We start from the raw sequence: 114557 nt of genomic DNA, 5'->3' as shown, positions 1-114557 counted from the left end.
GCCAAAAATCCGCTTCCCAGCCACTGTGTCACTGCGCAACATGCACCCTGGGTCCGGTGAAATTCCGACACCATCCCCCGTACCAATAGTCAGTTTATGAATACCGGTTCACTTTCGACCTTTGACATAAGCGTTTCTTGTCTATATTTTTTCGAATCTGAATATAGCCATGCCCCGATTAGGTGCATTTCCTGCAGCCAGCCCGACCGAAATGGGGATTTCTGTCGGGTTTTTGTCGAGCGCCCACTGCGCCTCACAACAACAAGAACCGAGGGAACGAATGACGACTGCTCAACGACAACCCACGCTGTCCAGCCAATGCATGGCCGAGTTCCTGGGCACCGCCCTGCTGATTTTCTTCGGTACCGGGTGCGTGGCCGCGCTCAAGGTGGCCGGCGCCAGCTTTGGCCTGTGGGAAATCAGCATCATCTGGGGCGTCGGCGTGAGCATGGCGATCTACTTCACCGCCGGGGTATCCGGCGCCCACCTGAACCCGGCGGTAAGCATTGCGCTGTGCCTTTTTGCCGGTTTCGAGAAGCACAAGTTGCCGTTCTACATCGTTGCCCAGATCGCCGGGGCCTTCTGTGCCGCCGCGCTGGTGTATACGCTCTACAGCAACCTGTTCTTCGATTACGAACAAGCCCATGCAATGATTCGCGGCAGCCAGGCCAGCCTGGAACTTGCCTCCGTGTTCTCGACCTACCCGCACCCGTCGCTGTCCACCGGCCAGGCCTTCCTGGTCGAAGTGATCATCACCGCGGTGCTGATGGCGGTGATCATGGCCCTGACCGACGACAACAACGGCCTGCCTCGCGGCGCCATGGCGCCCCTGCTGATCGGCCTGCTGATCGCGGTGATCGGTAGCGCCATGGGCCCGCTGACCGGCTTTGCCATGAACCCGGCCCGTGACTTCGGTCCCAAGTTGATGACGTTCCTCGCCGGATGGGGCGAAGTCGCCTTTACTGGCGGTCGCGACATTCCCTATTTCCTGATTCCGATTTTTGCGCCGATCATAGGAGCGAGCCTTGGTGCCGCCCTGTATCGCGGCGTGATCGCTCGCAACCTGCCGGTTGCCCCGAGCGAGCCCGCCCAGACCGACGCCAACCCTCAGGGCAAGACCCAGGCATCCTGATGCCGCCCCGGCGAGCCAGGCTCGCCCTGCCCTGATATCTACCCCATTTGAGTGCAAGGCCAACGTTATGACAGACAGCCAGAACAAGAACTACATCATTGCCCTGGACCAGGGCACGACCAGTTCGCGGGCCATTATTTTCGATCGCGATGCCAACGTGGTAGGCACCTCGCAACGTGAATTCGCCCAGCACTACCCGCAGGCTGGCTGGGTCGAGCACGACCCGATGGAAATTTTCGCCACCCAGAGCGCGACCATGGTCGAGGCCCTGGCCCAGGCTGGCCTGAGCCATGACCAGGTTGCCGCCATCGGTATCACCAACCAACGTGAAACCACCGTGGTATGGGACAAGGAAACCGGTCGCCCGGTGTACAACGCCATCGTCTGGCAGTGCCGGCGCAGCACCGAGATCTGCGAGCAGCTCAAGCGCGACGGCCTGCAGGACTACATCCGCGAAACCACCGGCCTGGTCACCGACCCCTACTTCTCCGGCACCAAGCTCAAGTGGGTGCTGGACAACGTCGAGGGCGCCCGTGAGCGTGCCGAGCGCGGTGAACTGCTGTTCGGCACCGTCGACAGCTGGCTGATCTGGAAGTTTTCCGGTGGCAAGGTTCACGTCACCGACTACACCAACGCCTCGCGCACCATGCTCTTCAACATCCACACCCTTGAGTGGGATGAGAAGATGCTCCAGGTGCTGGATATCCCTCGGCAGATGCTGCCCGAGGTGCGCAGCTCTTCCGAAGTCTACGGCCATACCAAGAGCGGCATCGCCATCGCAGGTATTGCCGGCGACCAGCAAGCCGCGCTGTTCGGCCAGATGTGCGTAGAGCCGGGCCAGGCCAAGAACACCTATGGCACCGGTTGTTTCCTGCTGATGAACACCGGCGACAAGGCGGTGAATTCGTCCCACGGCCTGTTGACCACCATTGCCTGCGGCCCACGCGGCGAAGTGGCCTACGCCCTGGAAGGTGCAGTGTTCAACGGCGGTTCCACCGTGCAGTGGCTGCGTGACGAGCTGAAGATCGTCAACGACGCCCACGACACCGAATACTTCGCCAGCAAGGTCAAGGACAGCAACGGTGTCTATCTGGTACCCGCCTTCACCGGCCTGGGCGCGCCCTATTGGGACCCCTACGCCCGTGGCGCACTGTTCGGCCTGACCCGTGGTGTGAAAGTCGATCACATCATCCGCGCCGCCCTGGAGTCGATCGCCTTCCAGACCCGCGATGTCCTCGATGCCATGCAACAGGACTGCGGCCAGCGCCTTAGCGAACTGCGCGTGGATGGTGGCGCGGTCGCCAACAACTTCCTCATGCAGTTCCAGGCCGACATCCTGGGCACCTGTGTCGAGCGCCCGCAAATGCGTGAGACCACCGCGCTTGGCGCCGCCTACCTGGCTGGCCTTGCCTGCGGTTTCTGGAGTGGCCTGGACGAACTGCGCGGCAAGGCGATCATCGAGCGCGAGTTCACCCCGCAGCTTGAAGAAGCCCAGAAAGAGAAGCTGTACGCCGGCTGGCTGAAGGCAGTGGATCGCACCCGCGACTGGGAACCGCACGAGGAATAACAATGCCTTATCGCGGGGCAAGCCCTCTCCTACCGTAGGGGCGGGCTTGCCCCGCGATACTGTCGGCGACTGGTCGTAAGTGAAATCCTACGGCATCATGGCGCAATTTGCCCCGGCAGCCCCAAAGGACCGCCCATGAACCTGCCCCCTCGCCAACAACAAATCCTCGAACTGGTGCGCGAACGCGGCTACGTCAGTATCGAAGAAATGGCGCAGCTATTTGTCGTTACCCCGCAAACCATCCGCCGTGACATCAACCAGCTGGCCGAGGTCAACCTGCTACGCCGTTACCACGGTGGCGCCGCGTACGACTCCAGTATCGAAAACACCGCCTACGCCATGCGTGCCGATCAGATGCGCGATGAAAAGCAGCGTATCGCCGAAGCCATCGCCGCACAGATCCCGGACCACGCCTCGCTGTTCATCAACATCGGCACCACCACCGAATCCATCGCCCGCGCCCTGCTCAACCACAATCACCTGAAGATCATCACCAACAACCTGCACGTGGCCTCTATCCTCAGCGCCAAGGACGACTTCGAGGTGCTGCTGGCGGGCGGCAACGTGCGCCGCGACGGTGGCGTGGTGGGCCAGGCCAGTGTCGACTTCATCAATCAATTCAAAGTCGACTTTGCGCTGGTCGGCATCAGCGGTATCGACGAAGACGGCAGCCTGCTCGACTTCGACTATCAGGAAGTACGGGTTTCCCAGGCGATCATAGCCAATGCCCGCCAGGTCATCCTCGCTGCCGACTCCAGCAAGTTCGGTCGCAATGCCATGGTGCGACTGGGCTCGATCAGCCTGATCGATTGCCTGGTGACCGACCAGGCCCCCGTGCCTGCCCTCACCCAGTTGCTCAACCAGAACAAGATCCGCCTCGACGTGGTTTGAGCCGTTCAACGCTGCCGCCGCAATGGCGGCAGGGTAAATGTTCGTTATTTTTCATTTAATCGTCATCCGATCAGTATTTTCTATGGGAAGCGACTGGCAGCCGGCATTCTGTTGCGCTAATATTTTCGAAAATGAACATCAATGTTCAAATTCGATGTAAGAAAGTTTTGAGGAAGCCGCCCGTGCCCCATCCGAGCCAGTCATCACCTGCCCTTGCCGACCTCTATGACCTCGCCGTAATTGGTGGTGGCATCAATGGCGTGGGCATCGCCGCCGATGCAGCCGGACGAGGGCTGTCGGTGTTCCTTTGCGAAAAAGACGACCTTGCCAGCCACACATCTTCCGCCAGCAGCAAGCTGATCCATGGCGGCCTGCGCTACCTGGAACACTACGAGTTCCGCCTGGTGCGCGAAGCCCTGGCCGAGCGTGAAGTACTGCTGGCCAAGGCCCCCCATATCGTCAAGCCGATGCGCTTCGTGCTGCCCCATCGCCCGCACCTGCGTCCGGCCTGGATGATCCGTGCCGGCCTGTTTCTGTACGACAACCTGGGCAAGCGCAAGCAACTGGGCGCTTCGCGCAGCCTGCGATTCGGCCCGGGCAACCCGCTCAAGCCGAGCATCACCCGTGGCTTCGAATACGCTGACTGCGCTGTCGATGACGCCCGCCTCGTGGTTCTCAATGCCATGGCAGCCCGTGAGAAAGGCGCACACATCCGCACCCGTACTCGTTGCGTCAGCGCTCGTCGGGTCGATGGCGTGTGGCATGTGCAACTGGAAAATGCCGACGGCAGCCAGCAGTCGATCAAGGCCCGGGCGCTGGTCAACGCAGCCGGTCCGTGGGTGGCCAAGTTCATCCAGGACGATCTCAAGCTCGATGCTCCCTACGGTATTCGTCTGATTCAGGGCAGCCACCTGATCGTGCCCAAGCTGTACGAAGGCGAGCATGCCTACATCCTGCAGAACGAAGACCAGCGGATCGTGTTCGCCATCCCCTACCTGGATCGCTTCACCCTGATCGGCACCACCGACCGCGAGTACACCGGCGATCCGGCCAAGGTGGCGATTACCGAAACCGAGACCGACTACCTGCTCAACGTGGTCAACGCGCACTTCAACCACACCCTCAGCCGCGCCGATATCCTGCATACCTTTGCCGGTGTGCGTCCGCTGTGCAACGACGAGTCCGACAACCCGTCGGCGGTCACCCGCGACTACACCCTGGCGCTGTCTGCCAGCACTGGCGAGGCACCGCTGCTGTCGGTATTCGGCGGCAAGCTGACCACCTACCGCAAGCTGGCCGAATCGGCCATGAGTGAACTGGCGCCATTCTTCACCCAGATGCGTGGCAGCTGGACGGCCTGCGCCCCGCTGCCTGGCGGCGAAAACATGACGACGGCGCAAGCACTGGCCGATGCGATCCTGGCCCGCTGTGGCTGGTTGCCTGCCGAAATTGCCCGACGCTGGGCGCTGACCTACGGTAGCCGCGTATGGCGCCTGCTCGAAGGCGTACAAGGCCCTGAAGACCTTGGCGATGCCATCGGCGGCGGCCTGTTCACCCGTGAGGTGGATTACCTGCGCAGCGAAGAGTGGGCCCTGGGTGCTGACGACATCCTCTGGCGCCGTACCAAGCTTGGCTTGTTCACTACCGCCGCTGAACAACAGGCCCTGCGCGACTACCTCCAGCGCCTGGAGCTGCATCGCGCCGCCTGACCCCTTCGCAGGAACGGGCATTCGGATTCCCGAACGCCCCTTTCCGCCAGTATTCGGCCACCCGGACGACTACTCCTGCCGTCAAATCTTCAGAAAAGATTAATGCCTTTATTTTTCAGGGCTTTATGATCAAAGTCAGGGCTTGGCACGAGTCATGCTCTACACTCAGTACCCGAATGCGCAAAACGCTTCATTGCAGTGTTCGCTGAACGAAGAGCCCGCCAACGGCTTCATAAAAAAAACAACGTCGAGGAAATTTTGATGCGTATCGTTCCCCACCTGTTGGGCGCAGCCGTCACGGCTGCTTTGATCAGCATGCCAGTCACCGCCGCCGAGCTGACAGGCACCCTGAAAAAGATCAACGACTCCGGCACCATTACCCTGGGGCATCGCGACGCCTCCATTCCGTTCTCCTACATCGCTGACGCTTCGGGCAAACCGGTCGGTTACTCCCACGACATCCAACTGGCAATCGTCGAGGCCCTGAAAAAGGACCTGAACAAGCCAGACTTGAAAGTCCGCTACAACCTCGTCACCTCCCAAACCCGCATTCCACTGGTCCAGAACGGCACCGTTGACGTCGAGTGCGGCTCGACCACCAACAACGTCGAGCGCCAGCAGCAGGTCGACTTCTCGGTCGGTATCTTCGAAATCGGTACCCGCCTGCTGTCCAAGAAAGACTCCACCTACAAGGACTTCCCGGACCTGGCCGGCAAGAACGTAGTCACCACCGCTGGCACCACGTCCGAGCGTATCCTCAAGTCGATGAACGCCGACAAGCAGATGAAGATGAACGTTATCTCTGCCAAGGACCATGGCGAGTCGTTCCAGATGCTCGAATCCGGTCGCGCGGTTGCCTTCATGATGGATGACGCCCTCCTGGCTGGCGAAATGGCCAAGGCCAAGAAGCCGACCGACTGGGCAGTGACCGGTACCCCGCAATCCTATGAAATCTACGGCTGCATGGTCCGCAAGGGCGACGCGCCGTTCAAGAAGGCCGTCGACGACGCCATCATCGCGCTGTACAAGTCGGGCGAAATCAACAAGATCTACAACAAATGGTTCCAGTCGCCAATCCCGCCAAAGGGCTTGAACCTGATGTTCCCAATGAGCGAAGAGCTCAAGGCGTTGATCGCCAATCCTACCGACAAAGCTGCAGACGAAAAGAAGTCCTGATCCCCAGCTAGTTAGTGTCTAACCTTTCATCCGAGGGCGTCATGCGCCCTCGGATGCTCGAAGGTGCCCGTGAAACAACTGATCTGAGGGGAGATCCCGATGAATTACAACTGGGACTGGGGCGTATTCTTCAAGTCCACCGGCGTCGGCAGCGAAACCTACCTGGACTGGTACATCACCGGCCTGGGCTGGACCATCGGCATTGCCGTTGCCGCCTGGATCATCGCATTGCTGCTGGGGTCGATACTCGGCGTCATGCGTACTGTCCCGAACCGTCTGGTATCGGGCATTGCCACGGCCTACGTGGAACTCTTTCGTAACGTACCGCTGCTGGTACAGCTGTTCATCTGGTACTTCCTGGTGCCCGATCTGCTGCCAGAAGGCCTGCAGGAGTGGTTCAAGCAAGACCTCAACCCGACCACCTCGGCCTTCATCAGCGTGGTGATCTGCCTGGGGCTGTTCACCGCTGCCCGGGTGTGCGAACAAGTGCGCACCGGTATCCAGGCACTGCCCCGCGGCCAGGAAGCCGCAGCCCGCGCAATGGGTTTCAGCCTGCCCCAGATCTATTGGAACGTGCTGCTGCCACAAGCCTACCGGATCATCATTCCGCCGCTCACCTCCGAATTCCTGAACGTGTTCAAGAACTCCTCGGTGGCCTCGCTGATCGGCCTGATGGAATTGCTGGCGCAGACCAAGCAGACCGCCGAATTCTCGGCCAACCTGTTTGAAGCCTTCACCCTGGCGACCCTGATCTACTTCACCCTGAACATGGGCCTGATGCTGCTGATGCGCATGGTCGAGAAGAAAGTCGCCGTACCCGGCCTGATCTCCGTGGGGGGTAAATAATGGACTTCAGTGGAATCATTCCCGCCCTTCCAGGCCTCTGGAACGGCATGCTGATGACCCTGCAACTGATGGTCATGGGTGTGGTCGGCGGTATCGCGCTGGGCACCATCCTGGCACTGATGCGCCTGTCGTCGAGCAAGCTGCTGGCAAACATTGCCGGTGCCTACGTCAACTACTTCCGCTCCATCCCGCTGCTGCTGGTCATCACCTGGTTCTACCTGGCGGTACCTTTCGTGCTGCGCTGGATCACCGGCGAAGACACCCCGGTCGGTGCGTTCACCTCCTGCGTCGTGGCCTTCATGATGTTCGAAGCGGCGTACTTCTGTGAAATCGTCCGTGCCGGCGTGCAGTCGATCTCCAAGGGCCAGATGGGCGCGGCCCAGGCGCTCGGCATGAACTACAGCCAGACCATGCGCCTGATCATCCTGCCCCAGGCGTTTCGCAAGATGACCCCGCTGCTGCTGCAGCAGAGCATCATCCTGTTCCAGGACACCTCGCTGGTCTACACCGTCGGCCTGGTGGACTTCCTCAACTCCGCACGTGCCAACGGCGACATCATCGGACGCTCGAACGAGTTCCTGGTCTTCGCCGGCATCGTGTACTTCGTCATCAGCTTCTCCGCTTCCTTCCTGGTCAAGCGTCTGCAGAAAAGGATAACCGTATGATTTCCATCAAGAACGTCAACAAGTGGTACGGCGACTTCCAGGTTCTGACCGACTGCAACACCGAGGTCAAAAAAGGTGAAGTGGTGGTGGTCTGCGGTCCGTCCGGTTCCGGCAAGTCGACCCTGATCAAGTGCGTCAACGCTCTGGAGCCCTTCCAGAAAGGTGACATTGTCGTCGACGGCACCTCGATCGCCGATCCCAAGACCAACCTGCCCAAGCTGCGCTCGCGGGTCGGCATGGTGTTCCAGCACTTCGAGCTGTTCCCGCACCTGACCATCACTGAAAACCTGACCATTGCCCAGCGCAAGGTCCTGGGCCGCAGCGAGGCCGAAGCAACCAAGAAGGGCCTGGCCCTGCTTGAGCGCGTAGGCCTGAGCAACCAGGCGAAGAAACACCCGGGCCAACTCTCCGGAGGCCAGCAGCAGCGCGTCGCGATTGCCCGTGCACTGGCCATGGACCCGATCGTCATGCTGTTCGACGAACCGACCTCGGCCCTTGACCCGGAAATGGTCAGCGAAGTACTGGACGTGATGGTCCAACTGGCCAACGAAGGCATGACCATGATGTGCGTGACGCACGAAATGGGCTTTGCCCGCAAGGTCGCCAACCGCGTCATCTTCATGGACAAGGGCAACATCATCGAGGACTGCACCAAAGAAGAATTCTTCGGTGATCCACATGCTCGCGATGAGCGTACCCAGCACTTCCTCAGCAAAATCCTGCAGCACTGAGGTGTCGACGCTGCCTGTCCGGCGAACGCCGGACAGGCAGCGCTGTTAGTTACAGGGCCACTGTGATGAAATGCGATCCCACGCTCTTTCGCCCAGCCAAGCCTGCCCTTGCCGTGAAACCCCGTTTGATCCGCCAACTGCTGATTCCGCCCTTGATCATTCTGTTGATGATCGGTCTGGGCGTGGCTGGCTTCATGATCAGCGAACACAACGGCATCCGCACCTTGAGCGAAACCGGCGAGCGCCAGCTCGAGCTGCACGCGCGCGGGGTCGAGAGCGAAATCAGCAAGTACACCTACCTGCCCAGCCTGCTGGAACTGGAAGACAGCGTCTCCAGCCTGCTGACCGAAACCGATGGCGAGAGTCGCCAGACGGTCAACGAATACCTCGAAGGCCTGAACCGGCGCAGCCGCAGTCGGGCGATCTTCGTGCTCGACACCACCGGCCGGGTCCAGGCCACAAGCAACTGGCGCGATGTCGACAGTTTCCTGGGCGAAGACCTGTCGTTCCGCGCCTATTTCCAGGATGCCGTGCGCGGCCAGCCCGGGCGCTTCTATGGGATTGGCAGCACCAACGGCGAGCCAGGCTACTACCTGGCCCACGGCCTGGAAGAACACGGCAAGATCATTGGCGTGGCGGTGATCAAGGTGCGCCTGGAAGCGATGGAAGAACGCTGGCAGCGCGCCCGCCTGGAAGCCTTCGTCAGTGACGAGAACGGCATCATCATCCTTTCCAGCGACCCGGCGCGGCGCCTCAAGTCGGTACGCCCGCTGAGCCCGGAAACCAAGGAGCGCCTGGCCCGCAGCCTGCAGTACTACTGGTGGCCGCTCAACGAGCTGCAACCCTTGTCGCGGGAAAAATACGCCGACGGCATCGAGAAGCTGAGCTTCCCGGCCAATGCCGAACTCGGGAATGGCAGTCACGAAGTGGCCTACCTGGCCCAGACACGGCGACTGAGCGACACCCCCTGGCACTTCACCCTGCTCACGCCGCTGCAAGACCTGCGCCGCGAGTCGATCATCCAGGGCATGCTGGTGGCCGTGGCATTCGCCTTGCTGACCATCCTGCTGATCGCCTGGAACGAGCGTCGCAAGGTGATCGCCACACGCCTGGCCGCCCGTGAAGCCCTGGAAGAAGCCAACAGCCAGCTGGAGCGCAAGATCACCGAGCGCACCGCCGACCTGCGTGCCAGCAACGAACGCCTCATCGGCCAGATACGTGAACGCCGGCACGCCGAGCAGACCCTGCGCTACGCCCAGGACGAACTGGTCCAGGCCGGCAAGCTGGCGGCCATCGGCCAGATGTCCACCAGCATCGCCCATGAGCTGAACCAACCCTTGGCCGCCCTGCGCACCCTCTCGGGCAATACCGTGCGCTTCCTCGAGCGCGGCGCCCTGGAAACCGCCAGCACCAACCTGCGTACCATGAACGACCTGATCGACCGCATGGGCCGCATCACTGCCAGCCTGCGTTCCTTCGCCCGGCGCGGCGACGACAGCGGCCAGGCGTCGCTGTCCAAGGCCGTGGACGCCTGCTTGCAGGTGCTGGGTAACCGCATTGCCGGGTGCCACCTGAAACTGCACAGCCACTTCGAAGACCAGCAACTGGCCATCGACCAGACCCGCCTCGAGCAGATCCTGGTCAACCTGATCGGCAACGCCCTCGACGCCATGGCTGCCCAGCCGCTGCCGCAACTCTGGCTGGAAGGCGAACTGCAGGGCGACAAATACCGCCTGCGGGTGCGCGACAACGGTCACGGCATCGATGACGAAGCGCGCAAGCACCTGTTCGAACCCTTTTTCACCACCAAACCGGGAGAGCACGGCCTGGGCCTGGGCCTGACCCTGTCCGCCAGCCTCGCGGCCGCGGCCAAGGGCAACCTGAGTGTCGAACACCCCGCCGGCGGCGGTACCGCGTTCGTCCTCACCCTGCCATTGGTCAATGCCCCCACAGAATCTGCCGAGTCCCTATGAACCAAGCGCCCCTTACCGTCCTGATCGTCGAAGACGACCCGCATGTGCTGCTCGGCTGCCAGCAAGCCCTGGCGCTGGAAGATATCGCTTGCGAAGGCGTCGGCAGTGCCGAAGAGGCCCTGCAACGCATCGGTGATGACTTCGCCGGGATCGTGGTCAGCGACATCCGCCTGCCCGGCATCGATGGCCTGGAACTGCTCGGCCGCCTCAAGGCGCGAGACAGCAGCCTGCCCGTGGTGCTGATCACCGGCCACGGCGATATCGACATGGCCGTCGGCGCCATGCGCAACGGTGCCTACGACTTCATGGAAAAGCCCTTCGCCCCCGAGCGCCTGGTCGAAGTGGTACGCCGCGCCCTGGAGCAGCGCGGGCTGTCGCGGGAGGTTTTCGCGCTGCGCAGGCAACTGGCCGAGCAAAGCACGCTGGAAGGCCGGATCATCGGCCGTTCGCCGGTCATGCAGAACCTGCGCGAGTTGATTGCCAATGTGGCCGACACCTCAGCCAACGTGCTGATCGAAGGTGAAACCGGGACCGGCAAAGAGCTGGTTGCCCGTTGCCTGCACGAATTCAGCCGCCGCCATGCGCAGCCGTTCGTAGCCCTCAACTGCGGCGGCCTGCCAGAGAACCTGTTCGAAAGCGAGATCTTCGGCCACGAGGCCAACGCGTTCACCGGTGCCGGCAAACGGCGCATCGGCAAGATCGAACATGCCAACGGCGGCACGCTGTTCCTCGATGAAGTGGAAAGCATGCCGATCAACCTGCAGATCAAACTGCTGCGGGTGCTGCAGGAACGCACCCTTGAACGCCTGGGCTCGAACCAGAGCATTCCGGTCGACTGCCGGGTGATCGCCGCGACCAAGTCCGATCTCGACGCCCTGGGCCAGAGCGGACAGTTTCGCAGCGACCTGTACTACCGCCTGAACGTGGTCACCCTGGAACTGCCGCCGCTGCGCGAGCGCCGCGAAGACATCCTGCAACTGTTCGAACACTTCCTGCAGCTGGCGTCCCTGCGCTTCGACCGTGAGGCGCCGCAATTGGACAGTCAGACCCTGTCGCGGCTGATGGCCCACGACTGGCCGGGCAACGTGCGCGAACTGCGCAACGTTGCCGAACGCTATGCCCTGGGCCTGCCGGCCTTCAAGAAAGCCGGTGCCACCGCCAATCAGGGCCTGGGCTTTGCCGAGGCGGTTGAAGCGTTCGAACGCAACCTGCTCAGCGACGCCTTGCAACGTACCGGAGGCAACCTCAGCCAGGCCAGCCAGGAGTTGGGCATGGCCAAGACCACCCTGTTCGACAAAGTCAAAAAATATGGCCTGGGATAACCTGCCACACCAACGGGAAAGCACGTGGACCTGATACTCAAAGCCTGCCTGGGCGCCGCCGTGGTGGTGATCCTTGCCGCGCTGGCAAAGACCCGCAACTACTACATCGCAGGGCTGGTCCCGCTGTTCCCGACCTTCGCCCTGATCGCCCACTACATCGTCGGCAAAGGCCGCTCGCTCGACGACCTGAAGACCACCATCCTGTTCGGCATGTGGTCGATCATTCCGTATTTCGTCTACCTGGCGGCCCTGTACCTGCTGGTCGACCGCATGCGCCTGGAGGCCTCACTGGCCCTGGCCGCGGTGGCCTGGCTGGTGGCGGCGACCGTATTGGTCAGCCTCTGGGTGCGCCTGCACTAAAGCTGGGCCCAATGGCTCATGTCTTCGCGATGGGCCTTCAGGTACGGCAGCACCGCGGCCAGCAAGGGCGCCTTGAACTGTTCCTGAAAACGATGCGCCAACCCCGGAATCAGGCGTAGCTGGCTGCCCTGGATATGGGCGGCCAGGTGCACCCCATGCATGACGGGTAGCAACGGGTCGGCAGTGCCATGCACCACCAGGGTCGGCAGACGCAGGTTGTTGAGCAGATCGACCCGGCTCGGCTCCGCCAGTATCGCCATGATCTGGCGCTTGACCCCCTCGGGGTTGAACGCCCGGTCGTAGGCCTGCGCCGCCTGCTCCAGCAATGCCTGGCGATCGTCCTTGACCTGGGGGCTGCCCAACGCGGCCAGCAGGTCGGCCTGTTGCTCCAGGGCCACTTCGCGATTTGGCGCACCGCGCCTGGCCAGCAACTGCACCAGCGCAGGACTCGGTGCCGGCAAGCCCACGGCGCCAGAACTGGACATGATCAACGTCAGGCTCTCTACCCGCTGCGGGGCCATCGCCGCCAGGTGCTGGGCGATCATCCCGCCCATACTCACGCCCAGCACATGAAAGCGCTGGATGCGCAGGGCGTCCATCAGGCCCAGGCCATCGTCGGCCATGTCGGTCAGGGTATAGGGCGCCGTCACCGACAGGCCGAGCTTGTAGCGCAGCAGTTCATAGGTGAGGTTGGCGCCGGAAGGCGCCTGGCGCCACGCCGTGAGGCCAACGTCGCGGTTGTCGTAGCGAATCACCCGAAAGCCCTGCTGGCACAAGGCAACCACTACTTCATCGGGCCAGTGGATCAGTTGGCCACCCAGGCCCATGACCAGCAGCAGCGCCGGGTCGGAGTCGCGCCCGATGCTCTGGTAGGCCAGGTTCAGGGTTGCCAGCTCAACGTGTTCGGTAGGCACATTGACGTCGCATCGCGACGCTGCAAAGGAAGGCAAGGCGCTGATCAGCGCAAGAAAAAATAAAAAAGCCCGCATGAAAGAAACACCAGAATGCAAATCCCCAGTAGAACCGGAGTCTGATGACTTTCATGCGGGCGCGCTGCCACAAAACCGTGACCGTTTGATGACACTCGCCGAGCGGTAGGCGCCCTGACCAACCAGGACGCCTGCGTGCCCTACGCCAGCTCGCTACGCAGCTGCCGTGCCGCGGCCACCATGTTCACCAATGCCGCTTCGGTCTCGGGCCAGGCACGGGTCTTGAGGCCGCAGTCGGGGTTGACCCACAGGCGCTCGGCCGGGATGCGCTTGACCGCCTTGCTCATCAACTTGACCATTTCGACAGTGTCCGGCACACGTGGCGAGTGGATGTCGTAGACGCCAGGACCAATGTCATTGGGGTAGTCGAAGGCTTCGAACGCTTCCAGCAGTTCCATGTCCGATCGCGACGTCTCGATGGTGATGACGTCGGCATCCATCGCCGCGATCGCTTCGATCACATCGTTGAATTCGCTGTAGCACATGTGGGTATGGATCTGGGTTTCGTCACGCACGCCGCTCGAGCACAGGCGGAAGGCTTGCACGGCCCAGTCCAGGTACTGCTGCCATTGCGCCCGGCGCAGCGGCAAGCCTTCGCGGAACGCCGCTTCGTCGATCTGCACGATCTTGATCCCGGCCGCTTCCAGGTCCTGCACTTCGTCGCGAATGGCCAGGGCCAGTTGTTCGGCCTGGACCTTGCGAGACACATCCTCGCGTGGGAAGGACCACATCAGCATGGTCACCGGCCCCGTCAGCATGCCCTTCATGACTTTGCTGGTCAGGCGCTGGGCGTATTCGATCCAGGCGACGGTCATGGCCTGCGGGCGGCTCAGGTCACCGTAGATGATCGCAGGCTTCACGCAGCGCGAGCCGTAGCTCTGTACCCAGCCGAAGCGGGTAAAGATGTAGCCGTCGAGCTGCTCGGCAAAGTACTCGACCATGTCGTTGCGCTCGGCCTCGCCATGCACCAGTACGTCCAGCCCCAGGCGCTCCTGCACCTGTACGGCATGGCGGATCTCGCTGTGCATGGCATCGGTGTAGTCGTTGGCCGACAGCTTGCCTTGCTTGAACGCCTGGCGCGCCAGGCGAATGGCCGAGGTTTGCGGGAACGAACCGATGGTGGTGGTCGGGAACGCCGGCAGTTGCAAGCGCTGGCGCTGGGCATCGATGCGCTGGGCAAAGGCTGACTGGCGCTGGCTGTCGGCGGTAGTGACCGCCGCCAGGCGAGCCTGCACCTGGGGCTTGTGGATGCGTGGCGACTCGGCGCGGTTTTGCTGCACGGCACGACTGCTGGCCAGGGCGTTTTGCACCAGTGGCAGGTGCGGTGCGTCCAGGGCCTTGGCCAGCACGGCGATCTCTTCGCACTTCTGCACGGCGAAGGCCAGCCAGCTTTTCAGCTCGGCATCCAGCTTGTCTTCGCGCCCCAGGTCAACCGGACTGTGCAACAGTGAGCAGGAACCGGCAACCCACAGGTTGGCACCGAAACGCTGGCGGGCCTGCTGCAGTTGCTCGAGGGCCGTGTCCAGGTCGCAGCGCCAGACGTTGCGCCCGTTGACCACGCCCAGCGACAGCACTTTGTAGGTCGGCAGGCGATCAAGCACCGCCGGCAATTGATCCGGGGCACGGACCAGGTCGACATGCAAGCCATCCACGGGCAGGCCGACGGCCAGGCCAAGGTTGTCCTCCAGGCCGCTGAAGTAGGTGGCGACCAATTTTTTCAGGGGCGAGTACTGGAGAATGTGATAGGCCCGCTCGAAGGCGTTCTTCCATTCCTGGGGCAGGTCCAGGCCGAGGATCGGCTCATCGATCTGCACCCATTCCACGCCCTGGCGGGACAGGCGGCTGAGGATTTCACCGTAGACCGGCAGCAGGCGCTCCAGCAGATCGAGCTTGTCGAATTCACCGCCCTTGGCCTTGCCCAGCCACAGGTAGGTCAGCGGGCCGATCAGCACCGGTTTGACGGCATGGCCCAGGGCCTGGGCTTCGGCGACTTCCTCGAACAGTTGCTCCCAGCTGAGCAAGAAACGCTGGTCGGCACTGAATTCCGGGACCAAGTAGTGGTAGTTGGTGTCGAACCACTTGGTCAGCTCCTGGGCATACTGCGCCTGGCCATGCTCGCCGCCACAACACTGGGTGGTGGCGCCACGGGCCATGGCGAACAGTGTGTCGAGGGTCGGCAGGCCATCGCTGCCCAGGGTCTTGGCGAAGCGCTCGGGGATCGCGCCAAAGGCCAGCGAATGCGTGAGCACCTGGTCGTACCAGGCAAAGTCGCCCACTGGCAGCAGCTCGATACCGGCATCCTTCTGCACCTGCCAGTGACGGGCACGCAGCTCACGGCCTACCGCGTGCAGACCGGCCAGGTCGAGGTCGCCTTTCCAGTAGGCCTCCTGGGCTTTTTTCAGTTCGCGGTCAGCGCCGATGCGGGGGAATCCAAGGTTGTGGGCCAGTGCCATGACTGTCGTGCTCCATGTAAAAGATGGCGCTATTGTCGACAGCCAGGCCATCATGAGACAAACTCAATAAATTCGTGTTCATCTCAAAATTTACTCATGGAGCCCCCGGTGCTGGAAATTCGTCACCTGAAAACCCTGCATGCCCTGCGTGAAGCCGACAGCCTGGTCGAAGCCGCCGAACGCTTGCACCTGACGCAATCGGCACTGTCCCACCAGTTCAAGGAACTGGAAGAGCGGCTGGGCATGCAGTTGTTCATGCGCAAGACCAAGCCGATCCGTTTCACCAGTGCCGGCCTGCGCCTGCTGCAACTGGCCGACGCCACGCTGCCCCTGCTGCGCGGCGCCGAGCGTGATATTGCCCGCCTGGCCGGCGGCACCGCCGGGCGCCTGCACATGGCCATCGAATGCCACAGTTGCTTCCAGTGGCTGATGCCGACTATCGACCAGTTCCGCGACGCCTGGCCTGAAGTCGAGCTGGACCTGGCATCGGGATTTGCCTTCGCCCCGCTCCCTGCCCTGGCCCGAGGCGACCTCGACCTGGTAGTGACGTCCGACCCGCTGGAGCTGGCCGGCCTGACCTATGTGCCGTTGTTCACCTATGAGGCCATGCTCGCGGTGGCCAACCAGCATCCTCTGGCGAGCAAGCCCTACATCGTGCCGGAAGACCTGGCGAGCGAGACGCTGATCACCTACCCGGTGGAGCGTGACCGCCTGGATATCTTCACCCGCTTCCTGGAGCCGGCCGACGTCGAACCTGCCCAGGTACGCACTGCCGAGCTGACGGTGATGATGATGCAATTGGTGGCGAGCGGACGGGGAGTGTGCGGCATGCCGCACTGGGCGTTGCACGAGTACAGCTCGCGCGGATACGTCAAGGGCAAGCGCTTGGGCGACAAGGGCCTGTTCGCCACCCTCTATGCCGCAGTACGCACCGATATGCTCGATGCGCCCTACATGCGCGACTTTCTGCTGACCGCCAAGGACACCTCGTTCTCCACTCTCGACGGTGTCAGCGCGGTGCGCTGAGGCTCAGGCCAGCTTGCGCTGCTCCTGCACCAGGCGCAGCGCCAGGCCCGCCAGCACAAAGCCCATCACGTAGCGCTGCACCATCAGCCACAACGGATACCGCACGAACCAGGCCGACAGGCCGGCGGCGAACACGGCGATCAACAGGTTTACCGAGAAGCTCACGGTAATCTGGGTCAGCCCCAGGGTCAGGCTCTGGGCCAGCAGCGAGCCATGCTCGGGGGAGATGAACTGCGGCAGGATCGACAGGTAGAACATCGCCACCTTGGGGTTCAGCACACTGGTCAGAAAGCCCATCATCACCAGCTTGGCGGGTGAGTCCGGCGTCAGCTCACGCGCCTCGAACGGCGAGCGCGCCCCGGGCCTTACCGCTTGCCAGGCCATCCACAGCAGGTACGCGGCGCCCGCCCACTTGAGCAGGTCGTAGCCCAGGGGTACCGCCATGAACAGGGCGGTCAGCCCCACCGCCGCTGCCGTCATGTGCACCAGAAACCCGGCGACCACCCCCACCAGCGACGTGATCCCGGCCATGCGGCCCTGGCAGATCGAGCGCGAAATCAGGTAGATCATGTTAGGGCCGGGGGTCAGTACCATCAACAGGGCCGCGCCGGTAAACAGCAGCCATTCTTGAGCGGGGATCATGGGGCATTCCTTTGCGATTTTGGGGTCAGGCGGGTTGGCCAGTTAAGCGCCGATACAGGGGCAGAATCAAGTCCCGGGTAAGTGGCGCCAGCGCCAGGGTCAAGGGCTTACGGGCCGATACCCAGACCACTTCTGCGATCTCGGCGCCAGGCTCGACCGGCATCGCGGTGCGCACCAGGAACAGCTCGGCCTGAACTTCAAAACCCGGCTCGTTGGCGGCCGGCGCGCTGAACTGGCCAAGGTACTCGGCGTCTTGCTGGTCGATCTGCAAACCCAGCTCTTCGAACAGTTCGCGAGCCAGGGCATTGACCGGCTGCTCGCTGGCTTCGATCTTGCCACCAGGCTGCATGAAGGCCTGGGTGCCGCGCTTGCGTACCAGCAGGGTGCGACCCTGGGGGTCGAGTAACAGGGCGGCGGCGATGCGGATAGTTTTGCTCATGGGGGTCTCGTGACTGAAAAAAGCGCGCAAGGATCACATGTTGTCGGGGGGGCGCACAATCTCACCCAGCCGCCCCATCGCCTCGCGGGGCAAGCCCGCCCCTGCACAGCGCCTGACGAACGCCCCTTGCAACCCCGCCCGCTTGGCCGCATAAACAGGCCATGAACCTACCTGCCTTGAACCACCCGGAACTGGACGCCTTCCACCCCGCGGTCCGCACCTGGTTCCAGCGTCGTTTCCCGACCGTGACCGCCGCCCAGGCCAGGGCCTGGCCACTGATTCGTCGCGGCCAGTCATTGCTGGTAGCCGCCCCCACCGGCTCGGGCAAGACCCTCACTGCCTTCCTGGCAATCCTCGATGAATTGTTCAAGCAGGGCCTGGCCACTGGCGAGCTGCCAGACCAGACCCAGGTGGTCTATGTCTCGCCACTCAAGGCGCTCTCCAACGATATCCAGATCAACCTGCAAGCTCCCCTGGCCGGAATCAACGAGGCCCTGGTCGAACACGGCCATGAGCCGCTGCAGATCCGCACGGCCGTGCGCAGCGGCGATACCCCGCAAAAAGAACGCACAGCCATGCGCCGCAAAGCGCCGCATATTCTGGTCACCACGCCCGAGTCGCTGTATGTACTGCTCGGCTCCGAATCCGGACGCCAGGGCCTTACCAGTGTGCATACGGTGATCGTCGACGAAATCCATGCACTGGCCGGCAACAAGCGCGGCAGTCACCTGGGCCTGAGCCTGGAGCGCCTGCAAGCCCTGTGTGATCGCCCCTTGCGGCGTATCGGCCTGTCGGCAACCCAGCGTCCGGTAGAGCGTGTCGCCGCTTTTTTGGTCGGCAAGGATCGCGACTGCGCCGTTGTCGACATCGGCCACGCCCGCACTCGCGACCTGGGCCTGGAAGTGCCGCCGGTGCCCTTGGGGGCGGTGATGGCCACCGATGTCTGGTCACTGGTCTATGAGCGCCTCGCGCAACTGGCCCGGGAACACCGCACCACACTGGTATTCGTAAACACCCGGCGCCTGGCCGAACGCCTGACCCGCCACCTGAGCGAGCGCCTGGGGCAGCACGCGGTGGCCGCCCACCATGGCAGCCTGGCCAAGGAACACCGCCTGGACGCCGAGCAGCGTCTCAAGCGTGGCGAACTGCAGGTGCTGGTCGCCACCGCATCGCTTGAGCTCGGGATCGATATTGGCGAAGTCGAACTGGTATGCCAGATGGGCTCGCCCGGCTCCATTGCGGCCTTCCTGCAGCGCGTCGGTCGCGCGGGGCATCAGGTCGAGGGCACGCCCAAGGGGCGGCTGTTTCCCCTGTCCAGGGACGACTTGATCGAGTGCGCGGCCCTGCTCGATTGCGTGCGACGGGGCGAGCTGGACCTGCTGCACATTCCCCGGGCACCGCTGGATGTACTGGCCCAGCAGATCGTCGCCGAAGTCAGTTGCCAGCCCTGGGATGAGCAAGCGCTGTACCACTGCCTGTGCCGGGCGATGCCCTATGCCGACCTGGACCAGGCCCATTACCAGGCGCTGCTGCGCATGCTCGCCGAAGGTTTCAATGGTCGCCTGGGCGTGCGCAGCGCCTACCTGCATCGCGATGCGGTCAGCGCCAGCCTGCGCGGGCGGCGCGGCAGCCAACTGACCGCGCTGACCAGCGGCGGCACCATTCCCGACAATGCCGACTATGCAGTGCTGCTCGAACCCCAGGGGCTGAACATCGGCAGCGTGAACGAAGACTTTGCCGTGGAAAGCATCGCCGGCGATATCTTCCAGTTGGGCAACGCGTCATACCGAATCCTGCGGGTAGAAACCGGCAAGGTGCGGGTCGAGGACGCCAAGGGGTTGCCACCGAGCATCCCCTTCTGGCTTGGCGAAGCTCCTGGGCGCAGCGATGAACTGTCGTTCGGCGTGGCGCGCCTGCAAGCAGAAATCGACCGGCGCCTGGGTGAGTCCGGCGACCAACTGCAGCCCCTGCTCGACTGGCTGCAGAACGATACGGGCCTGGCCCCGGACAGCGCCGAGCAACTACTCGACTACCTGGCCCGCACCCGCGAGGTACTCGGCGCCCTGCCCTCGCAGCAGACCCTGATCATGGAGCGATTCTTCGACGAGTCCGGCGGCACCCAACTGATCATTCACAGCCCCTTTGGCAGCCGGATCAACCGCGCCTGGGGGTTGGCCTTGCGCAAGCGTTTCTGCCGCACCTTCAATTTCGAGCTGCAGGCCGCGGCCAGCGAAGACGCTATCGTGCTGTCGCTGTCGGCCAGCCACAGCTTCGCCCTCGACGAGGTGTGGCGCTACCTGTCGAGCAACACGGCGCAAGCGGTGCTGATCCAGGCTCTGCTCGATGCGCCGTTGTTCGGCGTCCGCTGGCGCTGGAACGCCGGCACCGCCCTGGCCTTGCCGCGTTTTGTCGGCGGGCGCAAGGTGGCGCCACAGATCCAGCGGATGAAAAGCGAAGACCTGATCGCCGCCGTCTTTCCCGATCAAATCGCCTGCCTGGAGAACCTCGCCGGCGAGCGGCAGATTCCCGATCACCCCCTGGTCGAGCAAACCCTCGACGACTGCCTGCACGAGGCCATGGACAGCGAAGGCTGGCTGGCCCTGCTGCGGCGTATCGAACACGGCGAGGTCCGGCTGATCAGCCGCGACCTGCCGGCGCCCTCGCCGCTGGCATCGGCCATTCTCAATGCCCGCCCCTACACCTTTCTCGATGACGCGCCGCTGGAAGAACGGCGCACCCAGGCGGTGCTCAACCGGCGCTGGAACGAGGTGCAAAGCAGCGACGACCTGGGCGCGCTGGACCCCGATGCCATCGCCGCGGTTGAAACCGAAGCCTGGCCCTCGCCCACCGGCAGCGATGAAATGCATGAGGCACTGATGAGTCTGGCCTGCATCAGCCAGCACGAAGTCGAGGCTAATCCCGGCTGGCAAGCCTGGCTCGACGAGCTGGCGGCAGCAGGCAGGGCCTGTTGCCTGCAACCGGACAGCGGCCCGGGGCTGTGGCTGGCCCGCGAGCGCCTGACCTTGCTACGCGCGCTGTACCCACGAGCCGCGATGACGCCGGATGTTCCGACACTGTCCGGCTTCGACCAGCCCTTCGATGCCGACACGGCGCTGGTCGAACTGGTGCGCGCACGCCTGAGCGGCTTCGGGCCGTTGACCCTGGCGCACATCGCCGCCCCGCTGCAACTGCCGCCCGCGGACCTCGAGCTGGCCCTGGCGCGCCTGGAGGCCGAAGGCTATGTGATGCGCGGTTACTTCAGCCCCGGCCAGCAGGAACTGCAATGGTGCGAACGGCACCTGCTGGCTCGTATCCACCGCTACACGGTCAGGCGCCTGCGCCGGGAGATAGAACCGGTCAGCCTGCAGGACTTCATGCGTTTTCTGTTCGACTGGCAGCACCTGGGCGCGACCACGCGCTTGCAAGGCCCTGCTGCGCTCAGTGAAGTGCTGGAACAGTTCGAGGGCTATCCCGCGGCGGCAAGTGCCTGGGAGAGCGACTTGCTGCCCAGCCGCATCAAGGACTACAGCCCGTTGTGGCTGGATGAAGCCTGCCGCGCCGGCAAGTTTGTGTGGGCGCGCCTGGCGCCCGGTGCGGCGGCCAGCACCCTGCGCAGCACACCCCTGGTGCTCTTGCCACGTACTCGCCTGGGGCTGTGGCGAGCCCTGAGCCCTGCCCTGGACAGCAGCAATCTGAGCCTGAAGGCGCAACGGGTGCATACGCTGTTGAGCGAGCACGGCGCCTTGTTCTTCGATGAGCTGGTGCATGACGCCCACCTGCTGGCCAGCGAGCTGGAAAACGCCCTGCAGGAATTGGTCGCAGCCGGGTTGATCAGTGCCGACAGCTTTGCCGGACTGCGGGCACTGATCACCCCGGCCAGCAAGCGCCAGGGGCGCAGTCACCGTCGCGGGCGCGGCCCGTCGTTCGGCGGCATGCAAGACGCCGGGCGCTGGGCCCTGCTGCGCAAGGCCACGGCGCCCGACAATCGTGATCAATCACTGGAACACATCGCCCGTACCTTGCTGCGCCGCTACGGCGTGGTCTGCTGGCGGTTGCTGGAGCGCGAGGCCGACTGGCTGCCGAGCTGGCGCGAACTGCTGCGTTGCTATCACCGCCTGGAAGCCCGGGGCGAGATCCGTGGCGGGCGTTTCATCAGCGGTCTGGCCGGTGAGCAATTCGCCCTGCCCGAAGCCGTGGCGCTGCTGCGCGAAGTACGCAGGCGCCCAGTGGATGCCAGCCTGGTGGCGATCAGTGCCAGCGATCCGTTGAACCTGGTCGGCACCTTGCTGCCCGGAGCCAAGGTGCCGGCACTCAGCGCCAACCGCCTGCTCTACCGCGACGGTATACCTGTCGCCAGCCTGATTGCCGGCACGGTTCACTTCGATGCTGCAGTCGCAGCCGACCAGCAGGGCGAGTTGCGGGATCGGTTGATCCGCGAGCCCGGCCTGCAAGGCCGGGAATGATGTTCACTGCGTTTGATCGACGGCAAGGCTTCATGTTCGTGGGCTGGCGCTGGCGCGTGCAACCGGGATAAGGTCGGAAGTTGTTCCAGGCCCTGAGCCTGACCGTGCCACCGAAAGGAACCCGCATGAGCCTGTCACTTTTGAGCCGCTACGCCTTTTTCGCCGCCTGTGTCCTGTTCACCCTGGCCAGCCTGCCCTTCCTGCACCATGAGTGGCTTTGGCCATTCACCCTGGCCACCGCGATTCTCAGCTTGATCGGCCTGTTCGACCTGCTGCAGAGTCGCCACGCGGTGCGGCGCAACTACCCGATCCTGGGCAACATCCGCTACCTGGTCGAAGGCATTCGCCCAGAGATCCGCCAGTACTTGCTCGAGTCCGACAGCGACGCCCTGCCGTTCTCCCGGGCACAGCGCTCGCTGGTGTACGCCCGGGCCAAGAACGAAGCTTCGGACAAACCGTTCGGTACCCTGATCGACGTCTACCAGTCGGGTTTCGAATTCATCGGTCACTCCATGCGCCCCGCGCCCCTGAGCGACCCGGCGGCGTTCCGGGTGATCGTCGGCGGCCCGCAATGCACCCAGCCCTACTCGGCTTCGGTGTTCAACATCTCGGCCATGAGCTTCGGCTCGCTCAGCGCCAATGCCATTCGCGCCCTCAACCAGGGTGCCAAGCTGGGCAACTTCGCCCATGACACCGGCGAAGGCAGCATCAGCCCCTATCACCGCGAGCATGGCGGCGACCTGACCTGGGAGCTGGGCAGTGGCTACTTCGGTTGCCGCACTTCCGATGGTCGCTTCGACCCCGAGCGCTTTGCCGAGCAAGCCCGCAGCCCGCAAGTGCGGATGATCGAAATCAAGATGAGCCAGGGGGCCAAACCCGGCCATGGCGGCATCCTGCCCAAGCACAAGGTCACCCGCGAGATCGCCGAGACCCGCGGCGTGATGATGGGTGAGGACTGCATCTCACCGTCGCGCCACAGTGCCTTTTCCACCCCTGTCGAGATGATGCAGTTCATTGCCCAGCTGCGTGAGCTGTCGGGCGGCAAGCCAGTGGGCTTCAAGTTCTGCCTGGGCCACCCGTGGGAATTCATGGGCATCGCCAAGGCCATGCTGGAAACCGGCATCCTGCCGGACTTCATCGTCGTCGACGGCAAGGAAGGCGGCACCGGCGCGGCGCCTGTGGAATTCACCGACCATATTGGCGTGCCCTTGCGCGAAGGCTTGCTGTTCGTCCACAACACCCTGGTCGGCCTCAATCTGCGTGACAAGATCAAGCTGGGCGCCAGCGGCAAGATCGTCAGCGCCTTCGACATCGCCAGCGTGCTGGCCATCGGTGCCGACTGGGCCAACTCGGCGCGCGGCTTCATGTTTGCCATTGGCTGCATCCAGTCACAAAGCTGCCACACCAACAAATGCCCGACCGGCGTCGCCACCCAGGATGCCCTGCGCCAGCGTGCCCTGGTGGTGCCGGACAAAGCCCAGCGGGTGTTCAACTTCCACCACAGCACCCTCAAGGCCCTGGCCGAAATGCTCGCCGCCGCGGGCCTCGACCACCCCTCGCAGCTAGAGGCCAAGCACCTGGTACGACGTGTCTCGGCGACCGAGATCAAGTTGTTCTCGCAGATGCACGTATTCCTCCAGCCCGGCGAGTTGCTCAGCGGGCAGATCAGTGGCGAGTTCTATTCGCGGATGTGGGCGATGGCACGAGCCGACAGTTTCGAGCCGCAAGCGGCCTGATCCGCTACTCAACGAGGAACCGTCCGGCTACCTGCAAGCGGCGTGACGTCGAACAGCATCGCCCGGGTAGCCCCCTCGGTTACCTCGGCGATCTTGCGCCAATGGCCAGGCAATGTGCGCTCCTTGCCATCGTCCGGCACGCCGCCTATCCACCAGACCCTGCCGGACCCGGGAGCCAGAAGGCCCGGGTCGGCCACATAGAGCTTGTCGGCACGCGGGTAGAGCAAGGTCGCGCCTCCGAAACTGGTCCTGGAGGTACCGCTGCTGTCCCCCTTGGCGCCATTGTCATACAGCAATGGCTCACTACCCGTCCGGTTGTAGTACGTCACGCTGAAATACCAGTACAGACCATCGACCACCATCACGTCACCAGGCTGCCACTGGCTGTTGACCCGGCCAAGCACGGCGTCCATCCGGTTGGCGTACCAGCCGGCGGCATCATTCAAGGTGTTTTTCTGGCTGTAGACCCGGGCAACCCCCGGCACCTGCCCGGCAACGCAACACACCAACAGCACTGCAGCCCAGCCACGACGACGTTCACCCAGGCGATCCAGTGCAAGGGCCAGCATGATCGCCAGGCCCACGGCCGAGAACACCAGGTAGCGTTCGACGAACATGGGAAATCTGAATGAAGCCAGCCACACCAGCACCAGCGGCACCCAGCTGGCACTGACCAGCAAGGCGGCAGGCTTGCGGCGCCGTGCATCGCTATCCACCACCACGATCGAGACAGCCACCATTGCCAGCAGGGGCAGCACGAACAATGGCCAGCCAAGGTTCTCGCCATTGTCGAGGGTGAAAAACTGCCACAGCGAGGCCGGGATGGTGGCGAGCGTCGCCGTCGGGATCCAGTCAACCAGCTTGGTGTAGGTGATCTGTCGCAACAGCGCAGGCAACCAGGGTGTGAAGGCCAGCGCGACGAGCGCATTGGTCAGCCACCAACTGCGGTGCGAGCTCAACCGTCCCTCGGCACTCGCCGGCAACCACAGCACATACAACCAATGGGCGATCACGCACCAGATGGCAAAGTAATGGGTATACAGCGCAGCCAGCATCAACAGCCCGTATACCCATAAATAGCGTTGCCGTTGCGGCTGCCTGACCCACAGGAGCAGCGCCAGGGTGGCGGCAAGCAGCAGCAGGGTCAGCAACGAATACATGCGCACTTCCTGGCTGTAACGTACTGCGATAGGCAACACCGCCAGCAACAGCCCCGCGATCAGCGCTGCCCGGCGGCCGGCCACTTGCTGCGCCACAGCCATGCCCAACCCGACGATCGATATCCCGGTCGCGACGCTCAGGCCGCGAACGCTCTGGACGCTGTCGCCCATCAGCGCCATCCAGCCATGCAGCACCAGGTAATAGAGCGGTGGGTGAACGTCGCGCGCGGTGTGGAACAGTATCTGCCCCGGTGCCAGCGAGCTCAGAGCGATGGAAAAGCCTTCGTCGTACCAGATGACCGGCACGTCGAGATGATAGAGACGCAACACCGAAGCCAGCAGCAGGATACCTGCGCAGCCGCACACCCACATGGCACGGCTGGAAACCGCACCGGTCGCGCTCACTTCAGGTCCTTGAGCGCCGGGTGCCCCACATCCTGCCGGGAGCCACCCACAATGTTGCGGATGACATAGCGGGGCCGGTGCTTGGACTCCATGTAGATGCGCCCGATGTACTCCCCGAGGATGCCGATACCGATCAACTGCACCCCGCCCAGAAACAGGATGGCGGTCATCAACGACGGGTAACCCGGTACCGGGTTGCCGAATACCACCTTGTTCACCACCAGGAACACCGCATGGGCCAGCGCCAGCAAGGCAATGCTGCCACCGATATAGGTCCACAGGCGCAAGGGCAAGGTACTGAACGAAGTGATGCCTTCCAGTGCCAGGTTCCACAGTTTCCAGCCATTGAAATGGGTATCGCCAGCCGAGCGTGGCGCCCGGTCATATTCGATGACAGCGGTGGTGAATCCGGCCCACGACAGCACCCCCTTCATGAACAACTGGTGTTCGGGCATCGAGGTGATCACATCCACGACCTTGCGGTCGAGCAAGCGGAAGTCGCCGACATTCTCTTCGATCGGGGTTTGGGAAATTCGGTTGAGCAAGGCATAGAAGATCGATGCGCTACGCCGCTTCCAGTAACTGTCCTGGGCACGATTGCGGCGCTTGGCCAATACCACTTCTGCACCGGCCTGCCACTGTTCGATCAACTGCGGGATCACCTCCACCGGGTCCTGCAGATCGACATCTATCGGAATGACCGCATCGCCACTGGCCTGCTCCAGGCCAGCGAACAATGCCGCCTCCTTGCCGAAGTTGCGCGACAGGTTGATCAGTACGACGTCCGGATCCGTCAGCACCCGCTGGCGTATCAGCAGCTCGCTGCGGTCTTCGCTGCCATCGTTGACGAAGACAATCTCCAGGCGTTCGCAGCATCCCTGCAATGTCCGTTGTACTGCCTCATAGAACGGTGCAATGGCCAGCTCTTCGTTGTACACCGGCACTACCAGCGAAATGTTCATCAACGAACCTCGCGAAAGACATACCGAGAACACATGAAGCCCAACACCAGGCTACACAGGGAAAACACCAGGAAGGTCAGCAGCGGCCACCAGTCATTGCGATCTGCCAGGTAACCCAGGCCGACGCTCAAGCTTCCCATGCTCAGCACCAATGCCAGGTAACGACGCGCCGACAAGCTGGCCTTGAAGGTAAACCGTGCATTGACGACGCTGGAAAAACTCAAGGCCACCAGGAACGCCGTGAAGTTACTCGCCGTCTGGCTGAACCCGGCCACGACGTGCAGGCACATGAACACCACGCCGTGCACCAGGGTATTGGCGATGCCTACCACGGTATACCTGGCGAATTGAGGGAGTGGCAGCATGCGGTTCACACAACACCCTCTCGCTGAACGTGGCTGGGGCGAATGTCACGGCTACTGACATAAGAGACAGCTGAACAGGCTACGAGTGCCTGAGTGGAAACATTCGGTCATGCCTCCACGCCCACTCCCACCGGTCCGGCAGGAGCGGGCTTGCCCCGCGATGGCTCACATCAAGAGGCAGTACGGGCCAGTTGCGCGTTGTCGGCCTTTGGCGACAACTTGAACACGTAGTACAGCACGGTGAGCATCACCAGGAAGGCCGGGCCGATGTACAGGGCCACGCGGGTTTCCTCGAAGTAAGCCATCAGGCCCACCACCAGGATCAGGAACGCCAGCGCCAGGTACGAGCTCAGCGGCCACAGCCACATGCGGTACTTGAGCGCCTTGCGCTCAGCAGTCGACAGGCCGGCACGGAACTTGAGCTGCGCCAGGAGGATCATTACCCAGGTCCAGATCGCACCGAAGGTCGCGATTGCCGTCACCCAGACGAAGACTTTCTCCGGTACCAGGTAGTTGGCCAGCACGCCCAGCAGCAGGGCGGCGATGGACAGCAGCAAGGCATTGCGCGGCACGCCGTTGCTCGAGGTGCGAGCGAAGGTGGCCGGGGCCTGGCCGTTCTGCGCCAGGCTGTAGAGCATGCGCCCGGTGCTGAAGATACCGCCGTTGCACGACGACAGCGCCGCAGTGATCACCACGAAGTTGATGATGCCGGCTGCGGTCTTGATGCCCAAACGCTCGAAGGTCATCACGAACGGGCTGCCCTGGCTGCCGATTTCGTTCCACGGGTAGATCGACAGGATCACGAACAAAGCGCCCACGTAGAACAGCAGGATGCGCCAGAACACCGAGCCGATGGCCTGGGGAATGGTTTTTTGCGGGTTGCGCGCTTCACCGGCGGTCAGGCCGATCATCTCTACGCCCAGGTAGGCGAACATCACCATCTGCAGCGACATCAGCACGCCGGTCACACCGTTGGGCATGAAGCCGCCGTTGCTCCACAGGTTGGAGATCCCCATGGCGACACCGTCGTTGCCAAAGCCGAAGGCGATGATGCCGATACCGCCGAGCACCATGGCAATGATGGTGACGATCTTGATCAGGGCGAACCAGAACTCGAACTCACCGAAGGCCTTGACCGCGATCAGGTTGATCGCACCCATGCTGCCCAGGGCCGCCAGTGCCCAGATCCAGCGGGGAACGTCGGGGAACCAGATGCCCATGTAGATGGCCACCGCGGTGATTTCCGCCACGCAGGTCACCAGCCACAGGAACCAGTAGTTCCAGCCGGTCAGGAAGCCCGCCAGCGGGCCGAGATAGTCTTGGGCGTACCGGCTGAAGGAACCTGCGACCGGGTTGTGCACCGCCATCTCACCGAGGGCACGCATGATCACCAGGATCGCCAGGCCGCCGATGATGTAGGACAGCATGATTGCCGGACCGGCCATTTCGATGGCCTTGGCCGAACCGAGGAACAGGCCGACACCGATACAGGCGCCCAGCGCCATCAGGCGAATGTGTCGCTCGCCGAGTTCTCGCTTGAGTGGGCCGCCCTGGGCGGTCTCACCGTGAGAAGGATGGTTGCCGACTGGCATAGAAATACAACCTCATTTTGTTATTGGATATAGACCGTTCGTGCAGGCCTGGTATCGCCGATAGGCGGATACGCTGCCTTGCCGGGTGCCACCTTGTGAGCGGCCCCGTCTGTCGACGCTCGAAGCGTGGGCAGTGCGAAAGGGGCGAGCAGTATAGAAAGGCCCCTACAGGGCATTCCACTATAAAAAGCACGATATTTGGCGAGAACTCTCGGCAAGAACCGTATTCACGGAGGAGCATTCCCCGTGCTTTCTCCGGCACCGGAAAAAGGGCGGCTAACATAGCACCAAAACTGGGCATTACAACCTTGCACCAAAGGCGCATGCCTACGCCCTTTAAAGGCATGCCTTGCAGGCTCTACAAATTTTTCACCGAACTCGCTCACCGTCTAAGCTTCAGGCAAGCAAGACGAAAATAAGTAGCCGGGCTGAAAACTATGGGCGCATTGTGGCAATCGGAACCAACCAGCAAGGAAGCTCCCCCTGAATCCCTAGAAGAATCACCATTGCCGAAAAGCCCTCGCCAGCGTCATCTGTGGTGGAGGCTGGTCTGGCTGGTGCTGCTCCTCAGCCTGATCGCCCTTGGACTGGCCATCGCCAATGAAATGCACACCTCGCGGATGCAGTCGCGCGAACTGAGCCAATTCGCCTCGACCCTGACCTACTCCCTGCAACCCGGGCCCAGCGATGCAATCATCTACCCCGGTGACGGCCCCTTCGACCAGCGCCTGGGCTACAGCGCCCTGGGCGATTTCCTGCCGCGCCTGCTCAAGCGCGACTATGTGATCAGCGAGCAGGTGCATTTTTCGCCGGCGCTGATGAACTACACCGAGCACGGCTTCTTCGTGCCCTATAAAGAGAAGATCCAGACCGGCCTGTCGATCACCGACTGCAAGGGTGACGTGCTCTACCAGTACCATTACCCGCAGTACCTGTACCCGGACTTCGCCTCCATACCGCCGGTGATCGTCAACAGCCTGCTGTTCATCGAGAACCGCGACCTGCTCGATCCCAACGATCCCTATGCCAACCCGGCGGTGGACTGGCCACGTTTTGCCAAGGCCGCCTACAGCCAGGTGGCCAAGTATCTGGCCCTGCCCGGTCAATCCGCCGGCGGCAGCACCCTGGCGACCCAGTTGGAAAAGTACCGTCACTCGCCTGACGGCCTGACGGTGTCGGGCGGCGAGAAGATTCGCCAGATGATTTCTGCCAGCGTGCGCGCCTACCAGGGTGGGCCCGAGACCCTCGAAGCGCGCCAGCGCATCGTGCGTGACTACCTCAACAGCGTGCCGCTCTCGGCGGTGCCCGGCCACGGTGAAGTGCATGGCATGGCGGAAGGCCTGCGGGTCTGGTACGGCGCCGACTTTGCCCAGGTCAACGAGATCCTCGCCTCGACCGCTACCGACCCGCAAAGCATGGCAGCGCGGGGGCTGGCACTGCGCCAGGTGCTGTCGCTGATGATCGCCCAGCGCCGGCCCTCGCACTTTTTGTCCAAAGGCCGTAACGAACTGGCGGAGCTGACCGACAGTCACATTCGCGTGCTGGCGGCCAGCAACATCGTCGACCGTCCGCTGGCCGATGCTGCGCTGGCAAGCAAGGCCACCTTCCGTGACTGGGTGGCCCAACCCACCATTGTGCCGATCGTCACCAACAAGGGCATCAGCGTGGCCCGCAGCCGCTTGTCCCTGGCCCTGGCCCGGCCACTCTACGACCTCGACCGTCTAGACCTGTCGGCCACCAGCACCTTGCAATCGGACCTGCAGGGACAAGTCAGCCAGTACCTCAAGGACCTCGCCGACCCGGCCTTCGCCGAAAAGGTCGGGTTGTACGGTGAACGCCTGCTGACCCCGACCAGCACCACCCAGGTGCGCTACAGCTTCACCCTGCTCGAACGCACCGCCAATGGCTCGCGGGTGCGGGTGCAGACCGACAGCACCGACCAGCCCTTCGACATCAACGAAGGCAGCAAGCTGGAGCTCGGCTCTACCGCCAAGCTGCGGGTGCTGACCAGCTACCTGGAAATCATCGCCGAACTGCACGACAAGTATGCCGATACCCCCGCGACCGACCTGAAGAAGGTCGAGGTCGCAGAACTGGACTTCATCACCCGCTGGGCCATCGACTACCTGATCCAGAACAAGGATCGCAACATCGTCGCGATGCTCGATGCCGCGCTCAATCGCAAGTACTCGGCAAGCCCTGGCGAAGCGTTCTTCACCGGTGGCGGCATGCATGTGTTCAACAACTTCCGCAAGGAAGACAACGGCCGCATCCCGACGCTCAAGGATGCCCTGCGCGAGTCGATCAACCTGCCGTTCATTCGCCTGATGCGCGACCTGGTTCGCTACAGCACCTACCAGACTCCGGGCAACAGTGTCGCGCTGCTCAAGGACGATGCCGAACCACGGCGCCAGGAGTACCTGGCGCGCTTCGCCGACAAGGAAGGCACCGACTACCTGCGCAGATTCTGGAAAAAGTACCAGCGCAAGACCTCGCAGCAGCGCCTGGACACCTTCCTCGACAGCCTGCGGATCACCCCGATCCGCCTGGCCGCCGTGCACCGCTACCTGTTCCCCGAAGCCGACCAGGCCACCTTCAACGCCTTCGTCCAGGCGCACCTGAAAAAGGACCGGCTGGACAACAAGCGTGCACCCAGCAAGCAAGACACGGTGACCGAGAAGCGCCTGGATGACATGTACTACGCCTACGGTCCCGGCAAGTTCGACCTGCCCGACCAGGGCTTCGTCGCCAAGGTCCACCCGCTGGACCTGTGGCTGCTGGGCTACCTGCTGAAGAACCCCAGCGCCAGCTTCCAGGACGCGGTCCAGGCCAGCCAGTTCGAACGCCAGGAGGTGTACAGCTGGCTGTTCAAGAGCCGGCACAAGGGCGCCCGCGACAGCCGTATCCGCACCCTGGTGGAAATCGAAGCCTTCCTCGATATCCATCGGCGCTGGAAGCGCGTCGGTTATCCGTTCGATCACCTGGTACCGTCGCTGGCCACCGCCATCGGTAGTTCCGGCGACCGTCCGGCTGCCTTGGCCGAGTTGATCGGGATCATCCAGAACGACGGTATTCGCCTGCCGGTCCTGCGGATCGACACGCTCCACTTTGCAGCCGACACGCCTTACGAAACTCGCCTTGCCGGTGACCCTGACCTGGGCCAGCGGGTACTGTCGGTGGAAGTTGCCCAGGCCCTGCGCGGAGCCCTGTCGCAAGTGGTCGATGCCGGCACCGCGCGCCGGGTGTCCGGCAGCTTCAAGCTCAACGATGGCACGCCGATGGTCATGGGTGGCAAGACCGGCACCGGCGACAACCGTATCGAAAGCTGGGGCGCGGGTGGCCGGCTGCTCGGCTCCAAGGCGATCAACCGTACGGCCACCTTCGTGTTCTTCCTGGGCGATAACCACTTCGGCACCCTCACCGCCTTTGTGCCGGGCCGGGCCGCGGAGTCCTTCAAGTTCACCTCGGCCTTGCCGGTGCAGGTGCTCAAGGGCATGGCGCCGATCCTCACACCTTACCTGCAACCGGGTAGCCACACCCTGTGCAAGGCACCACAAGTGGCTCAGAAATAAGCCATTGCCACCGCCCCCCGGACGCCCCGATCGGGTCCGGGTTTCACTTCCCCGCCGCACATCATGAGAAATATTCTCAATCTCAACGCTTGCGCAAAGATATATCTTGAGTAATATCTGAAGATACATCTAACGCAATCGGAGATTCCCATGCGTGAACATCACCCCCACCGTGACCATGGCGAACGCCATGACGGATTCGAACGCCGCCATGGCCGCGGTGACCGCGGCCCACGCGTATTCGCCCCCGGCGACCTGAAGCTGTTGCTGTTATCGATGCTGGCCGAGCAGCCCTGCCACGGCTACGACCTGATCCGCCAGATCGAAAGCCTGTTTGGCGGCAACTACAGCCCAAGCCCCGGTGTGATCTACCCCACCCTGACCTTTCTTGAAGAAAGCGAGCTGATCGTCGGCCAGGTCCATGGCAGCAAGAAGCTCTACAGCGTCACGCCTGCCGGTGTCACGGCCCTGGCCGAGCAGGCTGTCGCCCTGGATGGCGTGCGCATGCGCATCGAGGTCAGCAAGCGCTCGCTGTTCGGCCACGATCGCCCTGCGCAAATCCACGAAGCGGTCCACAACCTGCGCCACGCCCTGCAGATGCACAGTGGCCGCTGGACCCCGGAAGAAATCGAGCGGGTACGAACCCTGCTCAACAACACTGCCAAGGCCATCGTCGAAGGACCGGCCACGGCCCCTACGGAGATCCCCCAATGAGTGTCAGCGAAAACACTGCGATCCATCGCGTGAACCATGAAATCAAACACCGCCGCCTGGAGGTGCTGAAGGTCACGGAGCTCACCCCGCGCATGCGCCGCATCACCGTCGGTGGGCCGCAATTGCAAGGCTTTACCAGTGTCGGCAGCGACGACCATGTGAAACTGCTGTTCGCCACCTCGCCCGAAGAGCAAGTGGCGCTGGACAACCTCGACTTTGGCCGCGACAGCTGGCGCCCCACGATGCGCGAATACACGCCACGGCGTATCGACCTGGTGGCCGGGGAACTGGACATCGACTTCGTCTTGCACGGCGACGGCCCTGCCTCGACCTGGGCTGCCCAGGCAACGGTCGGCCAGGTGCTCAACATTGCCGGCCCGCGCGCCTCGATGGTGGTGCCGGACATCTTCGACAGCTACCTGCTGATCGGTGACGAAACGGCGATTCCCGCCATTGCCCGGCGTCTGGATGAGCTGCCGGCTACCCGCAAGGTCCTGGCGGTCATCGAGATCGAGGATGCGCAAGAGCAACAGCCCCTCACCAGCAAGGCCCAGGTGGAAGTGATCTGGGTGCAGCGCCATCGAGAGGATCTGCTCCAGGTGGTGAAAGGGCTGACACTGCCTGAAGGCCAGTTGTACACCTGGGTCGCATTGGAAAAGAGCCTGACCCGCCAGGCCAAGCGTCTGTTGATCGATGAAAAGGGTGTGAAGGAAGACCTGATCAAGGCCGCTGCCTACTGGCGCCTCGATCCGAACGACGACGCCTGACTCGGCACCATCAGGGTTGCGTCCTGGCCTTGGCCAGGCGCCCGCCCTGCCAATGATCCAGGCCCAGGATCAGCAGGCCGATGGCGATGAAGCCCAGCAGTATCGCCAGGGCGTTGATCAGCACCTGCCCATAGCCAAGGGTCGCCACATCGATAAAGGGATAGGGATAGACACCTATCGAATGCCCGCGCAGCAACGCATAGGCAAAATACCCCACCGGATACACCAACCAGGCCAGCACGTGCCTGAAGCGCAAGCTGCCCTTCTCGACACAGCACCACCAATAGACGACGAACAGCAACGGCATGATGTCGTGCAGCAGTTCATCGGCCACCCATTGCCAGCCTTGCGGATGCCACAAGTGGCGCAACAGCAGGCTGTAGGCCAGCCCCACCAGAACGATGCTGGTGGCGATGCCGGCACTGACCCTGGGTGCGAGGAAAAAATCCCGGGAGGCAGAGGCCCTGCCGAAGGCCGCCTGGGTGAGCACAACCGCAACCAGGGTGTTGCTCAGCACGGTGAAGTAACTGAAGAAGTTCACCAGGCCGCCGACCAGGCTGGCCTGCTCCTGCCAACGCACCAGCAACACCAGGTACATCTGGATGGCCAGCGCACTCCAGCCCAGGCAAGCAGCGAGACCAACCGCGACGTTGCGCCCGCTCATGGGGTTATCGGCCGCGCTGCAGCTTCAGGTACAAACGCTCGACCTTCTCCCTGGCCCAAGGCGTTTTGCGCAGGAACGTCAGGCTCGACTTGATGCTTGGGTCGCTCTTGAAGCAGCGGATATCGATTCGCTGGGCCAGCCCCTCCCATTGGTAGTGCTCGACCAGCGAGGTGAGGATCTGCTCCAGGGTCACGCCATGCAGCGGATTGGGGTTGGCAGGGGTCATTGCTGTGCTCCAGTAAATCAAAGGTGCGCACCTTAGCCCAGTCTTCAGACGTTTACACGCAGGAGCGGGCTTGCCCCGCGATAGGGCCGTGCGGCTGATGCAAGGAGTATGGCTGATCGCGGGGCAAGCCCGCCCCTGCCTGGCGACTGCGGCGCGGTTTCCAATCGCCGCGAAAGCAATGTTATATTGTAACAACACCATGAAACTGCCAAGGACCCCTTCCCCTCATGCGCCTCTCCCCACTTGCCGCCGCCCTCTGGCTCGCCTCCCCCTTGAGCCTGGCGGTGGAGCTTCAAACCCAGGTCATTACCGCCAACCCGCTGGGCAACGGCGAACTGGCGGCCCCCACCACCGTACTTGAAGGTGACGACCTGGCCCTGCAGCAAAAAGGCAGCCTCGGCCAGACCCTGAGCAACCAGCCGGGCGTTTCCTCCACCTGGTTCGGCCCAGGCGCAAGCCGTCCGATCATCCGTGGCCTGGACGGCGACCGGATCCGCATCTTGCGCAACGGGGTCGGTGCTCTGGATGCTTCATCCCTCTCCTATGACCACGCGGTGCCGCTTGACCCGGCCACCGTGGATCGCATCGAAATTGTTCGCGGCCCGGCCGCCCTGCTCTATGGCGGCAACGCCATTGGTGGGGTGGTCAACAGCTTCGACAACCGCATTCCCACCTCCCCTGTCGACGGCATTCAAGGTGCGGGCGAACTGCGCTACGGCGGCGCCGACACCACCCGCAGCAGCGCCGGCAAGCTCGAAGCCGGCGACGGCCGCTTCGCCCTGCACCTGGACGCCAACAGCCGGCAGTTCAACGATCTGCGCATTCCCGGCTATGCGAGCAGTTCCAACGTGCGCGATGCAGACCACCCGGGCAGCCGCAACAAGCTGGAAAACAGCGACGGCCGCCAGGACGGAGGTGCCGTCGGCGGTGCCTACCACTGGGATCATGGTTACACCGGCCTTTCGTTCAGCCGCTTCGACTCCAACTACGGCTCGGTGGCCGAACCCGGCGTGCGCCTGGACATGCAGCAGGATCACTACGGCTTTGCCTCTGAACTGCGCGATCTGGAGGGCCCTTTCAGTTCATTGAAATTCGATCTCGGTTACACCGACTACCAGCACCGCGAACTGGAGGGCGGCGAGGTACACACCACGTTCAAGAACAAAGGCTACGAAGCACGGGTCCAAGCCCAGCATCAGCCGCTCGGGCCGGTAGAGGGGGTGATCGGCGCGCAGGTCAGCCGCAACGAGTTCTCTGCCCTGGGCGAAGAAGCCTTCGTGCCGCAGACCGATACCGACACCCTGGCGCTGTTCATGCTTGAGCAGTGGCAAGCCAGCGAACGCCTGAACCTGAGCCTGGGTGGACGGCTGGAACACACACGAGTCGACCCCGACAGCCAGGGCAGCGAGCGCTTTGCCCATGCCGACAGCGCCAGCAGCTTCACCGCCGCCAGCCTGTCGTCCGGGGCCGTGTATGAGCTGACACCGATCTGGTCGCTGGCTGCCACCCTGGGTTACACCGAACGCGCCCCGACCTTCTATGAGCTGTACGCCAACGGTGCCCACGTCGCTACCGGCACCTATGAAGTGGGTGACCCGAACCTGAGCAAGGAAAAAGCGATTTCCAGCGACCTGGCCCTGCGTTTTGACAACGGCGTGCACAAAGGCAGCGTCGGGGTGTTCTACAGTCACTTTCGCAATTACATCGGCCTGCTGGCCAGCGGCAACCTGCGCGAAGGACATGACCATGACCACGGCGATGAAGACCACGACCATGACCACGATCACGATCACGCCGGTGACGTGCCCGAGTACCTGTACCGTGGTGTCCGTGCGCGCTTCTACGGTCTAGAGGCCCAGGACCGTTGGCAACTGGTGGAGAACCGCTACGGCAGTTTCGCCCTTGAATTGTCGGGCGACTACACCCGGGCCAAGAACCTCGACAACGGCGAAGACCTGCCGCGTATCGCCCCGCTGCGCTTGAACAGCGGCTTGCTGTGGGAACGGGAGCGCTGGCAAGCGCGGGTCGATGTGCAACACGCCAGCGCCCAGCACAAAAAACCTGCCAACGAGACCAGCACCGATGGCTACACCACCCTGGGCGCCAGCGTGGGCTATCGCTTCGAGGTCGGCCAGAGCCAGTGGCTGGCCTTTGTGCGCGGTGAAAACCTTACCGACCAGACCGTTCGCTATGCCAGTTCCATCCTGCGTGACATCGCCCCGGCGCCGGGACGCAGCGTCGAAGTAGGACTGCGTACCACCTTCTGACCCGTTGGAACCAGCCTGCTCCGCGATTGCGATCTGTCCTTCACATCGCCTCGCGGGCAAGCCCGCTCCTCGTACTGTTACCGTTCTGGCAACGGTGCCTTTTGCCGATATGACTTTTTTTCTTACAACTTCAGCTATATCCTCCCCGCCGCAAGCTGAACCGCTTCAGTCAATTCCCCTGCAGCCTTATCGCCGACGATCCCCGGGACGCGGCCGACTTGCCGTTTTTTCCATAATCAAAAGATAGCGCTATCTCATGCCTCAGATTCATCGTTTCCGCTTTTCCCCCGCTACCCGGACACTGCTCTCTGGTCTGGCCATTGCCAGCCTGGCCCCTTGCGCCCAGGCCGCGGCGATGTTCGCCAGCGACTCGCCCTGGATGCTTGGCGATTGGGGCGGCACCCGCACGGAGCTGGCTGAACTCGGCTACGACTTCACCCTCGGCTACACCGGCGAGATGGGCGCGAACCTGAACGGTGGCTATGACGACGACCAGACCGCACGCTACAGCGGCCAGTTCGCCCTGGGCACTCACCTGGACCTGCAGAAGATCCTCGGCTGGCACGACACCGAGTTCCAGCTGACCGTGACCGAGCGCCACGGCAACAACATCAGCAACGACCGCATCAACGACCCACGGGTCGGTGGTTTCACGTCGGCCCAGGAAGTCTGGGGCCGCGGCCAGACCTGGCGGCTGACGCAAATGTGGATCAAGCAGAAATACTTCGATGGCGCCCTGGATGTGAAATTCGGTCGCTTCGGCCAGGGCGAGGATTTCAACAGCTTTCCCTGCGACTTCCAGAACCTGGCGTTCTGCGGCTCCCAGGTCGGCAACTGGGCAGGTGACATCTGGTACAACTGGCCGGTCAGCCAGTGGGCCCTGCGGGTCAAGTACAACCTCACCCCAGAGCTGTACGCGCAGATCGGCGCCTACGAACAGAACCCTTCCAACCTGGAGCGTGACAACGGCTTCAAGCTCAGTGGCAGCGGCACCCAGGGTGCTGTGATTCCGGTCGAACTGGTCTGGAGCCCCGCGGTCAATGGCCTGAAAGGGGAATATCGCGCCGGTTACTACTACAGTAATGCCAAGGCAACTGATGTCTACAAGGACAGCAACGACCAACCGGCAGCACTGAGCGGCCAGGCTTATCGCAGCAGTTCGAGCAAGCACGGTTTCTGGCTCGGTGCCCAGCAGCAGGTGACGTCGCAAGCGTCCGACCACTCCCGTGGCCTGAGCGTGTTCGCCAACGCCACGTTGCACGACAAGAAGACCAATGCCATCGACAACTATGTTCAGGCAGGTGTGGTGTACAAGGGGCCCTTCGATGCCCGCGCCAAGGACGACATCGGCTTCGCCCTCGCCCGCGTGCACGTCAACCCTGCCTACCGCAAGAACGCCCGGGCCATCAATGAGGCCTCGGGCATCACCGACTTCGACAATCCCGCCTACCGCCCGGTACAGGACACCGAATACAGCGCCGAGCTGTACTACGGCATCCACCTGGCCGACTGGCTGACCGTGCGCCCGAACCTGCAGTACATCCGCCACCCCGGTGGCGTGAGCCAGGTCGATGACGCACTGATCGGCGGGATCAAGATCCAGAGCAGCTTCTGAACAGATAACTGACTGAACCGGGCTTCGGCCTGACCCCTTTTGACCTAACGGAGAACACACGATGAGCACTGATGGTGCCTTGAGTAGAACCCGCTGGCTGCCGCGCCTGATCGGCGTGCTGTTGCTGCTGATGGGCCTGGCCCTGCTGGCCGGTGGTATCAAGCTGAGCCAGCTGGGCGGCTCGCTGTATTACCTGATCGCCGGGATCGGCTTCGCCCTGTCCGGCGTCCTGCTGCTGACCTTGCGCCGCAACGGCCTGGGCCTGTACGGCCTGGTGCTGCTGGGCAGCACCCTGTGGGCACTCTGGGAAGTGGGCCTGGACTGGTGGCAACTGGTGCCACGCCTGGCCCTGTGGTTCGCCCTGGGCGTAGTGCTGTTGCTGCCATGGGCACGTCGCCCGCTGGCCGGCAGCCCGTCGAAGGTCAATACCGGCTTGCTGAGCCTGGCCGTCGTGTTGTCTGGCGCCACCGCCGTGGCCAGCCAGTTCACCAACCCGGGCGAGATCAAGGGCGAGCTGGGCCGCGACACCACCGAGTTCGCCAGCAACGCGCCGCAGATGCCCGACGGCGAGTGGCAGGCCTATGGCCGCACCGAGTATGGCGATCGCTATTCGCCGCTGCGCCAGATCACCCCGAACAACGTCCACAAGCTTGAAGAAGCCTGGCGCATTCGTACCGGCGACCTGCCTACCGCCAACGACCCGGTGGAGCTGACCAACCAGAACACCCCGCTCAAGGTCAACGGCATGCTCTATGCCTGCACCGCCCACAGCAAAGTGCTGGCCCTGGACCCGGACACCGGTGCCGAAATCTGGCGCTTCGACCCGCAGATCAAGAGCCCGGTGGGCTTCAAGGGCTTCGCCCACATGACCTGCCGTGGCGTGTCGTACTACGACGAGAACAACTACGTCAGCGTTGACGGCAGCCCCGCGCCGAAAATCAGCGATGCCGGCCAGGCCGTGGCCCGCGCCTGCCCGCGCCGCCTCTACCTGCCTACCGCCGACGCCCGCCTGATCGCCCTGAACGCCGACACCGGCAAGGTGTGCGAAGGCTTCGGCAACCAGGGTGTGATCGACCTGACCACCGGTATCGGCCCGTTCACCGCCGGCGGTTACTACTCCACCTCGCCTGCGGCGATCACCCGGGAACTGTTGATCATCGGCGGCCATGTCACCGATAACGAGTCGACCAACGAGCCGTCCGGCGTGATCCGCGCCTACGACGTGCACGATGGCCGCCTGGTGTGGAACTGGGACAGCAACAACCCGGACGAAACCGCGCCGCTGGCACCGGGCAAAACCTACAGCCGCAACTCGGCAAACATGTGGTCGCTGGCCAGTGTCGACGAAAAACTCGGCATGGTGTACCTGCCCCTGGGCAACCAGACCCCCGACCAGTGGGGCGCAGACCGCACTCCGGGTGCCGAGAAGTTCAGCGCCGGAATCGTCGCGCTGGACCTGAGCAACGGCAAAGTCCGCTGGAACTACCAGTTCACCCACCACGACCTGTGGGACATGGACGTCGGCAGCCAGCCAACCCTGATCGACCTCAAGTCCGACGACGGCGTGAAACCTGCGCTGATCGCCCCGACCAAGCAGGGCAGCCTGTACGTACTGGACCGTCGCGACGGTACCCCGATCGTGCCGATCCGCGAGATCCCGGCCCCGCAAGGTGCTGTCGAAGGTGACCACACCGCTCCGACCCAGGCCCGCTCGGACCTCAATCTGCTTGGCCCGGACCTGACCGAACAAGCCATGTGGGGCGCAAGCCCGTTCGACCAGATGCTCTGCCGCATCCAGTTCCGCGAGCTGCGCTACGAAGGCCAGTACACCCCGCCGTCGATCCAGGGCAGCCTGGTCTACCCCGGCAACGTGGGCGTGTTCAACTGGGGCAGCGTTTCGGTCGACCCGGTGCGCCAGCTGATGTTCACCAGCCCCAACTACATGGCCTTCGTGTCGAAAATGGTGCCCCGTGCCGAAGTGGCCGCCGGCAGCAAGCGTGAAAGCGAGACCAGCGGCGTGCAGCCCAACACCGGCGCCCCGTATGCGGTGATCATGCACCCGTTCATGTCGCCGCTGGGCGTACCGTGCCAGGCCCCGGCCTGGGGCTATGTGGCCGGTATCGACCTGCTGACCAAGAAGGTGGTGTGGAAGCACAAGAACGGCACCAGCCGTGACAGCTCGCCCATCCCGATCGGCCTGCCGATCGGCGTGCCGAGCATGGGCGGCTCCATCGTCACCGCCGGTGGCCTGGGCTTCCTGAGCGGCACCCTGGACCAGTACCTGCGCGCCTACGACACCAATACCGGCAAGGAGCTGTGGAAAGCCCGCCTGCCGGCAGGTGGCCAGGCAACTCCGATGACCTACACCGGCAAGGACGGCAAGCAATACGTCCTGGTGACCGCCGGCGGTCATGGTTCGCTCGGCACCAAGATGGGCGACTATGTGATCGCTTATAAGCTGGCCGAGTAACGCTTATCGCCGGGCACGCCCGCTCCTTCCGCAGGAGCGGGCTTGCCCCGCGAAGATCACCCGTACCATTGAAACCTCCCCCGACCTGCCCCATCTAAGCACCATAGTCATTGACGCAGGTGCCCCATGAGCGATCAGCAGGATCTACCCGAACATCCCGCAGAAGATGCCGAAGTCGAGCATCTCGACGCCTCCGAACACACCGGTCGGCACCTGGCCCTGCCCGGCCAGCAGTTGCCCGACAAGGTCTACATCATCCCGATCCACAACCGCCCGTTCTTCCCCGCGCAAGTATTGCCGGTGATCGTCAACGAAGAACCCTGGGCCGAAACCCTGGACCTGGTTGCCAAGAACCCTCACCACTCCCTGGCCCTGTTCTTCATGGACACCCCGCCAGAAGACCACCGTCATTTCGACACCTCGGCCCTGCCGCTGTACGGCACCCTGGTCAAGGTGCATCACGCCAGCCGCGAGAACGGCAAGCTGCAATTCGTCGCCCAGGGCCTGACCCGGGTGCGTATCCGCACCTGGCTCAAGCACCATCGCCCGCCCTACCTGGTCGAAGTCGAATACCCGCACCAACCGAGCGAGCCGACCGACGAGGTCAAGGCCTACGGCATGGCCCTGATCAACGCGATCAAGGAGCTGCTGCCGCTCAACCCGCTGTACAGCGAAGAGCTGAAGAACTACCTCAACCGCTTCAGCCCCAATGATCCGTCGCCACTGACCGACTTCGCCGCGGCACTGACCTCGGCCACCGGCAACCAGCTGCAGGAAGTGCTCGACTGTGTGCCGATCCTCAAGCGCATGGAAAAAGTCCTGCCGATGCTGCGCAAAGAGGTCGAGGTCGCCCGACTGCAAAACGAAATCTCTGCCGAGGTGAACCGCCAGATCGGCGAGCATCAGCGCGAGTTCTTCCTCAAGGAGCAACTCAAGGTCATCCAGCAGGAGCTTGGCCTGACCAAGGACGACCGCAGCGCCGACCTTGAGCAGTTCGAACAGCGCCTGCAAGGCAAGACCCTGCCGACGGCCACCAAAAAGCGCATCGACGAAGAGATGGGCAAGCTGGCGATCCTCGAAACCGGCTCGCCCGAATACGCCGTTACCCGCAACTACCTGGACTGGGCCACCGCCCTGCCCTGGGGTGTGTACGGCAAGGACAAGCTCGATCTGAAGCATGCGCGCAAGGTCCTCGACCAGCACCATGCAGGGCTCGATGACATCAAGGACAGGATCCTCGAATTCCTCGCCGTCGGTGCCTGGAAGGGCGAGATCAGCGGCTCCATCGTGTTGCTGGTCGGCCCACCGGGCGTGGGCAAGACCAGCATCGGCAAGTCCATCGCCGAGTCCCTGGGTCGGCCGTTCTACCGCTTCAGCGTGGGCGGCATGCGCGACGAGGCCGAGATCAAGGGCCATCGCCGGACCTACATCGGCGCTCAGCCGGGCAAGCTGGTGCAGGCCCTCAAGGATGTCGAAGTGATGAACCCGGTCATCATGCTCGACGAGATCGACAAGATGGGCCAGAGCTATCAGGGCGACCCGGCCTCGGCGCTGCTCGAAACCCTGGACCCGGAACAGAACGTCGACTTTCTCGACCACTACCTGGACCTGCGCCTGGACCTGTCCAAAGTGCTGTTCGTGTGCACTGCCAACACCCTGGATTCGATCCCGGGCCCACTGCTCGACCGCATGGAAGTGATTCGCCTGTCCGGTTACATCACCGAAGAAAAACTGGCGATTGCCAAGCGCCATCTGTGGCCCAAGCAGTTGCACAAGGCCGGCGTGGCCAAGTCCATCCTGAGCATCACCGACAGCGCCCTGCGCCTGGTCATCGAGGGCTATGCCCGTGAAGCCGGTGTACGCCAGTTGGAAAAGCAACTGGGCAAGCTGATACGCAAGGCCGTGGTGCAACTACTGGAAGACCCGACGAAAAAAATCAAGATCGCCCCCAAGGACCTCGAAGCGTCCCTGGGCATGCCGGTGTTCCGCGCCGAGCAGGTGCTCGCCGGCAAAGGCGTGATCACCGGGCTTGCCTGGACCAGCATGGGCGGGGCCACCTTGCCGATCGAGGCAACCCGCATCCATACCCTCAACCGCGGCTTCAAACTGACCGGCAAACTGGGTGATGTGATGAAGGAATCGGCCGAGATCGCCTACAGCTATGTCAGTGCCAACTCGAAGCGATTCGGGGGCGACCCGAGCTTCTTCAACGAGGCTTTCATTCACCTGCACGTGCCAGAAGGCGCCACGCCCAAGGATGGCCCCAGCGCCGGGGTGACCATGGCCAGCGCCCTGCTGTCCCTGGCCCGCGACCAGGCGCCGAAAAAAGGCGTGGCCATGACGGGCGAGCTGACCCTGACCGGCCAGGTCCTGCCGATTGGTGGCGTGCGGGAAAAAGTGATCGCTGCGCGGCGGCAGAAAATCTTCGAACTGATCCTGCCGGAAGCCAACCGTGGCGACTTCGAAGAACTGCCCGACTACCTCAAGGAAGGCCTGAGCGTGCATTTCGCCAAGCGCTTCAGCGATGTCGCCAAGGTATTGTTCTAAAACCTGCCGGCGCGGGCTTGTCCCGCGCCGGCAACCCTTTTCTTCGGTTATGCTGCGCCTTCGTCGACCTACCGGAGCCACCATGACTGCCGCCCGACTTCTCCTTCCCCTGGGCCTTGCCCTGCTTGCCGCCTGTGCCCAGCAGCCACGTCACAGCGTCGCGCTGGACGATCAGGCTGATTGCCCGCTGCCGCTGAAAACCGGCCAGCTGCTTACCCTGACCCTGCCCAGCAACCCGAGCACTGGCTACCGCTGGCTGGTGCAGAACCCGGCCAGCAGTATCCTGCGCAGCCTGGGCCCGGAGGTGTACAGCCATCCGGAAGATGCCGGCGTGGTCGGCAGCGCCGGGCAATCGGTGTGGCGCTACCAGGCGCAAGCCGCAGGCGAAGGCCATCTGATTCTGGTCTACCAGCAACCCTGGGCGCCGGAAGTTCGCCCGGTGAAGACCTTCGACTGCGCAATCACGGTGGAGTAAGCCGCGCTGGTCAGCCAGGCCATGCAACTGTCGGCCAGTTTGGCTAAAATGCCGGCCCGCACAACGCCTGGACCACCCCCGTGAGCAAACAACCCGACCGCCTATTCGCCCAGCCGCTTGGCCAGGTGCCCGACTTCGCCTTCAACGAAGATGTGGTGCGGGTGTTCCCGGACATGATCAAGCGCTCGGTGCCCGGTTACCCGACCATCGTCGAGAACCTCGGTGTGCTGGCCGCCCAGTTCGCCCAGCCGAACACGGCGCTCTACGATCTGGGCAGCTCCCTGGGCGCGGTCACCCAGGCCTTGCGCCGGCATGTGCGCAGCGATGGTTGCCGGGTGATCGCCGTGGACAACTCCGCCGCCATGGTCGAGCGCTGCCGCCAGTACCTCACCGCCCAGGATTCGATGTTCCAGGAGCTGCTGCCGGTGGAGGTCATCGAGGGCGATATCCTCGCACTGGCGTTTGAGCCCGCGTCAGTGGTGGCCATGAACTTCACCCTGCAGTTCATCGCCCCCGAGCAGCGCCTGGCCCTGCTCGGGCGTATTCGCCAGTCGCTGCTGCCGGGCGGTGCGTTGATCCTCTCGGAAAAACTGCGCTTCACCGATACCGAAGAACATGCCCTGCTCACCGACCTGCATGTGGCCTTCAAGCGCGCCAATGGCTACAGCGAACTGGAAATTGCCCAGAAGCGCAGCGCCATCGAAAACGTGATGAAGCCCGACAGCCTCGAAGAACACCGCGAGCGCTTGCTTGCAGCGGGTTTTTCCAAGGTTGTGCCCTGGTTCCAATGCCTTAACTTTGCCTCGTTGATTGCCCTGCCATGATTGATCTGTCTCCCCTGGTCCGCCGCCTGGCGGGTACCCCACTGGCGCAATGGTCGCAAGGCCTGCAAGCGCAACTCGACGCCAAGATGGAGAAAGGTCACGGCGACCTGGAACGCTGGCAGAACGCGCTGGACGCCCTGCCGCCACTGGTGCCGAGCCAGGTCGACCTGGCCAACGGCCTGACGCTCGATTGCGACTGCGACGCCGACACCCGCGAACGCATGCGCCAGGCGTTGATGGGCCTGTCGCCCTGGCGCAAGGGGCCATTCGACCTGTTCGGCGTGCATGTCGATACCGAGTGGCGTTCGGACTGGAAGTGGTCACGGGTTGCCCCGCACCTGGACCTGGCGGGCAAGCGCATCCTGGATGTCGGTTGCGGCAACGGCTACTACCAGTGGCGCATGCTCGGTGCCGGCGCCGACAGCGTGATCGGCGTCGACCCCAACTGGCTGTTCTTCTGCCAGTTCCAGGCGGTCCAGCGCTACTTGCCCGACCTGCCGGCCTGGCACCTGCCCTTTGCTCTGGAAGACCTGCCGGCCAACCTCGAAGGCTTCGACACCGTGTTCTCCATGGGCGTGTTCTACCATCGGCGCTCGCCTATCGAGCACCTGCTGGCGCTCAAGGACTGCCTGGTCAAGGGTGGCGAACTGGTGCTGGAAACCCTGGTGGTGGAAGGCGACGAACATCAGGTGCTGGTCCCCGAAGACCGTTACGCCCAGATGCGCAACGTGTGGTTCCTGCCCTCGGTCCCGGCCCTGGAGCGCTGGTTGCGTCGTGCGGGTTTCAACGATGTACGCTGCGTCGATGTCAGCGTCACCAGCATCGAAGAACAGCGCAGCACCGAATGGATGCGCTACCAATCGTTGAGCGACTTCCTCGATCCGGCCGACCACAGCCGTACCATCGAGGGCCTGCCGGCACCGCGTCGCGCAGTGCTGGTGGCACGCAAATAAAACAGGCGCCCGTAGTGGGCGCCAAAGTTCACCTTTTCCGTTGGAGCGGGGAGCATAAAGGTGAATAGGGCTTACTTTTTCACGACCTGCTCTTGCGTCGTCTCGCGTTCCTTGGACGACGCCACGGCCTGATCCTTCTTGCCGTGGACTTGCTCCTGGCTCAGGCGAAAGTTCTCCCAGAACTGCTTCGAACGCTCGGCGCCGCCTTCGGCCAGCGCGGCGCTGCTACCCAGGGCCAGAACGCCCGTCAGCACATACTTGATCAGGCTCATGTTGCTCACCTCGTGATTGAATGTCAGTACAGTTCAATCTTACGGAGGCCAAGCTAACGGCAACGTGAGCCGGACATTACAGTGTTGCAAGAAACGCCCTACAACAGGGTCAGTGGGTACTCGACGATCAAGCGCACCTCGTCCAGGTCCGACTCGAACGCCGTGGCCCGGGTGGTGGCCTGGCGCACCCGCAGCGACAGGTCCTTGAAGGTACCGCCCTGCACCACATACCGGGCCTCGATGTCCCGCTCCCAGCGTTTCTGGTCGTCCAGCGGGTTGCCCTCGGCATCCCGGCGCATGTACACCGCGTTGGCATCGGAATAGTCGATACCGCTGCCACGTCCGTAGCGGGTCATGAAGGTCAAGCCCGGCACGCCGTAGCCGGCCATGTCCAGGTCGTAGCGCAGCATCCAGGAGCGCTCCTTGGGTGAGTTGAAGTCGCTGTACTGGATCGAGTTGTCGAGGTAGATAGAGTCGGCCTGGCGCAGGTAGTCGAAGTCATCGTTACCCTGGTTGCGCTGATGAGACACCGCCAGGGTATGGGCGCCGTAGGTGAAACCTGCACGCACACTCCAGATGTCGTTGTCGAACGCGCCCAGCAACTGCTGGCCTTCATCCTTGGCCTTGTAGTAGTTGGCGCTGGTGAAGCCAGTGAGCGTTTCGCTGATCGGATAGCTGTAGCTGACACCCGCGTAGTACTGGTCCCAGGCATCCTTGAGACGACTGCTGTAGAGGGTGAGGCTCAAATTGTCGGTGGCCTGGTAATCGCCACCGAAATACCCCAGCCAGGGTGAATCAACCGGCCCGGCGTAGAAGGTCGAGAAGCCATCGCGGCTGTTGCTCGACAGCGGCTGGCTCATCGCATGCAGGCGTCCGCCCTGCAGGTTCAGGCCCTCGAAATGGGTGTTTTCCAGGGTCCAGCCGGTGAAGCTTTCCGGCAACAGCCGCGAGTCGCCAAAGTGCACCACAGGCGTTTCTGGAAACACATCCCCGTACTTGATCTCGGTATCGAACAGTCGCGCCTTGATCGCCCCACCCAGCTTGCTGAAGTTGCTCGCCGCGTGGCCTTCGCTGTCGACCGGCAGCATGTCGAACGAGCTGCGCCCGCCACTGCGTCCATCACCGCTGTCGAGCTTGAGCGCCAGCATGGCATGGGCATCCAGGCCAAAACCGACGGTCCCCTGGGTGTAGCCCGACTCGAAGCGGGCGATGAACGCCTGGGCCCAGGCCTCGGCATAACCGGCCTTGCCGGTGGGCGACTGCTCGCCCTTGCGGTAATCGCGATTGTAGTAAAAGTTGCGGCTGAGCACGCTCAGGCTGCTGTCCTCGATGAAGCCTTCGGGCTGCGTGGCTGCCTGGCTGACAGTGCAACTGGCCAAGGCGAGGATGCCGGTGACACAGGTTGTGGTTTTATTCCCCATCTTCAACTCCTGATTATTGGCAGTACGACGCACGACGGCCGCTGATGCGGCCGCCGTGGGTATCCTGACAAGGGCTGAATAACTCGAAGATGAGCGTCAAATTACAGTTTCGTCACCTCGCCGGCCTCTGGCTCTTCATCCTTGCGATGGGCCCGGTAGTAGAGCGCTGGCAATACCAACAGGGTCAACGCGGTGGAGGACAGGATCCCGCCGATCACCACGGTCGCCAGTGGCCGCTGCACCTCGGCACCGGTGCCGGTCGCCAGGGCCATCGGGATAAAGCCCAGAGAGGCCACCAGTGCGGTCATCAACACCGGTCGCAGGCGCGTCAACGCACCTTCGTCGATGGCCTGCCGCAGGCTGCGCCCCTGCTCGCGCAGGCCACGGATGAAGGCAATCATCACCAGGCCGTTGAGCACCGCCACACCCGACAAGGCAATGAAGCCGACCCCGGCCGAAATCGACAGGGGGATATCCCGCAGCCACAGCGCCACCACGCCTCCCGTCAGGGCGAAGGGAATACCGGTGAACACCAGCAGGCCGTCCTTGAGGTTGTTGAACATCATGAACAGCAGGCCGAACACCAGTAACAAGGCCACCGGCACCACCACCTGCAAACGCTTGGCGGCCGACTGCAACTGCTCGAACTGTCCCCCCCAACGAATCCAGTAGCCGGCCGGGATGCTCACCTGATTGTCGATGCGCACACCTGCCTCCTCGACGAACGAACCGATATCCCGGCCACGCACGTTGGCGCTGACCACCACCAGGCGCTTGCCGTCCTCGCGGCTGATCTGGTTGGGGCCCTGGACCAGTTGCAGGCTGGCGACATCGGCCAGGGTGATGAAGCCGATCTGGCCATTGCCGGCAGTACCGGCCGGTACCGGGATCAACAGCTGCGACAGGCCCTCGATGTCGGTACGCAGGTTGTCGGCCAGGCGCACCACCATGTCAAAGCGCCGGTCGCCCTCATACAACGTCCCCGCCTGGCGACCGCCAACTGCCACGGCAATGGTGTCTTGCACATCACCGACGTTGAGTCCGTAGCGCGCCGCCTTGTCGCGGTCCACCTCGATGGTCAGCACCGGCAGGCCCGAGGTCTGTTCGACCTTGACCTCCGACGCTCCCGGCACCGCCTGCAGGGTGGCGGCGATCTGCGCGGCAGTGCGGTTGAGCTGGGCCATGTCATCGCCGAAGACCTTCACGGCCACATCGCTGCGCACCCCGGAAATCAGCTCGTTGAAACGAAGCTGGATGGGTTGCGACAACTCGTAGTTGCTGCCCGGCACCCGTGCACTGGCGCGCTGGATGTCGGCGATCAATTGCTCGCGCGACTTGCTCGGGTCAGGCCACTGGTCCTGCGGCTTGAGCATCACGTAGCTGTCGGAAATATTCGGCGGCATCGGGTCGGAGGCAATCTCCGCCGTGCCGGTCCGGGCAAACACCCGCTGCACCTCCGGCACCTGGCTCATCACACTCTCCTCCAGGCGCTGCTGCATCGCGACCGACTGGCTGAGGCTGGTGCCGGGCACCCGCAGTGCCTGCAGGGCAAAATCACCTTCGCTCAAGCTGGGCACGAACTCGCTGCCCATGCGGCTGGCCAACACCCCGGACAACAGCACCATCACACCCGCCAGGGTGAACGCCAGGGTCCGATGGCCCATCACCCATTGCAGCAGCGGCGCATAACCGCGCTTGGCGCTGCGCATCAGCAGGTTTTCGTCCTCCTTGACCTTGCCGGTGACGAACAGGGCAATGGCTGCGGGCACGAAGGTCACCGAAAGCAACATGGCACCGAGCAAGGCGATCACCACGGTGAAGGCCATGGGGTGGAACATCTTGCCCTCGACGCCGCTCAGGGCAAAGATCGGCAGGTACACCACCATGATGATCAGTTGCCCATAGATCAGCGGGCGACGCGCTTCACGGGCGGCATTGAACACTTCATGAAAGCGCTCGGAGCGGGTCAACAGCCGACCGTGATGCTGCTGGGCATGGGCCAGGCGACGGATCGCGTTCTCGACGATCACCACCGCCCCATCGACGATGATGCCGAAGTCCAGCGCGCCCAGGCTCATCAGGTTGGCGCTGACCTTGTTGCTGAACATCCCGGTGAAGGTGAACAGCATCGACAGCGGAATGATCATGGCAGTGATCAGCGCGGCGCGAATGTTGCCCAGGAACAGGAACAGAATGACGATGACCAGGATCGCGCCTTCGATGAGGTTCTTCTTCACCGTGGCGATGGCCTTGTCGACCAGGTTGGTGCGGTCGTACACCGTCACCGCGCTGACGCCTGCCGGTAGTGAGCGGTTGATCTCGACCAGTTTCTGCGCCACGGCCTGGGAGACCGTGCGGCTGTTTTCGCCGATCAGCATGAACACCGTGCCCAGTACCACTTCGCGACCGTTTTCGGTGGCCGCGCCGCTGCGCAGTTCGCGGCCGATGCCCACCTCGGCGACATTGCGTACCCGAATCGGCGTGCCGTCGACGTTGGCCAGCACGATGTTGGCAATGTCCTCGATACCGGCCAGTTGGCCCGGTGCACGAATCAACAGTTGCTCGCCCCGGCGCTCGATGTAGCCGGCACCGACGTTGGCGTTGTTGCGCTCGAGGGATGTGAGCAGGTCGCCCAGGGTCAGCTTGTAGGAGGCCAGCCGCTTGGGGTCGGGGGCAATCTGGTACTCCTTGGCAAAACCACCAATGGTGTTGATCTCCGCCACCCCGCGCACGTTGCGCAGTTGCGGCTTGATGATCCAGTCCTGGATCTCGCGCAGATCGGTAGGCGTGTAGCGGCTGCCGTCGGCCTTGCGGGCATCCTCGGCCGCTTCCACCGTCCACAGGAAAATCTCGCCAAGGCCGGTGGAGATCGGGCCCATGGCCGCCTCGACACCGTCGGGCAGTTGCCCGCGGGCTTGTTGCAGGCGCTCGTTGACCAACTGGCGGGCAAAGAACAGGTCGGTGCCTTCCTCGAAAATCACCGTGACCTGGGAAAGCCCTGAGCGAGACAGCGAGCGGGTCTGCTCAAGGCCGGGCAAGCCGGCCATGGCGGTCTCGATGGCGAAGGTGATGCGCTGCTCGGTTTCCAGCGGCGAGAAACCCTCGGCCTGGGTGTTGATCTGCACCTGGACGTTGGTGATATCCGGCACGGCATCAATGGGCAACTTCTGGTAGCTGGCCACACCCAGCCCCGCCATCAGCAGCACCGCCAGCAGCACCATCAAGCGTTGCTCGATGGCAAATTGAATTAGGCGTTCGAACATGAGAGGTACTCGCGCGGGTCAGTGGACGTGCTCGGCGCTGGCTTTGCCCAGCTCCGACTTGAGGACGAAACTGCCCGATGCCGCGACCTGCTGGCCAACCTGCAGCCCCTTGCGAACCTCGACAAAGCCATTGGCGCTGGCCCCCAGTTCCACCGGCTGGGCGACAAAGCCTTCGGCGGTGCGGACGAACACCGTGGATTGTTCCTCGAGAGTCTGGATGGCCTGGTCCGGCACGCTGAGCGCAACCGCAACGGTTTCGGTCGGCACCTGCACCGCCACGAACAGGCCCGGACGCCAGGCGCCGCGCGGGTTGTCGAGGGTGACCCGGACGCTGGCGGTGCGGGTCTGTTCGCCGAGCAGGCTGCCGACATGACTGATCCGCCCCTCGACCTGCTCGCCCAGCTCCGTGGCGACGATGTTCACCGGCATACCGCTGCGCACCTTGGCCAGGTCACGCGGTGCCACTCCAAAGGTGGCCCACACCCGCGAAAGGTCGGACAAGGTAAAGGCCGCGCTGGTCTCGTTGACCACCTCACCCGGCACCAGGTGCTTCTCGACGATCTGCCCGGCAAAGGGGGCGCGCAGTTCGTAGCGATTACCGCCCGCCAGAACCGTCGAGCCGCTCAGCGCGCTGATTTTCTGCCGGGCATTGGCCTGGGCGATCTCGGCCTCTTGCAGGGCCTGGCGGGCCTGCAGGTAGTCCTGCTCGGCAGAGATGCCCTCCTGCCACAGGTCTTTCTCGCGCTGATAGGTACTGCGCGCCAACTCCAGGCGACGCTGGCTGGCCGCCAGCTCGCTGCGCTGCTCGGAAATCTGCGGGCTGGCGATCACCGCCAGCAGGTCGCCGGCCTTGACCTGCTGGCCGAGCACCACGGCAACCGATTCGACCACCCCGGCCGCCCTGGGCACCATGTGGGCAGTACGATCCTCATCGAAACGGATCTCGCCGGGCAGTGACAGCGTGCGCTGAAGTTGGCGTGGCGCGACGGGAGCCAATTCGATACCGGCCAGGTCGATCTGCTCCTGGCTGAGAGCGATCGCGCCCTCTTCTTCCCCATGGCCTTTTTCACCCCCTGCGGACCCGCCATGCCCCTCTTCGCCGTGCCCTTCTTCGCCGTGCCCCGCCTCGCCATGATCGTCCTCAGCATGAGCCGATTCGGCGTCGGCGTGATCGTGGGCTGGTGCTGCCGCTTCCAGCGCAGGGCCGGTCTGGCGCGCCAGCAGCACGCCCAGCCCCAGGCCCAGCAACAAAGCTGCCACCAGCAGCGTCGTGGACTTCTTGTTCATGCAGACTCCTTAGCACTCACCGCCCAGGCGGCGACAATCAAAAGATGGGAAAAGGCGTTCAACGACTGGCCAGGCTCAAGTCGCCAAAGATGCGTTCCAGGCGTACCCGCGCATCGCTGCGCTGGGCCTGGGCCTGCAGGTACTGCAAGCGGGCCGCGACCAGGGTGCGCTGGGCATCGAGCACATCGAGAAAGGCGAACTTGCCGCGTTCGAAGCCGCGGGTGGCAGCGTCCAGCGCTTGCTGCGCAGACGGCAGGATCGAGCGATCGAAAGACTGCACTTCCTGCTCTGCAGTCCCCCACTGGGCCAGGGCCTGGATCACTTCGCTGCGCAAGCGCAGCTCGGCGCCGTTGCGCTGATCGCGGGCCTGGTCGGCGCGGCGGGCGGCCGAGAGCACGTTGCCCTGGTTACGGTCGAACAGCGGAATCGGCATCGACACCCCGACCACATTGATGCGCTCACGATCGGTTTCGCTGTACTGGCTGCCGACGCTCACCGTCAGGTCGGGAATGCGCTGGGTGCGCGCAAGGTCCAGTGCGGCTTCGCGCTGGTCGATCTGCAGCCGGGCCAGGCGCAGGTCGGGGGTGTGCGCCAGGCGGTCAAGCAATTGGCTGCGACTGGGCACCACAGCGTCGTTGTCATCCAGGCTTTCGACCCGGCTGAAGCGAGCCGTGGACGCCCCCGTCACGGTGGCCAATTGCTGGTAGGCCACGGTCAACGCTTGCTCGGCCCGGGCCTTTTCCAGGCGAATTTCCGACACCTGAACCTGCGCGCGGGTGGCCTCTACCGGCGAGGCGCTACCTGCCTTGACCCGCCCCTGTACTACTTGCAGGGCACGCTCGCTCAACTGCAGGGATTGCTCGGCCAGCTGCAAGCCTTCCTGGGCCTGCACGGCAGCCTGGAAAGCGCCGATCACGTCGGCGCGCAGCACATTGCGCTGGCGTTCAAGCTCCAGCGCCGCAAGCTCGGCATCACGCCCGGCGACGTTCAGGCGCGCACCGCGTTTACCGCCCAGCTCGAACATCTGGCTGACACTGACGGTGGTGGTCTGCGAGCCGTTGCGAGTGTCTTCCATCTCCCACCCCACCTCCGGGTTGGGCAGTACACCAGCCTGGCGCCGCTGGCCTTCGGCAATATCGATTTCCCACCGCGCCGCCGCCAGCTCAGGGTTGTTGGCCTGGGCCGCCTGCAAGGCGTTGTCGAGAGTCAGCACGTTGCCTTGGCCCGATGCCAGGGCCAGCGATGGCAAGGCCAGTAGTACCAGCATCAGCAACATGCGGCCACGGCCTGCGCCGGGCCGGTCCAGGGAGAAAAGCATGGCAGGCTCCTGCGCCTTTTTCGGAGCCCGCACTGTAGTAATCGGGGTTTATCCCCAAGATGACTCGAAAATTACAAATCTGTTATCCAGCCGACGACGCCCGGCAGATGACTTAGTATCCGCCGCTCGACGCCTTTTCAGCCCTTGACCTTACAGCTGCTTCAGGGTTGAGAATCACCGCCTTTTACACCACCGAGTCATCTCATGCGTTTACTGATCATCGAGGACGAGCTTCGTACCGCCGACTACCTGCAACAGGGACTGAGCGAGAACGGTTACATCGTCGATTGCGCCCACACCGGCGCCGACGGCCTGCATCTGGCCCGCCAGCAGGCCTATGACCTGATCATTCTCGACGTCAACCTGCCCGAACTCGATGGCTGGACCGTCCTCCAACGCCTGCGTGCCGACTCCAGCACGCGCATCATGATGCTCACGGCCCACGGCAAGCTTTCGGACCGGGTCAAAGGCCTCGACCTGGGCGCGGACGACTACCTGCTCAAGCCGTTCGAGTTTCCCGAGCTTCTCGCCCGTATCCGCAGCTTGTTGCGCCGCAACGACCAGGCGCTGCAGCCGAGCACCCTGAAAGTCGCCGACCTGGAACTGGACCCCGGTCGCCACCGCGCCTACCGCAACGGCCAGCGCATCGACCTGACCGCCAAGGAATTCGCCCTGCTGCACCTGCTGATGCGCCAGAGCGGCGAAGTGCTGTCGCGTACCCAGATCATTTCGCTGGTGTGGGACATGAATTTCGATTGCGACACTAACGTGGTTGAAGTCTCGATCCGCCGCTTGCGTGCCAAGATCGACGACCCGTTCGACGACAAGCTGATTCACACCCTGCGCGGTGTGGGCTATGTACTCGAGGCGCGCGAATGAAACCGGCACGCCTGTCGCTGCGCCTGGGCTTGAGCGTCAGCGTGATGGGTGCGGCGCTGGTGCTGCTGCTGGCCTGCCTTGCGGTCCTGGCCCTGGACCATGAGCTGGACAGCCGGGCACGCAAGAGCCTGATCGCCAAGATGAGCCAGATCGAACACAGCCTGAGCATCGACCTCAAGGCCGGCGACCTGCAGACCCGCGCCCATCCGCTGCTGGATGTGGTCATGGGCCATGACAACCTGAGCCTGAGCGTGATCGCCCTGACCGGTCGGCATTCGGCCTTGTTGACCCTGGGCCCGGGTCTTGAAGCCGACAGGCTGCTGCAGATCCACAGTGACGAACACCTGACCTTCAGCCAGTGGCAGGACAGCAGCGACAATCAACTGTTGACCGCTTCCCGGCTGATGCGCCTGCAGGACGGCACCGAGGTGCGGGTGCTGCTCACCGTCAATCGCGCCGACGACAACAGCTTACTGCAGGCCTACCTGCGCTCGACGCTGTGGGCCCTGCCCTTGCTGGTGCTGCTGATCGGCTTTGCAGCCTGGAAGCTGGTGCAACGCGGGCTGACCCCACTTCGTCGATTCCGGCGCATCGCCGAACAAGTGTCGGCCCAGCAACTGACCTTGCGCCTGCCCGAAACGGGACTGCCCCAGGAACTCAGCGACCTGGCCAGCAGCATGAACGTGATGCTCGACCGCATCGATGGCGGCGTGCAACGCCTGGCGCAGTTCTCCGACGACCTGGCCCATGAACTGCGCACCCCGATCAGCAACCTGATGGGCAAGGCCCAGGTCACCCTGGCCCGGGAGCGACCGGTCGAGCAATACAAGGAGGCGCTGGAAACCAGCATCGAAGAACTGACCCGCCTCAACCGGATCATCAACGACATGCTGTTTCTCGCCCAGGTCAGCCAGCCGCAGACCCAGGTGCCGCTAAAGCCTGTGAATCTGGCGGACGAAGTCACCCGGGTAAGCGAACTGTTCGAGTTCAGTGCCGAGCAAAAAGGCATCGCCCTGCGTCACCAGGGGTGGGGCACGGTCATGGCGGATCGCTTGATGGTGCAGCGCGCGCTGTCCAACTTGCTGAGCAACGCCATTCGCCACAGCCCCTCGGGGCACGCGATTGACATTGGTATCGAGCGCTGCGGTGACGCGCTTTGCCTGTGGGTCGAGAACCGAGGTCCCGGTATTGCCCAGGAGCACTTGTCGCACCTGTTCGAGCGCTTCTATCGCGCAGGCTCGGGGCGGTCGCGACTCGAAGGCGGGACGGGGCTGGGATTGGCGATCGTGAAGTCGATCATGCAGGTGCATCGAGGGGAAGTAGAGGTGCGTAGCGAACTCAATGGCGTGACGCGGTTCAGCCTGGTGTTTCCTGACTGAACCGCTCCAATCAGGAATTAGCTGCGGCTGGCAGCCATGATCAGCGCTTTCATCTCGGCTACCGCCGACTTGAAGCCGACGAACAGCGCATGAGCCACCAGCGCATGGCCGATGTTCAGCTCATTGATGCCCTTGATGGCCGCAACCGCTTCGACGTTGTGATAGTGCAGGCCGTGACCGGCATTGACGATCAGGCCCTGGGCCAGGCCAAAAGCCACGCCGTCGGCGACGCGCTTGAGCTCTTCGGCGACTTCGGTCGGGGTTTGCGCATCGGCATAGCGACCGGTGTGCAGTTCGATCGCAGGGGCGCCCACCCGGCGCGAGGCCTCGATCTGGCGCTCGTCGGCGTCGATGAACAGGGACACTTCCGAGCCCATGCGCGAGAGGCGCTCAACCGCAGCCTTGATCCGCGCTTCCTGGCCAGCCACGTCCAGGCCACCTTCGGTGGTCAGCTCCTGGCGGGTTTCCGGTACCAGGCAGATGTGCGCCGGGCGAATGCGCTCGGCGAACGCCATCATTTCTTCGGTCACGCCCATTTCGAAGTTCATGCGCGTCTGCAGCACGTCCTTGAGCACCAGCACGTCGCGCTCCTGGATATGCCGGCGGTCTTCGCGCAGGTGCACGGTGATGCCATCGGCGCCTGCCTCTTCGGCATCCAGTGCGGCCTTGACCGGGTCCGGGTAGCGCGTGCCACGCGCCTGGCGCAGGGTCGCCACGTGGTCGATGTTCACGCCAAGCAGCATGCGGTTGCTTTGAGTCACGAAGAGGCTCTCCTGAAAATTGAGCCTCACAGCATACGACGTGCTCAGCGCTTGCGAAACAGTTCCCGACTGACCAATGGCCGTCCACCAAGGTGCACGGCCAGTGCCTGGCGCATCAGGCGCTTGGCGGCGCCCAGCGCGCCGGGTACATCCCAGTCGGCATTGGCCATGGCCGCAAGCTCGGCGCCGGTGAACAAACCGGGTTGCAGCAGGTAGACCCGCTCGAGCCCCGCGTCCACCTGCAGGCGGTACAGACCGTCTACCGCCAGGGGCTCGCCGTTGACGTCCTGATCCAGGGCAAAGCCGTAGCCAAGCTCATCCAGCAAGCGCCATTCGAAGGCGCGCAGCAAGGGTTCCAGCGGCCTGCCGGCGCCCAGCGCCTGCAAGGTGGCCGCGTACTGCTCGAATACCACGGGATTCGGGTCTTCGGCGGGAAGAAGGCGGATCAGCAACTCGTTGAGGTACAGGCCGCTGAACAATGCATCGCCGTGCAGCCAGGCCGCCGTACCGACGCTGTCCAGGCGGCCGACGGTCTTGAGCTCGCCACGACCGCGAAACTCGACTTCAAGGGGCACGAAGGGACGGACCTGGCTGCCGCCTTTGCCACGGGCACGGCGCATCACTGCGCGCAGGCGCCCTTGCGGGGTGAGGAAGTCAACCAGCGCGCTGGTTTCACGGTAGGCCCGGCTGTGCAGCACGTAGGCCGGTTGGCCAACTGGCAGATCCATGAGTAGCGCTTCGAAAGAGGTTCGACCCGGCAGCGGACGCTACCGGGCCTGAAGGGATCAGAGGTCGCCGTAGCCCAGCGAACGCAGGGCGCGTTCGTCGTCGGACCAGCCACCCTTGACCTTGACCCAGAGGTTGAGCATGACCTTGGCGTCGAACAGTACTTCCATATCCTTGCGCGCCTCGGAGCCAATACGCTTGATGCGCTCGCCCTTGTCGCCAATGATGATCTTCTTTTGCCCGTCCCGCTCGACCAGGATCAGCGCGTGGATGTGCAGGATCTTGCCCTGCTGCTTGAACTCTTCGATTTCCACGGTGATCTGGTACGGCAGCTCGGCTCCGAGCTGGCGCATGATCTTTTCGCGCACCAGTTCAGCGGCCAGGAAGCGGCTGCTGCGGTCGGTGATCTGGTCTTCCGGGAAGAAGTGATCGTTTTCCGGCAGATGCTTGGCGATCAGGCCTTCCAGGGCTTCGAGGTTATGGCCCTGCTGCGCGGAAATCGGCACGATCTCGGCGTTTGGCAGCTGCTCCTGCAGCCACTGCAGGTGCGGGATAAGGTCGGCTTTCTCTTCGATCCGGTCGGTCTTGTTGATCGCCAGGATCACCGGGCCCTGCACGTATTGCACACGCTCCAGCACCAGTTGGTCTTCGTCGGTCCACTTGGTGCGGTCTACCACGAAGATCACCACGTCGACGTCCTTGAGGGCGGCCGAGGCGGTCTTGTTCATGTAGCGGTTGAGCGCCTTTTCGTTGCTCTTGTGCATACCCGGGGTATCGACGTAGATCGCCTGGATATCACCCTCGGTCTTGATACCGAGCATGTTGTGACGGGTGGTCTGCGGCTTGCGCGAGGTGATCGCCAGCTTCTGGCCCAGGATATGGTTGAGCAGGGTCGACTTGCCCACGTTCGGGCGGCCGACAATGGCAACATAGCCGCAGCGGGTAGTATTCGTATCAGTCATTGCCATTCTCCACGCCCAGGGCGATCAGTGCTGCGGCGGCCGCCACTTGCTCGGCGATACGCCGGCTAACACCCTGCCCTCGGCTTTTTTCAGTCAAAAGGGTCACTTCGCATTCGACGAAAAACGTCCGGCAATGGGGTTCACCTTGAATATCCACCACTTCGTATCGCGGCAGGTCGCAGGCCCGCGACTGCAGGAATTCCTGCAGACGGGTTTTCGGGTCCTTGTTGGTATCTACCAGGGTCAGGCTCTCGAACTCACCGGTCAGCCAGGCCAGTACGCGCTCGCGGGCGGTCTGCATGTCCGAATCCAGGTAGATCGCGCCAATCAGCGCCTCAAGGGCGTCGGCCAGGATCGACTCGCGACGGAAACCACCGCTTTTCAGCTCGCCTGAGCCCAGGCGCAAGTACTCGCCCAGGTCGAAACCACGGGCCAGCACGGCCAGGGTCTCGCCCTTGACCAGGCGTGCACGCAAGCGTGACAGCTGGCCTTCGCGCGCCTGGGGGAAGCGCTCGAACAGCGCTTCGCCGGCGACGAAATTGAGGATCGCATCGCCGAGAAACTCGAGGCGTTCATTGTTGCGCCCGGCAAAGCTGCGGTGCGTCAGGGCCAGCAGCATCAGCTCCTGGTTCTTGAAGGTGTAGCCGAGCTGGCGCTCGAGGCGGCTCAAGGAAACGCTCACAGTGTACCCACGCGCAGTTCGTGGTCGAGGTAAAGGCCTGGCGCCTGGGCGCAAGGCTCGCACTTTTGTTCGTGCAGGGCCGCCATCGGGGCCGCTGCCGTCGGATTCAACGCTTTGTTCAAATCAACATCCTGAAAGACAGTTTGGCTCATGCCCACCGGCGTCGGCGGCCCAGGTGGATCCGCAGATCCCTGAACACAGCCTATGCCAGAAATGCATTCGGCGCTGTCCCAGGACAGCGCCGTTGTGGTGTTACTTGATCAGACCCACCCGCGAGAGGTTCGGGAAGTGGCTGAGTTTGGGCTCTGGCCAGCTCATCCAGACCGCGAAGGCCTTGCCGACGATATTCTGGTCCGGGACCATGCCATGCAGCGCCTTGGGAATATTGGGATCATCCCAGTAACGGCTGTCGTTGGAGTTGTCGCGGTTGTCGCCCATCATGAAGTAGTGACCGGCCGGCACTGTCCATTGCTGGTCAGGCGGCATGCGGTAACGGCTCATTTCCTTGCGAATCAGGTGCTCGGTCTCGCCGAGTTTTTCCTTGTACAGCTCGGCGCTGCCCAGGGTTCCCGGCTCGGTGCCGACCAGTTGCTCGGCAATCGGTTGACCATTGACGAACAGCTTCTTGTCGCTGGTGTAGCGAATCTGGTCGCCCGGCAGGCCAACCACACGCTTGATGTAGTTGACGTTAGGGTCGCTCGGATAGCGGAACACCATCACGTCGCCCCGCTGCGGGTCACCCACTTCGATGACCTTCTTGTCGATCACCGGTAGGCGAATCCCGTAGGAAAACTTGTTCACCAGGATGAAATCGCCCACTTCCAGGGTCGGCTTCATCGATCCCGACGGGATCTGGAAAGGCTCGACCAGGAACGAACGCAGCACCAGGACAATGAACAGCACCGGGAAGAACGACTTGCCGTACTCGACCAGCAACGGTTCCTTGTTCAACTGCTCGACCACTGCCATTTCGGGCTGGCTGACGCTGCCCTGATAGTTGGCAATTGCCGAACGCCGGCGCGGGGCCAGGAACAGCAGATCGACCAGGGCCAACAGACCGCAGACGGCAACGGCGATGACTAGCAACAGCGGGAAATTTAGCGACATAGGACCTAACTATCCAACCTGAGCACGGCGAGGAAGGCTTCTTGTGGAATTTCCACGTTGCCGACCTGTTTCATGCGTTTCTTACCGGCCTTCTGCTTTTCCAAAAGCTTGCGCTTACGGCTCACGTCACCACCGTAGCATTTGGCCAGTACGTTCTTTCTGAGCGCCTTGACAGTGGTTCGCGCCACAATCTGCCCGCCAATGGCGGCCTGGATTGCCACGTCGAACATCTGCCGAGGAATCAGTTCCTTCATTTTCTCGGTCAATGCGCGGCCCTTGTAGTGCGCATTGTCGCGGTGAACGATCAGCGCCAGGGCGTCGACCTTGTCACCGTTGATCAGTACATCGAGCTTGACCAGATTGGCCGACTGGTAGCGGTCGAAATGGTAGTCCAGCGAAGCATAGCCGCGGCTGGTGGACTTCAGGCGATCGAAGAAGTCCAGTACCACCTCGTTCATCGGCAGGTCGTAGCGCACTTGCACCTGCGAGCCGAGGAACTGCATGTCGCGCTGTACGCCGCGCTTCTCGATGCACAGGGTAATGACGTTGCCCAGGTGCTCCTGGGGCACAAGGATGGTGGCAGCGACGATCGGCTCGCGGAAGTCTTCGACCGAGGACACATCCGGCAACTTCGACGGGTTGTCGACGTAGATGGTCTCACCGGTCTTGAGCTTGACCTCGAAGATTACGCTTGGCGCGGTGGTGATCAGGTCCAGGTCGTATTCGCGCTCCAGGCGCTCCTGGATGATCTCCATGTGCAGCATGCCGAGGAAGCCGCAACGGAAGCCGAAACCCAGTGCATCCGAGCTTTCCGGCTGGTACTGCAGCGACGAGTCGTTGAGGGTCAGTTTCTGCAATGCATCACGAAAATCTTCGAAATCATCGGAGCTGACTGGGAACAGACCGGCGTAGACCTGCGGCTGGATACGTTTGAAACCTGGCAGCACCTCGACCTCTGGGGTCGAGTTCAGGGTCAGGGTATCGCCTACTGGCGCCCCATGGATGTCCTTGATGCTGGCGATGATGAAGCCTACTTCACCGGCTTTGAGGTCTGCAGTCTGGGTGTGCTTGGGAGTGAATACCCCGACGCTGTCGACCAGGTGCACCTTGCCGGTGGACTTGACCAGGATCTTGTCGCCCTTCTTCACCCGGCCGTGACGTACGCGTACCAGGGACACGACGCCCAGGTAGTTGTCGAACCAGGAGTCGATGATCAGCGCCTGCAGGGGCGCGTCGATGTCGCCGGTCGGTGCAGGAATGGTGTGCACCAGACGCTCGAGCACCTCGTCCACGCCCATGCCGCTCTTGGCGCTGCAGGCCACGGCGTCGGTGGCGTCGATGCCGATGATCTTCTCGATCTCGTCCTTGACCTTGTCTGGATCTGCCTGGGGCAGGTCCATCTTGTTGAGTACCGGCATGACCTCAAGGCCCTGCTCGATGGCGGTGTAGCAGTTGGCTACCGACTGGGCCTCGACGCCCTGGCCGGCATCGACCACCAGCAGTGCACCTTCACAGGCCGCCAGCGAGCGACTGACTTCGTAGGTGAAGTCAACGTGGCCGGGGGTATCAATGAAGTTCAGCTGGTAGGTTTTGCCGTCCTGCGCCTTGTAGTGCAGGGTGACACTGTGGGCCTTGATGGTGATACCGCGCTCACGCTCCAGGTCCATGGAATCGAGTACCTGGGCTTCCATCTCACGCGCGGTCAAGCCGCCGCACATCTGGATGAAACGGTCCGCCAGGGTCGACTTGCCATGGTCAATGTGGGCGATGATGGAGAAATTGCGGATATGACTCAAATCACTCACGGGTCAACACTCAAAAAGGCTGCGGGACGAACGCCCACCGAAAAATAGCCGGGAATTGTACCTGAAGCTGAAGGGATATGGGAGATTCCGTGTTACCACTCGCGACTGCCTCGCGACAGTATTGATACTCCCATCGAGTAGGAGGCGGATTCACACCCGCCGTCCTCTCACACCACCGTGCGTACGGTTCCGTACACGGCGGTTCAGGTTACGCGGCTAAGCCGGTTAATCGTATCCAGTATCGAGACCAGCCCGAGCCGGTCCCACAGTTTCTTTGGCAGCGCGTAGTTCATATGTTGCGCTCCCGAATTCCACCATGGACCTCGGCCATTGAAGGCTGACTTGTTGGCACGCTCCTCGCTCAACCCCAGGCGCATCAAGTTTCTCAGCCTCGTGGGAGGCTGCTTCCATTGACGCCAGATGACGCAGCGGAGTTTGTGCCTGACCCAACCATCCAGTTCCTCAAGCGGCCGCTTGCTCTGGCTGAGCTTGAAGTAGCTAGCCCAGCCTCTCAGGACGGGGTTGATCCGCTCGATGACAGTCGCCATTTTGCGAGCCCGTACGCTGCGCAGCAGCATTCTGAGCCGGTCGCGTAAGCGGTCTAGGCTCATCCTTGCCACGCGCAGCCTTGGCTGCTGGTGCCAGCTTATCCCATAGCCTAGGTAGTCGCACTTCCACGCCCTTGCCACTTGGCTTTTCTTCCTGTTCACCGTCAGCTTCAGACGTTCTCTCAGGAAGCGCTCGACGCTGACCAACACCCGTTCGCCGGCCCGGGGACTGCGTACATAGATGTTCGCATCATCGGCATAACGTACGAAGCGATGGCCCCGTCGCTCCAGCTCGCGGTCGAGTTCGTCGAGCAGGATGTTCGACAGCAACGGCGAAAGCGGGCCGCCTTGCGGCGTCCCCTCCTGCCGTGGGCTGACGACACCGCCCGACATGATCCCGGCTTCAAGGTAGCGGCGGATAAGCCTGAGTACGCACTTGTCTTTGATCCGACGTTCGATGCAGGCCATGAGGATGTCGTGATTGACCCGATCGAAAAACTTCTCCAGATCGAGTTCCACGCACCAGCGGTGTCCCGCTGTCACATGAGCACGAGCCATCTCGATGGCTTGATGCGTACTTCTGCCCGGACGAAAACCATAGCTGTAGTCCGAGAACAGTGGGTCGAAGATAGGTGTGAGCTGCTGCTGCAGTGCTTGCTGGATCAGGCGATCCACGACGCTGGGGATTCCCAGTTGCCGTGTGCCGCCCTGCGGCTTGGGAATTTCAACCGCTCGCACTGCTTGGGGCTGGTATTCACCGGCCAGTAACCTGGCCTTGAGGGTTGGCCAATACTGTCTCACGTAGCCCGCCAAGTCAGCAACCGTCATGCCATCGGCACCCGGTGCTCCCTTGTTGCTGACCACGCGTTGATACGCACGTCTGAGGTTGGCCGGTGCAAGCACCCGCTCCATCAGCGTGTCCGGCTCCGCGTTCGTCCACGTCACGGACGCCGTCGATACCTTTGCACTGTCAGGCGTCACCCTCGGCTTCTGGCCGGAGCTCGGGATGACAGTTTCCGCTGTGGGAAATTTCTGCATTACGGTTACCAACGAGACGGCGACGCCTACTGGCGGCATAACCTGTTCGGCCCTTGGTGGCGCGGTTAACCGCCACTTACTACGGCTTCGGCTGACTTCTGCACGCTCATCCCGTCGCCTTTCGACGCGCGGTAGCACAATGGCAAACGTACAGATCTCCCAGGGTAATTCGCGCGACCTTCCTGCTTATGCCTGTCGGATCTACGTCACAGCGTTCCGTGCAAGTATTGGGCTTTGGCGATTTGTGCCACCTCACCCCGCTGTGCCGCCTCTATCCGCTTCCTGTTCGTCAGGCCAGCATTTTGCCTCGGGCTTCCTTCAGATTCGCGGTCACCCGCGACACCCTTGCCTCCGGCTAACACTTCCCCTTGCCGGGTGTGTAGAGGACTTTCACCTCCAAGTCACCCGCTTGGCCACCACAGCCAAGCGGGTTGCGCTTACGCGCAACGCGCCATGCCTGGCGCACACAAAAAAGGGCGGCTTACGCCGCCCTTCTCCGTCAATCCAGCTTATTCAGCCAGTTTGAAGGTAATGAAGCTGGCACGCCCCTGACGCAGCACGCGCATCGACACCGAACGGTTTTTCGGCAGCTCCTTGGCGATTTCGGTGAACTGCTTGGCTGTCAGGATCGCCTGGTTGTTCAGGTGACTGATGACATCACCCGGACGCAGGCCAATCATGGCCGCAGGACCGTCCTGGACTTCCTTGATCACCACACCGCCCTTGAGCTCGAGAGTCTTTTTCTGCTCGGCGGTCAGGTCGGAAACCGACACTCCGAGGCGGTTGCTGCTGCGCTCTACACCGCCGGTGGCGCTGGTGGTGATCTCGGCGTCGTCGTCAGGCAGCGCGCCGATGGTGACATCCAGATTCTGGCGCTTGCCGTTGCGGATGATCTCCAGCTTGGCCTTGGCGCCATCCTTCAGGCCACCGACCAGGTGCGGCAGGTCGGCCGACATGACGATCGGCTGACCGTTCATGCTCAGGATCACGTCACCCACTTGCAGGCCGCCCTTGGCTGCCGGGCCATCTTCCAGCACCTGGGCTACCAGGGCACCGGAAGGCTTGTCCAGGCCAAAGGATTCAGCGAGGTCCTTGTTGACCTCCTGGATCACCACGCCCAGCCAGCCGCGGCTGACCTTGCCGTCTTTCTTCAGCTGGTTGGAGACATCCAGCGCCACATCGATCGGGATCGCGAACGACAGGCCCATGAAGCCACCGGAACGGGTGAAGATCTGCGAGTTGATACCCACCACCTCACCGTTCATGTTGAACAGCGGGCCGCCGGAGTTACCGGGGTTGATCGCAACGTCGGTCTGGATGAACGGCACATAGGTGTCGTTGGGCAGGGTACGACCCTTGGCACTGACGATACCTTTGGTCACCGAATGGTCGAAACCGAACGGCGAGCCGATGGCCAGCACCCACTCACCTACTTTGAGCTTGCTCGAGTCGCCCAACTTGACGGTCGGCAGGTTCTTGCCTTCGACCTTGAGCAAGGCCACGTCGGTGCGTGGGTCGGTACCGACCAGCTTGGCCTGCAACTCGCTGCGGTCCGACAGACGGACAATGATTTCATCGGCGTCGGCAACCACGTGGTTGTTGGTCAGAACATAGCCATCGTCGGAGATGATGAAGCCCGACCCCAGGGATTGCGCTTCACGCTGGCGGTCACCGCGCGGCGAGCGCGGGTTCTGGGGAGGCATGTTGCGTTCGAAGAACTCGCGGAACATCGGCGGCAGGCCTTCGAGGTCTGGCATCTGGCCTGCTGCGTACTTGCGGTCCGGCAGTTTCTGCTTGGTCGAGATGTTCACTACTGCAGGCGAAGCCTGCTCGACCAGGGTGGTGAAGTCCGGAAGGGCTTCGGCCTGGGCGGTGACCACCTGGCCGAGCATGAACACGGCGGCGAACAACGATAGGTAGGTTTTCAAGCGTGGTATTGACATACGGCTCCCGTCACTTCGAGCGTGGTTAGCAGTAGGGCCCTGCAGAAGCAGGAAAGGCCAGACCCCGAAAGGACTGACCTATAGAAAAAATCTGGATTATTTGCAAACTGCAAAGCTTGCCAATCATGTCAGCCAAGCAATCCTCGACCGGCCAGCGTAGCTGCTGTTCATTTCTGTGCCTGGGTATCCTGAGACCGCATCGACAAGGCGATCCGCTCGGCCGTACCGATCGGAATTTCGCCCACCACCGTGACCATCACTTCGCCCTTGGGCGTGGTCAGGCGCCGCGAGACCGCAACGGTAGGCCCCAACTGGGTGCGGATGTCGGCAGCCGTCCCGGTGCCCAGCGCTTCGACGAAGACCGAAAACCGCGCCAGGCCATCATCGTACATCAGGTTGCTGACCGTGCCCTTGCCTTGTGGATCCTTGCGCACCGAGCTGTCGATCAGTTCGAAGCCTGGCGGCAGCCAGTCGGAGCGCCAGCCCGTGGCCGGCTGCGCCGCAGCATCGGCTACCTGGGCAACCGGCTTGCACTGATCGCTGGCCTTGAGTTCGTCGTCGGTCGGCGCCTGTGCGGTATCCAGTCGGGTGAACTGGAAGCGCTCCAGCAAGCGCCCCTTGTCGTCGAGCATCAGCGACTTCAAGGGCAAGCCAGTCTGCCGATCAAGGTGAAGCTCGAAGGCATAGCGATGTTGATCGCGAGGCGTCAGGGTGACAATTACCGCTTCGCGGTTGGCCACCCGGGACTTGCCGGCGACCCCCAGGTCGTACCAGCTCATCAGCTTGAGAGGATCGAGGACTCGCGCCGTGGATTCTGGCGAGTTGGCCACGCCAGGCACCAAGGTGCCGCTCACGCACTGGGTATGCCCATCGACACGCACGACTTCCTGGGCCGAGCCATCGAGCTGAAGCAACCGCTCGTTGACCTTGCCGTCCTGGACACGATGCCAGATATCGTGAGTGGAGAAGCTGCCGTTACGCTCGTAAACGAAAGTACCCTGGTAACTCTGCTGTTGCTCGGCCTGCGCCAGCTTTTTGAGCCAGTCGCCGGCCTGCGGGGAGGAGTTGGCAGCATGGGCCGGCAGTATCAGCCAGCCACCCAGCAACAGCGGTATGAGAGGTAGCGCGCGCATGATCCTCCTTACTCAGCGATTGTCCAGGCTTGCCGCACGGGCATATGGCAGGGCGCTCTCGGTACCTTTGAGGGCTGCTTCCTGGGCATGCTGGCGCAGATAGCCGGGCAGACGCTGGTCGTGCCAGCCAGATTGCCCTTGCAGGACGCCATTGGCCATCGGGCCAGGCTGTTCTGCATTTTCACTATAGCCTGCCAGCACGGCGGGGCCTTGAACTTGTGGCACGCTCAGCCCCTGCTGGGCAGGTTGCTGGGCAGCCAGCTGGGCACCGCTGATTTCGTCCTGGTTGTACAGGCGTACACCGGCGAGCACGGCAACAGTGACCGAAGCAGCCACGGCCAGGCGACCCAGGCTGCGCCATGGACCACGGCTGACCTTGACCGGCGTGGCTTCGTCAGCCAGCGCTGCAGACACGGCAGCGGCGATATCCAGTTGTGGCAGCACCAGTTCCTTGTGCATCGCCGCACGGGCTACCTGGTAACGCGACCAGGTGGCACGGGTTTCGGCGTCGTCGACGGCGTTCAACACCCGACGTAATTCCAGTTCGTCCGCTTCGTTATCCATCACCGCGGACAGCGATTCCTGCAAAGCTTCACGACTCATGGCGGTTCCTCTCTTGGCTGTCGCCGCTGTCTCAGGTTTCCTGCAACAACGGCTGCAGGGCTTTGTCTATGGCCTCCCGAGCGCGGAAGATTCGAGAGCGCACGGTACCCACCGGACACTGCATGACGCTCGCAATGTCCTCGTAACTCAGACCATCGAATTCACGTAAAGTTAACGCCGTACGCAAATCTTCTGGCAGTTGCTGAATGGTCCGATGGACGGTGCCTTCGATCTCATCCCGCAACAACGCGCGCTCTGGAGACTCAAGATCCTTGAGGCCGTGGTCGCCGTCGTAGAACTCCGCATCCTCGGAGCTCACATCGCTGTCCGGTGGCCGCCGACCGCGGGACACCAGATAGTTCTTTGCCGTGTTGATGGCAATGCGGTACAGCCAGGTGTAGAAGGCACTGTCTCCGCGAAAATTACCAAGCGCCCGGTAAGCCTTGATGAAAGCTTCCTGCGCCACGTCCTGCGCTTCATGGGTGTCGTGTACAAAACGCACGATCAACCCGAGAATCTTGTGCTGATACTTCAGCACCAACAGATCGAACGCTCGCCTGTCGCCACGCTGCACGCGCTCGACAAGCTGCTGATCCTCTTCCTGGGTTAGCATGAACACTCCTCGGTGATCTCGAAGGAGCGTTGCGTCAACCATCGTTCAGGCTTGCAACCATAGACTCGGGCTTTGCGCAAAAGTTCTCCCCTCCAAGCAAGTTTCCTGCGGCCCTTGGTCGGCTCGCACGAAAAACGCAGCGCGGTCACGGCCGGCTGCGTCGATAATCGGGTCTCGAATACGCCGACAGCGCCGAGTGACCAGCTACTGCCATGCGTCGCCGCGGCATTGTGGCGTGCGGACAACCTTCTATGGATATCCACACAGCGTGGAAAGTTCCAAAAAAGGCAATGGAGCCACGCAAGCGCCATTGGAAATCAGGGCCTTGGGGCTGCTATAAAGGCAACCGGTCCAGATTCACGATAGTTTCACAATGCCATACGCGCCTGACTATTGTGCCGATCCCCCCCTTCAGATACTAGTGTCCTGACATGAGCCAACAATTCCAACATGATGTCCTCGTGATCGGCAGCGGCGCTGCGGGTCTGAGCCTGGCGCTGACCCTCCCCGACCACCTGCGCATTGCCGTACTCAGCAAGGGCGACCTGTCCAACGGTTCGACCTTCTGGGCCCAGGGCGGGGTCGCGGCAGTGCTGGACGACACCGACACGGTGCAATCCCACGTCGAGGACACGCTCAATGCGGGCGGTGGCCTGTGCCATGAAGATGCAGTGCGCTTCACCGTTGAGCATAGCCGCGAGTCGATCCAATGGTTGATCGACCAGGGCGTGCCTTTTACCCGTGATGAACATGCCAGTGTCGACGATGGCGGATTCGAGTTTCACCTGACCCGCGAAGGTGGCCACAGCCATCGACGCATCATTCACGCTGCCGACGCCACCGGCGCTGCAATCTTCACCACCCTGCTCAGCCAGGCACGCCAGCGCCCGAACATCGAGTTGCTGGAGCAACGCGTCGCCGTCGACCTGATCACCGAGCGGCGCCTGGGCCAGGAAGGCGATCGCTGCCTGGGTGCTTATGTGCTCAACCGCAATACCGGCGAGGTCGACACCTACGGCGCGCGTTTCACCGTGCTGGCCACGGGCGGGGCCGCCAAGGTCTACCTGTACACCAGCAATCCCGACGGGGCCTGCGGCGATGGCATCGCCATGGCCTGGCGTGCCGGGTGTCGGGTGGCCAACCTCGAGTTCAACCAGTTCCACCCCACCTGCCTGTATCACCCCCAGGCCAAGAGCTTCCTGATCACCGAGGCCCTGCGCGGCGAAGGCGCCTTGCTCCGGCTGCCCAATGGCGAGCGTTTCATGCCGCGCTTCGACCCGCGTGAAGAACTCGCACCGCGCGATGTCGTCGCCCGCGCCATCGACCATGAGATGAAACGCCTGGGTGTGGACTGCGTGTACCTGGATATCAGCCACAAGCCGGCCGATTTCATCAAGAGCCACTTCCCCACCATGTATGAACGATGCCTGGCCTTCGGCATCGACATCACTCGCCAGCCGATCCCGGTAGTACCCGCGGCCCACTACACCTGCGGCGGGGTGATGGTGGACGATCACGGCCATACCGACGTGCCCGGCCTCTACGCCATCGGTGAAACCAGCTTCACCGGCTTGCACGGCGCCAACCGCATGGCCAGCAATTCGCTGCTCGAGTGCTTCGTCTACGGCCGTGCCGCGGCCACCGACATCGAGGCGCACCTGGAGCAGATTGCCATGCCAAAGGCGCTGCCATGCTGGGATGCAAGCCAGGTCACCGATTCGGATGAAGACGTGATCATTGCGCACAACTGGGATGAGCTGCGCCGGTTCATGTGGGACTACGTGGGCATCGTACGCACCAGCAAGCGCCTGCAACGCGCCGAGCACCGGGTACGCCTGCTGCTGGACGAGATCGACGAGTTCTACAGCAACTACAAGGTCAGCCGCGACCTGATCGAGTTGCGCAACCTGGCCCAGGTGGCCGAGCTGATGATCCGCAGCGCCATGCAACGCAAGGAAAGCCGCGGCCTGCACTACACCCTGGATTACCCGGGAATGCTCGCCGAGGCGCGCGATACTATTCTGCAGCCACCCACCTACGCCGACTGAACTTCAGCCTCACGCGCAGGCGCCGGTGTTGCTCCGGCTCCAGCGCGTCGTAGGCGATGCACAGGCCCTCGCTCCAGTACCGTCCCTTGCGGCGGTAGCGCAGTACGATCAGCCCCGGCAAGGCCAGGCTGTCGCGGCGCAGTTGAACCGGCTGCCACCCCTCTGCCCGGCTGTAGAGCTGCCACCCGGCAGGGTTTCGACGCAAGCCGCTGATGGCGCTGGCGTGGCCCAGCAGGATACGCCGGGGAATCATCCAGCCCGCATGCAGCAGGCAGCACACACTCCCCAGCAGCTTCGCCCATCCAGGGACCTGCAGGAGGCTCAGCGCCAGCAAGGCCAGCAGCAGGCTGGCCAGATAGGCCGCCAACAATGCCCTGGAGCCTTGCCAGCGACACTCGAACCGCTCACTTGGGCTGGACACGGTCCAGAATGATGCGAACCATGCGCTGCAGCTCCGGATCTTCCGACTCGCTGCGTTCCATGAACCAGCCAAACATGTCCTGGTCTTCGCAGCTCAGCAAGCGCTTGTACAGGTCACGATCTTCCTGGCTCAGGGTCGGGTAGACGTCCTGGCTGAAAGGCACCAGCAGTACGTCGAGCTCGAGCATGCCACGGCGGCTGTGCCAAAAGAGCCGGTTGAGTTCAGTTTGTTCGACCATGAAGCCCTCCTAAAATAGGCCGCCAGTATACAGACGCCACGCCCGAGGGACACGCGACGTTGGTCCGCAGCTGTGAGCAAATAATGACAGAGGGCAGTACTCAACTACCTATTTTGCCGACAGCGCTCTATCATGGGACCCAGTCTTACTATCCTGCGATGACCCATGGCCGATTCTGCTTTTTTCTGCACCCTTTCCCACGAAGGCGTCCTCGCCGTCCGCGGCTCGGACGCCGGCAAGTTTCTGCAAGGCCAACTGACCTGCAACCTCAATTACCTCAACGACAGCACCAGTAGCCTGGGCGCACGTTGCATGGTCAAGGGTCGCATGCAGTCGAGCTTCCGCATCCTCCCCGAGGCCGATGGCTTTCTGCTGGCCATGACCCGCGAGCTGCTCGAGCCGCAATTGGCCGACCTGAAAAAGTACGCGGTGTTCTCCAAGGCCAAACTGACCGACGACAGCGACGCCTGGGTTCGCTTTGGCCTGAGCAACGGTGAAGCTGCCCTGCAGGCGCTGGGGCTGGAAGTGTCCGCGCAGGTCGATGGGGTAACGCGCCACGACGGCCTGGTTGCCGTTCTCGTGTCCACCGGGCGTGTCGAGTTGTGGGTCCCGGCCCAACAGGCAGCAGCCGTGCAGGCCCAACTGGCCGCACACCTGCCGGAGGGCTCGCTCAACGATTGGCTGCTGGGGCAGATTCGCGCCGGTATCGGCCAGGTCATGGCCCAGACCCGCGAGCTATTCATCCCGCAGATGATCAACCTGCAGGCCGTCGGCGGCGTCAGCTTCAAGAAAGGCTGCTACACCGGCCAGGAAATCGTCGCGCGCATGCAGTACCTGGGCAAGCTCAAGCGTCGTCAATACCGGGTAGCCCTGGCGGACGAGCAAGTGCCCGAGCCTGGCACCGAGATCTTCTCGCCTACCCACAACTCCTCGGTGGGTGAAGTGGTCCTGGCCGCCCGTGCCGCCGAAGGCTGCGAGCTGCTGGCGGTATTGACTGCCGATGCGGTCGAAGACAACAACCTGCACCTGGGCAGCCCCGACGGCCCGGCCCTTGCGCTGCTGTCGCTCCCCTACGAGCTGGACCGCGACCGCGAGATCCAGCGCTGAGTCACCCTGCCCCGGCACTTGCCCACCGGGGCATTTCTTGAATTGCGTTAGAGAATCACCATGAACAAGCTGGCCGAGATGGTCCAGGCCCAGTTGCTGGCCGCCATCGACAACGATGACCTGGTGCTGCCGACCTTGCCAGAGGTAGCCTTGAGCATCCGCGAGGCCGCAGAAGACACCGAGATCAGCGTCAGCACCCTGAGCAAGGTCATCGGCCGCGATGCCGCCTTGTCGGCGCGCTTGATCAAAGTGGTGAACAGCCCGCTGCTGCGCGCCACCGTCGAAGTGACCGACCTGCAGACCGCCATCACCCGCCTGGGCATCAACTACAGCTGCAACCTGGCCATCGGCCTGGTCATCGAGCAGATCTTCCATGCCCGCTCCGAAGTGGTGGAGCGAAAAATGCGCGAAGTCTGGGCAACCAGCCTCGAGGTGGCGGGCATCAGCTACGAACTCTGTTCACGCCATACCCAGCTCAAGCCGGACCAGGGCGCCCTGGCCGGCCTGGTTCACCAGATCGGCGTATTGCCGATCCTGATCTACGCCGAAGAGCACAACGAGCTGTTGTCCGACCCCGTGTGCCTGAATTATGTGATCGACCAGATCCATCCGGCCCTCGGCGACAAGATCCTCGGCACCTGGGAGTTCCCCGAGCAACTGGTCAGGCTGCCCGGCCGGGTCCAGGACCTGGATCGCTGCAGCGACCGGGTCGACTACGTGGATATCGTCCAGATCGCCCGCGCCCTGAGCCAGGGCACCAGCAAGACCCGCCCGTTGGCGGCCTTGCCAGCCTACCGGCACCTGGGCCTGCCCACCGGCACTGAACTGGTCGCCAGCGATCTGCTCAATGCGCGCAGCATGTTCCGTTAGTCGACCGTAAAACTGACCCGCACCTTCAGGCCGCCCCGCTCGCCGTCATGCAGGCTGATCTGCGCAAGGTGGGCGCGGCATATCTCGCCGACGATGGCCAGGCCCAGGCCTGTGCCCTGGGCACTACGCCGATAGAAGCGTTCGAACACCCGCTCACGTTCGCTTTCGGGGATACCCGGGCCGTCGTCCTCGACTTCGAGAATGCCCGGCGCGCGCACCCGCAAGATCACATTGCCGTCCTTGGGCGTGTGCGCCAGGGCGTTGTCCACCAGGTTGCTGAGCAGTTCGTTGAGCAAGGTCGGCTCGCCGCGCACATGGACGGAGGACTCGGCCTCGAGCGCCAATGCCACGCCCCGGGCATGGGCCAGGGGCGCCATGGCCATGCCCAACTCGCGGGCCAGCTGGCTCAGGTCAAGCTCCTGCGCACCGCCCTCGGCAATGGCCCGCGCGCCATTCTCCACCCGCGCAAGCGACAGCAGCTGGTTGGCCAGGTGGGTCAGGCGATCGGTGCCCTGGGCGGCAGACTCCAGGGTGTCGCGCCACACCTGCGGCTCGCTGGAGCGCAGCCCCAGTTCGACACGTGCCTTGAGCGCCGCCAGCGGGGTGCGCAGTTCGTGGGCGGCCTCAGCGATGAACTGCGCCTGGCGCTCGAACTGTCCGCGCAGGCGTTCGGTGAAATGGTTCAAGGCCCGCACCAGCGGACTCAACTCGCGCTGCACCTCGACCACCGGCAACGCCCGCAGATCATCGGGCTGCCGCTCTTCCACGGCGCGGCGCAAGCGCTCGAGCGGACGCAGCGCGGCGCTGACCGCGAACCAAACCATCATCAACGCACCCAACGCCAACATGCCCAGGCGCAACAGGGTGTCGGCCATCAGTCCGCGCGCCATGCGTACCCGCGCCTCTTCAGTCTCGGCCACACGAATCTCGGCCATGCCGTTCATATTCGGTTCGCTGACCGGCTTGAGCAGGCTCACCACGCGTACATCCTGGCCCAGGTAACGGGCGTCATAGAAGCGCGCCAGGGCCGGGTAGTCGTCGGTGCGTGGCGTGCCCGGTGGTGGTGGCGGCAGATTTTCGTAGCCCGAGATCAGGCGCTGGTGGATATCGTTGACCTGGTAGTAGATACGCCCGGCACTGTCGTAGGCGAAGGTGTCCAGGGCCACATAGGGCACATCGGCGCTTAGCGTGCCGTCACGCTGGGACAGGCCGGCCGCGATGGTGCGGGCCGAGGCCAGCAAGGTGCGGTCGTAGGCAGTGTCGGCAGCTTCCCGGCCGTTCCAGTAGGCACTCAGGCCGCTGGCGAGCATCAGCACCACCAGCAGGATCGCAAGATTCCAGACCAGCCGCCCGCGCAGGCTGCCGCTATCAAGCATCGCGGTGCTCGAGCAGGTAACCGAGCCCCCTGAAGGTGACGATGGCCACGGCACTGCCATCGAGCTTCTTGCGCAGCCGATGGACGTAGATCTCGATGGCATCGGCGCTGGCCTCTTCATCCAGGCCGAAGACCTGGGCCGCCAGTTGCTCTTTGCTCATCACCCGTCCCGGGCGGGCGATCATGGCTTCGAGCACGGCCTGCTCGCGAGAAGTCAGGGTCAGCAGCTCATCGTCCAGGGTGAAGCGCCGGGTATCCAGGTCGTACACCAGCGGGCCGCAGCGTTGCTGGCGCTCACCGCCGAGCACGCTGCGGCGCAGCAAGGCCTTGACCCGTGCCTCGAGTTCGGTCAACTCGAAGGGCTTGGCCAGGTAGTCGTCGGCACCCAGGTTCAGGCCGTGGACCCGGTCCTTGACGTCGCTGCGCGCGGTCAGCATCAGTACGGGCAGAGTCTTGCCGCGGGCGCGCAAACGTGCCAGCACCTCGAAGCCGTCCATGCGCGGCAGCCCCACATCGAGCACCGCCACCGCGTACTCCTCGCTGGCCAGGGCCAGGTCGGCGGCCACGCCATCGTGCAGCACATCAACGGTCAAGCCGGTGCTCTTGAGGGCCTGGGCCACGCTTTCTGCCAGTTGCAGATGGTCTTCGACGAGCAGCACACGCATCGATTTCTCCCCGGTTGCGTCACGGTCAATGGCGCGGAGTGTACAGCCGACAGCCCGCCTGTGAAGCCTTCGCAACGATGAAAAGCTGCTGAAAGGTTAGCGAAAGGTTCAGCCCCTAGCATCCTCTCACGGCTCACTCTGCTTGCCGTACAACCGAGCCTTCAGGCTCGAACTAATAAGAACAATAACGGAGTTACTCGACCATGCTGTCCATGCAGCCACAGGCGTATCCGCCTATCCGTCGCTTGCCTTCCCGCCAGACCGCAGTTGCCAGCGCCCTCGCCCTTGCCGGTGTCGCGCCGCTCAGCCAGGCCGCCTTCTTCGAAGACAGCAAGGCTACCTTCGAAACCCGCAACATGTACTTCAACCGCGACTTCCGCGACGGCACCAGCGCCCAGCAGTCCAAGCGTGACGAGTGGGCCCAGGGTTTCATGCTCAATTTCCAGTCAGGCTACACCGACGGCACCGTGGGCTTTGGCCTCGACGCCCTGGGGATGCTCGGTATCAAGCTCGACTCCAGCCCCGACCGTACCGGCAGCGGCCTGCTCCCGACCCACGATGACGGGCGTGCGGCCGACGAGTATTCCAAGCTCGGCCTGACCGGCAAGGTGAAGATCTCGGAAACCGAACTGAAAATCGGCACCCTGATGCCCGAGCTGCCAACCCTGCAGCCCAACGACGGCCGCATCCTGCCGCAGACCTTCGAAGGCGGGCTGCTGACCTCCGGCGAAATCAAGAACCTGACCTTTACCGGCGGGCGCCTGGAAAAGGCCAAGGACCGCGACAGCACCGACAACCAGGACATCGCCCTGAACAACAAGAACGGGCGCTTCCTGGGCACCGTTGCCGGCAACCATTTCGACATGGCGGGGCTGGACTACGCCTTCACCGACAAGATCACCGGCAGCTACCACTGGGCCCAGCTCGACGATGTCTACCGCCAGCACTTCGTCGGCCTGATCGCCAGCCAGCCCTGGGGGCCCGGCACCTTCGGCGCAGACGTGCGCATGGCCTTGAGCGATGACCAGGGCCAGGCCCGTGGTGGCAACATCGACAACACCGCGCTCAACGGCATGCTCAGCTACAGCATCATCGGCCACAAATTCAGCGCCGGTTACCAGCACCTCTCCGGCGACACGGCCTTCCCGTACGTCGATGGCGCCGACCCGTACCTGGTCAACTTCGTTCAGATCAACGACTTCGCAGGCGCCGACGAACGATCCTGGCAAGCCCGCTACGACTATGACTTCGCCAAACTGGGCATTCCCGGCCTGACCTTCATGACCCGCTACATCAACGGCGATAATGTCAGCCTGGCCGATGGCGGTGAGGGCAAAGAGTGGGAACGCAACACCGAGTTCAAGTATGTGGTGCAAAGTGGCGCCCTGAAAAACGTCGCCGTGCGCCTGCGCAACGCCACCTTCCGGTCCAACTTCGCCCGCGATGCCGACGAAGTTCGACTGCTGGTGAGTTACAGCCTTGCGCTGTGGTAGTCCCCGATAACAACAATGCCAACGGAGATAGACGATGACCTTTTCACTGCGCCGTATTGCCCTTGCCACAGCCTGCCTGATGCTTGCCGGCCAAGCCCTGGCGGCCGAACCCAAACGCCCTGAATGCATCGCCCCCGCCTCCCCCGGCGGCGGCTTCGACCTGACCTGCAAACTGGTGCAGAGCGCCCTGGTCAACGAGAAGATCCTCAGCAAGCCCATGCGCGTGACCTACATGCCTGGCGGCGTCGGCGCGGTGGCCTACAACGCCGTGGTCGCCCAGCGCCCTGCCGATGGCGGCACCCTGGTGGCCTGGTCGAGCGGTTCGCTGCTGAACCTGGCCCAGGGCAAATTCGGTCGCTTCGACGAAAACGCCGTGCGCTGGCTGGCCGCCGTTGGCACCAGCTACGGCGCCATCGCGGTGAAAAGCGACTCGCCGTACAAAACCCTCGATGACCTGGTCGCAGCGTTGAAAAAAGACCCGAGCAAAGTGGTGATCGGCTCTGGCGGTACTGTCGGCAGCCAGGACTGGATGCAGACCGCATTGATCGCCAAGGCTGCCGGCATCAACCCGCGTGACCTGCGCTATGTAGCGCTCGAAGGGGGCGGAGAAATCGCCACGGCGTTGCTCGGCGGGCACATCCAGGTGGGCAGTACCGACATCTCCGACTCCATGCCCCACATCCAGAGCGGTGACATGCGCCTGCTCGCGGTGTTCACCGAAAACCGCCTCGACGAGCCGGAAATGAAAGACATCCCGACCGCCAAGGAGCAAGGCTACGACATCGTCTGGCCAGTGGTGCGCGGTTTCTACCTGGGGCCGAAGGTCACCGATGAAGAGTACGACTGGTGGAAAGCCTCGTTCGACAAGCTGCTGGCGTCCGAAGACTTCGCCAAGTTGCGCGACCAGCGCGAACTGTTCCCCTTCGCGATGACCGGCGCCGAGCTGGACACCTACGTGAAGAAGCAGGTGGCCGACTATAAGGCCCTGGCCAAGGAATTCGGGCTGATTCAGTAAGTTCTAGAACCTTTCCGACAGCATTGCGGGGTGAGCGCGCTCCTACCGCAGGAGCGGGCTCGCCCCGTGAAAGAGGATTCTCCCGATGATCCTGCAACGCGTCTTCGCTTTGACGCTGCTGGCCGCCTGTGCGGCGCTGGCAGTCATGGCCTGGCCCTATCAGGCCGCCTTTTCCTACGAACCCGTCGGCCCCCGTGCCTTCCCATTGTTGATGCTCGGCCTGATGGGCGCCGGCCTGCTCTACCTGGCCATCCGCCCGACCGCCATCGTGCGCAAGGACGACGAGCCGGAGCTCGACCGCGACACTCTGCGCAAGGTCGGCCTGTGTGTGCTCCTGCTGCTGGTCTTCGCCTCCACGTTCGAATCGCTCGGCTTCATTGTCAGCAGCATCCTGATCGGTGTGCCGATGGCGCGCCTGTACGGCGGCCGCTGGCTACCGAGCGTGATGATCATCAGCCTGATGAGCATCGGCCTGTACTGGCTGTTCGACCGTGTAATGGAAGTCCCGCTGCCCCTCGGCCTGCTCACCGTACTGGAGAACTGACATGGATACGCTTGGTTATCTCGGCCAGGGCTTCGGCGTCGCGCTGAGCCCCTACAACCTGGTCACCGCCCTGTGCGGCACGCTGATCGGCACCGTGGTCGGCTTGCTGCCGGGGCTGGGCCCGATCAACGGCGTCGCCCTGCTGATCCCGATCGCCTTTGCCCTGGGCCTGCCACCGGAATCGGCATTGATCCTGCTGGCGGCGGTGTACCTGGGATGCGAGTACGGAGGCCGGATCAGCTCGATCCTGCTCAACATCCCCGGTGAAGCGTCCACGGTAATGACCACCCTGGATGGCTACCCCATGGCCCGCAAGGGCCTGGCCGGTGTCGCCCTGTCGCTGTCGGCCTGGAGCTCGTTCATCGGTGCGCTCATCGCTACCTGCGGCATGGTGCTGTTTGCCCCGCTGCTGGCCAAATGGGCCATCGCCTTCGGGCCTGCGGAATACTTCGTGCTGATGGTCTTTGCGATTGTCTGCCTGGGTGGCATGGCCGGTGACAAGCCGCTCAAGACCTTCATCGCCGCGTTGATCGGCCTGTTCCTGTCGGGCGTCGGTATCGATGCCAACAGCGGCGTGTACCGTTTCACCGGTGACAGCGTTCACCTGGCCGATGGCATTCAGTTCGTGGTGCTGGTACTGGGCCTGTTCTCCATCAGCGAAATCCTGCTGTTGCTGGAAAAGACCCACCACGGCCACCAGGCGGTGAAAGCCACCGGGCGGATGATGTTCAACCTGAAGGAAGCGGCTTCTGTGTTCGTGGTGAACATCCGCTGCGGCGTGCTGGGTTTCATCATGGGTGTGTTGCCGGGCGCCGGTGCGACCCTGGCCAGTGCCGTGGCCTACATGACCGAAAAACGCATGGCAGGCGCCAGCGGCACGTTCGGCCAGGGCGACAAGCGCGGTCTGGCCGCTCCGGAAACCGCCATTGGCGCTTCCTGCTGCGGCGCCCTGGTGCCGATGCTGACCCTCGGCGTTCCAGGCTCGGGCACCACGGCGGTGATGATCGGCGCCCTGACCCTGTACAACATCACCCCCGGCCCATTGTTGTTCCAGCAACAGCCCGACATTGTCTGGGGCCTGATCGCCTCGCTGTTCATCGCCAACGTCATGCTGCTGATCCTGAACATTCCGATGGTGCGCATCTTCACCCGGATCCTGTCCATTCCGAACTGGACCCTGGTGCCGGTGATCGCAATCATCACCGCAATCGGTGTGTACGCGGTGCATGCCACCACCTTCGACCTGTTCCTGATGATCGCCATCGGCATCTTCGGCTACATCCTGCGCAAGCTGGACTTCCCGCTATCGCCGCTGCTGCTCGGCTTCATCCTGGGCGGGCTGATGGAACAGAACCTGCGCCGGGCGCTGTCGATCTCCAACGGTGGCCTGGAAATTCTCTGGTCCAGCCCGATCAGCCTGACCGTCTGGGCGCTGACTATTGTCATGCTGACCCTGCCGGTCGTGCGCATCTGGCGCAAGCGCAGCCTCCAGCGTCGTGCCCTGGCCGATGTCTGATGGCCCGGTGAAGCTGTACTGGGCCACCGGCCTGGTCGGCCTGGCAGGCGGCTATGTCGCCAGCCTGGTCGGCTGGCCGCTGCCGTGGATGGTCGGCTCGTTGCTGGCGATCATCCTGGTGCGCTGCCTGACGCCCTGGCAACTGACCGAGATCCCTGGCGGGCGCAAATGCGGCCAGTGGATCATCGGCATCGGTATCGGCCTGCACTTCACCCCGGCGGTCATCGAACAGGTGGCCAGCAACTTTGGCCTGATCTTCTGCGGGGCGCTGATTACCAGCGTCTCCAGCGTGGTGGGTATCTGGCTGTTGCGCCGCACCGGCGAAGACCGCGCCACCGCGTTCTTTTCCAGCATGCCGGGCGGCTCCGGGGAGATGGTCAACCTCGGGGCGCGCAACGGCGCGGTGCTCAGCCAGGTGGCCGCAGCCCAGAGCCTGCGGGTACTGGCGGTGGTGTTGTGCGTGCCGGCCGTGTTCAAGTACCTGCTCGGCGACGGCGTGGCGATCACCCATGCCGGCAGTGTCAATTGGGGTTGGCTGGCGTTGATCTGCCCGCTGGGTTTCGTGCTCGCGATTGTGTGGCAACGGCTCAGGCAACCCAACCCGTGGTTGTTCGGCCCGTTGCTGGTGGCCGCAGTCGCCAGTGTCGGTGCCGATCTGCAAATCGCCCTGCCCGATGGTGCCAGCCAGATCGGCCAGTGGTTGATCGGCAGCGGCCTGGGCTGTCACTTCAATCGCGTGTTCTTTCGGCGGGCACCGTCATTCTTGGGCAGAACCCTGTTGGCCACGGCCCTGAGCATGCTGATCGCCGCCGCTGCCGCCTGGGTCCTGAGCAACCTGACCCAGTTGGACCTGCGCTCGTTGACCCTGGGCATGATGCCCGGCGGCATTGCCGAAATGAGCCTGACGGCCGAGACCCTGCAATTGTCCGTACCGCTGGTCACAGCGCTGCAGGTGATGCGATTGCTGTTCGTGCTGTTTCTGGCCGAGCCCTTGTTCCGCCACTGGCATGCCGAACGCAGTACCCAGCCGGACTGACACAAAAAAAGGAAGCCTTGGCTTCCTTTTGCTTTCCCGCGCCCCTCACAACGGCGGCAATGCCCACTGCACCGGGGTCAACCCGTGCTGCTCGAGAAACTTGTTGGTGCGGCTGAAATGCCCACAGCCCAGAAAGCCGCGGTAGGCCGACAAGGGTGACGGGTGTACCGACTTGAGCACCAGGTGCTTGGTCGCATCGATGAGTTTGGCCTTGCTCTGCGCGTGGGCGCCCCACAGCAGGAATACCGTGTTGGGCTGGTGCTCGCTGACCACTTCAATGACCCGGTCGGTAAAGAACTCCCAGCCTTTCTTGGCATGGGAGGCAGCATTGGCACGCTCCACCGTCATGGTGGTGTTGAGCAGCAATACGCCCTGCTCGGCCCAGCTTTGCAGGTAGCCATGCTTGGGTATCTCGATGTTCAGGTCGCGTTGCAGCTCTTTGTAGATGTTGACCAGCGACGGCGGGGTCGGGATGCCCGGTTGCACCGAGAAGCACAGGCCGTGTGCCTGGCCAGGGCCGTGGTAAGGGTCCTGGCCGAGGATCACGACCTTCACCTGATCCAGCGGCGTGGAATTGAGCGCGTTGAAAATCATCGGGCCAGGGGGATAGATCTCTTTGCCGGCCGCATATTCCTGGCGTAGAAACTCGCGCAATTGCTGCATGTAGGGCTGGTCGAACTCGGCACGCAGCGCGTGCTTCCAGCTGGGTTCGAGTTTGATGCGATCGTCGTCAGTCATGGGGCCATCCGTAAACAATGGCGCGACACTAGGAAAGCTGCCGGAGCTTGTCAATCGTTCCGACCGGCGACCGGCACAATCACCAGCAACGGCCATACTTGTGCGGATCAGATGAATGAGGCCGCCCATGCTTGTACAGTGCGAAGAACGAACCGGCGTCGATGGTGCCCGTCTGGGCATCCTCACCCTCAATAGCGAGAAGGCGCTCAATGCCTTGTCGCTGCCCATGATCGAGGTGATCGACCAGCAACTGGCCGAGTGGGCCGACAACCCGGAAATCGTCTGCGTGCTGCTGCGCGGCGCCGGGGCCAAGGCCTTCTGTGCCGGGGGCGATGTGCGCAGCCTGGTGCAGGCGTGTCGTGATCATCCCGGGCAGGTTCCACCGCTGGCCGCGCGGTTTTTCGCCGCCGAATATCGCCTGGACTACCGCCTGCACAAGTATCCGAAACCCTTGCTGTGCTGGGGCCACGGCCATGTGCTCGGTGGCGGCATGGGCTTGCTTCAAGGCGCCAGTGTGCGGATCGTCACTCCCAGCAGCCGCCTGGCCATGCCCGAGATCAGCATCGGCTTGTACCCGGATGTCGGCGCCAGCTGGTTTCTGGCGCGCATGCCCGGCAAGCTCGGCCTGTTCCTGGGTTTGACCGGCGCCACCCTCAATGCCCGCGATGCCCTGGACCTGGACCTGGCCGATCGCCTGCTGGGGGAAAACCAGCAGGAAGAACTCATCGACGACCTGCTGCAGTTGAATTGGCAGGAACAAACCGCGCTGCAACTGAACAGCCTGCTCAAGGCCCAACAGCAACGGGCCCGGACCGACATGCCCGAAGCCCAGTGGCTACCGCGGCGCGAAAAGATTGATGCGTTGCTCGACGTCGCGGACCCGGTGTGCGCCTGGCGGGCGATTGTGCAACTGCACAACAGCAGCGACCCGTTGCTGGCCAAGGCCGCGCAGACCTTACAGGCAGGCTGCCCGCTGACCGCGCACCTGGTGTGGGAGCAGATCCAGCGGGCACGGCACCTGTCGCTGGCCCAGGTATTCCAGATGGAATACGCCATGAGCCTGAACTGCTGTCGGCATCCGGAGTTCAGCGAGGGTGTGCGGGCCCGCCTGATCGACAAAGACCAGAAGCCGCACTGGCACTGGCCGGACATCGCCAAGGTGCCCGCACCGGTCATCGCCGCGCACTTTGCCAAGGTGTGGGAAGGCCGCCATCCGCTGGCGGACCTGAGCTGAACAACCTAGCGATGCCAGTTTCGGTCAGAGCGGCCGTCGCGGTTGCGGTCGTGGCGTGATGGGGCCTGCCGATAGCGGTCATATCCCCGGCCCGGATAGGACTTGTAGTAGTGATCGGGGGCCGAACGGTAGTAGTGCGGTGTCGAACGGTAATAGTGAGGCGCCGGGCGGTAGTACTGCGGCGGCGCCGAGTAATAGCGCTGCTGCGGCACGACATAGTAGCCACGGTTGTAGGGGTAGGCTGGCCGGTAGTATCCCGGATAGCCATAACGGTCGGCGGTATAGATTTCGGTGCGGTGGTAGTAGCCATTTCCTCCATAAGGTACACACGCGGCGGTCAGCGAACTCAGCACTGCAATCAGCAAAAGTCGGCGATACATGGCGGCCTCCCGGACCGCTGAACTGCCCATCCCAGCGGCGCTGGTCGGCGTCGATCGGCAAGCGTTCATCGACACAGATTAAGACCATGCAAAGCAGATCCGGTGCCCGATCCGTAATAATTTGAAACAACGCTGATAACCTCAAACTTTGTCCAGTTATTTTCCGGCCACACCACTAGAATAAACGCCACTGGCTTAGATCAAGGGAATGTCATGCCGTCTCGCTCCGCCCTGTTTTCGCAGCGCTCGCTGATTCTGACCTTGTTGCTGTTGCTTGGCTGCGGCTTTCTGGCCACCTCCCTGATCAGCTATTTCGCCTCGCGCAGCGCGATTCGCGACAACATCGTCAACACCGAGCTGCCGCTGACCTCCGACACCGTGTATTCAGAAATCCAGAAGGATCTGGTTCGGCCCATCCTGATTTCCTCGATGATGGCCCACGACACCTTTCTGCGTGACTGGGCCCTGGCCGGCGAACACGACACGCAGCAACTGTCTCGCTACCTGAATGAAATCATGGGCCAGTACCGCGCCTACACCGCCTATTTTGTCTCCAGTCGAACGGGCAACTACTACCAGGCGCAAAAAGGGGTACTCAAGCGGATCGACCCCAAGGAACCGCGCGACGCCTGGTACTGGCGCGTCCTGAAGATGACCGAGCCCTACGAGATCAATGTCGACGTGGACATGGCCAACCAGGACAGGCTCACGGTGTTCATCAACTACCGGATGTTCGACTACGACGGCAACTTCATCGGTGTCACCGGTATCGGGCTCACGGTCGAGGCCGTGGTGCGCCTGATCGACGACTACCAGCAGCGCTACCAGCGCCAGGTGTATTTCGTCGATCCCAAGGGCCAGGTGGTGCTGACCGGTTCCAACGGCGGCCCCCATGGTGCCAGGGCCGGGCAGTCGCTCAATGAACTGGGCGGCTTGCGCAAACTGCTGCAGCAAATGCCCGAACCGGTTAGCGGCAGCCACGAGTACCGCAGCGATGCCGGCCACAGTCACTTCCTCAACATACGCCTGGTGCCCGAGCTGAACTGGTACCTGTTCGTCGACAAGCGCGAAGATGGCGCGCTGGACAACGTGCGCCAGTCGCTCTACCTGAACCTTGCCATCTGCACCATCATCGGCCTGGTGGTGCTGTCGCTGCTCAATGCCATGGTCAAGCGCCACCAGGACAGCATCGAGGCCCTGGCGACCCTCGACAGCCTGACCGGCCTGCCCAATCGCCGTGGCTTCGACCTGCTGGCAGCACAGGCCCTGCAGGAGTCCCGGCGTGAACCCAATCCACTGGTGGCGCTGTTGATCGACCTGGATCATTTCAAGGCGCTCAACGACACCCACGGCCACCTGGCCGGCGACGAAGTGCTGCGCCAGTTCGCCCGGGTACTGGAGAACTGCCTGCGCCAGGCAGATATCATCTGCCGCTGGGGTGGCGAGGAGTTCATCGTCCTGCTCAAGGACACCGACAGTGCGCGCGCCTGGCAAATCGCCGAAAAGATCCGCCAGCGCACCGAGGAGCTGGACTTCAACTTCGCCGGCAAACCGATCAAACTGACCACCAGCATTGGCTTGAGCACCCTGCAGCGCGAAGATACCCTGCACAGTCTGATCGCCCGCGCCGACCATGCGCTGTACCGTGCCAAACAAAGCGGACGCAACCGCGTCTGCACAGAGATGCCCAGGTCCGACAATGAGTGACACCCAACACTGCCCTGCCTGCGGCGCCAGCAATCGCTGCAGCCTGGCCGACCCACGCACCGCCGCCAAGGCCTGCTGGTGCTACGGCGTCAGCATCGACCCCAAGGTGCTCGAAGCCTTGCCCGCCGAACTGCGCGACAAAGCCTGCCTGTGCCCCGCCTGCGCCCAGGTGCTGGAACAACTGGAAGCGGTAAAAGCAGCCCCGCGCCGTTAAACTGCCCCGCCCTGAACCTGGCCCTGTATGCGTCTCGATCGATTCCTCAGCAACCTGCCCTGCTTCAACCGCCAGCAAGTGCGCCTGCTGCTGGTGGAGCGACGCGTACGCGTGGACGGCTACTGTGTGAGCGACCCGCGCCTGGAAGTGCGCGAGTTCAGCCGCATCGAGGTCGACGACCAGCTGTTGCAGGCCGGGCGCCCGGCCCGCTACCTGATGCTGCACAAGCCCCAGGGCTGCGTCAGCGCCACCCAGGACCCGGAGCACCCCACGGTGCTGGACCTGATCGACGAAGCCGACAAGCATGAACTGCACATTGCCGGACGCCTGGACTACAACACCACCGGCCTGATGCTGCTGACCAACGACGGCCAATGGTCACGGCGCCTGACCCAGCCGAAAACCAAACTGCCCAAGGTCTACTACGTCGAGACCGAACAGGTGATCGAACCTCGCTACATCGACACCTTTGCCCAGGGCTTGTACTTCGCCTTCGAAGACCTCACCACCCTGCCCGCCGAACTGACCCTGATTGGCCCGCGCAGCGCTCGCCTGAGCATCGTTGAAGGGCGCTACCACCAGGTCAAGCGCATGTTCGGCCACTTCGACAACAAGGTGCTGCGCCTGCACCGCGAGCGCATGGGCCCGCTCGCGCTCGACCCGGGCTTGCGGCCCGGCGAGTACCGAGCGCTCTATCCCGAAGAAATCCAGGCGATCTGAGCCTGCGACCGCCTGGCGGAAAGATCCCGTCAATTTTCCCAATGGCACTTGCGGGTTAGGTCGCTGCCTGCTTGAATCCAATCGTCGGTCTGCATGTGACTTACCAGTCACGCCTGTAGTCCAAGACACCTTTTTGCTGGCTATCGGTGCCTCGAAGCGCTGGAGTCCGGCAGATTGCCCACCTAGAACAATACCCGTCGACCAGCCATCAACGGATCGACAAGGGCCCTCGGTTTCTCTTCAAGGCGCATGCCTACCTGTCATAAAGAACGCGCATCCTTGCATGTGCGAACACCCTTTTTGCGCCAGGAGTCGACGACATGAGGCCAGAAATTGCTGTGCTTGATATACAAGGTCAGTATCGGGTTTACACGGAGTTCTATCGCGCAGATGCCGCCGAGAAAACGATCATCCTGATCAATGGGTCGCTGGCCACCACGGCCTCGTTTGCCCAGACGGTGCGCAGCCTGCACCCGCAATTCAACGTGGTGCTCTACGATCAGCCCTACGCCGGCAAGTCCAAGGCGCACAACCGCCATGAGCGACTGCTGACCAAGGAAACCGAAGGGCAGATCCTGCTGGAGCTGATCGACCACTTCGCCGCCGACCACGTCATGTCGTTCTCCTGGGGCGGCGCCTGCACCTTGCTGGCCCTGGCGCACAAACCACGACGCATCCAGAAGGCCGTGGTCAGCTCGTTCTCGCCGGTGATCAATGAGCCGATGCGCGACTACCTGGAAAAGGGCTGCCAGTACCTCAGCGCCTGCGACCGCTACAACGTCGGCAACCTGGTCAACGACACCATCGGCAAACACCTGCCGTCGCTGTTCAAGCGCTTCAACTACCGGCATGTGAGCAGCCTGGACAACCACGAGTATGCGCAGATGCACTTTCACATCAACCAGGTGCTCGACCACGACCTGGACAACGCCCTGCACTCGGCCCGTGTAATCGACATTCCGGTACTGTTCATGAACGGCGAGTGGGACGAATACACCACCATCGATGATGCCCGGCAGTTCAGCCAGCATGTGCGCAACAGCCACTTCAGCGAGATCCGCGCTGCCGGCCACTTCCTGGACATGGAGCACAAGTCGGCCTGCAACCAGACTCGCGATGCCTTGCTGGGCTTTCTAAAGCCGGCTGCCCGGGAGCCTCGTGTCCGTTACCAGTACGGTCAGGAGCACCATGCACTGGCGATCTGAAACCTCCGGTCGGCGGTAGCGCAGCCTCCTGCATCAGCGGCCCTTCGGGGCAGAAGGAAGATGCAAGACCTTGCGCTACCGGCCACCGACCCCAGCCTTTTTTGCGGGCAAGGCTTCAAATCGCAGTGCACTTCTGGTACAACGTCTGGCCTGAAAGCGGGTGTCGTATAATGGCATTACTCCAGCTTCCCAAGCTGATAACGAGGGTTCGATTCCCTTCGCCCGCTCCACTTCGACTTTCCAGGGTCTTCCGCCGAACGCCAGGGAACGTCGTAAGTCATTGTCAGGATTGAGGATTTTCACCCAATCTCGATCCACTGACATCCAGCGAAATCCACTCACAGCCGGTTCCAACTGGTACGTTGAGTGGTACATTGGCAATGCGGAGGTTCCCAAAACCGTATTGTTGCTGGAGGAGCCGGGGTTCCGTCGGGAACATGGCATCCAACTCGTTTCGCAGGAGTTGGGCTCATGCTTTCAGACCTCCAGGTTCGACAGGCCAAGGTGACCGGCAAGGCGTATTCGCTTGTCGATTTCGACGGTCTCTACTTCCATATCTCAGCCACCGGCTTCAAGGCCTGGCACTTCCGCTTCACTTGGGGCGGCAAGCGCGAGCGCATGTCCTTCGGCGGCTATCCCGCGCTTTCCCTGAAAGATGCCCGTCATCTGCGCGACGAGGCCCGGGCCATGCTGGCCAAGGACATCAACCCGCATTCGGAACGCAAGCGCAAACGCCACGTGATTGTCCTGGCGGGCGAGCACACCTTCCAGGCCATCTACGACAAATGGCTGGCCCACCGCAGCCTCTCTCTGGAAAATGAGGGCCGCCAGAGCACGCCCAAACAGATCGGGCGCGTCTTCGCCAAGGATGTGTTTCCCGTATTGCGCCACCTGACCGTCTACGACGTCACTCGCGCCCACCTGCTGGACATCATCGGCAGAGTGGAAAAACGTGGCTCGCTGTCGGTCGCCGAGAAGCTGCGCACCTGGTTCAGCCAGCTATTCACCTACGCCTCGGTGGTGGTGCCCAACATGGGCGACAACCCGGCCAAGGATTTGGATGTGGTGGCGATGCCGCTGCCGCCGGTGGAGAACAACCCCTTTTTGCGCATGCCCGAACTGCCGGCAATGCTGCAGACGTTGCGCAAGTACAGCGGCCGCCTGAATACGCAACTGGGTCTACGTCTGCTGCTGCTCACGGGCGTGCGCACCGGTGAATTGCGCTACGCCACGCCCGATCAGTTCGATCTGGAGCGCGGTCTGTGGATCATCCCGGTTGTCAGGCTCAAGCAACGCAAGCAGCTCACCAAGAAGAAGCGCCAGCGTTTCGCCGACATCCCGCCGTACATCGTGCCACTGTCGTTGCAGGCACAAGAAGTCGTTCGTCATCTGCTGGGAAATCTGAAGCCAGCGCAGGTCTATCTCATTCCCGGTGATTGGTGCCTGAAAAAACCTCTCAGCGAGAACACGCTCAATGGCGCGCTCAAGCGCATGGGATATGAAGACCAGCTCACTGGGCATGGCGTTCGCGCCACCATCTCGACTGCGCTCAATGAATTGGGGTATCCACCCAAATGGGTAGACGCTCAACTTTCGCATGCCGATCCGGATCGGATCAGCGCGACCTACAACCACGCCGAGTACGTCGAGCAACGCCGCATCATGATGCAGGACTGGGCCGACCGCCTGGACTTGTTCGAGCAGAATCAGGTCGAAGTTGCCAGCACGCACCTGACCATCACGCTGCAGGGCCTGCCCACGATTGCCGGGCAGGCGGTCGCGCACCCGCCAGCCCTGAATCCAAATGCCCCTCAGTTGATCGTTGCGCCTGCACCGGATGCGCCAGCGGTTCCAGCTTCCGTATATCGACTTTCGGCGGTGCATCTGCCCGAGTACGCGCGCCCCACGCTGTCAGAGGTGCAGCGCGAGCGTTTGCAATTGCTGGAGATGTTCGAGGCGCCTCACAACCTATCGGTCGCCGATTACGCCAAACTGGTTGGCAAGTCCCGCCGCTGGATCACTTACGAGATTCAGGCCGGCAATCTCCTGTCGATCCATATGGGTCACCGTGGGCAGCGCGTCCCGGACTGGCAACTCGACCCCATCAAACGCAAGCTGATTCAGGCTGTCCTGAAGCTGGTGCCGCGCGGCATCGACACTTGGCACATCTATCACGCACTGCTGCGGCCATACGATGCCCTGGGCAAGTGTCCAGTCATCGAGGCAGTCGATCCGACCAACCTGCATCTTGCAGCTCGACTGGTCGCCGCACATGCCATAGAAACCGATGAGCTTGCAGAGCAATCGGAGGCGTCTCCGGTGCTGGCCAGGCAGACTGTAGAGCGCCTGGTAAAAACGGCAATGTTGGTTGATACGCCCGAAGATCTAGTCGCCCGTTGAGCTGAGGCCGGACGGCAGCACCGTCCGGTCAAGGTCAAAGCAGGGCACAAATAGGTCGATCGCTTCGCATGACCACCCATCCGTCTTCTGCGCGGCCAACTCGCAATTTCCAAGTGTCGGCAGGCAGCGTCTAGCGTCGAATCTGCGCCTGGCAGTCACCACGGGCGATTTCTCTGTGATGCTATCTCGCTATATCAGTATCCCGATCGGATATGACGCCAGCGGATTTCCGTTGCCAATCCCAAGCCCCGAGCAATAGATTCCGACGCTCCCAGATTTTTGAAACCGCTGGCGTATCAGACCATACCGATACGGTTTTGCGGGAGCCGCAACTTCTCACGATCCTGATAGTGCAAGCGTCACTGTCGAGCCGCGACGGACGCTCGATTTTCTTGTGCTCGATGGATTTTTGCACATCGAGCACACAACGCCTACTCGTTGCGCGAACTGATCAGAAGTAATCAAAAGCGGGCGTCATCACTCGCGTCTTGCGCGGACAACAGGCCGACCATGAGGACGGCTGCAAAAGCAGTCGGCCCTGTAGTTCTTCTCCTGGAAGGAGACGGAGCATGCACGAGAACAAAAATGATGCACCAACATCAAAGGTGTTCTACCGCCCGCTCGAAGCGTCCATCCGCTGGGCCGGACTGCTGCGATACGAGCAGGTGATCCTGGCTTCGGTCTCGTCGCCTATGAATCTGCCGCAGTCGCTGGACTGCCCACGTTTGGGCGAACTGCGGCTGTACACCGACCGCATCTATGACGGCATCCTCAACGGGGAACTGCCCTTCGGGCAGCACGGCATCACGACGCGCGACACCGCGTTGATCGAATCGCCTGATCTGACGGTACGCCATGTCGATCTGAAGTGCTGGATGCGCCAGCACTACCCCGAGCAGCGGCCCGGCTTTCTCTTCTCCCGCGGCGAGCGCATCACCCATCCCTTCATCTCTCTGGAAACAGGGCAAGCCATGCTGGTCGAACGCCAGGCTTTGAAATCCGCCCTGGAACAGACCAAACGTCAGCTCCGCGATTTGCAGGACAAGCATGACGCGCTGCTCAAGCAGCCCACGGTGATTCCGGCATGCGCGCAGTGTCCGATCAGTGATCGGGCCGAGGCCACCTACCTGAACATCGTTGGCGGCCTGTTGGAGCTGATGCTCGGCCAGTCGCCATCGGGCACGCCGTACTCCAGCTTCAAGACGCAGGAGGCCGTGGTCAGCGCGCTGGTTGCCCATCACAGCGGCGCCATGGGCATCGCGGAGCGGACATTGAACGGCAAGTTCGCCACCGCCAGGCGCCGACTGCGTAGCGCCTCCCTCTGAGATTTGCCAGCTTGTATGTGCAGTCGCGGGGATTGCATTTGCAATGTCTTTTCGCAGCCGTGTCTATTGAATAGAGGTCACGCCAACAAACGCCACTGAGCGTTCAGGAGTGACCGCCATGTCGCAAACACCTGTACTGCAGCCAAACGAACGCCGCATCCTGCGCCTGGAAGAAGTCGAAGCGAAATCCGGTTTCAAGCGCGCCCACATCTACAACCTGATGAAGAAACGCCAGTTCCCGCAGGCGCTGCGTCTGGGCGTGCGCGCCGTGGGCTGGGATTCCATCGAAATCGATCAGTGGATCGACGAGCGCGTCAACAACCGGGCCTGACCCGTTCTCTCGCGGACTTTCCATCCTGACCCGGAGAACGCCATGCAGGTCGTATCCATCATTTCAACCAAAGGTGGGGTCGGCAAGACCACCACGGCCGCAAACCTTGGCGGTCTCGCTGCGGACGCCGGGCTGCGCGTGCTGCTGCTCGATCTCGATGTGCAGCCCACCTTGTCCTCCTACTACGAGCTGGCCCATCGTGCGCCGGGCGGTATCTATGAATTGCTGGCCTTCAACGAGCGCGACCTCGGCCAGCTTGTGTCCCGCACGATCATCGCGGGCCTGGACTTGGTGCTCTCCAACGACCACCGAGGCGAACTGAACACCTTGCTGCTGCACGCGCCAGACGGGCGACTGCGGCTGCGACACCTACTGCCGATACTGAACCCCCTCTACGACCTGGTGCTGATCGACACCCAGGGCGCGCGCTCGGTGCTGCTGGAGATGGCGGTGCTGGCCTCCGACCTCGCGCTGTCGCCCGTGACCCCGGAAATCCTCGCCGCCCGCGAACTGCGGCGCGGCACCATGCAGTTGCTGGCGGACATTGCGCCGTACCGGCACCTGGGCATCGAGCCGCCGCCGTTGCACCTGCTCATCAACCGCGTCCATCCGGTGTCCGCCAACGCACGGCTGATCCAGCAGGCGCTGCGCGATCTGTTCCAGGGCCACACCGGCATTCGGGTTCTGGCTACCGACGTGCCGGCCATTGAGGCTTATCCGCGGGCCGCGACGCGCGGCCTGCCGGTGCATCGGGTCGAGTACCGCCAGCCAGTGGGCAGAGTCGCTCCCGCCGCGCTCACCACCATGCGCGATCTTGCCGACGAGTTGTTCCCGCAGTGGCAGGATCGATTGGCCGCAGTGTCCGGCCGTCCGCCACAGCCTCTTGATATCAGGAGGCCCCATGGCGAACGCACATGAACTGGCCCGAGGCCACAATCGGCTGCGCGCCCTGATCGAGTTCGCCGTCGGCGAAGGCTGGCACGTCAAGCGCACGGCGGGCGGTCACCTCAAGTTCACCAAGGCAGGCTGCGCCGCGATCTACACCAGTTCGACGGCCAGCGATCACCGGGCAGCCCTCAACGCCCGTGCGCAGATCCGTCGTGCCGAGCGCGAGACCCGATCCCAAGCGCAGGGGGGCGGCCATGACTGAGATCACCTCCCAGCAGATGGCCGGCAAACTGCTTGCGTCCGGGTTCGAGCGCAGCGGCCCGTCAGCAACGACCTTGAGCGACCCGATCGCCGACACGCCCATGGTCGTGACGCTCGACCAGTTGCGCCCCTACGACCACGACCCGCGCAAGAAGCGCAATCCGGTGTACGAGGAAATCAAGGCATCCATCCGCGAGCGTGGCCTGGACGCGGCTCCGGCCATCACCCGGCGGCCCGGCGACGATCACTACATCATCCGCAATGGCGGCAACACGCGACTGGCAATCCTGCGCGAACTCTGGTCGGAGACCCGGGACGAACGTTTTTTTCGGGTCTCATGCCTGTTCCGCCCATGGCCCGAGCGTGGCGAGATCGTCGCGCTCACCGGACATCTTGCGGAAAACGAACTGCGCGGTGGCCTCACCTTCATCGAGCGCGCTTTGGGCGTCGAGAAAGCGCGCGAGTTCTACGAACTGGAAATCCGCTCCACCCTGAGCCAGTCCGAGCTGGCCCGCCGCCTGGCCGCGGACGGATACCCCGTGCAGCAGTCGCACATCAGCCGGATGGCCGACGCCGTACGCTACCTGCTGCCCGCAATCCCGACCGTGCTCTACGCCGGCCTGGGGCGTCACCAGGTCGAGCGGTTGTCGGTCATGCGCAAGGCCTGCGAGCGCACCTGGGAGCACTACGCCAAAGGCCGCTCACTGGTTCAGGACTTCGACGAGTTCTTTCAGGATGTGCTGTCGCAATTCGATGTCCAGGCCGACGAGTTCTCTGCGCAGCGCGTACAGGACGAGCTGATCGGCCAGATGACCGAATTGCTGGACGTCGATTACGACGTGCTCGCTTTGGACATGACCGAATCCGAGAGCCGCCAGCGGGCCTTGGTCAGCGAGCCGACGCCGCCCTCGACGCCGCCTGCCTTGCCAGAGCCAGAAGCCATCGCGCGCCCACCGGCCGATACTGCGCCACCTGCTGCGAGGCCGACGGCAACGCCCTCGACGGGCGAGAGCGACGCGGACGCCAGTCATTCTGGCGCAGCCAGTCCGGCGGTAGATGACGACGTGCTTCGGGAGCACATCGTCTCGCCAGCGCCGACGACCGAACGGCTTGAGTCCATCCAGCGCATGGTCGCCGACCAGTTGGGCGATCCACTGCCGCACGACTTCTCGGCGAATGTCTTGCAGTCCATCCCGGTGCAGGCCGGCGGGCTCTATCCGATCTCGGATGTCTGGTACATCGCCCCCGGCCTGGACACACCCGAGCACCTGCGCATCCACGTCGCGCAGTTTGCCCGCGAGATTGCGGTCGAGGCAGACCTGGGCGAGTGCATCGATGACCGCCCAGACGGCATCGGCTTCGCCTGCCGTGCTCGCACCACAAACCCAGCGCCGCTGGGCCGTGCCGTCCATACGCTGTTGGCTTGCCTGGCCGGTCAGCAGCCCGCCGATGTCGGTCTGGACAACGGGCAACTCGTCATCGACCTGCCGGCGCTGCTGCACGGCCAGGGCGACGTAACCCGACGATTGAGCGACACCGCGCTGGTCAAGCTGTTCCGCCTGCTGCGACTGGCCCGCCGCCTGCTCGATCTCGAAGCCGGCGCTGCGGACTCTGGAACCTAAGCGAGGGAGGCCAGCATGTCCACAGCACACCCACTCAACCAGGCTGTCATCGCCCAGGCCCTCTATGACCTGCGCAATGGGCAACTGCGCCGCTGCAAACTGATGGGGTTTGGCGAGGCAGAGCTGGACGCCCTCAAGCATCCCGCGCTGATCAGCGTGCTGGCCAACGCCAACGTCTCCTGGTGCTCAGTGACGGTCAACCGCGAAGTGCTGCGGCGGCTGCTCCAGCAGGCGCAGGACGTGGAGAAGGAAATCGCCACAGTCGATCGCATGCTCAGGCTGGGCGCGAGCACGGAGATGGTCAGCAAGTTCTATGGCTTGACGCATCAGGAAGTAGCGCTTCGCCGTGAAATCCTCGGTCTGCCCAAGCGCAAGGGCCGACATCCCGTGCTGGACGAGGAGCAGGACACGGAGCTGTGGCGGCAATGGAAGGCCGTGACCAACAGCAGGACGGTCGATCTCGAAGACGAAACCTCCATTCTCGATGCCGCCATGGACTTGGCCGAAGGCATGTCGCTGCCTCTGTCGGTGGTCTGGGCCTCGATCAAGGGCTGGGTCGATCAGGGATTGGCTTGAGTCATGGCCGTGGACGACACCGCACCACGAGTCCGACGCCAAGGCCCCATCGCACTCGCAGAGCTGTTCGATGCTGCGCTGAAAGACCTTGCGCCCAAGCCCGCCCCCAGCGCACCTGCGCCTACACCGGCACAGTCGCCCACGCCTACCTCCGGCGATGCTTTCCTCTTCAGTGGCAACCGGCACGAGACGGTGCCACGCAAGTTGTTCCTCGACCGCCGCCTGACGCCGCTGGAACGAAACGCCTGGCAAGTGTTCCGGCTGATGCTCAACGACGATGGTGTGACCGCATTTCCCACCTACGAGCAGTTGCGGCCCTGGCTGGCGTCCATGCCCTGCGCAGGCCAGGCCTCGCATGAAACCGTGGCACGGGCGCTGACACTGATGCGCCTGACCCGCTGGCTGAGCCTGGTTCGGCGACGGCGTGACCCCAAGACTGGCCGCATCCTCGGCAATCTGTACGTGCTGCACGACGAACCTCTGACACCGTTCGAGGCCATGCAGCTCGACCCGGACTACCTGCAACTCGTCAGCCAGGCGCTCGGCCATTCTGCCAAGGCCGTGCAGATCGTGGGCCTGCACACGCTCAAGGAAATCGGTGAAGACCCATTGCTGGCCGGACGCACCCTCCCGTCACGGTTGCAGGTGATGGCCGAACGCCTCGCCAACCAGGACCTTACGGCCAGCGATAGTTATCCACAGGAAGACGCCATTCACGATTCCGAAGAAGGGGCTCCGAGCCTTCTTCGGAATGGCGAACGCCCCACTACGGATTCCGAAGCAGGGCCGAAACCCGCGCCAGACGTCTCTCTTCGGAATCCGAAGCAGGCCCGTACAGTACGTAGTAGTTGTATTAATGAAATACGTACTACTGCGCAGGCGCGCGCACTGGACGATCTGCAATGGCCCAAGCGCTTTGCGCAACTGAAGGCGGAACAGCAGGCGGGTGCCAAGGTGGCATTGCAGCAGGTTGATGCCTCGCTGAGGCAGGACGTGCTGGACGAATGGGCCGCGCGTTGTAGCAACCACGGCATCCGCAATCCCGCAGGGTATCTGTTCGGCATCATCCAGCGGGCCATCCACGGTGAGTTCAATGCCTGGGCAAAGAAAGACCCGCCACCGGCACCCACTCAACCAAACGAACGGCCACCACCCGCACCGCCGGCCCAAACGCAGGGTAAGCCGGTGCCACCAGAAGTCGCCAGGCAGCACATCGAGCGGCTTCGAGATCTGCTCGCCAACAAGTGAGCAGGCTGGCAAGGCGGTGAAGTGGACACCCATGGATGCCAATAGAGCTATCCCCTGGGGATAGTTCCACCGTTGGGGCGGATGCTGTGCAGTCGCAGACCTGACATCGAACATCTGCCGCAGCAGCGGCGTTGCCCGTCCTGATCCCGACGTGCAGCGTTCGTTGGCGCTCCATGGAGCTATCCCCTGGGGATAGCTCGCGCCGCATGCGGCCACCACGCGTTGAACCGGGGTCTGGCTGGTTTCGGTTTGTTGACTGACTGCCTTCCGCTTCCTGCCGAAGCTGACCGCTCCTTTTCCCACAACGAGCGGACACCATGGCAACCAATGAACCTCTGCAACTGAATCTCGGCTCCCTGCGCAGCGCGATGTCGCTGACGCTTCACACGCACCACGCCTCGCGCATCTGGCATGGCCGTGCCGCCGCCGAGGGGCGACCCGGCATCGTCGGCCTGAACGGCTACATCGCCCAAATGAACAAGATGCGGCGCGGTTCGGAGCAGGACGACCCGTACTCGGATTGTTGGATGCTGCGCATCGAGGTCAAGCTCGACCAGACCAAGACCACGCTGCAATCGCTGCGCGAGCAGGTGGATCAGGCGCTGGCAAGCGTGCCGCCGGCACTCAGCCTGGGCGAGAACCTCAACGTGCAGCCCGTCAAGTTGCCGCTGTTCGTCAATGCGCAGCTCGGCTTTGCCGCCGTCTATCTGCTGGCCGACTACGACGACATCGCCCGCAAACTGATCCTCGCCCACCACACGGCGCTCATCGACCGCAGCACCTTGGAGCGCTGGCTCAACGAGGGCGCCCATGCACTGCGCAGCCTGTTCTCGCTGGCCCAGCAATACCGCTATTCGGGCTGTACGCGCGACGACTTCGTGTCGAAGAACGCCGCAGCACGGGCGGCGTTGGAGAAATTCGGCGAACTGCCGCAGGACGTGCTGGAAGGCACGCGCCGCTCGAAGTTCGCGCCGCCCATCGTGCGCCGTGGCCTGCAACAGCGTGCTGAGAGTCCTGCTGCAGCGCCTGCCCCCAACGACGAGGCCGCCACCGGCGCGGTGCCCGAGGTCGGCGCCGGCGAGGTCGAGGGCGAGCAGGCATGAGCGATCCGAACCGCGAACCCCGCTACTTCCAGGGCCTGCAACAGGCTGCCTTCATGAAGCTGGAACACGCTGCCTCTCTAAAAGGCCTTTTAAAGCCTTTTAAGGGTAAGGGGGATCTTGAGGGCTGGGCCAGCCAGTGCTTCGCCATGCGCGACGAGTTGATTGGCTTGGCGCAGCGGCAGGTGCTGCAACAGGCAGTCGGGCATCCCTTCCACCTGCTGCCCGTGGAGTTGGCCCAGCAAACCACTGGCGCAGGCACGGCGTTTTTGCGCTGGCGCAAGCACGACCGCTCAGCCATGGGCGTAGCCCTGTGGCAGGAATTGATGGCGAACATCGGCACGCCGGTCAACCTGTTGGCCGAGCTGCACGCGATTGAGCTTCAGCGCATCACGCTGAACATGCAGATCAGCCTGTTGCACACCTTGGGCAGGCAGGCCCAGGAGTGCGCCAGCAAGGCCGCCAAGGCGGAAGACGCCTACCTGCGCAGGCTCAAGTCCATCCCACCTGGAATGCGTGATCGGTGATGACACCGGACACCCCAGTACGCGCCCGACGCCGACGCGGCTCGGGTATTTCAATCACCATGGAGATTGCAACATGAGCACGCATTTTTGGGGCGAAGGCAACATTGGCTCCCCGCCCGAGTACCGGGAGTTCCCCAACGGCAACGACGAGCCGCGGCGCTTGCTGCGGCTGAACGTGTATTTCGACAACCCCGTTCCCACCAAAGGCGGCGACTTCGAGGATCGCGGCGGCTTTTGGGCGCCAGTGGAAATCTGGCACCGTGACACCGCGCACTGGAAAAACCTCTACCAGAAAGGCATGCGCGTGCTGGTCGTCGGCCGCATGGAGCGCGAGCCCTGGACGGACAACGAAGATCAGCCACGCGAGACCTGGCAGATCAACGCGCGCAGCGTCGGCATCCTGCCGTTCCGCATCGAGTCCGTGACCCTCAGCCCGAAGCCGCAGGATGCGGAGGCAAAGTCCCAGGCAGTCCAGGAACCGGCTGCGCCAAAAGAGCCGCGGCGTAGGAAGTGACCCGGCATGGGCCGGCCACTGTTCGCCGTTCCATGCTCTCGCGAGCTATCCCCAGGGGATAGCTCCATCAACGTCCACCGGCTTCCATGCGCTCCCGAAAATCGCGGCTCCCGGCCCGCACACCCCGGCTGCACGCCATCTCCGCCCCAGCCATTCCATCCTGTGAAAGTGGTCGCCACCGCTTGCGACTTGTTTGCTGCTGCCCCTGGCGGTGCCCGGCATCCTCGATTCCAGCAACTCAATGAACCACGGAAATCGGATGGACGGACATGCGGCTGTTCTTGTGCGAGAAGCCCTCCCAGGGCAAGGATATTGGCCGGATTCTCGGCGCGACGCGGCGCGGTGAAGGCTGCCTCAACGGCTCCGGCATCACCATCACCTGGTGCATCGGCCATCTCGTAGAAGCGGCAGCACCCGAGGTCTATGACGCGGCGCTCAAGCGCTGGTCGCTGGAACAGTTGCCCATCATTCCCCAGCAGTGGCGGGTCGAGGTCAAACCGAAGGCCGCCACGCAATTCAAGGTCGTCAAGGCGCTTCTGGCGAAGGCGACCCATCTCGTCATCGCCACCGATGCCGACCGCGAGGGCGAACTGATCGCCCGAGAGATCATCGACCTGTGCGGCTACCGTGGCCCCATCGAACGCTTGTGGCTGTCGGCGCTCAACGATGCGTCGATCCGCACCGCGCTCGGCAAGCTACGGCCGTCGTCCGATACGCTGCCGATGTATTACTCGGCGCTGGCGCGTTCGCGGGCAGACTGGCTCGTCGGCATGAACCTCAGCCGTCTGTTCACGGTGCTCGGGCGGCAGGCGGGCTACGACGGCGTGCTGTCGGTCGGACGTGTCCAGACCCCGACCCTGAAGCTGGTCGTGGATCGCGACCGCGAAATCGCGGCTTTCAAGTCGGTGCCGTTCTGGGCCATCGACGTGTCTTTGTCCGCAGAGGGTCAGGCTTTCTCCGCGCAGTGGGTTGCGCCCGATGGCTGCACCGACGACGCCGGTCGTTGTCTGCAACAGCCGGTCGCCCAGCAGGCGGCGCAGCAGATTCGTGCTGCGGGCAGCGCCCAGGTGGTGTCGGTCGAGACCGAGCGCGTGCGCGAAGGCCCGCCGCTGCTGTTCGACCTGGGGACGCTTCAGGAGGTCTGTTCCAGGCAGCTCGGGCTGGACGTGCAGGAGACATTGCAGATCGCCCAGGCCCTGTACGAGACGCACAAGGCCACGACCTACCCGCGCTCGGACTCTGGCTACCTGCCCGAAAGCATGTTCGCCGAGGTGCCCGCCGTCCTGGACAGCCTGCTCAAAACCGACCCGTCGCTGCGACCGATCATGAGTCAGCTCGACCGCTCCCAGCGTTCGCGCGCCTGGAACGACGGCAAGGTCACGGCGCACCACGGCATCATTCCGACGCTCGAACCCGCGAACCTCTCTGCTCTGAGCGAGAAGGAACTGGCGGTGTACCGGCTGATCCGGGCGCATTACCTGGCGCAGTTCCTCCCGCACCACGAGTTCGACCGTACCGTGGCTGAGTTTTCCTGCGGCCGACAGACGCTGGTGGCCGCCGGTAAACAGGTGGTCATCAAGGGCTGGCGTCTGGTGCTGGCCGAACCGCAAGCGGACGAGGACTGCGTCGACGCGGCGCGCAGCCAGGTGCTGCCCCCACTGCGTGAGGGCCTGGCGTGCCAGGTGGCCGAGGCCGAGATCAAGGCGCTCAAGACGATGCCGCCCAAGCCCTATACCCAGGGCGAACTGGTCAAATCAATGAAGGGCATTGCGCGCTTCGTAACCGACCCGCGCCTGAAGCAGAAGCTGAAGGACACGACGGGCATCGGCACCGAGGCGACGCGGGCCAACATCATCAGCGTGCTAATCGCCCGTGGCTACATCGTGAAGAAGGGTCGCTCCATTCGCGCATCGGATGCGGCGTTCACGCTGATCGACGCCGTGCCCGCAGCGATTGCAGACCCCGGCACAACGGCGGTGTGGGAGCAGGCGCTCGACATGATCGAGGCCGGACAGCTCACCCTGGACGTATTCCTCAGCAAGCAGGCCGCCTGGATTTCGCAGTTGATCGCGCAGTACGGCAGCATGTCCCTGTCCATCAAGCTTCCCCATGGGCCAGCATGTCCGCAGTGCGGCGCACCGACGCGCCAGCGCACCGGCAAGAGCGGCCCATTCTGGTCGTGCAGTCGCTACCCCGACTGCAAAGGCACGCTGCCGGTCGAATCCGGTACGCCCAAGCGTGGCGCTTCGCGCTCGCGTAGCAGCGGCCGCAAAGGCGCCTGACTGACTCCGTTTCCCGTGGGCCGCGCCCTGTTTCAAAGGCGTGGCCCGTGTCCCGCACGCCCCTGCGGGTCGCCCAGCGCGCAACGCCTTCTTGTCCGTGTGCGCGTCCCGTCCAGCCGTCCCCGGCTGCGGGACTTGAAGGTAGCTTTTCCGCGAACCGTCTCCCGCGTGTTCTGCTGGTCTGTGTTTCTCCCGCCCACTGCGAAGGGCCCCCCGATGGCTTGCCTGGCAGCGCGAGCCACCCGGAGACCCTTTGTGGTCAGCGGTATTCGGTGCCGGTGCCCACCGGCGCAAAAACGGGCTCCCTTTGTGCGCGGATGTGCGCCAGACGATGCCGGCCCCAGCCACGACATGGGCCGGGTGTGATTGCTGATGAGCAGACGGTTCTAGCGACGACCGGGCCTGCAACAGCCCACGGGTGGTTATTTCCTCCCGAGCCGAAGGTCAGCGAGCCTTCGGCGCCTTTATCTCGCCGATCAACGTTCCGAGCCAATGGCCGGCCACAGCAACAGGAAACCGACGTATGCAACAACCGGAGAAAGTACGAGCCGCGTTCGAGCGCGACCTTGGCAACAAGGTGCTGTTCATCAAGGGCGGCAAACTGCTATTCATCGATGGCATCAATCTCAAGGCCATCGCCGACCGTAAGGCGTATTTCGCTTCGCTGCGTGCGCGGCAGGCGCAACCCATTGTGGTCCTGGCCGAACTGGGACGGGACGAGGCATTCGCCCTGTGGAAGCAGCATGTCCTGGGCGACACGCCCGAGTGAGCCAACGCAGCCACGCACCACCCTGACGGCCCGCACTCGATGCGGGTTTTCTGTCTCGGCGGCCATCAATCCGGGCTGGGCCGAATGCCGTTTTCCAACTGACGCAGCGCGGCCCCCGCACCAAGCTGCCCGCATGTTAGCTGATTCGTCAGCACATGCCAGCAGCCATGGGTTCCAGGCTGCCGCGGGTTCTTCCCGCGTAACCCGCCAGTCCGTATCGCATCAGGTCTGCGGACACGCGTCCCCGTGACGCCGATGCTTTTTATCCACCGCGTGCGGGAGCTGCCATCCCGTGAGGGACAAGGCCCCGCTTTTCCAAGGAGCCTACCCATGTCCCACAAAGCCTCTTTCGGCCAGTTGGCCTTGACCTATTGCGGCAAGTTCCTGCCGCTTGAAGTCCTGCAAAGCGCCGCCGGCCACTACATCGGCACGCGCGATACCGAAGGTCCCGTTTCGCGGGAATCGCACGAGTACTTCCGCAGCCATGCAGCGGCGCAGCACGCCCTCGAAAGAGGCGGCTGGTCCCAGCTCGCCATTCCCTGATCCAACTGGAGGAATCACGCCATGAATCAACTGCTGCCGCAGGAAGTCGTCGATCAGATCATGCGGGAAGAGCAGCATTTCGCTGCCGCGCCCCAAGCCTTCTTCGAGGCCTGGAAGCGTGGTGCCGAGATCGCTGGCCCCGAATGGTTCGGCGACGGCAGCCGTGACGGCCTGAACCAGGCCAAAAGCAAGTGGGATCTGCGTCCCAACATGCTGCGGCTCAACGATGCCCTCAGTGTTCTGAGCAGCGGGCAACGCATGTTTCTGTCCGCTATGGTCAGCTTCTACAACGCGCGCGAGGGCGGTGCCATGCTCAAACGCTGCCACTTCCACGGGCTGTCGGACTTCGACGGTCTCGACTTGGAACGCCGCAAGGTCATTGCCGACTTGATGCTGAACTACAGCGGCTGGTGAACCCGTTTCCGGCACACCCCCGTCTTTTCGTTCCCCACGAGGGACATGCGCCCACACGGCCATGTCCCTCGATTTCCTTTCCGTTGCCCAGCGTAAAGCGGCTGAATCAAAGCCAACGATCAGCGTCGACTGACGCATTTTCCCTTTTCAACCCACCGGGTCCAATTCCCGGTGGCGGGAATTGGCTCCATTATTCAATCTGGAGAGTTCCCATGTCCCAGAATCCCAATCCCTTTCTCCGCGGCTACTGGAATTTGAAGATCGTCCGCACGCTGTCCATCAGCTACGAGGACGGAAGCCCGCATGTCTGGCGAAACATCCACCCGAGCCAGCAACACCTTTCCGACGAGGAATTGATTTCATCGTCCTGCATCGTCACCAGCGATTTCGCGGTGGTCACGAACGGCTCTGAACCTATAAGCGCCGAGGTGCTGGCCGAATGCGATGCCGATGAAGGCGTTAACGGCGAAGGCGTGATCGGTGCCGTGGTCTATGCCATTCATGGCGAGGACTTCGACGGTCGCCTGATCCACGTCGGTGACAGCTATTCGGTCGAGGCCGCGCGGGAAGTCGTGCAGCGCCTGAGTTTCGAGACCGGCTACTACAGCCGATGCTGGGAGATCAGCAGCGCGCACATCAGCCAGGAAACCGGCCTGTACCTCGCCAATCTGGCGGACCTTGCCACGCCGGAGGCCTTTCTGTTCATCGCCTTTCGGGTTCCGTACAGCCCGGCGATTGGCGTCAAGCTGATCTCCACGCCCTGGACGGACAAGAACCTGGAATACGCCGAGGGCATCACCGCCGAGCAGCTTCGGCAGGAGCACCGCAGCAAGGGCATGCCAGACGACCTGGCGAACATCCTGGAACTGGCTGGCCAGGCCGATGTGCGCATCCTCATCCTCGACGCTGACGCGCCCGTGTTGCTGGGCCTGCCGCTGGCCGAGCCCTAGCAAACACACCACGCGCCCACCTTCCTCTTTGCCCTCCATGCCAGCCTGTCTCCTTTCTGGGAGCCGGGCTGGTCCTATTTCATAGGAGCACTTTATGTTCCCCGACCTCATCTCGCCCGCGCGCGACTTCGAGCATCAGCTTGGAGCCTGCGTCAACGCCATGGGCCAGGACGACGCCATCGGCCAGATCCTGGTATTCGAGCGCTTGAGCGGCATGCTGCACATGCGCCATATCGCCAGCGCCGATCTGGCAGACACCGACATTGATGCCTACGAAATGGTCGTCTTCGACGGTGGCAACACCGGCGGCGACACGTGGAAGCACGTGTTCTTTCCACGTCAGCGCGAACACTACTTCGTGTGCCAAGCCTGACCACCCAGCCCCTTTCGAGGGGCCTTTTCTTGTCGCGGCGCAGGAAAGCGGGTGCGGCGCGGTGCGGTTTCCTGAGCGCAGGCCACTCACTCCAGGGCCATCCTTGCCCAATGTTCGTCGGCGTTGCCGACACATGCCCAGGCAGCCAAGACCTTCAAGGCTGCAAGCGCGGGAAACCGTGCTGGTTGTTTCTTCCTACGGACGCACCGCGCCCATTCACCCACAAGGGACCTCTCCCTTGCGGGCGGGGAATCCCTTGTTCTTCCTCAAGGAGATTCACATGGATCGCTCTCTTATCAAGACCCTGATGCCTTCGCTGGTCGCAGGCCATGTGCCGCGCAACGTGCGGTCGTTCAAGTACCGCGTGTTCGATGATCAGCCACAGTCCTCGACACTGGGCTTCGTTATCGATCCCCAGCCCTTCGACGGCAGGGTGGTCGCCGCCAGCGAGGACGCCATCGTCGTCAAGCTCAAGCCCAGCGAGTTCGCGGTACTCGATCCCAACCTGGTGACCAGCATTCCCAGCGAGGGCACCAAGGTGCATGTCCAACCCTATGCCCGTCGTCGTTTCGACGGTCTGCGTGCGGACACGCCAGAAGAGCGCACCGAGATGATGTCCGACGGCACGCCCTACACCGTCAAGACACACATCCTCGGCTCCGCGCCGGCCAAGTTGCCCATTCCCGAGCCGCAGTGCATGGAACTGGGTCAGCTCATCGAGCAGTTGGAGGAAATGCCGGCGCCCGACGGGTTCCGCCGCATCACCCACATGCTGGTCGATGCGGGCGCCCACGACTTCACCTGGGTCGATCCGAAGCCGTCCAGGATCATCGAAACGCCCCCGGCGATCAGTTTCACGGTTTCGACCGCGAAGTTCGCCGGCCAGGTGACGATCCTCTACCAACGCGGCAGCGATACCTATGCGGTGGAGCTGCGCCGCGACGGCGAGTTGGTCGATCGGCACGACGAGGTGTATTTCGACATGCTCGGCGAAGTGCTGGAGCGACTCATAGACGACGGGCGCTGGCGCCTGATCGACGTGAGCGTGATCGGCGCGAAGACGTCCCGACGGCGCCGCGCTGTACCGGCGTGACACCACGAAAAGTACCAGGCGACATGCCCCCACAGGCTCTCCCTCCATTCGGAAGGAGGGCCTTTTTTCTGCCGTGGGAGATTTCATCAAAGGGAATCGATCGGATACCGATTGATGGCTGCCTCGCGCGCGAGGCCTGGTCATGCTGAGCCCATGCCTGCTGACGTTGTCAGCGACATGCCAGGCAACCACCGGTCTTCGAGGTTGCGACGTAGTTCCCACTGCGTGACCGAGCCAGCTCGCACCGCATCCATTCGCGAGCGGCCACCAGTCTCTGGTGGTGGATGCTTTCGCCTTATCAACCCATCGCGGGGTTACGCACCTTTCCCCGCAGCGTGGGGCTGGTGTGTCTCCGCTTCATCCCTATGGAGATTCACCATGACCACCACATCCAACGAGAAATCGTATTTTGACCTCCACACTTCGGGCATCGGTTACATCCAGCGTGCCCGTGAAGTACCTGTTCGGGGCGGCCGCCGTGCGCAGCCTTTCCTGGCATGCACCATCGCCGCGCTGGTCGGCCCCGCCAAGGATCCCATCTATCGCTATTTCGACGTCAAGGTCTCGGGTGCCGAGGCCAAGAAACTGGTCGAGCGCTACATCGGCGTTGACGATCCCAAGCAGCGCCCACTGGTGCGCTTTCGCCTCGGCGACCTGTGGGGCGATGCGTACATCCGCGACAAGGGCGAGCAGAAAGGCCAAGCCGCCGCGTCCCTCAAGGCGCGACTGCTCAAGGCCGAGCCGCTTGACCGGGCCGAACTGGCTTCGATCAGGCAGCACGAGCTGATCACCCGCGGCATCGGCTACCTCAGCCGTCCGAAGGACGTCACGCCCAAAGATGGCGACCCGTTCCTCTCTTGCACCGTCGCCGCGCTGGCCGGGCCTGTCGATGAACCGGAGTATCGGTACTTCGACACCATCGTTACCACCCCTGAAGCCGAGCATCTGGTTCGCCGGTGCGTGCAGGCCATCGAAGGGGACTGCAAGGTGCTGATCGCCTTCCGTCTCAACGACATGAAGATCGATCCGTACATCCGCACCAAGGGTGAGCGCGCTGGGGAACCGGCCGCAAGCCTGGATTCGACACTGATCCACATCGGCCTGATCAAGATCGACGGCACCAAGGTCTATCCGACGAGCCCCGCGCAAGCCGATTCGCCGCCGGCCCAGGACGCTCCCGCGCCCGAAGCCGAGGACGCCGACCTCGCTTCCGATCAGCCTGTCGAGCCCGCCGAGCGTGAGCCCGAAGGTGAAGTCGAGGAGCAGGAGCCGGCATTGGCTGCTTCGTTCTGATCCGGCATGGCCCTTCATGGGGCCTTGCCGCTCTTGCTATTCACAAGGAGAACCATCATGGCAGTCACATCGGCGCCCGAGAAATCGGTTTCGCCCATCATCGTCCCCGGCCAACTCACGCTGCGTACCATCCGCGGCAAGAACGGCCCCTTCACGGTCGGACGCCTCGCCACGCACCTCGGTACGTTCGAGGTCAAGGACCCGGAGCTGGAGCAATACCCCGAAGGCAAGTACGACGGGGAGTTCATCATCAGGTACATCTTCCCGAAGTCCTACCCGGTCGGTGGCGGCATGCGCTTCGAGATCCGCGCCAGCCTGGACGGAATGACGCTCTACGACATCGACAAACTGAGCCGTGACGAGGCACGCAGCTTCGCCACCCAGGACCTCGATCCACTTGATGAAGAGTTGGGCGCACAGCCTGCAGTAACACCGGCAACACCGGCCAAGCCCAGCAAAACTTCCAGGCCCGCCAAGCCAGCACCCGTGCAGGCATCCACGGACCCGCTGGTCGATACCACGCCCTTCGGCGTGGATGCGCCGACGCCCGCTGCGGCAACTGCTCCCGGCAGTACCGAAGATGGCGACGCCGCGCTGTTCAGCTTGCTCTGGCCGCTGGGCGAGTCCGTGAAACTGGATTCGACCATCGACCGCCGCACCCTGCGCACGCAGATCGCCCGCCTGGGCGAACTGGGCTACGCGCTGGACTTCAAGACGCAGGAGTGGAGCCGCCAGGCCGAACTGCAACCTGCGTAGTACTGGCATCACATCTGCGGTGTGCTTCATCCACCCGCCGGGGGTCTTCCCCACGGGAAGGCTTCTGGCTCAATTTTTTCAGGAGGCCTCTCATGGGCTGGTATTTCTCACCCCAATCGCGCTCTGAACTGATCGCGGAGTTGATCGCACCGCAAGAGACCGAGCGCGCCAGCGTCAAGGTCATCGCCCACGCGCTGCGTGGCAACGTCCTCTGGTCTGTTGTGCAAGTGACGGCCAAGGCCGAAGGCGTACACCGTGATCTCGCACCGGGCCAGTCCCTGTGCACCATCCGCTGCGATCTGCTGGAACGCAGCGGCGGCCAGTGGGGCTACAAGCCGCTGGACGAATCCATGCACCCGTACTACTACTCGTGCCCGCTGTCCTATCTGAACCTCGCACCGGAGCAGTCCGCCGAATGGCGTGCAGGCGTTCGCGCCTACCACGTGCGGCGGCGCACATCCAAGGAAGCCACAGCTCCAGCTACGGCGCTGACGGCCTGAGTCAGGGACGCTTTTTTTCCACCCCAAGGGGCAGTACTTGCCCCCTGCGGGCGGTGCTGTTCCCGTTCATCCGAGGACACCACCATGCCCGCAAACACTTCTTCCACCACGCTGTACCGCATCGACGAATGCCCGGAAGTGATGGCCGACGCTTGCGTCGGCGATGACCAGGGCAACCTGATCTTCCTGTCGATCTGGGCGCGGGACACCGCCGTCCAGCAGTTCCTGGCTCGCCTGACCCTCGGGCGCGACGAGCAGGGGCTGGAGCAGTTCCATGTCATCACCGACCAGGGTGGCAGCGTCCCGGTGTTCGTCGGCAACGTCGATCGCCTGGAAAAGCGCATGACCCGCGCCTACCGGCGAACGCTGTTCGGTTCGCTGTCCAACGTGTGGCTGTTCGATCGGCGCTGCGTCAAGCCCGACAAGGCCAACGCCAGCGCACTGGCATTGCTGCCCCGCGATAGCGACCACCGGCTTGACCGCTTGTGGCCGTTGGTGCAGGACACCTGCCCACTGCCGTTGCTCGACCACTGGCGCGAAACCGTGCTGGAACTGCTGCAAAGCCGCGAGATGCTGACCCGCCTGCCATTCGCCCTCGGGCCTTTGGTGGGCCATCGGCTCGCCATCGACGTGCCGGCGCTGACCCAGGCGCTCGGCTCGCTGATCCGCAGTGACGTGCTCACCGCCTATCCCTATCCGGCCAGGATTTGGACGCCGGAAACGGTAACGGCTTGACCCACCTGCGCAGGCACGCCAAGGCGCGCCTTCTCTATTCATCCCCGCCAACCAGGAGACTTCCATGGCTCTCATGTTCCCGCGGCTTGCCCGCAACTTCGTGAAGAACGGGTACTTCCCAACCGATGAACCGACGCTCGAAAGAGCCCTCAATGCACTGATGCCCAGTGCGCCTGAATCCAATGGGCCGATGTGCATCCTCGATCCCTGCGCCGGCGAAGGCGTGGCGATTGCCGAAGCTGCTCATGCCCTCGGGCGCGAGCAGGCCAGGGCGTTCGCCGTCGAGTTCGACGCAGAGCGGGCGCGCCATGCCCGCGGCCTGGTCGATCACTGCCTGCACGCGGATCTGATGGACACGATGATCTCCAAGCAGTCCTTTGGGCTGCTCTGGCTCAATCCGCCATATGGCGACCTGTCCAAGGACGTCAACGGCAACATTGGCTATCAGGGTCAGGGCCGTGCCCGCCTCGAAAAGCTGTTCTACCAGCGCACGCTGCCCCTGCTGCAGTACGGCGGCGTGCTGGTCTTCATCATCCCCGGCTACGTGCTCGACGCCGAGCTGGTCGGCTGGCTGACGCGCCACTACACCGACCTGCGGATCTACCGAGCGGTGGAAACGCAGTTCAAGCAGGTGGTGATCTTCGGTCGGCGGGTGCGCCAGCGTGAGCAGGCACCCGATGGCGTCAAAGCCGTGCGCAATCTGCTGCTGCAGGTTGGGCTTGGCGAAGTCGAAGCCGAGGAGCTGCCGGGCGAATGGCCGTTCCTGCCGTACATCGTCCCAGCCAGTCCGGCGGAGCCGGGGCATTTCTTCCGCGTGACGATGGAGCCGGAGCAGTTCGCCGATGAGGTTGGCAGACTGCAAGGCCTCTGGCCGTCGCGGGATACGCAGTTGGGGGCCGCGCAGCAGACGCTGCGTCCACCGGCGCGGGCCTTGTCCCACTGGCATCTCGCCCTGGCCCTGGCTGCGGGTGCGATCTCGGGAGTCGTGCAATCCAAGACGGGGCGCGTACTCGTCGTCAAAGGTGACACCCACAAGGACAAGACGCTCCAGCGGGAATTCACCGAACGCGAAGACGGCTCGATTGCCGAGACGCGCATCCTCACCGACAAGTTCGTTCCCGTCATCCGAGCCTGGGACATGACGCCGGGTTCCGCCACGCGGGGCGAGGTGTTGACCATTCGCTGATCGTTTCTCCACCGCCGACGGTTCGCCGTCGAGTTTTCCACCCACCGGGGTCCAGTCGCCCCGATGGGGTGCCGTGGCCCCTCCATATCCAGGAGCCTTCCCATGGCAGCCCAAGCACTCTCCATCAGCCAGCCCCCGAGCCTGCGCTTCTCGCCCGGCCAGGTGGTCATGACCTGCGGCGTCGATGACCTGGTCCAACAGGCCAATTCAACCCGATTCCCTACCTGCGTCGCCACCTCGGCGGCGATTGGGGCGACCTCGACGACAGCGACAGGCGGCAGAACGATGCCGCGCTGAAGTCCGGTGAGGATCGTCTGTTCTCTTCCTACCAGGTCGCACCCGGCCTGAAGCTCTGGATCATCACCGAATGGGATCGCAGCCTCACCACGTTGCTGTTGCCCAGCGAGTACTGATCTTCTCCAACGCGGGGCCACCGACACCCCGCAAGGGTGCTGTAGCCCCTTCACTCCGAAGGAAACCACATGACATCCGACCAACATGACAAGCACCGCCGCAAACGGCTGTTCGAAATCGGTGCACTGGAGTTCAGCGAAGGCGTCGAACGCCTGATGAACGAAGGCCGGCTCGATCCCATGCCGCTTTTCGAACGCCACATGCGTGGCGACTGGGGCGACGTCGCGGACTACCAATGGCAGCAGAACAACGCTGCGTTGGAGTCTGGCGAACGCCTCGATTCGTTTTACGTCGTCACCCGTGACCTGAGCATCCGCATCTTCACCGAAGCAGATCGCAGAGCGACCCGCATCGTGCTGCCGTCCGAGTACTGACCGCGAGTTGTCACCGCAGGCCACGAGCGCCTGCACTGTCCAACCACTGACGGTTCGCCGTCTCTCTACCCACCACGGGGCATGCCATCGCCCCGCTGGGGTGGTGCATGTCCCATTTTTCTTTGGAGCATCACCATGTCCGTTGATCTCGACACCACCGCTAACGATGCAGAGCCCGTACAGGGCGAACTGCTCGAAGTGGAATCCAACCCTCTCACCCTGAGCCTTCAGGATTTTGTCGGCGAGTTCGGCGACGAACTGCTCGACTCTCTCAACCGCGCCAACCCGCCGGTCTATACCGGCCAAGCGCAAGCACAGCGGCAACTCGTCGTCGCCAGCCTCAAGCGCAAGTTGTTCCAGGCCCAGGCCGAAGTTGTCCATGCCGCCGCCGAGCTGTTGGTCGATCAAGGCGAGCGCGCTGCGATCGTCAATGGCGAAATGGGTTGCGGCAAGACGACCGTCGGCATCGCCACGGCCGCCGTGCTCAACGCCGAAGGCTACCGCCGCACCCTGGTGCTTTCGCCTCCCCACTTGGTCTACAAGTGGCGGCGCGAGATCCAGGAGACGGTGGCTGGTGCCAAGGTCTGGGTGCTCAATGGCCCGGACACGCTAGTCAAGCTCATCAAGCTGCGCGAGCAGTTGGGTGTGCAGCCCACGGGCCAGGAGTTTTTCATCCTGGGCCGCGTCAGGATGCGGATGGGGTTCCATTGGAAGCCGGTCTTCACCCAGCGGCGCACCCGCCACGGCGACGTGGCGGCCTGCCCGGACTGCGGCACGCTCATCACCGACCTCGACGGCGAGCCGGTCAACCCGATCGGGCTCGAAGCCGAGGAGTCCCGCAGGAAGTGCAGCCACTGCGCCGCGCCCCTGTGGACGCTGATCCGCCCGCGCAGCCTGTCCGGCAGCGACCAGTCCTCGGTCGTCCTCAAAGCCTTGAAGCGCATCCCGACCATCGGGGAAGTCACCGCGCAGAAGTTGATGCAGAAGTTCGGTGACGGCTTCCTGGCCTCGATGCTGGGTGACAACATCCATGAGTTCATCAACCTCATGGATGGCAACGGCGAGCTGGTGTTTTCCGACCGTCAGGCCACGCGCATGGAACGTGCGATGGCCAACATGGAGTTTGGCTTTGGCGAGGGCGGCTACCAACCGTCCGAATTCATCAAACGCTACCTGCCGCAAGGCACGTTCGACCTGCTCATCGCCGACGAGGCGCACGAGTACAAGAACGGTGGCAGTGCCCAGGGCCAGGCCATGGGCGTGCTGGCGGCGAAGGCTCGCAAGACCTTGCTGCTGACCGGCACGCTAATGGGCGGCTACGGCGATGATCTGTTCTACCTGCTGTTCCGGGCACTGCCAGGACGGATGATCGAAGACGGCTACCGCCCGACCACGAGCGGCAGCATGACCTCGGCTGCGATGGCGTTCATGCGCGATCACGGCGTCCTCAAGGACATCTACTCCGAGAGCGCCGGCACGGCGCACAAGACGGCCAAGGGCACCAAGGTATCGGTGCGCACCGTCAAGGCTCCCGGCTTCGGCCCGAAAGGCGTCTTGCGCTGCATCCTGCCGTTCACGATCTTTCTCAAGCTCAAGGACATCGGTGGCAACGTCCTGCCGCCGTATGACGAGGAGTTTCGTGAAGTCCAGATGGACGTGGCGCAAGCTGCGGCCTACCGCGATTTGGCGGGTCGGCTGACCGCAGAGCTGAAACAGGCTCTGGCGCGACGCGATACGACCTTGCTGGGGGTGGTGCTCAACGTGCTGCTGGCCTGGCCGGATTGCTGCTTCCGGTCGGAGACCGTGGTGCATCCGCGCACGCGCAACACCTTGGCGTTTGTCCCGGCTCAGTTCAATGAGTTCGAGATCAGCCCCAAGGAGCGTGAGCTGATCGATATCTGCAAAGCGGAGAAGGAACAGGGCCGCAACGTTCTGGCCTACACGGTCTATACCGGCACGCGCGACACCACGTCGCGCCTGAAGGGGCTGCTGGAGCAGGAAGGCTTCAAGGTGGCGGTACTGCGCGCAAGCGTGGATGCCAGCCGCCGAGAAGACTGGATCGCCGAGCAACTGGACCGTGGCATCGACGTGCTCGTCACCAATCCCGAGCTGGTCAAGACGGGACTGGATTTGTTGGAGTTCCCGACGATTGTGTTCATGCAAAGTGGCTACAACGTGTACTCGCTCCAACAGGCAGCACGCCGCTCCTGGCGCATCGGGCAGAAACAGCCCGTGCGCGTGATCTACCTCGGCTATGCCGGTTCCTCGCAGATGACCTGCCTGGAACTGATGGCCAAGAAGATCATGGTCTCGCAGTCCACCTCGGGCGACGTGCCCGAATCGGGGCTGGATGTTCTGAATCAGGACGGTGATTCCGTCGAGGTCGCACTGGCCCGGCAATTGGTCACCGCCTGATTTCCACGCCATCGCCGGCCTAGCGCCGCCGGCTTTCTATTGTTCACAACTTGCAGCCCCACTCGCGTTCTTCGTGGGCGGGGCTGCGTTTTTTCTTTGGCGTGCTACGGCAGCCACCCTGCAATTGATTCGCGAAGTACACCGTTTTTCGTCCCATATTGCGGCTTAACTGCAAATCCGCCTATTGATCCATGAGCTACTGGTTGTGCGCAACAACGGGTGCGTCTGTACCGCCTGGACGATACGCAGTAGGCATCCGGGTCGCCCCTGAAACCGGGCACTACCCAGTTCGCATTCCTGGCTGACCGCACGGCACCGTGCCGCCAAGGTATCGGCATCGCAACAGAAGAGCCGATGCCATGCCCGCAACCCATGTATCCCGGCGTCTGGTCGGCGCTGGTCTCCTGGCCGCAGCGCTGGCCAGCGGCTGCGCCACCACGACCGCGCCGCTGGTGCCAGACGCCATAGAAGGCGTCTCCTCCGCTCCCGAACCCGAGGCCCCCGAGTTCATTCCCGTCGTGCGCTATGGCCGCTACACGCTGGTCGAGCTGACACCCACGGCGGCGCAGCGTGACTTGCTGTTGCAGACCATCGACGTGTTCATGCCCGAGGATGCCCGTGCCACGGTGGGCGATGGCCTGCGGCATGTGCTCAAACGCAGCGGCTACCAGCTTTGCGAGACGCCTCGCGCCGTGACCGAGTTGTATGTGCTCCCGCTGCCGGCGGCGCACCTGCATCTTGGCCCCATGACCTTGCGCGATGCGCTGCTCACCCTGGCTGGCCCGGCCTGGGAACTGCATGCGGATGAACGGGCACGGCAGATTTGCTTCGAGCGGCCTGGAGGCAGTGCGACCGCCGAGCACGCACACGAGCCGCCCGCTGCCGAGGCGGTGCAGACGTTTCCGCTGATGCCTTCGGGTTCGGGAGGCCAGCCATGAATGCCGCGCAGTCTCCCCGTCGCCCGATCACCGCCGTGGTGGTGCAGAGCCTGATGTGGCTCTGGCTGATCAGCCTCAGCGTCTTCGTCGCTCTCGGCTACCAGGCGGTGAACGACCAGACCGACCAGAATCAGCTTGATACCCGCCTGCAACGTCTCGAAGCGCAGGCGATGGGCCTGGCCGAGACCATTGATGCCATCCAGCAGCGTCCAGCCGTCGCAACGGCGGCAGACCTCAAAGACACCCGCGAACTCCTGGAAGCACGCGCTGCTCAGGTCGAAAAAGCGCTGAGCGGCTATGCCGCTGCCGAAGACCTTCAGGCGCTGCGCACCGAAGTCGAGCAAATCAAGACACGCCAGACTGTTGCGCGTGCCGCAGCGTCCGCCCAGCCGCGCGTACCGACCAGGCCCACCGCCAAGCCGGAACCGCCGCCACTGCCGTTCCGCATCGTCGGCGCCGAACTTCGCGCCGGCCAGCGCAGCCTGTCCGTCGCGCCGAACAACGGGAACTTCACGCCCGACCAGCTTCAAGTGCTGCTTCCCGGCGATGCCGTCGGCCCGTGGCGCTTGCAGGCAGTCGAGGGCAACACCGCGGTGTTCCAGGCCGGCGACCAGACCCGTCGCATGGCGATTCCTTGAGCGGAGCGCACGACATGAAACCGTCGATCATCCTTTCCGCGCTCCTGCTCGCGTCTGCCCAGTTGCCCGCCTGGGCGCAGCAGCCGGCCACGGCCTCCGCCCGCAATGCGCAGAGCCAGGAGCGCCTCCTTGTCGCCCGCATCCTGGACGACCGGGTGGCAAGCGACTGGGGCCTGCAACCGCAGGAGTGGGCGCGCTATCGCGAACTGATGGACGGGCCGTTGGGCATCTACTCGCCCAACCTGGACCCGCTGTCCGCCCTGGGCATCGAGGCGCGCACCGACGAGGAACGGCGCCGTTACGCAGAGCTGCAGGTGCAGGTCGAAGCGCGCCGCGTCGAGAAGCTGCTCGCCTACCAGCGTGCCTACGACGAGGCCTGGCAGCGCCTGAATCCCGGCATGCAGCGAGTGAACCTGCCTGACGACAAGCCCAACGCGGGTGCCGAACGCGGCTCCGGCCGCACGGCGGTGTTCGTCAAGGACGGCTGCGCGGCCTGCGGGCAGCTTGTGCAGCGCCTGCAATCCTCTGGCACCGAGTTCGACCTGTACATGGTTGGTAGCCGCCAGGACGACACACGTATTCGCGACTGGGCCAAGCGTGCGAACGTCGATCCGGCGCGCGTGCGCAGCGGTGGCATCACGCTCAACCATGATGGCGGGCGGTGGCTGTCGCTGAGCTTGCCCGGCGAGCTTCCAGCAGTCGTGCGCGAGGTGAACGGCCAATGGCTGCGCCAGCCTTAGTGGCCACCTCCGTTTCGCAGTGCTTGCGCACACTGGCGCTCGCGGCGGGCCTGTGCGCCTGCGCCGCCCATGCCCAGGAAGTTCCGCCACCGGCTTACCAACTCGCCGCCCAGCGCGCGGGCGTTCCCTCGACGGTGCTCTACGCGGTGGCCTTGCAGGAGAGCGGCATCCGGCGCAACGGGCGCATCGTCCCGTGGCCGTGGTCGCTCAACGTCGCCGGCCAGTCGCACCGCTTCGCCACCCGTGCCGACGCCTGCGCCGGATTGCAGCAGGCGATGCGCTCCACGTCGCACACGCGCATCGACGCGGGTCTCGGGCAGATCAACCTCGGCTACCACCAACAACGCTATGTCAGCGCGTGTGACCTGCTCGACCCATACCGCAACCTCGCCATCGCCGCTGAAATCCTGAAGGAGCAGCACGTCACTGGCGAGGACTGGTTACTGGCAATCGGTCGCTATCACCGTCCTGCGGGCGGAGAACCTGCCGCCCGCTATCGGCGCAGCGTGTCGCGCCACCTTGCCCGCGTGCAGGGCACGCGCCCAACCGCTGCGGCCTTCGCCGCACGCCAGGAGAGCATCCCATGAAAACATCCCATTTGACCCATCTCACACTGAAGGGCTTGCTCGTGCTGCTGGCGGCTCTGCCGCTGGCCTCGCGTGCCGGCGAGCCGCTGATCGTGGTCGAAGACCGTGGCGGCACGTCGGCGCTGCCGTACTACGAGGCTCTGAACCTTCAGCCGCGCGCCAATGCTCCGGCCCGACCGCCCATCCCGATGCTCCCGGTGCCCGCCACGCTCATGGACGAGGCCGCGATGTTGCCGGTGCGCAGTGCCAAGCTCACGCCTGGCACCGTCGCGCGGCGGGTGATCGAGGCACCGGGCCTGCGGCCTTTCGTGGTCGTCGGCGACGACGAGGCGTCCCACGCCTGGATGCGCAGCCAGGCAACATCGCTGCGCGAGCGCGGCGCGGTGGGCCTGGTGGTTAACGTCGAGACCGTGCAGGGTCTGGCACGGCTGCGCGCCCTGGTGCCGGGCGTTCCCCTCGCGCCTGTGGCCGGTGACGACCTGGCCGAGCGCCTGGGTCTGCGGCATTACCCGGTGCTGATCACAGCCACCGGCATCGAGCAATGAAGCCATGTCGGGGAAACAGCCAGTCGAGGTTTTGCTGCGCCCAGCGGTGGAGTTCTATACCGTCGCGGCGTGTGCAGGCGCCGCGTTTCTGTCCCTGGTGGCCCCGTGGTCGCTCGCGCTGAGCCCCGCCATGGGCGTCGGCAGTGCGCTGGCGTTCTGCGCCTACGGTGCCATCCGCTACCGCGATGCCCGCGTCATCCTGCGCTACCGGCGCAACATTCGCCGCTTGCCGCGCTATGTGATGACCAGCAAGGAC

At 63.2% G+C, this 114557-nt stretch carries 104 protein-coding genes, 1 tRNA gene and 1 pseudogene (1 of these 106 only partly in view); 73 read left to right on the top strand and 33 right to left on the bottom strand.

What is annotated here, in order from left to right; genetic code table 11:
- The first annotated feature begins 280 nt into the window (after positions 1-280).
- The 11 genes from NPS58_RS10120 (at position 281) to NPS58_RS10070 (ending at position 12372) form a co-directional block, all read left to right on the top strand.
- Positions 281-1132: an MIP/aquaporin family protein gene (locus tag NPS58_RS10120; RefSeq protein WP_274115220.1), complete on the top strand. Its 852-nt coding sequence runs from the start codon at positions 281-283 to the stop codon at positions 1130-1132.
- A gap of 67 nt (positions 1133-1199) precedes the next feature.
- A complete protein-coding gene (gene glpK, locus NPS58_RS10115; RefSeq protein WP_274115219.1) occupies positions 1200-2699 on the top strand; it encodes a glycerol kinase GlpK in 1500 nt (499 codons plus the stop codon).
- 135 nt (positions 2700-2834) lie between these two features.
- On the top strand, positions 2835-3590 hold the full coding sequence (locus NPS58_RS10110; RefSeq protein ID WP_274115218.1) for a DeoR/GlpR family transcriptional regulator: 756 nt from the start codon (positions 2835-2837) through the stop codon (positions 3588-3590).
- Positions 3591-3772: 182 nt separating this feature from the next.
- Entirely contained in the window at positions 3773-5299 is a 1527-nt protein-coding gene (gene glpD, locus NPS58_RS10105) for a glycerol-3-phosphate dehydrogenase (protein WP_274115217.1), read from the top strand.
- A 261-nt stretch (positions 5300-5560) separates the two neighbouring features.
- Complete coding sequence (locus tag NPS58_RS10100) at positions 5561-6475, top strand: glutamate/aspartate ABC transporter substrate-binding protein (RefSeq protein WP_274115216.1); 915 nt, start codon at positions 5561-5563, stop codon at positions 6473-6475.
- Positions 6476-6574: 99 nt separating this feature from the next.
- Positions 6575-7321, top strand: a complete 747-nt coding sequence (locus NPS58_RS10095; protein ID WP_274115215.1) for an amino acid ABC transporter permease — start codon at positions 6575-6577, stop codon at positions 7319-7321.
- Complete coding sequence (locus NPS58_RS10090; RefSeq protein ID WP_274115393.1) at positions 7318-7986, top strand: amino acid ABC transporter permease; 669 nt, start codon at positions 7318-7320, stop codon at positions 7984-7986. Before NPS58_RS10095 ends, NPS58_RS10090 begins: the two co-directional genes overlap by 4 nt.
- Positions 7983-8717, top strand: a complete 735-nt coding sequence (locus tag NPS58_RS10085; RefSeq protein ID WP_028943465.1) for an amino acid ABC transporter ATP-binding protein — start codon at positions 7983-7985, stop codon at positions 8715-8717. Before NPS58_RS10090 ends, NPS58_RS10085 begins: the two co-directional genes overlap by 4 nt.
- 65 nt (positions 8718-8782) lie before the next feature.
- Positions 8783-10690, top strand: a complete 1908-nt coding sequence (locus tag NPS58_RS10080) for a sensor histidine kinase (protein ID WP_274115214.1) — start codon at positions 8783-8785, stop codon at positions 10688-10690.
- Positions 10687-12012 carry a sigma-54-dependent transcriptional regulator gene (locus tag NPS58_RS10075; protein ID WP_274115213.1) on the top strand — a complete coding sequence of 442 codons (1326 nt, stop codon included), beginning with the start codon at positions 10687-10689 and terminating at the stop codon, positions 12010-12012. The genes NPS58_RS10080 and NPS58_RS10075 overlap by 4 nt, the downstream gene beginning before the upstream one ends.
- 33 nt (positions 12013-12045) lie before the next feature.
- On the top strand, positions 12046-12372 hold the full coding sequence (locus NPS58_RS10070; protein WP_274115392.1) for a GlpM family protein: 327 nt from the start codon (positions 12046-12048) through the stop codon (positions 12370-12372).
- Here NPS58_RS10070 and NPS58_RS10065 read toward each other — a convergent pair.
- Positions 12369-13361 (bottom strand): alpha/beta fold hydrolase, encoded by a 993-nt coding sequence (locus NPS58_RS10065; protein WP_274115212.1) that lies wholly within the window; start codon positions 13359-13361, stop codon positions 12369-12371. The two genes, NPS58_RS10070 and NPS58_RS10065, sit on opposite strands and share 4 nt — an antisense overlap.
- On the opposite strand from NPS58_RS10065, the gene NPS58_RS10060 reads away from it, so the two are divergent.
- Positions 13288-13470 (top strand): hypothetical protein, encoded by a 183-nt coding sequence (locus tag NPS58_RS10060; RefSeq protein ID WP_274115400.1) that lies wholly within the window; start codon positions 13288-13290, stop codon positions 13468-13470. The genes NPS58_RS10065 and NPS58_RS10060 overlap by 74 nt on opposite strands.
- A 31-nt stretch (positions 13471-13501) precedes the next feature.
- On the opposite strand, the gene metE is transcribed toward NPS58_RS10060, so the two are convergent.
- On the bottom strand, positions 13502-15814 hold the full coding sequence (metE, locus tag NPS58_RS10055) for a 5-methyltetrahydropteroyltriglutamate--homocysteine S-methyltransferase (RefSeq protein WP_274115211.1): 2313 nt from the start codon (positions 15812-15814) through the stop codon (positions 13502-13504).
- Between the two features lie 108 nt (positions 15815-15922).
- On the opposite strand from metE, the gene metR reads away from it, so the two are divergent.
- A complete protein-coding gene (gene metR, locus NPS58_RS10050) occupies positions 15923-16840 on the top strand; it encodes a transcriptional regulator MetR (RefSeq protein WP_274115210.1) in 918 nt (305 codons plus the stop codon).
- 3 nt (positions 16841-16843) lie between these two features.
- Here metR and NPS58_RS10045 read toward each other — a convergent pair whose 3' ends face one another.
- Positions 16844-17482, bottom strand: a complete 639-nt coding sequence (locus NPS58_RS10045) for a LysE family translocator (protein WP_274115209.1) — start codon at positions 17480-17482, stop codon at positions 16844-16846.
- Positions 17483-17507: 25 nt separating this feature from the next.
- Positions 17508-17921 carry an NUDIX hydrolase gene (locus NPS58_RS10040; RefSeq protein ID WP_274115208.1) on the bottom strand — a complete coding sequence of 138 codons (414 nt, stop codon included), beginning with the start codon at positions 17919-17921 and terminating at the stop codon, positions 17508-17510.
- A gap of 161 nt (positions 17922-18082) precedes the next feature.
- Here NPS58_RS10040 and NPS58_RS10035 point away from each other — a divergent pair, with 161 nt between their 5' ends.
- Both NPS58_RS10035 and NPS58_RS10030 read left to right on the top strand, forming a co-directional pair.
- On the top strand, positions 18083-22384 hold the full coding sequence (locus tag NPS58_RS10035; protein WP_274115207.1) for a DEAD/DEAH box helicase: 4302 nt from the start codon (positions 18083-18085) through the stop codon (positions 22382-22384).
- 125 nt (positions 22385-22509) lie between these two features.
- Positions 22510-24120 carry an FMN-binding glutamate synthase family protein gene (locus NPS58_RS10030; RefSeq protein ID WP_274115206.1) on the top strand — a complete coding sequence of 537 codons (1611 nt, stop codon included), beginning with the start codon at positions 22510-22512 and terminating at the stop codon, positions 24118-24120.
- An 8-nt stretch (positions 24121-24128) separates the two neighbouring features.
- Here the strand turns inward: NPS58_RS10030 and NPS58_RS10025 are convergent, their stop codons facing one another.
- The 4 genes from NPS58_RS10025 to NPS58_RS10010 all read right to left on the bottom strand — a co-directional run bounded on the left by NPS58_RS10025 (position 24129) and on the right by NPS58_RS10010 (position 28604).
- Positions 24129-25685 carry a glycosyltransferase family 39 protein gene (locus NPS58_RS10025; protein WP_274115205.1) on the bottom strand — a complete coding sequence of 519 codons (1557 nt, stop codon included), beginning with the start codon at positions 25683-25685 and terminating at the stop codon, positions 24129-24131.
- Positions 25682-26647 (bottom strand): glycosyltransferase family 2 protein, encoded by a 966-nt coding sequence (locus tag NPS58_RS10020; RefSeq protein WP_274115204.1) that lies wholly within the window; start codon positions 26645-26647, stop codon positions 25682-25684. Before NPS58_RS10020 ends, NPS58_RS10025 begins: the two co-directional genes overlap by 4 nt.
- Positions 26647-27012 carry a GtrA family protein gene (locus NPS58_RS10015; protein ID WP_274115203.1) on the bottom strand — a complete coding sequence of 122 codons (366 nt, stop codon included), beginning with the start codon at positions 27010-27012 and terminating at the stop codon, positions 26647-26649. Before NPS58_RS10015 ends, NPS58_RS10020 begins: the two co-directional genes overlap by 1 nt.
- Positions 27013-27182: 170 nt before the next feature.
- The gene (locus tag NPS58_RS10010) at positions 27183-28604 is read right to left on the bottom strand and encodes an amino acid permease (protein WP_028943453.1); all 1422 of its coding nucleotides are present in this window, start codon (positions 28602-28604) and stop codon (positions 27183-27185) included.
- A gap of 437 nt (positions 28605-29041) precedes the next feature.
- Here NPS58_RS10010 and NPS58_RS10005 point away from each other — a divergent pair, with 437 nt between their 5' ends.
- From NPS58_RS10005 to NPS58_RS09995, 3 genes are all read left to right on the top strand, one after another.
- Positions 29042-32176: a transglycosylase domain-containing protein gene (locus tag NPS58_RS10005; RefSeq protein WP_274115202.1), complete on the top strand. Its 3135-nt coding sequence runs from the start codon at positions 29042-29044 to the stop codon at positions 32174-32176.
- A 150-nt stretch (positions 32177-32326) separates the two neighbouring features.
- Positions 32327-32890, top strand: coding sequence for a PadR family transcriptional regulator (locus NPS58_RS10000; RefSeq protein WP_274115201.1), 564 nt, complete (start codon positions 32327-32329; stop codon positions 32888-32890).
- On the top strand, positions 32887-33657 hold the full coding sequence (locus NPS58_RS09995) for a siderophore-interacting protein (RefSeq protein WP_274115200.1): 771 nt from the start codon (positions 32887-32889) through the stop codon (positions 33655-33657). The genes NPS58_RS10000 and NPS58_RS09995 overlap by 4 nt, the downstream gene beginning before the upstream one ends.
- A gap of 10 nt (positions 33658-33667) precedes the next feature.
- On the opposite strand, the gene NPS58_RS09990 is transcribed toward NPS58_RS09995, so the two are convergent.
- A complete protein-coding gene (locus NPS58_RS09990; protein ID WP_274115199.1) occupies positions 33668-34321 on the bottom strand; it encodes a Pr6Pr family membrane protein in 654 nt (217 codons plus the stop codon).
- Positions 34322-34325: 4 nt separating this feature from the next.
- Positions 34326-34547: a VF530 family protein gene (locus NPS58_RS09985; RefSeq protein WP_274115198.1), complete on the bottom strand. Its 222-nt coding sequence runs from the start codon at positions 34545-34547 to the stop codon at positions 34326-34328.
- A gap of 227 nt (positions 34548-34774) precedes the next feature.
- Here NPS58_RS09985 and NPS58_RS09980 point away from each other — a divergent pair, with 227 nt between their 5' ends.
- The 7 genes from NPS58_RS09980 (at position 34775) to cmoB (ending at position 45698) form a co-directional block, all read left to right on the top strand.
- Positions 34775-36814 (top strand): TonB-dependent receptor, encoded by a 2040-nt coding sequence (locus NPS58_RS09980; protein ID WP_274115197.1) that lies wholly within the window; start codon positions 34775-34777, stop codon positions 36812-36814.
- 256 nt (positions 36815-37070) lie between these two features.
- The gene (locus NPS58_RS09975) at positions 37071-38429 is read left to right on the top strand and encodes a carbohydrate porin (RefSeq protein ID WP_274115196.1); all 1359 of its coding nucleotides are present in this window, start codon (positions 37071-37073) and stop codon (positions 38427-38429) included.
- A gap of 61 nt (positions 38430-38490) precedes the next feature.
- A complete protein-coding gene (locus tag NPS58_RS09970) occupies positions 38491-40899 on the top strand; it encodes a glucose/quinate/shikimate family membrane-bound PQQ-dependent dehydrogenase (RefSeq protein ID WP_274115195.1) in 2409 nt (802 codons plus the stop codon).
- A 126-nt stretch (positions 40900-41025) separates the two neighbouring features.
- Complete coding sequence (gene lon / locus NPS58_RS09965; RefSeq protein WP_274115194.1) at positions 41026-43446, top strand: endopeptidase La; 2421 nt, start codon at positions 41026-41028, stop codon at positions 43444-43446.
- 82 nt (positions 43447-43528) lie between these two features.
- A complete protein-coding gene (locus NPS58_RS09960; RefSeq protein ID WP_274115193.1) occupies positions 43529-43921 on the top strand; it encodes a protease inhibitor I42 family protein in 393 nt (130 codons plus the stop codon).
- Positions 43922-44001: 80 nt separating this feature from the next.
- Positions 44002-44745: a carboxy-S-adenosyl-L-methionine synthase CmoA gene (gene cmoA / locus NPS58_RS09955; RefSeq protein WP_274115192.1), complete on the top strand. Its 744-nt coding sequence runs from the start codon at positions 44002-44004 to the stop codon at positions 44743-44745.
- Positions 44742-45698 carry a tRNA 5-methoxyuridine(34)/uridine 5-oxyacetic acid(34) synthase CmoB gene (cmoB, locus tag NPS58_RS09950; protein ID WP_274115191.1) on the top strand — a complete coding sequence of 319 codons (957 nt, stop codon included), beginning with the start codon at positions 44742-44744 and terminating at the stop codon, positions 45696-45698. The genes cmoA and cmoB overlap by 4 nt, the downstream gene beginning before the upstream one ends.
- A 71-nt stretch (positions 45699-45769) precedes the next feature.
- On the opposite strand, the gene NPS58_RS09945 is transcribed toward cmoB, so the two are convergent.
- The 5 genes from NPS58_RS09945 to NPS58_RS09925 form a co-directional block, all read right to left on the bottom strand.
- Positions 45770-45970 (bottom strand): hypothetical protein, encoded by a 201-nt coding sequence (locus NPS58_RS09945; protein WP_274115190.1) that lies wholly within the window; start codon positions 45968-45970, stop codon positions 45770-45772.
- Between the two features lie 98 nt (positions 45971-46068).
- Positions 46069-47391, bottom strand: a complete 1323-nt coding sequence (locus NPS58_RS09940; RefSeq protein WP_274115189.1) for an OprD family porin — start codon at positions 47389-47391, stop codon at positions 46069-46071.
- 101 nt (positions 47392-47492) lie between these two features.
- Entirely contained in the window at positions 47493-50654 is a 3162-nt protein-coding gene (locus tag NPS58_RS09935) for a CusA/CzcA family heavy metal efflux RND transporter (protein ID WP_274115188.1), read from the bottom strand.
- An 18-nt stretch (positions 50655-50672) separates the two neighbouring features.
- Positions 50673-51941: an efflux RND transporter periplasmic adaptor subunit gene (locus tag NPS58_RS09930; RefSeq protein ID WP_274115187.1), complete on the bottom strand. Its 1269-nt coding sequence runs from the start codon at positions 51939-51941 to the stop codon at positions 50673-50675.
- Positions 51942-51999: 58 nt separating this feature from the next.
- Positions 52000-53259, bottom strand: coding sequence for a TolC family protein (locus tag NPS58_RS09925; RefSeq protein ID WP_274115186.1), 1260 nt, complete (start codon positions 53257-53259; stop codon positions 52000-52002).
- A gap of 204 nt (positions 53260-53463) precedes the next feature.
- On the opposite strand from NPS58_RS09925, the gene NPS58_RS09920 reads away from it, so the two are divergent.
- Both NPS58_RS09920 and NPS58_RS09915 read left to right on the top strand, forming a co-directional pair.
- On the top strand, positions 53464-54138 hold the full coding sequence (locus tag NPS58_RS09920) for a heavy metal response regulator transcription factor (RefSeq protein ID WP_274115185.1): 675 nt from the start codon (positions 53464-53466) through the stop codon (positions 54136-54138).
- On the top strand, positions 54135-55517 hold the full coding sequence (locus NPS58_RS09915) for a heavy metal sensor histidine kinase (protein ID WP_274115184.1): 1383 nt from the start codon (positions 54135-54137) through the stop codon (positions 55515-55517). The genes NPS58_RS09920 and NPS58_RS09915 overlap by 4 nt, the downstream gene beginning before the upstream one ends.
- A gap of 17 nt (positions 55518-55534) precedes the next feature.
- On the opposite strand, the gene pdxJ is transcribed toward NPS58_RS09915, so the two are convergent.
- The 12 genes from pdxJ to rpoE form a co-directional block, all read right to left on the bottom strand.
- Positions 55535-56260: a pyridoxine 5'-phosphate synthase gene (pdxJ, locus tag NPS58_RS09910; RefSeq protein WP_425313057.1), complete on the bottom strand. Its 726-nt coding sequence runs from the start codon at positions 56258-56260 to the stop codon at positions 55535-55537.
- A gap of 62 nt (positions 56261-56322) precedes the next feature.
- Positions 56323-57006 (bottom strand): DNA repair protein RecO, encoded by a 684-nt coding sequence (gene recO, locus NPS58_RS09905; RefSeq protein ID WP_274115182.1) that lies wholly within the window; start codon positions 57004-57006, stop codon positions 56323-56325.
- Between the two features lie 57 nt (positions 57007-57063).
- Positions 57064-57966, bottom strand: a complete 903-nt coding sequence (era, locus tag NPS58_RS09900; protein ID WP_028943431.1) for a GTPase Era — start codon at positions 57964-57966, stop codon at positions 57064-57066.
- Positions 57959-58648: a ribonuclease III gene (gene rnc / locus NPS58_RS09895; RefSeq protein WP_045185653.1), complete on the bottom strand. Its 690-nt coding sequence runs from the start codon at positions 58646-58648 to the stop codon at positions 57959-57961. Before rnc ends, era begins: the two co-directional genes overlap by 8 nt.
- Positions 58645-58770, bottom strand: coding sequence for a hypothetical protein (locus NPS58_RS09890; RefSeq protein ID WP_274115181.1), 126 nt, complete (start codon positions 58768-58770; stop codon positions 58645-58647). The genes rnc and NPS58_RS09890 overlap by 4 nt, the downstream gene beginning before the upstream one ends.
- Positions 58771-58900: 130 nt before the next feature.
- Positions 58901-59755, bottom strand: coding sequence for a signal peptidase I (gene lepB / locus NPS58_RS09885; protein ID WP_274115180.1), 855 nt, complete (start codon positions 59753-59755; stop codon positions 58901-58903).
- 5 nt (positions 59756-59760) lie between these two features.
- The gene (gene lepA, locus NPS58_RS09880) at positions 59761-61560 is read right to left on the bottom strand and encodes a translation elongation factor 4 (RefSeq protein ID WP_274115179.1); all 1800 of its coding nucleotides are present in this window, start codon (positions 61558-61560) and stop codon (positions 59761-59763) included.
- A gap of 203 nt (positions 61561-61763) precedes the next feature.
- The gene (gene ltrA / locus NPS58_RS09875; RefSeq protein ID WP_003253430.1) at positions 61764-63185 is read right to left on the bottom strand and encodes a group II intron reverse transcriptase/maturase; all 1422 of its coding nucleotides are present in this window, start codon (positions 63183-63185) and stop codon (positions 61764-61766) included.
- Between the two features lie 470 nt (positions 63186-63655).
- Positions 63656-65038: a DegQ family serine endoprotease gene (locus NPS58_RS09870; protein ID WP_274115391.1), complete on the bottom strand. Its 1383-nt coding sequence runs from the start codon at positions 65036-65038 to the stop codon at positions 63656-63658.
- 218 nt (positions 65039-65256) lie between these two features.
- Entirely contained in the window at positions 65257-66222 is a 966-nt protein-coding gene (locus NPS58_RS09865) for a MucB/RseB C-terminal domain-containing protein (RefSeq protein WP_274115178.1), read from the bottom strand.
- A gap of 12 nt (positions 66223-66234) precedes the next feature.
- Complete coding sequence (locus NPS58_RS09860) at positions 66235-66825, bottom strand: RseA family anti-sigma factor (RefSeq protein WP_274115177.1); 591 nt, start codon at positions 66823-66825, stop codon at positions 66235-66237.
- A 31-nt stretch (positions 66826-66856) separates the two neighbouring features.
- Positions 66857-67438, bottom strand: coding sequence for an RNA polymerase sigma factor RpoE (gene rpoE, locus NPS58_RS09855; RefSeq protein ID WP_010220971.1), 582 nt, complete (start codon positions 67436-67438; stop codon positions 66857-66859).
- 431 nt (positions 67439-67869) lie between these two features.
- On the opposite strand from rpoE, the gene nadB reads away from it, so the two are divergent.
- Positions 67870-69486 carry an L-aspartate oxidase gene (gene nadB / locus NPS58_RS09850; RefSeq protein WP_274115176.1) on the top strand — a complete coding sequence of 539 codons (1617 nt, stop codon included), beginning with the start codon at positions 67870-67872 and terminating at the stop codon, positions 69484-69486.
- On the opposite strand, the gene NPS58_RS09845 is transcribed toward nadB, so the two are convergent.
- Together NPS58_RS09845 and NPS58_RS09840 are read right to left on the bottom strand one after the other, a co-directional pair.
- A complete protein-coding gene (locus NPS58_RS09845; RefSeq protein WP_274115175.1) occupies positions 69455-69907 on the bottom strand; it encodes a protein YgfX in 453 nt (150 codons plus the stop codon). The two genes, nadB and NPS58_RS09845, sit on opposite strands and share 32 nt — an antisense overlap.
- A complete protein-coding gene (locus tag NPS58_RS09840) occupies positions 69891-70145 on the bottom strand; it encodes a succinate dehydrogenase assembly factor 2 (RefSeq protein WP_274115174.1) in 255 nt (84 codons plus the stop codon). The genes NPS58_RS09845 and NPS58_RS09840 overlap by 17 nt, the downstream gene beginning before the upstream one ends.
- 165 nt (positions 70146-70310) lie before the next feature.
- On the opposite strand from NPS58_RS09840, the gene NPS58_RS09835 reads away from it, so the two are divergent.
- Together NPS58_RS09835 and NPS58_RS09830 are read left to right on the top strand one after the other, a co-directional pair.
- Complete coding sequence (locus tag NPS58_RS09835; protein ID WP_274115173.1) at positions 70311-71252, top strand: YgfZ/GcvT domain-containing protein; 942 nt, start codon at positions 70311-70313, stop codon at positions 71250-71252.
- Between the two features lie 60 nt (positions 71253-71312).
- Positions 71313-72122: an HDOD domain-containing protein gene (locus NPS58_RS09830; protein ID WP_274115172.1), complete on the top strand. Its 810-nt coding sequence runs from the start codon at positions 71313-71315 to the stop codon at positions 72120-72122.
- Here the strand turns inward: NPS58_RS09830 and NPS58_RS09825 are convergent.
- A complete protein-coding gene (locus tag NPS58_RS09825) occupies positions 72119-73498 on the bottom strand; it encodes a sensor histidine kinase (protein ID WP_274115171.1) in 1380 nt (459 codons plus the stop codon). The two genes, NPS58_RS09830 and NPS58_RS09825, sit on opposite strands and share 4 nt — an antisense overlap.
- The gene (locus NPS58_RS09820) at positions 73491-74162 is read right to left on the bottom strand and encodes a response regulator (protein ID WP_274115170.1); all 672 of its coding nucleotides are present in this window, start codon (positions 74160-74162) and stop codon (positions 73491-73493) included. Before NPS58_RS09820 ends, NPS58_RS09825 begins: the two co-directional genes overlap by 8 nt.
- Positions 74163-74365: 203 nt before the next feature.
- Between NPS58_RS09820 and NPS58_RS09815 the strand changes: the two genes are divergently transcribed.
- The 5 genes from NPS58_RS09815 (at position 74366) to NPS58_RS09795 (ending at position 79766) form a co-directional block, all read left to right on the top strand.
- On the top strand, positions 74366-75655 hold the full coding sequence (locus NPS58_RS09815) for an OprD family porin (RefSeq protein ID WP_274115169.1): 1290 nt from the start codon (positions 74366-74368) through the stop codon (positions 75653-75655).
- Between the two features lie 34 nt (positions 75656-75689).
- Positions 75690-76670: a Bug family tripartite tricarboxylate transporter substrate binding protein gene (locus NPS58_RS09810; protein ID WP_274115168.1), complete on the top strand. Its 981-nt coding sequence runs from the start codon at positions 75690-75692 to the stop codon at positions 76668-76670.
- 85 nt (positions 76671-76755) lie between these two features.
- The gene (locus NPS58_RS09805; protein WP_274115167.1) at positions 76756-77214 is read left to right on the top strand and encodes a tripartite tricarboxylate transporter TctB family protein; all 459 of its coding nucleotides are present in this window, start codon (positions 76756-76758) and stop codon (positions 77212-77214) included.
- A 1-nt stretch (position 77215) separates the two neighbouring features.
- Positions 77216-78730, top strand: a complete 1515-nt coding sequence (locus NPS58_RS09800; RefSeq protein WP_274115166.1) for a tripartite tricarboxylate transporter permease — start codon at positions 77216-77218, stop codon at positions 78728-78730.
- Positions 78723-79766 carry an AbrB family transcriptional regulator gene (locus NPS58_RS09795; protein WP_274115165.1) on the top strand — a complete coding sequence of 348 codons (1044 nt, stop codon included), beginning with the start codon at positions 78723-78725 and terminating at the stop codon, positions 79764-79766. The genes NPS58_RS09800 and NPS58_RS09795 overlap by 8 nt, the downstream gene beginning before the upstream one ends.
- Before the next feature lie 45 nt (positions 79767-79811).
- On the opposite strand, the gene ung is transcribed toward NPS58_RS09795, so the two are convergent.
- Positions 79812-80504, bottom strand: a complete 693-nt coding sequence (ung, locus tag NPS58_RS09790; RefSeq protein ID WP_274115164.1) for a uracil-DNA glycosylase — start codon at positions 80502-80504, stop codon at positions 79812-79814.
- 127 nt (positions 80505-80631) lie between these two features.
- On the opposite strand from ung, the gene NPS58_RS09785 reads away from it, so the two are divergent.
- A complete protein-coding gene (locus NPS58_RS09785) occupies positions 80632-81738 on the top strand; it encodes an enoyl-CoA hydratase/isomerase family protein (protein ID WP_274115163.1) in 1107 nt (368 codons plus the stop codon).
- A gap of 5 nt (positions 81739-81743) precedes the next feature.
- Here the strand turns inward: NPS58_RS09785 and NPS58_RS09780 are convergent, their stop codons facing one another.
- Positions 81744-82118, bottom strand: a complete 375-nt coding sequence (locus NPS58_RS09780; protein WP_274115162.1) for a hypothetical protein — start codon at positions 82116-82118, stop codon at positions 81744-81746.
- A gap of 213 nt (positions 82119-82331) precedes the next feature.
- On the opposite strand from NPS58_RS09780, the gene NPS58_RS09775 reads away from it, so the two are divergent.
- The 37 genes and pseudogenes from NPS58_RS09775 to traD form a co-directional block, all read left to right on the top strand.
- The gene (locus tag NPS58_RS09775; RefSeq protein ID WP_274115161.1) at positions 82332-83825 is read left to right on the top strand and encodes a sensor domain-containing diguanylate cyclase; all 1494 of its coding nucleotides are present in this window, start codon (positions 82332-82334) and stop codon (positions 83823-83825) included.
- Positions 83818-84039 carry a cysteine-rich CWC family protein gene (locus NPS58_RS09770; RefSeq protein WP_274115160.1) on the top strand — a complete coding sequence of 74 codons (222 nt, stop codon included), beginning with the start codon at positions 83818-83820 and terminating at the stop codon, positions 84037-84039. Before NPS58_RS09775 ends, NPS58_RS09770 begins: the two co-directional genes overlap by 8 nt.
- Before the next feature lie 27 nt (positions 84040-84066).
- Positions 84067-84759 carry a pseudouridine synthase gene (locus NPS58_RS09765; protein WP_274115159.1) on the top strand — a complete coding sequence of 231 codons (693 nt, stop codon included), beginning with the start codon at positions 84067-84069 and terminating at the stop codon, positions 84757-84759.
- 320 nt (positions 84760-85079) lie between these two features.
- On the top strand, positions 85080-85964 hold the full coding sequence (locus tag NPS58_RS09760) for an alpha/beta fold hydrolase (protein ID WP_274115158.1): 885 nt from the start codon (positions 85080-85082) through the stop codon (positions 85962-85964).
- Between the two features lie 156 nt (positions 85965-86120).
- Positions 86121-86194: transfer RNA gene (locus NPS58_RS09755), tRNA-Gly, on the top strand.
- A 241-nt stretch (positions 86195-86435) separates the two neighbouring features.
- Complete coding sequence (locus tag NPS58_RS09750; protein ID WP_034027968.1) at positions 86436-88364, top strand: tyrosine-type recombinase/integrase; 1929 nt, start codon at positions 86436-86438, stop codon at positions 88362-88364.
- Positions 88365-88933: 569 nt separating this feature from the next.
- A complete protein-coding gene (locus NPS58_RS09745; protein ID WP_034027966.1) occupies positions 88934-89689 on the top strand; it encodes a hypothetical protein in 756 nt (251 codons plus the stop codon).
- A gap of 118 nt (positions 89690-89807) precedes the next feature.
- Positions 89808-90020 (top strand): AlpA family transcriptional regulator, encoded by a 213-nt coding sequence (locus NPS58_RS09740; protein WP_014603611.1) that lies wholly within the window; start codon positions 89808-89810, stop codon positions 90018-90020.
- Positions 90021-90062: 42 nt separating this feature from the next.
- Positions 90063-90938 (top strand): ParA family protein, encoded by an 876-nt coding sequence (locus NPS58_RS09735; RefSeq protein ID WP_022579827.1) that lies wholly within the window; start codon positions 90063-90065, stop codon positions 90936-90938.
- Complete coding sequence (locus NPS58_RS09730; RefSeq protein ID WP_022579828.1) at positions 90922-91170, top strand: hypothetical protein; 249 nt, start codon at positions 90922-90924, stop codon at positions 91168-91170. The genes NPS58_RS09735 and NPS58_RS09730 overlap by 17 nt, the downstream gene beginning before the upstream one ends.
- The gene (locus tag NPS58_RS09725) at positions 91163-92791 is read left to right on the top strand and encodes a ParB family protein (protein WP_033940618.1); all 1629 of its coding nucleotides are present in this window, start codon (positions 91163-91165) and stop codon (positions 92789-92791) included. Before NPS58_RS09730 ends, NPS58_RS09725 begins: the two co-directional genes overlap by 8 nt.
- Positions 92792-92806: 15 nt before the next feature.
- Positions 92807-93367, top strand: a complete 561-nt coding sequence (locus tag NPS58_RS09720) for a DUF2857 domain-containing protein (protein WP_022579830.1) — start codon at positions 92807-92809, stop codon at positions 93365-93367.
- Positions 93368-93370: 3 nt separating this feature from the next.
- Positions 93371-94615, top strand: coding sequence for an STY4528 family pathogenicity island replication protein (locus tag NPS58_RS09715; RefSeq protein WP_023124752.1), 1245 nt, complete (start codon positions 93371-93373; stop codon positions 94613-94615).
- A 317-nt stretch (positions 94616-94932) separates the two neighbouring features.
- Entirely contained in the window at positions 94933-95718 is a 786-nt protein-coding gene (locus NPS58_RS09710; protein WP_034027964.1) for a PFL_4669 family integrating conjugative element protein, read from the top strand.
- On the top strand, positions 95715-96242 hold the full coding sequence (locus NPS58_RS09705) for a DUF3158 family protein (protein WP_023124754.1): 528 nt from the start codon (positions 95715-95717) through the stop codon (positions 96240-96242). Before NPS58_RS09710 ends, NPS58_RS09705 begins: the two co-directional genes overlap by 4 nt.
- A 73-nt stretch (positions 96243-96315) precedes the next feature.
- The gene (locus NPS58_RS09700; RefSeq protein ID WP_023124755.1) at positions 96316-96756 is read left to right on the top strand and encodes a single-stranded DNA-binding protein; all 441 of its coding nucleotides are present in this window, start codon (positions 96316-96318) and stop codon (positions 96754-96756) included.
- A 269-nt stretch (positions 96757-97025) separates the two neighbouring features.
- The gene (locus NPS58_RS09695) at positions 97026-99038 is read left to right on the top strand and encodes a DNA topoisomerase III (protein ID WP_023124756.1); all 2013 of its coding nucleotides are present in this window, start codon (positions 97026-97028) and stop codon (positions 99036-99038) included.
- A 523-nt stretch (positions 99039-99561) separates the two neighbouring features.
- On the top strand, positions 99562-99807 hold the full coding sequence (locus tag NPS58_RS09690) for a hypothetical protein (protein ID WP_102774530.1): 246 nt from the start codon (positions 99562-99564) through the stop codon (positions 99805-99807).
- A 330-nt stretch (positions 99808-100137) separates the two neighbouring features.
- Positions 100138-100350: a hypothetical protein gene (locus tag NPS58_RS09685; RefSeq protein ID WP_255849436.1), complete on the top strand. Its 213-nt coding sequence runs from the start codon at positions 100138-100140 to the stop codon at positions 100348-100350.
- 21 nt (positions 100351-100371) lie between these two features.
- On the top strand, positions 100372-100764 hold the full coding sequence (locus NPS58_RS09680) for a hypothetical protein (RefSeq protein ID WP_274115157.1): 393 nt from the start codon (positions 100372-100374) through the stop codon (positions 100762-100764).
- 212 nt (positions 100765-100976) lie between these two features.
- The gene (locus NPS58_RS09675) at positions 100977-101714 is read left to right on the top strand and encodes a hypothetical protein (protein ID WP_023124758.1); all 738 of its coding nucleotides are present in this window, start codon (positions 100977-100979) and stop codon (positions 101712-101714) included.
- A gap of 94 nt (positions 101715-101808) precedes the next feature.
- Positions 101809-102087: a hypothetical protein gene (locus NPS58_RS09670; protein ID WP_023124759.1), complete on the top strand. Its 279-nt coding sequence runs from the start codon at positions 101809-101811 to the stop codon at positions 102085-102087.
- Positions 102088-102367: 280 nt separating this feature from the next.
- On the top strand, positions 102368-103180 hold the full coding sequence (locus NPS58_RS09665; protein ID WP_023124760.1) for a hypothetical protein: 813 nt from the start codon (positions 102368-102370) through the stop codon (positions 103178-103180).
- Positions 103181-103558: 378 nt separating this feature from the next.
- Positions 103559-104473, top strand: a complete 915-nt coding sequence (locus tag NPS58_RS09660) for a DUF3577 domain-containing protein (RefSeq protein ID WP_034027962.1) — start codon at positions 103559-103561, stop codon at positions 104471-104473.
- Positions 104474-104530: 57 nt separating this feature from the next.
- The gene (locus tag NPS58_RS09655; protein ID WP_022579842.1) at positions 104531-105229 is read left to right on the top strand and encodes a DUF3275 family protein; all 699 of its coding nucleotides are present in this window, start codon (positions 104531-104533) and stop codon (positions 105227-105229) included.
- A gap of 92 nt (positions 105230-105321) precedes the next feature.
- On the top strand, positions 105322-105729 hold the full coding sequence (locus tag NPS58_RS09650; RefSeq protein WP_022579843.1) for a hypothetical protein: 408 nt from the start codon (positions 105322-105324) through the stop codon (positions 105727-105729).
- An 84-nt stretch (positions 105730-105813) separates the two neighbouring features.
- Positions 105814-106464, top strand: a complete 651-nt coding sequence (locus tag NPS58_RS09645) for a hypothetical protein (protein ID WP_022579844.1) — start codon at positions 105814-105816, stop codon at positions 106462-106464.
- A 64-nt stretch (positions 106465-106528) separates the two neighbouring features.
- Positions 106529-107650: a DUF6094 domain-containing protein gene (locus NPS58_RS09640; RefSeq protein ID WP_022579845.1), complete on the top strand. Its 1122-nt coding sequence runs from the start codon at positions 106529-106531 to the stop codon at positions 107648-107650.
- A gap of 168 nt (positions 107651-107818) precedes the next feature.
- A pseudogene (locus tag NPS58_RS09635) lies at positions 107819-108063 on the top strand (plasmid related protein).
- A 69-nt stretch (positions 108064-108132) separates the two neighbouring features.
- The gene (locus NPS58_RS09630) at positions 108133-108438 is read left to right on the top strand and encodes a hypothetical protein (protein WP_022579847.1); all 306 of its coding nucleotides are present in this window, start codon (positions 108133-108135) and stop codon (positions 108436-108438) included.
- 135 nt (positions 108439-108573) lie between these two features.
- Complete coding sequence (locus NPS58_RS09625) at positions 108574-110853, top strand: helicase-related protein (RefSeq protein WP_213923489.1); 2280 nt, start codon at positions 108574-108576, stop codon at positions 110851-110853.
- A gap of 359 nt (positions 110854-111212) precedes the next feature.
- Positions 111213-111791 (top strand): PilL N-terminal domain-containing protein, encoded by a 579-nt coding sequence (locus tag NPS58_RS09620; RefSeq protein WP_034027956.1) that lies wholly within the window; start codon positions 111213-111215, stop codon positions 111789-111791.
- Positions 111788-112429, top strand: coding sequence for a hypothetical protein (locus NPS58_RS09615; RefSeq protein WP_034027955.1), 642 nt, complete (start codon positions 111788-111790; stop codon positions 112427-112429). The genes NPS58_RS09620 and NPS58_RS09615 overlap by 4 nt, the downstream gene beginning before the upstream one ends.
- A gap of 14 nt (positions 112430-112443) precedes the next feature.
- Positions 112444-113169 (top strand): TIGR03759 family integrating conjugative element protein, encoded by a 726-nt coding sequence (locus NPS58_RS09610; RefSeq protein WP_034027953.1) that lies wholly within the window; start codon positions 112444-112446, stop codon positions 113167-113169.
- The gene (locus NPS58_RS09605) at positions 113151-113756 is read left to right on the top strand and encodes a transglycosylase SLT domain-containing protein (protein WP_034027951.1); all 606 of its coding nucleotides are present in this window, start codon (positions 113151-113153) and stop codon (positions 113754-113756) included. The genes NPS58_RS09610 and NPS58_RS09605 overlap by 19 nt, the downstream gene beginning before the upstream one ends.
- On the top strand, positions 113753-114301 hold the full coding sequence (locus NPS58_RS09600; protein WP_022579852.1) for an integrating conjugative element protein: 549 nt from the start codon (positions 113753-113755) through the stop codon (positions 114299-114301). The genes NPS58_RS09605 and NPS58_RS09600 overlap by 4 nt, the downstream gene beginning before the upstream one ends.
- Positions 114302-114305: 4 nt before the next feature.
- On the top strand, positions 114306-114557 hold the beginning of the coding sequence (traD, locus tag NPS58_RS09595; RefSeq protein ID WP_274115156.1) for a type IV conjugative transfer system coupling protein TraD. Its footprint extends 1932 nt past the window's final position; only the first 252 of its 2184 coding nucleotides appear in the window; the start codon lies at positions 114306-114308; its stop codon lies beyond the right edge, outside the window.

Origin of the sequence: Pseudomonas putida, from assembly GCF_028682455.1 — a bacterium.
Taxonomy (GTDB): Bacteria; Pseudomonadota; Gammaproteobacteria; order Pseudomonadales; family Pseudomonadaceae; genus Aquipseudomonas; species Aquipseudomonas putida_AA.
This window is presented reverse-complemented; position numbering and strand designations above follow the sequence as displayed.

What these genes read in the sequence shown, in the direction of transcription:
- NPS58_RS10120 (WP_274115220.1), top strand. Translation starts at nt 281, where the DNA reads ATGACGACTGCTCAACGACAACCCACGCTGTCCAGCCAATGCATGGCC.
- glpK (WP_274115219.1), top strand. Translation starts at nt 1,200, where the DNA reads ATGACAGACAGCCAGAACAAGAACTACATCATTGCCCTGGACCAGGGC.
- NPS58_RS10110 (WP_274115218.1), top strand. Translation starts at nt 2,835, where the DNA reads ATGAACCTGCCCCCTCGCCAACAACAAATCCTCGAACTGGTGCGCGAA.
- NPS58_RS10100 (WP_274115216.1), top strand. Translation starts at nt 5,561, where the DNA reads ATGCGTATCGTTCCCCACCTGTTGGGCGCAGCCGTCACGGCTGCTTTG.
- NPS58_RS10095 (WP_274115215.1), top strand. Translation starts at nt 6,575, where the DNA reads ATGAATTACAACTGGGACTGGGGCGTATTCTTCAAGTCCACCGGCGTC.
- NPS58_RS10085 (WP_028943465.1), top strand. Translation starts at nt 7,983, where the DNA reads ATGATTTCCATCAAGAACGTCAACAAGTGGTACGGCGACTTCCAGGTT.
- NPS58_RS10080 (WP_274115214.1), top strand. Translation starts at nt 8,783, where the DNA reads ATGAAATGCGATCCCACGCTCTTTCGCCCAGCCAAGCCTGCCCTTGCC.
- NPS58_RS10075 (WP_274115213.1), top strand. Translation starts at nt 10,687, where the DNA reads ATGAACCAAGCGCCCCTTACCGTCCTGATCGTCGAAGACGACCCGCAT.
- NPS58_RS10065 (WP_274115212.1), bottom strand. Translation starts at nt 13,361, where the DNA reads ATGCGGGCTTTTTTATTTTTTCTTGCGCTGATCAGCGCCTTGCCTTCC.
- metE (WP_274115211.1), bottom strand. Translation starts at nt 15,814, where the DNA reads ATGGCACTGGCCCACAACCTTGGATTCCCCCGCATCGGCGCTGACCGC.
- NPS58_RS10045 (WP_274115209.1), bottom strand. Translation starts at nt 17,482, where the DNA reads ATGATCCCCGCTCAAGAATGGCTGCTGTTTACCGGCGCGGCCCTGTTG.
- NPS58_RS10040 (WP_274115208.1), bottom strand. Translation starts at nt 17,921, where the DNA reads ATGAGCAAAACTATCCGCATCGCCGCCGCCCTGTTACTCGACCCCCAG.
- NPS58_RS10035 (WP_274115207.1), top strand. Translation starts at nt 18,083, where the DNA reads ATGAACCTACCTGCCTTGAACCACCCGGAACTGGACGCCTTCCACCCC.
- NPS58_RS10030 (WP_274115206.1), top strand. Translation starts at nt 22,510, where the DNA reads ATGAGCCTGTCACTTTTGAGCCGCTACGCCTTTTTCGCCGCCTGTGTC.
- NPS58_RS10020 (WP_274115204.1), bottom strand. Translation starts at nt 26,647, where the DNA reads ATGAACATTTCGCTGGTAGTGCCGGTGTACAACGAAGAGCTGGCCATT.
- NPS58_RS10015 (WP_274115203.1), bottom strand. Translation starts at nt 27,012, where the DNA reads ATGCTGCCACTCCCTCAATTCGCCAGGTATACCGTGGTAGGCATCGCC.
- NPS58_RS10010 (WP_028943453.1), bottom strand. Translation starts at nt 28,604, where the DNA reads ATGCCAGTCGGCAACCATCCTTCTCACGGTGAGACCGCCCAGGGCGGC.
- NPS58_RS10005 (WP_274115202.1), top strand. Translation starts at nt 29,042, where the DNA reads ATGGGCGCATTGTGGCAATCGGAACCAACCAGCAAGGAAGCTCCCCCT.
- NPS58_RS10000 (WP_274115201.1), top strand. Translation starts at nt 32,327, where the DNA reads ATGCGTGAACATCACCCCCACCGTGACCATGGCGAACGCCATGACGGA.
- NPS58_RS09995 (WP_274115200.1), top strand. Translation starts at nt 32,887, where the DNA reads ATGAGTGTCAGCGAAAACACTGCGATCCATCGCGTGAACCATGAAATC.
- NPS58_RS09990 (WP_274115199.1), bottom strand. Translation starts at nt 34,321, where the DNA reads ATGAGCGGGCGCAACGTCGCGGTTGGTCTCGCTGCTTGCCTGGGCTGG.
- NPS58_RS09985 (WP_274115198.1), bottom strand. Translation starts at nt 34,547, where the DNA reads ATGACCCCTGCCAACCCCAATCCGCTGCATGGCGTGACCCTGGAGCAG.
- NPS58_RS09980 (WP_274115197.1), top strand. Translation starts at nt 34,775, where the DNA reads ATGCGCCTCTCCCCACTTGCCGCCGCCCTCTGGCTCGCCTCCCCCTTG.
- NPS58_RS09975 (WP_274115196.1), top strand. Translation starts at nt 37,071, where the DNA reads ATGCCTCAGATTCATCGTTTCCGCTTTTCCCCCGCTACCCGGACACTG.
- NPS58_RS09970 (WP_274115195.1), top strand. Translation starts at nt 38,491, where the DNA reads ATGAGCACTGATGGTGCCTTGAGTAGAACCCGCTGGCTGCCGCGCCTG.
- lon (WP_274115194.1), top strand. Translation starts at nt 41,026, where the DNA reads ATGAGCGATCAGCAGGATCTACCCGAACATCCCGCAGAAGATGCCGAA.
- NPS58_RS09960 (WP_274115193.1), top strand. Translation starts at nt 43,529, where the DNA reads ATGACTGCCGCCCGACTTCTCCTTCCCCTGGGCCTTGCCCTGCTTGCC.
- cmoB (WP_274115191.1), top strand. Translation starts at nt 44,742, where the DNA reads ATGATTGATCTGTCTCCCCTGGTCCGCCGCCTGGCGGGTACCCCACTG.
- NPS58_RS09945 (WP_274115190.1), bottom strand. Translation starts at nt 45,970, where the DNA reads ATGAGCCTGATCAAGTATGTGCTGACGGGCGTTCTGGCCCTGGGTAGC.
- NPS58_RS09940 (WP_274115189.1), bottom strand. Translation starts at nt 47,391, where the DNA reads ATGGGGAATAAAACCACAACCTGTGTCACCGGCATCCTCGCCTTGGCC.
- NPS58_RS09935 (WP_274115188.1), bottom strand. Translation starts at nt 50,654, where the DNA reads ATGTTCGAACGCCTAATTCAATTTGCCATCGAGCAACGCTTGATGGTG.
- NPS58_RS09930 (WP_274115187.1), bottom strand. Translation starts at nt 51,941, where the DNA reads ATGAACAAGAAGTCCACGACGCTGCTGGTGGCAGCTTTGTTGCTGGGC.
- NPS58_RS09925 (WP_274115186.1), bottom strand. Translation starts at nt 53,259, where the DNA reads ATGCTTTTCTCCCTGGACCGGCCCGGCGCAGGCCGTGGCCGCATGTTG.
- NPS58_RS09920 (WP_274115185.1), top strand. Translation starts at nt 53,464, where the DNA reads ATGCGTTTACTGATCATCGAGGACGAGCTTCGTACCGCCGACTACCTG.
- NPS58_RS09915 (WP_274115184.1), top strand. Translation starts at nt 54,135, where the DNA reads ATGAAACCGGCACGCCTGTCGCTGCGCCTGGGCTTGAGCGTCAGCGTG.
- pdxJ (WP_425313057.1), bottom strand. Translation starts at nt 56,260, where the DNA reads ATGCTGCTTGGCGTGAACATCGACCACGTGGCGACCCTGCGCCAGGCG.
- recO (WP_274115182.1), bottom strand. Translation starts at nt 57,006, where the DNA reads ATGGATCTGCCAGTTGGCCAACCGGCCTACGTGCTGCACAGCCGGGCC.
- era (WP_028943431.1), bottom strand. Translation starts at nt 57,966, where the DNA reads ATGACTGATACGAATACTACCCGCTGCGGCTATGTTGCCATTGTCGGC.
- lepB (WP_274115180.1), bottom strand. Translation starts at nt 59,755, where the DNA reads ATGTCGCTAAATTTCCCGCTGTTGCTAGTCATCGCCGTTGCCGTCTGC.
- ltrA (WP_003253430.1), bottom strand. Translation starts at nt 63,185, where the DNA reads ATGCCGCCAGTAGGCGTCGCCGTCTCGTTGGTAACCGTAATGCAGAAA.
- NPS58_RS09870 (WP_274115391.1), bottom strand. Translation starts at nt 65,038, where the DNA reads ATGCTCGGCCAGGTGGTCACCGCCCAGGCCGAAGCCCTTCCGGACTTC.
- NPS58_RS09865 (WP_274115178.1), bottom strand. Translation starts at nt 66,222, where the DNA reads ATGCGCGCGCTACCTCTCATACCGCTGTTGCTGGGTGGCTGGCTGATA.
- NPS58_RS09860 (WP_274115177.1), bottom strand. Translation starts at nt 66,825, where the DNA reads ATGAGTCGTGAAGCTTTGCAGGAATCGCTGTCCGCGGTGATGGATAAC.
- rpoE (WP_010220971.1), bottom strand. Translation starts at nt 67,438, where the DNA reads ATGCTAACCCAGGAAGAGGATCAGCAGCTTGTCGAGCGCGTGCAGCGT.
- nadB (WP_274115176.1), top strand. Translation starts at nt 67,870, where the DNA reads ATGAGCCAACAATTCCAACATGATGTCCTCGTGATCGGCAGCGGCGCT.
- NPS58_RS09840 (WP_274115174.1), bottom strand. Translation starts at nt 70,145, where the DNA reads ATGGTCGAACAAACTGAACTCAACCGGCTCTTTTGGCACAGCCGCCGT.
- NPS58_RS09835 (WP_274115173.1), top strand. Translation starts at nt 70,311, where the DNA reads ATGGCCGATTCTGCTTTTTTCTGCACCCTTTCCCACGAAGGCGTCCTC.
- NPS58_RS09830 (WP_274115172.1), top strand. Translation starts at nt 71,313, where the DNA reads ATGAACAAGCTGGCCGAGATGGTCCAGGCCCAGTTGCTGGCCGCCATC.
- NPS58_RS09825 (WP_274115171.1), bottom strand. Translation starts at nt 73,498, where the DNA reads ATGCTTGATAGCGGCAGCCTGCGCGGGCGGCTGGTCTGGAATCTTGCG.
- NPS58_RS09820 (WP_274115170.1), bottom strand. Translation starts at nt 74,162, where the DNA reads ATGCGTGTGCTGCTCGTCGAAGACCATCTGCAACTGGCAGAAAGCGTG.
- NPS58_RS09815 (WP_274115169.1), top strand. Translation starts at nt 74,366, where the DNA reads ATGCTGTCCATGCAGCCACAGGCGTATCCGCCTATCCGTCGCTTGCCT.
- NPS58_RS09810 (WP_274115168.1), top strand. Translation starts at nt 75,690, where the DNA reads ATGACCTTTTCACTGCGCCGTATTGCCCTTGCCACAGCCTGCCTGATG.
- NPS58_RS09805 (WP_274115167.1), top strand. Translation starts at nt 76,756, where the DNA reads ATGATCCTGCAACGCGTCTTCGCTTTGACGCTGCTGGCCGCCTGTGCG.
- NPS58_RS09800 (WP_274115166.1), top strand. Translation starts at nt 77,216, where the DNA reads ATGGATACGCTTGGTTATCTCGGCCAGGGCTTCGGCGTCGCGCTGAGC.
- NPS58_RS09795 (WP_274115165.1), top strand. Translation starts at nt 78,723, where the DNA reads ATGTCTGATGGCCCGGTGAAGCTGTACTGGGCCACCGGCCTGGTCGGC.
- ung (WP_274115164.1), bottom strand. Translation starts at nt 80,504, where the DNA reads ATGACTGACGACGATCGCATCAAACTCGAACCCAGCTGGAAGCACGCG.
- NPS58_RS09785 (WP_274115163.1), top strand. Translation starts at nt 80,632, where the DNA reads ATGCTTGTACAGTGCGAAGAACGAACCGGCGTCGATGGTGCCCGTCTG.
- NPS58_RS09780 (WP_274115162.1), bottom strand. Translation starts at nt 82,118, where the DNA reads ATGTATCGCCGACTTTTGCTGATTGCAGTGCTGAGTTCGCTGACCGCC.
- NPS58_RS09775 (WP_274115161.1), top strand. Translation starts at nt 82,332, where the DNA reads ATGCCGTCTCGCTCCGCCCTGTTTTCGCAGCGCTCGCTGATTCTGACC.
- NPS58_RS09770 (WP_274115160.1), top strand. Translation starts at nt 83,818, where the DNA reads ATGAGTGACACCCAACACTGCCCTGCCTGCGGCGCCAGCAATCGCTGC.
- NPS58_RS09765 (WP_274115159.1), top strand. Translation starts at nt 84,067, where the DNA reads ATGCGTCTCGATCGATTCCTCAGCAACCTGCCCTGCTTCAACCGCCAG.
- NPS58_RS09760 (WP_274115158.1), top strand. Translation starts at nt 85,080, where the DNA reads ATGAGGCCAGAAATTGCTGTGCTTGATATACAAGGTCAGTATCGGGTT.
- NPS58_RS09750 (WP_034027968.1), top strand. Translation starts at nt 86,436, where the DNA reads ATGCTTTCAGACCTCCAGGTTCGACAGGCCAAGGTGACCGGCAAGGCG.
- NPS58_RS09745 (WP_034027966.1), top strand. Translation starts at nt 88,934, where the DNA reads ATGCACGAGAACAAAAATGATGCACCAACATCAAAGGTGTTCTACCGC.
- NPS58_RS09740 (WP_014603611.1), top strand. Translation starts at nt 89,808, where the DNA reads ATGTCGCAAACACCTGTACTGCAGCCAAACGAACGCCGCATCCTGCGC.
- NPS58_RS09735 (WP_022579827.1), top strand. Translation starts at nt 90,063, where the DNA reads ATGCAGGTCGTATCCATCATTTCAACCAAAGGTGGGGTCGGCAAGACC.
- NPS58_RS09730 (WP_022579828.1), top strand. Translation starts at nt 90,922, where the DNA reads ATGGCGAACGCACATGAACTGGCCCGAGGCCACAATCGGCTGCGCGCC.
- NPS58_RS09725 (WP_033940618.1), top strand. Translation starts at nt 91,163, where the DNA reads ATGACTGAGATCACCTCCCAGCAGATGGCCGGCAAACTGCTTGCGTCC.
- NPS58_RS09720 (WP_022579830.1), top strand. Translation starts at nt 92,807, where the DNA reads ATGTCCACAGCACACCCACTCAACCAGGCTGTCATCGCCCAGGCCCTC.
- NPS58_RS09715 (WP_023124752.1), top strand. Translation starts at nt 93,371, where the DNA reads ATGGCCGTGGACGACACCGCACCACGAGTCCGACGCCAAGGCCCCATC.
- NPS58_RS09710 (WP_034027964.1), top strand. Translation starts at nt 94,933, where the DNA reads ATGGCAACCAATGAACCTCTGCAACTGAATCTCGGCTCCCTGCGCAGC.
- NPS58_RS09705 (WP_023124754.1), top strand. Translation starts at nt 95,715, where the DNA reads ATGAGCGATCCGAACCGCGAACCCCGCTACTTCCAGGGCCTGCAACAG.
- NPS58_RS09700 (WP_023124755.1), top strand. Translation starts at nt 96,316, where the DNA reads ATGAGCACGCATTTTTGGGGCGAAGGCAACATTGGCTCCCCGCCCGAG.
- NPS58_RS09695 (WP_023124756.1), top strand. Translation starts at nt 97,026, where the DNA reads ATGCGGCTGTTCTTGTGCGAGAAGCCCTCCCAGGGCAAGGATATTGGC.
- NPS58_RS09690 (WP_102774530.1), top strand. Translation starts at nt 99,562, where the DNA reads ATGCAACAACCGGAGAAAGTACGAGCCGCGTTCGAGCGCGACCTTGGC.
- NPS58_RS09685 (WP_255849436.1), top strand. Translation starts at nt 100,138, where the DNA reads ATGTCCCACAAAGCCTCTTTCGGCCAGTTGGCCTTGACCTATTGCGGC.
- NPS58_RS09680 (WP_274115157.1), top strand. Translation starts at nt 100,372, where the DNA reads ATGAATCAACTGCTGCCGCAGGAAGTCGTCGATCAGATCATGCGGGAA.
- NPS58_RS09675 (WP_023124758.1), top strand. Translation starts at nt 100,977, where the DNA reads ATGTCCCAGAATCCCAATCCCTTTCTCCGCGGCTACTGGAATTTGAAG.
- NPS58_RS09670 (WP_023124759.1), top strand. Translation starts at nt 101,809, where the DNA reads ATGTTCCCCGACCTCATCTCGCCCGCGCGCGACTTCGAGCATCAGCTT.
- NPS58_RS09665 (WP_023124760.1), top strand. Translation starts at nt 102,368, where the DNA reads ATGGATCGCTCTCTTATCAAGACCCTGATGCCTTCGCTGGTCGCAGGC.
- NPS58_RS09660 (WP_034027962.1), top strand. Translation starts at nt 103,559, where the DNA reads ATGACCACCACATCCAACGAGAAATCGTATTTTGACCTCCACACTTCG.
- NPS58_RS09655 (WP_022579842.1), top strand. Translation starts at nt 104,531, where the DNA reads ATGGCAGTCACATCGGCGCCCGAGAAATCGGTTTCGCCCATCATCGTC.
- NPS58_RS09650 (WP_022579843.1), top strand. Translation starts at nt 105,322, where the DNA reads ATGGGCTGGTATTTCTCACCCCAATCGCGCTCTGAACTGATCGCGGAG.
- NPS58_RS09645 (WP_022579844.1), top strand. Translation starts at nt 105,814, where the DNA reads ATGCCCGCAAACACTTCTTCCACCACGCTGTACCGCATCGACGAATGC.
- NPS58_RS09640 (WP_022579845.1), top strand. Translation starts at nt 106,529, where the DNA reads ATGGCTCTCATGTTCCCGCGGCTTGCCCGCAACTTCGTGAAGAACGGG.
- NPS58_RS09630 (WP_022579847.1), top strand. Translation starts at nt 108,133, where the DNA reads ATGACATCCGACCAACATGACAAGCACCGCCGCAAACGGCTGTTCGAA.
- NPS58_RS09625 (WP_213923489.1), top strand. Translation starts at nt 108,574, where the DNA reads ATGTCCGTTGATCTCGACACCACCGCTAACGATGCAGAGCCCGTACAG.
- NPS58_RS09620 (WP_034027956.1), top strand. Translation starts at nt 111,213, where the DNA reads ATGCCCGCAACCCATGTATCCCGGCGTCTGGTCGGCGCTGGTCTCCTG.
- NPS58_RS09615 (WP_034027955.1), top strand. Translation starts at nt 111,788, where the DNA reads ATGAATGCCGCGCAGTCTCCCCGTCGCCCGATCACCGCCGTGGTGGTG.
- NPS58_RS09610 (WP_034027953.1), top strand. Translation starts at nt 112,444, where the DNA reads ATGAAACCGTCGATCATCCTTTCCGCGCTCCTGCTCGCGTCTGCCCAG.
- NPS58_RS09605 (WP_034027951.1), top strand. Translation starts at nt 113,151, where the DNA reads ATGGCTGCGCCAGCCTTAGTGGCCACCTCCGTTTCGCAGTGCTTGCGC.
- NPS58_RS09600 (WP_022579852.1), top strand. Translation starts at nt 113,753, where the DNA reads ATGAAAACATCCCATTTGACCCATCTCACACTGAAGGGCTTGCTCGTG.